Source organism: Mesorhizobium neociceri (genome assembly GCF_013520985.1).
Lineage (GTDB): Bacteria > Pseudomonadota > Alphaproteobacteria > Rhizobiales > Rhizobiaceae > Mesorhizobium > Mesorhizobium neociceri.
The window spans coordinates 111,682-224,837 of sequence record NZ_JACDTY010000010.1 but is presented as its reverse complement, the minus strand read 5'-3'; the positions used below and the strand labels follow the sequence as shown (position 1 = coordinate 224,837).

The following is a 113,156-nucleotide window of genomic DNA, read 5'->3' as shown; positions in this document are numbered from 1 at the left end:
GCGCCGGCCAACCGGTGCGGCTTCGCATCGAGCCGGAGGATGCGATCCTGTTGGCGGACGAGATATGAGCGCAGCGCCCGCAGACCTTCCAGACCGCGGCGGCCTGAACGCGGACGTGCTGAGCGCCGACGCCCGGCGCGAGGCTTTGGCTCTGCTTGGCCTGTGCTCTCCCGGCATCGTCCTGGTGGGCATCATCATCGTCCTGCCGATCGGATGGCTGTTCTGGCTCTCGCTGTTCGACGAGACCGGAATGCTGAGCGGCGCGAACTACGCCCGCGTCGTCGAGCAGGCTTCCTATGTCAGGACCTTCATCACGACATTCGAGGTGGCGTTCATCGTCACCGGTCTGTGCGTTCTCCTCGGTTATCCGCTGGCCTATATGCTGTCGCAGCTGCCACGGCGCGCCGCCTCCATCTGCCTGATCTTCGTCATCCTGCCGTTCTGGACATCGGTGCTGGTACGCACCTACGCCTGGCTGGTGATCCTGCAGCGCAAGGGCCTGTTGAATACCTGGCTCATGGATCTTGGCGTGATCAGCCAGCCGCTGCCGCTGGCGCATAACTTCACCGGCGTCCTCATCGGCATGACGCATATATTGCTGCCGTTCCTGGTGCTGCCGCTCTACGCTTCGATGAAGGCGATCGATGCCGACTATCTGCGCGCGGCGATGAACCTCGGCGCACCGCCAACGGCGACTTTCTGGCAGATATTCTTTCCGCTTTCGCTTCCGGGTCTCGCCGCCGGCGTGGTCATCGTCTTCATCCTGTGCCTCGGGTTCTTCGTTACCCCCGCCTTGATGGGCGGCGGCAAGGTCATCATGTGGGCGATGCGCATGGAGCAGACCACCAGCCTCTATTCCAACTGGGGCGCCGGCAGTGCGCTGGGTGTCGTTTTGCTCGCCGTCACGCTCGGCTTGCTCGGCGTGTTCCGGTGGCTGTTGGGCGCGCGGGCGACCAGCGCGTGGGGTGCGCGATGAACGACGATCTCGGCCTGCCGATTTCGCACGGGCGACGGCTTTGGCTCTATACAGTTGGCGCCCTTGTGCTGTTGTTCCTGATCGTGCCGTCGCTGATCATCGTGCCGATGTCATTCTCCGGCTCGACGCTGTTGCAATTCCCGCCGGAAAGCTGGTCGCTGCGATGGTACGAAGCCTATTTCCAGTCGGTCGAATGGCGCGACGCGACGATTGTCTCGCTGAAGGCGGCGGTGTTGACGACCATGGTCGCGACACCGATCGGTGTCGCCGCCGCCTATGCGCTCAATTCGGGCGCGCTGCGCCTCGCCGGTTTCATCAATGCGGTGCTGACCGCCTCGCTGATCATTCCGGTTATCCTGATCGGCATCGGCACGTTCTTTCTCTATGCGCGCATCGGCCTCAACAACACGCTGACCGGCCTGGTGCTGGCGCACACGGTGCAAGCGCTGCCGCTGGTCGTGTTGACGGTCCTTTCGGGCTTTCGGTCCTACGACATGAACCAGGAGCGTGTCGCACGCAGCCTTGGTGCCGGGCGCCTGGCGGCCTTCTGGCAAGTGACCGTGCCGCAGATCCGGTTTTCCATCGTGTCCGGCGCATTGTTTGCCTTCATAACCTCATTCGACGAGGTGGTGGTGTCGCTATTCATATCAGGCGGCGAAACGACAACCCTGACGCGTCGCATGTTCAGCGCGCTGCGCGATCAGATCGATCCGACGATCGCCGCGATTTCGACATGCCTGATCCTGCTGTCGGTGGTGCTATTTTCGGCAGCACAGCTTTTTGGCCGCAAGCGTTAGAGCATGACGCAAAAAAGTGGAATCCGGTTTTCGGAAAAGATCATGCTCAAACAGAAAGTAGAAGCCCATCCCGATTCCATCGGGGTGGCACAGGCTCGGAATTTTCCTCGGTAGATTGGACAGTGCATGCGTGATTTTCAATTCCCCGGCCGCTCGCCGGTTCGTGCCACGGAAGCTATGGCGGCGACATCGCATCCGCTGGCGACACTGGCAGCCATCGACATGCTGCGCTCCGGCGGCAACGCCATGGACGCCGCCGTCTGCGCGGCAGCGGTGCAAGGGGTGGTCGAACCGCAATCGACCGGCATCGGCGGCGACTGCTTCGTCCTCTACTGTCCCAAGGGCGAGGGCGAGGTGCTGGCCTTCAATGGCTCAGGGCGCTCGCCCGCTGCCGCGACAGCGGATTGGTATCTCGGCAAGGGATATGCGGAACTGCCCGGAACCGGACCGCATGCAGTCACCGTGCCCGGTGCCATCGATGCCTGGTGCCGATTGCTCGAGGATCATGGCAAGAAGGGCATAGACGCCGCCTTGGCTCCGGCCACTCGCTATGCCGAACAGGGCTATGTCGTTCACGATCGCGTCGCCTTCGATTGGGCGGATGATGCCGCCCTGCTCGCTGCAGACGAACATGCCGCGCGCATGTTCCTGCCGGAGGGAAAGGCGCCGCTAGCTGGCGATATGCATCGGCAACCAGAACTCGCGAAAACCTTGCGCATCATCGCGAGCCAAGGCCGCGCCGGTTTCTATGAAGGAGAAGTCGCGGATGATCTGGTGGCGCGTCTTCGCGCGCTCGGCGGGCTGCATGCACTGGACGATTTCGCCGAGACAAAAGGTGACTACGTCCAGTCCGTGAACTCGTCCTATCGCGGCTACGACATCCATCAAATGCCGCCGAACAATCAGGGCATGACGGCACTGATCATGCTGAATGTGCTGTCCGGCTTTACGCTTGCTTCGCTGGAACCGAACAGCGCCCAGCGGCTTCATCTCGAGATTGAAGCCGGCCGGCTTGCCTATCAGGACCGCGACACTTTCATCGGCGATCAGAGTTTCGTTCATGTCCCGGTGGAGCAATTGCTGTCCGGCGCCTATGCCGACAGGCTACGCGCCGCGATCGATCCGCTTCGGGCCATGACGCATCTGCCGCGGCTTGAGCTTCCGCGCAGCGACACGGTCTATATCTCGGTGGTCGACCGCGACCGCAATGCGGTCAGCTTCATCAACTCGACCTTCGGCTCGTTCGGTAGCGGCGTCGTCGGTCCCAAGACCGGGGTCATACTGCAGAATCGCGGCAGCAGTTTCCGGCTGACGGAAGGCCATCCAAATCGCATCGCGCCGCGAAAGCGGCCGATGCACACCATCATGCCCGGCATGGCGACGCAGAACGGACGGGTGGTGATGCCGTTCGGGGTGATGGGCGGCGGTTACCAGCCTTTCGGTCATGTCCATCTGCTCACCAACATGTTCGATTTCGGCATGGACCCGCAGCAGGCGCTGGATGCGCCAAGGGTGTTTTACAAAGACAATGCGGTGTTGGCGGAGCGCAGCATTCCGGTCGAGGCGATCGCCGGCTTGCGCCAACGCGGCCATCAGGTTTCCGTTGCAGAAGAGCCATATGGCGGCGGTCAGCTGGTGCTGATCGATTGGGAGAAGGGAACGCTGACCGGCGCCTCCGATCCACGCAAGGATGGCTGCGCGATCGGCTACTGATCTCGACGCGTATTCAGAACCAGATCAGCCAGACGAGTTGCAGGATGACCAGTGCGATGGCGTCCCAGAAGATGAGCTCGCCGGTCGAAAACCAGCGCCGCGACCGGTTGAAGCTGTAGAATAGCCGCCAGACTACTGCGGCGGCGGCGAGCGGCAGCAGAGCGAGCAGCGTGCTCACGGCAGCCGTGCTCCCGACACCGTGTTGAACGTGTGGAGCGCCGCCGGCGGAAAGCGCAGGTGCAACGGCTCGCCGGGATTGTAGGCGCGATCGTCATTCACTGTCCTGACGATCAGCGCGTTCGCCTCGCTCTTGGCAAAGATCAGCACGTCCGGCTCGACTGGTTCGACGACGTCGACGGCAAACCGGATCGCATCGCCGGCAGATGCGTCGACGAGCTGGATCTGCTCGGGGCGGATGCCGAGCACGATAGGACCGTCAGGCTTTCCCGGCAGCGGGCAGGTAAAGCCGCTGGCGTGGAAGACGCCGTCGCGGACATCGCCGTCAAATGTGTTCATCGCCGGACGGCCGATGAATTCGGCGATGAAGCGGTTGGCCGGCCGCCGGTAGATCTCGCGCGGATCGTCGTACTGGATCAGCGCGCCTTCGCGCAGCACCGCGACCCTGGTCGCCAGCGTCATCGCCTCTTCCTGGTCGTGAGTGACGAAGACAAAGGTCTTTTTCAACTCGCGATGCAGCCGCTTCAGCTCGGTGCGCATATGCAGGCGCAGCAAGGCGTCGAGGTTGGACAGCGGCTCGTCCATCAGGCAGAGGCTCGGTTGCCAGACCAGCGCGCGGGCGACCGCGACGCGTTGCGCCTGGCCGCCCGACAGTTGCGAGGGCCGCCGGTCGAGGTAACGGGTGATTTCGAGCAGCTCCGCCATGGCGCGCACGCAGCGGTCGAGCTCGGCGGCCGGCATCTTCCGAATGCGCAAGGGATAGGCGATGTTCTCGTAGACGCTCTTGTGGCTGTAGAGCGCATAGTTCTGGAACACCATGCCCATGCCGCGCAGGCGCGGTGGCAGGTCGGTGACATCGCGGCCTTCGACCATGATGCGGCCGGCGGTCGGACGTTCGAGGCCGGCGAGCAGCCGGCAGGCCGTCGTCTTGCCGGAGCCGGACGGGCCGAGCAGGACGAGGAATTCGCCGGGCTCGAAAGCAAGGTCGAGCGCCTGCAGCGCCACCGTCCCGTCCGGGAAGGCCTTGGTGACGCCGTCGAAAACAATTGCCATGCAAGATCCCTTCAACCCTTGACCGCGCCGAAGGTGAGGCCGCGCACGAGCTGTTTCTGGACAAGGAAGGTGAAAAGCACGATCGGCAGCGTCGCCACGATGGCGACCGCCGCGACCTGGCCCCACAGCGTGCCGTGCGGCGTTACCAACCCTGGTATGCCAACGGTCAGCGGACGCCCGTCGAAGGCGACGAGGATGAAGGCATAAAGGAACTCGTTCCACGACAGGATGAAGCAGAGCACCGCAGTGGCGCCGATACCGGGGGCAGCCAGCGGTGCGACGACAAACAAGAAAGCGCCGAGCCGCGAGCGGCCATCCATCATCGCCGCTTCGTCGATCTCCCTGGGGATTTCGGCGAAGAAGCCGCGCATCATCCACACGACGAGCGACAGGTTGAAGGAGGTGTGGGCGATCACCACTGCATAGATGGTGTCGATCAGGCCAAGCGACGTGAAGAACAGGAACAACGGCACGGCGATAGAGATCGGCGGCGCCATGCGCGTGGTCAGGAAGAAGAAGAACAGGTCTTCCTTGCCCGGAAAATCCGAGCGGGCAAAGCCGTACGCCGCCGGCGCGCCGATGACGATGCACAGCACCGTCGACGACACCGAGATCAGCACCGAATTGATCGCCAGCGGCCAGTATTCCTTGTCGATGAAGACGGCCGGATAGTTGGCGAGTGTCGGCGCGAAGCTCCATTTCGGTACCGACGACAGAAGGTCGACGCGGTTCTTGAACGAGGCCAGCACCATCCAGACGTAAGGCGTCAGCGCCACCACCACGGCAACCAGAAGTACCGCCCAGGCAAAGCTCTTCCAGGCGCGGTTCGAGGATTGGTCGATCATCGCCGCATTCTCAAAACGCCGCCGCCGGTTTGCGGCTCGACCAGTAGACGGCCTTGTAGAAGACCGAGCACAGGATCAGCACGACGAGATAGATCATGAAGGCGACGGCCGCGCCGTAGCCGAGGTCCCAATTGCGGAAATTGACGCGGTAGGCGTAGATCGAGACCAGCTCGGTGAGCGTTCCCGGACCGCCGCCGGTCATCAAAAACACCTTGTCGAATTCCTTGAAGGCGTCGATGCCGCGCAGCAGCAGCACCAGCGCGATGACGGGCCGCAGCAACGGCAGCATGACATCGCGAAAAATCTGGAACGGTTTGGCGCCGTCCATCATCGCCGCCTCGAATGGCGCGCGCGGCAGGCTCATCATCCCGGCCAGCATGATGAGGGTGACGAAAGGCGTCCACTGCCAGACGTCGATGGCGACGATGGTTGGAAAGACGAGGTCGGGTGCCGATAGCACCGCCGCGTTCTGCGCCAGCAGGCCGACCTTGCGCATGTAAAAGGTAAGCATGCCGAAATCGCCCTGCAAAAGCAGGCGCCAGATCAGCCCGACGGCGATCGGCGCAATCATCATCGGGATGAGCAGCAGCGTGGTCAAAAGCCGCTGGCTGGCGACGAAGCGGAAGATCAGGAAGGCCAGCGCAAAGCCGAGCAGGAATTCGAGCCCCACGGCGATGATGACGAATTTCAGCGTCAGCAGAAACGACGCCCAGAAGAACGGGTCGTTGCGCATCAGCTTGCGGAAATTGTCGAAGCCGACAAAGGAGCCGGAATGGCTGGCATCGGCGAAACTGAGGTCGGTCAGCGCGGTGTAGACCATGTAGTAGAACGGGCCGACCAGGAAGACGACGACGAGCAGCGTCGCCGGCAGCATCAGCAGCGGTCCCACCCCACGGTCGAGAAGCGGCATTCCGCGCGGCGATGGAGTGCGGTTCGTCACGGGCGTTTCCTGCGGACAAGAACGGCTACCCGCTTGTGCGGGTAGCCTCTGCGCGACATCTGAGACCTATCGTGCCGGATAGGTCATGGGTGCGCAAGAACCGAGCAATGTCGAGATGTCGGTGGCGGCCGTGTCGAGGGCAGCCTGCGCTTCCTTCTCGCCGGCGAGGTAGGACGACAGCTCGCGCACCAGTATGTCGGTCATCTCGGCCGATTGCGGCAGTGTCGCCTTCGGCACCGCATGCTCGTTGGCCTCCATCGAGGCCTTGGCGTAGGGCAGTTTCTGCACCTCCGGCGAGGCGTAGACGTCGGGTCGACCGGAAGCGCCGCCATTGAGATGCTGCTCGAGCTGGCGGTCATAGCCCATCATCCACTGGACGAAGAGGAAGGCGGCCTGCTGGTTCTTCGAATAGACCGGGATGAGATAGGTCCAACCCTCGACCTGGCCGATCTTACCGCCGTCGCCTTGCGGCACGAGGTCGAAGCCGACCTTACCGACGACGGTGGAAGCCGTTGTGTCGACCGACACGGCATAGGTGGCGTCATTCCACATGATCAGCTCGGCGACCTTGGCCTGCTGCATCAGTGCCATGACGTCATCCCAGAAGTAGTTGAGGCTGTCCGGCGGCGAGAACTGCAGCAGGCTCTTGTAGTATTCGAGCGAGGCGACGGCCTTGGGACTGTTGACGATGACCGGGCCGCAGGCCGAGCCGCTCTTCACGTCGAGCACGTCGCCGCCGAAGGAATAGAGGAAGTTGAGCCATTCGTACCACAGCGCCTCATGGCGCTTGCCCTCCAGGGCTGTGCCGTAAAAACCCTGGTCGGGGCGATAGAACCATTCGGCGATATCGCGATACTGCTTCCAGTCTTTGGCAGGCGCCAGGTCGTAGCCATACTTGGCCTTGAAGCCGGCCTGCTCCTTGGGATCGGCGAGCAGGTCCGAGCGATACCACATGAACATGTTGAGCACGGTGAAGGGGAAACCGTACTCCTTGCCCTCATACCAGGAGATTTCGTGCCAGGCGGTCTGGTAAAGTTGCTTCTCCGGCTCGAAGGTCGGATCGCGCAAAGCCGGATCGGCCATCATCTTGGCGATTTCGACCAGATGGTTGTTGGTGGCGAATTTGCCGAGTTCGCGGTGCGGCTGGATGATGACGTCGTAGCGGCCACGGTGCGAATTGAGATCGAGCTGCACCTTGTTGACGGCTTCCGAGTGCTCGTACATCTCGACTTCGACATGGATGCCGGTCTGCTTTTCAAACTCCGGCGCCATCTTCTTCAGCGCTTCGAGCGGCGGCAGCGCCTCGCCGACCATGCGGATGGTCTGGCCGCTATAAGGCTTCGACGCCTCTTGCAGATCCCACGCCGCAGCCTGTGTGATTTGCCACATAAGGGCGGCGAGAACGAGGAGCCCGGATGCGGCACTCCCACGTATCAGCGGCTTGAGCATTCTTCCCTCTCCCTAGAAGTCGTGCCTGGCGGGCCGGCGCCCGTTCTGTCACAAAATGTGTGGTACCGCAAATTAAAATGTGGCACCTTGCAACAAATGGTTGGGAGATGTTAACGACCGGCAGCAAGCCGGCATTCCCGACCGAGGCGAGGGACCTATCGAATGGACTTCATCTTCATGCTGACTCGAAACGATCGCACGGTCGAGGACTGTCTCGACCTCGTCGACCTGATCGAGCCGGTCGGCCTGAAGCATGTAGGCTTCAAGGATGTTGGCGTTTCGCCGGATGTGCTGCGAAGGCTCGCCGGCGCCATTCGCCGGACAGGCGCTACCACTTACATGGAAGTTGTCTCGACGACGGCTGAGGCCTGCCTCAATTCCGCGCGCATCGCGAGGGATCTCGGCATCCAACGCTTGCTCGGCGGCACCCAGATCGATGAGATCATGGCGCTGCTGGAAGGGAGCGACACCGAATACTACCCTTTTCCGGGTCGGCCGGTCGGACATCCGACCAAGCTCGGCGGCTCCCCGGGAGATGTCGAGGCCGACTGCCGCACCTTTGCCGAGAAGGGCTGTGCGGGATGCGACATCCTCGCCTATCGCGCCACCGAGGCCGACCCGGCCGAACTGGTTCGCGCCGCCCGGCGCGGGCTTGGTCCGTCGCGGCATCTGATCGTCGCTGGCGCCGTTGCCTCGGCCGATCGGATCAAGGCAATCAAGCAGGCCGGCGCCAACGCTTTTACCATTGGTACAGCGGTTTTCGACGGTTCCTATTCGCCGACGAAAGGTTCTATCCTCTCGCAACTGCGGGATGTTCTCGCGGATTGCGAGCGTGTCTAATGCCAGTCATCGGCATCGATCTCGGCACACAAAGCCTGAAGGCGATCGTCGTCGATGACGAATTGCGGCTGCGTGGCGAGGCCTGTGTGCTTTATCAGCCGGCCTTCCCGGCGCCGGGATGGGCCGAACAGAACCCGGCGCTGTGGCTGGCAGCGCTCAAGCCGGCCATTGCCGGCGCGCTCGACAAGGCTGGGCTTGCACCGTCCGACATCAAGGGCATTGCCATTGCCGGCCAACTCGACGGCTGCGTCGCGGTCGACGGCAGCGGCCAGGCACTGGCGCCTTGCATCATCTGGATGGATCGGCGGGCGTCGGGAGAGATCGCCGGCATAGATCCCGGTTTCATCCGCGAGCGCACCGGTCTCGTTCTGGACGCCACCCATATGGCGGCGAAAATCCGCTGGGCAGCGCGCAACCTGCCAGAGGCAGGCCGCGTGGCGCTCTGGCACCAGCCGGTATCATTCGTGGTCGCGGCGCTGTGCGGTCGTGCCGTCATCGACTACGCGCTGGCCTCCACCACCATGCTCTATGGGCTGAGGGAGCGCGGCTATGCCGACGACCTGCTCGTGACCTTCGACATCGATGCGGACAAATTGCCCGGCATCGACGATGCATCGGCGGTCGCCGGCGCCTTGACTGCGGCCGGCGCCGAACTGACCGGCCTGCCTGTGGCCACGCCGCTGGCAGTCGGCACCGGCGATGATTTTTCCGCCGCCATCGGCGCCGGCGTTGTCGTGCCCGGTGTCGTTGCCTGCAATCTCGGCACGGCCGAAGTGGTCGGTGCAGTGTCCGACACGCTTCGCCTCGATCCCGGCGGCCTGGTCGAGACGCATGGTTTTCTTGGTGACCGTTATTTCGTCTCCAATCCCGGATGGCTCTCGGGCGGCGCGGTGACGTGGTTCCAATCCACCTTCGGTGTGGATTCGCCGGCGGCGATGTCGGAGTTGGCGGCGACGGTGGTTGCCGGCAGCGATGACCTGCTGTTCCTGCCGGCGCTGTCGGGCGCCATGGCGCCGCGCTGGATCGCCGAGGCGCGTGGCGCTTTCTACGGCCTTACTTCCTTTCACGGCAAAGCGGCTTGCGCCCGCGCGGTGCTGGAAGGCTGTGCCTTCGCCATGCGCGACGTGGTCGACCGGCTGGACGAGCTTGGCATCGCCACGGGGCGTATCAGGCTTTCCGGCGGTGGCGCCCGCAGCCGGGTGTGGGCGCAAATCCGCGCCGATGTCAGCGGCAGGCCGGTCGAGGTAGCAAGCGCCGCCGATGCCTCGCCGATCGGTGCGGCAATTCTTGCCGCCACCGCCATCGGCCTTACCTCCTCGGTGCAGCAGGCGGCCGAAAGGTTGGGCGGCAGCATCGAGACGATCGACCCAAGTCCTTCGGCCAAGGCCGCCTACGACAGAAGTTACCGCCGGTATCGGACCCTGTTCGATGCCCTGACCCCGCTTCATACTGACTGACCGGCCTGCATCCCGATGTCCAGACAAATGCTCGATAGCCTCATTTCCGGCACCCTGCCCGACCCGGATAGCGAGGGAATGCTATCGGTGCCGCTGAAGACCATCGTCATCGGGCGCGGCCTCGGCGACGAAGCGGATGCGCTGGTCAAGCCGCTGCCGCTCGGCCGCAAGCTCGCCGCGGTGATGGATCCCGACACCCGCCTGGCGCTGGGCGAGAGGGTGTCGATTGCGCTGCGCGGCTCGAGCGATGTCGACAAGATCATCCTGCCGCGCCATCCGCATCCGGACATGGACGCCGTGCGGTCGGTGATCGCCCGCACGCAGAATGCCAGCGGCCTGGTTGCGGTCGGATCGGGCTCGATCAACGACATCACCAAATATGCCGCGCATCTGACCCAAAAACCTTATGCGGTGTTCGGCACCGCGCCGTCTATGAACGGCTACACCTCGGTGTCGGCGGCAATCACCGAGGACGGTCTGAAGAAATCGCTGACGGCGAGCCTGCCGGTGGGCGTGTTCCTCGATCTCGATGTGATGGCGCGAGCGCCGCACCGGCTGATCGCCGCCGGCTTCGGCGATTCGATGGCGCGGCCGACCGCCCAGACCGATTGGCTGATGGCGCATCTTTTGATCGGCACGCCGTACAGACAGGCGCCGTTCATGCTTCTGGTCGAGGACGAGAAGGCACTCATCGCCAAGGCCGGCGACCTCAGGACAGGCGACCTTGAGGCAATGGAAGTGCTGGTGCGCACGCTGGTCATGTCGGGCCTCGGCATGACTTTGTGCGGTGGCTCTTATCCGGCCAGCCAGGGCGAACATCTGATCGCCCACTATATCGACATGCGGGGCAAGGGATTGCCCGAGGCGCATCACGGCGAACACATAGCCGTGACGACGTTGACGATGGCGCGGCTGCAGGAGCGGGTGTTGGCATTGCCGGAACTGCAGCTTGCGCCGTCCGCCGATACACCGGACCGTTTCATCGAGATCTTTGGCGAAACCCTCGGACGCTCCTGCTGGGCAGCGTTCAAGCCCAAGCTGCTCGACCATGAGCGGGCGACTGCCATCAACACCATGCTGACCGAGCAATGGCGTTCGTATCGCGAAAGGCTTTCCCGCGTTGCCCGCCCGGCGCGTGAGATCGCAGCAGCACTGCGTGCCGCCGGCGCGCCGACGACGCCGCAGGAGGTCGCCATACCGGCTGCCTTCTACGAAGAGGCGGTCGCCAATGCCCGGCTGATACGCGACAGGTTCACGATGCTCGATGTCGCTGCCGCCTCGCTCGAAACGGTCGCGGCGGGAGCCTGAGCGGGTGCTGCGTCCGCTCGCCGACTTCACCGCCCTGGACCGGCGCAACATCGCCGTCGTGCTGACCGATATAGACGACACCTTGACCGACAAGGGACGGCTGCCGGCAAAGGCCTATGCGGCGCTAGAGCGGCTGAAGCAGGCCGGATTCATCGTCACGCCTGTCACCGGCCGGCCGGCCGGCTGGTGCGACCTGATCGCGCGGCAATGGCCGGTGGATGGCGTGATCGGCGAGAACGGCGCCTTCTATTTTCGCTACGACGACGCCAAAAAGCGGATCGTTCGCCACTACGCCAAAAGCGCTGCCGAACGGCAGGCCGATGCCGCACGCCTCAAGGAGATAGAGCAGACTGTGCTGCGCGAGGTTCCGGGCGCGGCGGTCGCCGCCGACCAGGCCTATCGTGAGGCCGATCTGGCGATTGATTTCTGCGAGGACGTGGCGCCGCTGCCCAAAACCGAGGTGCTGAAGATCGTCGGCATCTTCCAGCGCTATGGCGCGACGGCGAAAATTTCGTCGATCCATGTCAATGGCTGGTTCGGCAAATACGACAAACTGTCGACAAGCCGGCTATTCTTGCGCGACTGTTTTGGTATAGACATAGACCACGACAAGGACAGCATTGTCTTCGTCGGCGATAGTCCAAACGATGCACCAATGTTCGGCTTCTTCCCCAACAGCGTCGGCGTCGCTAATGTGCTGGACTTCGCCGGCGAACTTCCTGCGTCTCCCGCCTTCGTCACAAGCGGGCGAGGTGCGGAAGGATTTGCCGAGCTTGCCGACGCGCTGATTGCTGCAAAGGGAATGGAATAGTCATGGACCAAGGCCGACTGACGAAGAAGGAGCGGCACGCGCTTATCCTTTCGGAAGTGCGCCGGTCGGCGTCCATACGCATCTCCAAGCTCGCCCGGCGAATCGGCGTCGCCGGCGAGACCATCCGCCGCGATCTCATCGAACTCGGTGATGCCGGGCTGATCAACCGCACTTATGGCGGCGCGACGATCTCGCTGGTGACGTCCGAACCGGTGATTTCCGAGCGCGGCCTGACACTGGTCGAGGAGCGCGCCCGCATCGGCCGCGGCGCGGCGGGCCTGGTCCAGAAGGGCCAGATCGTGATGATCGATGGCGGTTCGACTACCTATGAGGTGGCGCGCAACCTTTCGCAGTTGAAGCGCGACCTGACTATCATCACCAATTCCACCGGCGTGGCCTCGGTGGCCGGCGCCAACCCGACCTTCCGTGTGCTGCTCTGCCCCGGGACCTATGACAGCCGGGAAGGCAGCGTGCTGGGCGAAGACACGGTCGAGTTCGTGCGCCGCTACAATGCCGACGTCGCCATCATCGGGGCGTCGGGACTAAGTGCCGACGGTCCCAGCGACATGATCTCGGGCGCCGCGGCAGTCAAGCGCGCGATGATATCGCGTTCACTGTCCGCGGTGCTGGTGGTGACCCACGACAAGTTCGGCCGCTCCAGCCTGGAACGCATCTGCGGACTTGACGACATTGCCGATATCGTGACCGACAGCGAACCGAAGGCCGACCTGCGCACTGCCGCCGAACAGGCGGGTACGGAGTTGCATGTGTTTGCCGGCGACTGATCAGCAACTGCCGCGGCCTATCCGGCGGCATCCCGGTTGGTCAGCGCGATGTGGCAGCAGCCGGAGCCGTGGCCCGGCGTCCAGGTGACATTGTCGAAGCGCACGCCCGTCGCCTCGAACAGGCCGCGGTCGAAAGCGCCGGCGATGCGGCAGAGCGTGGCAAGCTTTTCGTCACCGACGCCGGCCTCGACCCAAGCGTCCTTCAGTGGACAGCGCTTCACCTTGAAGGCGATGTGGTCCGGCCCGCGCTCGACATCGGTCGGATACATCAGGCCGCCATCTGGGCTGACCGCCAGGAACGCCTCGCCGATGGCTGGCGCGTCGTTGGGTCCGAAGCGGCCAAAGGCGGCTGTCGCCACTTCCTTGCCGCGCTGTTCGATGGTGCGGATCATGATCGCCTCGGCTTTTTCCGCGCCGAGTTCGCCGGTCAGTTCGTCGAGAAGCAGACGATAGAGATCGGCGCGGTTGCGGAAGGCGGAATCGAGTTCTCGCGAAAGCTTTTCAGCCCTGGCTGCTTCGGGATCGGTCATGATGTGTCCTTGCCTTTGACCATGATCCCGCAAACCGGTTTCCACTTTGCGGGATCATGGCCGGATCCTGTTCAATCTTGGTGCCGCCGCCACCAGCGCCTTGCCGATTGCCGATTGCGGCGCGTCGATGACGGCGCGGGCATCGCCGCTCTCGGCGATCCGCCCGGTGTCGAGAAGGACGAGGCGATGGGCGATCGCACGGACCACGCCGAGATCATGCGAAATGAAGAGATAGGCGATCCGTTCCCTGGCTTGCAGGTCGAGCAGCAGCTCGAGAATCTGTCCGCGCACCGAGACATCGAGCGCCGAGACCGCCTCATCGAGCACGATCAGCGACGGGTTTGTGGCGATGGCGCGGGCAATCGCCACACGCTGGCGCTGGCCGCCTGAGATTTCGTGAATGGCGCGCGGCGCGAGATCGGCAGCGAGGCCAACACGCTCCAGCAAAGCGGCGATGCGGGCCGGCCGCTCGGCGCTGGACGCGATGGCGTGGATGCGCAAGGGATCGTCAAGCGCGCGCGCTACGGTGGCGCGCGGGTTGAAGGCGGAAAGCGGATCCTGGAACACCATTTGCAAGCGCGCGCGCTTGCTGCGCAAGGCCGTACCACTCAGGGCTAGGAAGTCATCGCCTTCGAACTGGACGCTTCCGGCATCGGGCTCGATCAGTCGCAGCACCAGCCGCGCGATTGTCGACTTGCCGCTGCCGGAGGGCCCGGCCAGCGCCAGCGTCTCGCCGGGTTCTATCGCAAAGGAAACGCCGTCGACGGCGGCGATGGTCTTGCCGCCGCGACGGTAGCGCTTGGTGAGATCGCGGACGGCGAGCAGGCTCATGCCGGCGCCTGTCGCAGCAGTGGCGCAGCATCGAGGCCGAGATGGGCGTCGAGCAGCGCGCGCGTATAGGGCTGGCGCGGGGCGGTGACGATTTGCTCCGTCGCGCCGATCTCGACCAGGCCGCCATGCCGGAACACAGCGAGGCGCTCGGCAAGCTCGGCGGCAAGTGCGATGTCGTGGCTGATGAACAGCAGCGTCATGCCGTCCTCTGCCACCAATTGCCGAATGAGGCTGACGATCTCGGCTTGCACGATGGTATCCAGCGCGCTGGTCGCCTCGTCGGCGATAAGCAGTTTCGGTCCGGCGGCAATGGCCGCGGCAATCGCGACACGCTGCTTCTGGCCGCCGGAGAGCTGATGCGGGAAGGCGTGCATTGCGGCTTGTGGGTCGGGGAGGCGGACGCGTCCGAGCAGGTGCTTTGCTCTGGCGTAGGCTTGCGGCCAGTCGAGACCGAGATGGGTGCGGGCGACTTCGGCGATCTGTTTGTCGACGGTCATGACGGGGTCGAGACTGGCGGAAGGGTCCTGGAAGACGAAGCCGATATCGCGGCCGGGAATGGGGCTTGCGCCGGATAGTCTGCGCTCTACGGCGCCCCCCTCGGTCCTGCCGGACATCTCCCCCACAAGGGGGGAGATTAGGCTGTCATTTCCGGCTTCGCCAATCGCCGACCTTGCAGAAGGAGAGCCGGCGGCGACACTGCCAATCTCCCCCCTTGTGGGGGAGATGTCCGGCAGGACAGAGGGGGGTGGGAAGGATCGCGACGCTTGGAACTGCCACCCAATGCGCCCTTCAATCGTGGCGCTCCCCGGCAGCAACCCCGCAATCGCCAGCGCCAGCGTACTCTTGCCGGACCCGCTCTCGCCGATGATCGCCAGACGCTCGCCGGCAACGACATCCAGACTGATCCTTTTCAGCGCGCTCACCTCACCGCCATCGCTGATATAGCGCACCGACAGATCGCGGATCTCAGCCAGCGCGCTCACGACAGGCTTCTCCTCACGGCCGTCGTCTCGACCACGCCTTCGCCGGCGAGATAGACGCCGAGCACGGTCAGCACCAAGGCGATACCCGGAACGATCGACAGGAAAGGCGCGGTGCGCAGCACGGTGCGGCCCTCGGCGATCATACCGCCCCAGGTGACGCGGTTGGGGTCGCCGAGGCCGAGGAAAGACAGCGCCGCTTCGGTGAGGATCGCGGCGGCGACGATCACCGAAGACAGCGCCAGCACAGGCGGCAGAGCGTTGGGCAGCACTTCGCGGAAAGCGATCGCAAGCGGATGCATGCCGATGACGCGGGCGCCGGCGACGTAGTCGCGCTCGCGGATCGACAGCACTTCGGCGCGCGCCACACGCGCCGGTCCGGTCCAGGCGCCAAGCGCGATGGCCGCGACGACGATGCCGAGCGAGGGGCCGACGATGCTGACGAAGGCCAGCGCCAGCAGGAAACTCGGCACGGTCTGGAAGGCATCGGTGGTGCGCATCAGCACCTCGTCGACGAGGCCGCCGGCAAAGCCAGCCAGCGTGCCGACGACGGCGCCGATGAGGAGCGAAGCGGCTGCCGCTGCCAGACCAACCGCCAGCGAGGTGCGAGCGCCATGGAACACTTCGGCCAGCACATCGCGGCCGAGCCGGTCGGTGCCGAGCGGCAGCGACCAGTCCTGGAACGGCGGCAGCAGCGCCGGTCCGGCAATGGCCTGCGGGTCGCCGGGGAACAGCAGCGACGCAAACAGCGCCATGGCGAACAGCAGCGCCAGGATGATCGCGCCGGCGACCGCTTCCGGCCGGCGCAGGAGTCGACTAAGCGGGCTCACGCGCCAGCCTCGCCGGCGCCAACGCGCGGGTCGAGGAAGGCGTAGGCGATGTCGACGGCAAGGTTGATGGCAATGACCAGCACAGCGCTGGTGAGGATGATGCCGAGCAGCAGCGGCGTGTCACGCGAAGCCACCGCCTCCTGCGCCAATCGGCCGAGGCCCGGCACGGCAAAGACGCTTTCGATGACGACGCTGCCGCCCAGCATCTGCGCCGATTGCAGACCGAGCATGGTGATGAGCGGCAGCAGTGCGTTGCGGGCGACATGGGCAAGCACGATGCGGCGCCGTGACAGTCCCCTGGCGCGAGCGGCAAGGACAAAATCCTGGCGCCAGGCCTCAGCCATGCCGGCACGCATCATGCGCAGATAGAGTGCGAGGTAGATGAAGCCGAGGGCGGAAACCGGCAGCACGAGATGGGCGGCGATGTCGACGGCGCGGGCCAGCCCGGTCTTGTCCGAGGCGAGCGTCTCGATGCCGCCGATCGGCAGCCAGCGCAGGTCGACGGCAAAGACGACGATCAGCACCAAGCCAAGCCAGAAGCCGGGCACGGCATAGAGCGCCAGCGAGCCGATCGACAGGAAGCGGTCGCGAAAGCTGCCGGGTCTGGCGCCGGCATAAATGCCGAGCGCCGAGCCGAGACCGAAAGAGAGCGCGGTGGCGCTGACCATGAGGAGCAGCGTGGTGGGGAGGCGCTCCAGGATGACATCGCGGATCGGCCTGGAGAAGGTGACGGACTGGCCGAGGTCGAGATGCAGCAGCGCCCAGAGATAGTTGGCCAGCCGCGTCAGCTCCGACTGGTCGAGGCCCCAGCGATGGCGCAGCAATTCGATCATGCCGGCGTCGCCGCCAGTCGAGACAATGTAGGCATCGACGGCGTCGCCGGGAGCGGCTTCAAGCAAAAGGAAAGTGCCGATGACGACGATCAATAGCACGAAGATGCTGCCGACAAGGCGACGGCGGATGAGGGTGAGGGCGCGGTTCATGGGGAAAGGACGCCGCCTGCAAGCATCTGAAGTTGCGCTCTACGGCGCCCCCCTCTGTCCTGCCGGACATCTCCCCCACGAGGGGGGAGATCAGCAGCTTCGGCACCCGCGTCAGTCCTGCACCGGTGACGATTGTCCGCGGCGGCGGTGACAGCCGATCTCCCCCCTCGTGGGGGAGATGTCCGGCAGGACAGAGGGGGGCGCGAAGGAACTCTCATCCCTGATGATGAGCATTCGTCCAAACGATGCGCAAGCATCCCGTGCAGATCGTGCTAACCCGCCAGATACGTGTCCGCCCAGTTCGAAACCGCCCAGCGCGGGTTGTTGGCGATGTTGCCCACCGTATCGCGCGCGACGCTGATGAAACTCCACTCCGACACATTGATCAGCGGCAGGTCGGCCGCGACCTGTTTCTGGAATTCCTTGTAGAGGCCGGTGCGCGCCGTGGTGTCGAGCGTCTCCGATGCCTTGGCGATCAGCGCATCGAGCGCTTCGTTCTTGTAGCCGCCCTGGTTGGAGAACGGCACGCCGTCGGGAATGCCGCTCTGCACCAGGATGGTGGTCGAGATCGCCGGGTCGCCGCGGAACACTGGCGGGCCGACGGCGAGGTCGAAGGTGTGGTCGGTGTAGACCGCCTTGATGTGCGCTGCGGAGTCGTTGTTGACGATCTCGGCGTCGATGCCGATGGCTGCCAGCGCTTGGCGTAGATAGTCGCCGAATTGCTTGGTCTCGTTGAAATAGGGCGCCGGCAAGAGCCTCAGTGCAAAACGCTTGCCGTCATCGGCCCTGATGTAGCCGGCCTCGTCGAGCAGGTCGTTGGCCTTGGCGACGTCGAATGGATAGGTCGGCACGTCGGCGGTGTAGAATTGCGGATCGTTCTTCGGCACCGGGCCGGTGGCGATGGCGGCATAGCCGAGGAACACCGTCTTGACGACGAAGTCCTTGTCGATGGCATGCGCGATCGCTTGGCGCACGTTCAAATCGGCGAGTTCCTTGCGGCGATGGTTGATCTCGACGACGAGTTGATAGGTCAGCCCCTCATAGCCCTTGGAAATCACCTTCAGGCCCGGCACCTTGGAGATACGGTCGAGATCGGCCAGCGGCACGGCGGAGAAGGCGGCGAGCTGGATCTCTTCGGCCTCGAGCGCAGCTGCAGCCGAGGTGCGGTCGGGCAGCACCTGATAGATGATCTCGTCGAGATAGGGCTCGTCCTTGCCCCAGTAGTCCGCATTCCTGGTCAGCTTGTAATATTGGCCGGCCTTGTACTCGCCGAACTTGAACGGCCCGGTGCCGATGGGCGCATTGTTGGCCGGGTTGTCCTCGATCTTGCCGACCTCATAAATATGTTTCGGCACCACGCTCGACAGCGCCGGCAGCGCGTTGCGGATCAGCTGGAACGGCGTTGGCTTGGCGAATTTGAACACGGCGGTGAGATCGTCAGGCGTGTCGACGCTGGCCAGATCCTTGAACACGGTGCGGCCGAGATTCTGCAGCGGCTTCCAGATCTGCAGCGCCGAGAAGGCGACGTCGGCCGAGGTGAACGGCTTGCCGTCATGCCATTTGACGCCGTCGCGCAGTTTGAACGTCACCGAGAGGCCATCGGCGGCGCCTTCCCAGGAGAGCGCAAGGCGCGGCTCGAGCCCATCCTTGCCGTCGAAGGAGGCTTCGGCCAGCGTTTCGACGATCTTGCTGGAGATGAAGAAGACGCCGTTGGAGGCGACGATGGCCGGATTGAGGTTACGCGGCTCGGAATCGGCGGCAAGCACGAGGCGGCCGCCCTTCTTCGGCGTCTGCCCCCAGCCAATCGCCGGCATGGCGGTGGAGGCCAGCAGCAAGGCTGATCCCGAAAGCAGCGTGCGTCTGGAAATCGTGAAATCTGACATGATCGAACTCCGTCCTCTCCGCGACCCGGTTGGGCGCGCCCCTTGATGCCGGCGGCCCCGCCAGCATCCTTGCGGCGATTATGGCCCTTGCCAAGGGTTTCGCCAGAGACGGATTTGGCGCATCCTTGCTTGGCTTTGAAATTTTCGTCCACTGGACCAGTTTTAGAGGTGGTCTTCCATTCTGATATTCTGGTAGGACCAGATTGCCTTGACATTCAGCAATGACGTCTTGGTGTCCACCCGCTGAAGCAATTTGACCTGTTTCTGGCTGGACCAGAGTGGGCGAAATGGTGCAGATTTGACCGACAGCCAAGGGATCGGGCGCAGCGCGACCGGCGATCCCGGACAATTCAGGGAGAGAGAGATGAACATTGCCCCGGGCAAGAATGCCGTCAGCAATATCCCGTTCGACCAGGCGAGGGTCGACCGGCTGATGGAGGAAGCCGGCATTGATGTGCTGCTGGCGACCTCCAAGCACAACACGCAATACCTGCTCGGCGGCTACAAGTTCATCTTCTTTGCCGCCATGGATGCGATCGGCCACAGCCGCTATCTGCCTGTCGTTGTCTATGAGAAGGGCGGGCCGGACCATGCCGCCTATATCGGCAACCGCATGGAAGGTGCCGAGCACCAGAACAACCCGTTCTGGACGCCGACGCTGCACGCTGCCTGCTGGGGCACCCTCGACGCCGCCAATCTGGCGGTCGAGCACGTGCGCAAGATCGGCAAGGCAGGCGCCCGCATTGGCATCGAACCGGCCTTCCTGCCATCGGATGCCTATGCGTTGATCCGCAAGGCGCTGCCGGACGCGAAGCTGATCGACGCGACCGACATGCTGGAGCGGATGCGCGCCATCAAGACAGAGGCCGAGCTCGAAAAGCTGCGCATCGCTTCCGAGCTGATCACCGATTCCATGCTGGCAACCATCCAGTGGGCGCGCGAAGGCACGACCAAGGTCGAAATGATCGAGCAGTTGCGGCGCGAGGAAACCAATCGCGGCGCGCATTTCGAATATTGCCTGCTGACGCTGGGCGCCAGCCACAACCGCGCCGCTTCGCCGCAAGCGTGGAAGAAGGGCGAAGTGCTGTCGATCGATTCCGGCGGCAACTATCACGGCTATATCGGCGACCTCTGCCGCATGGGTATTCTGGGCGAGCCGGATGCCGAACTCCAAGATCTGCTGGCCGAGGTCGAGACGGTGCAGCAGACGGCGTTCTCCAAGGTCAAGGCAGGCACCATCGGCGGTGACATGATTTCGCATGCCGAGGGCGTGCTGAAGGCTTCCAAGGTAGCGCCCTATACTGATTTCTTCGCCCACGGCATGGGTCTGATCACCCATGAAGCGCCGTTCCTGATGACCAACCATCCAGTGACCTACGAAGGCACCTACGCCGCCAAGCCGCTGGAAACGAACATGGTGCTGTCGGTGGAGACGACCATGCTTCACCCGGCGCGGGGGTTCATCAAGCTGGAGGATACGCTGGCGGTGACCGATGCGGGGTATGTGATGTTTGGTGATCGAGCGCGGGGATGGAATAGGGGTGGGGCGGCCTAGCTGGGGGCAGCCCCCTCACCCGGATTGCCAACCGAATTGCGAAGGGCAATTCGGGACAATCCGACCTCTCCCCGAGGGGAGAGGAGGGAGCCGGCGATGGTGCCCGTCTCTTCTCCCCTCGGGGAGAAGGTGGCCGCGAAGCGGCCGGATGAGGGGGCCTTTCGCGATCACTTCCCCGCCGGGATCAGCCTGAAATCCGGCAACTCCCGCAGCATCAGTTCCGGCCCGGCCGGCGAGTAGACGACGAAGAGCTGCATTGGCCCGTCACCGGTGTTCAGCGTCGAATGGAAACGGCTCTCAGGCACATAGATGGTGCAGCCGGGACCGACCTTGGCGACAACCGGGTTGCCCTGCTCGTCCTCGACCATCTGCTCGCCATGGCCTGAGATGACGAAGATGATTTCTTCGGCGCCGGGATGGTTGTGGCGGGTGTGGCCCTTGCCCGAGGGCAGGTCGACGACGCCGCCGGAAAAGCGGGTCGCACCGTTCACTTCGGGCGCCACCGTCAGTGCCAGCTTGCCCCAGTCGAAGCCGAAGGCGCTGACGTCCTTCGGGTAGACAAACACCTTGCTCTTGTCGGTCATCTCTCATCCCTTCTTTTTCTTCTGGTTGTGCAGCGTGACGGCCTTGAAATCCGCCGTCTGCCTGGTGATCGCGGCTTCGGCCGGTAGCCGTTCCATCGAGCTCGCGCCGTAGAAACCATGCAGGCCCTTGCAGCGGTCGAGGATGTAGCGGGCGTCTTCCGGCATCGAGATCGGACCGCCATGGCAAAGCAGGATGACATCCTTGCGCACCGAGCGCGCGGCGTTGGCGATGGCGTCGATCTGGACGACACAGTCGTCGAGCGACTTGGCCGACGTCGCGCCGATCGAGCCGCCGGTCGTTACCCCCATATGAGCAACGACAATGTCGGCGCCGGCTTTTGTCATGGCGCGCGCCTCGTCCGGGTTGAAGACGTAGGGCGTGGTAAGAAGATCGAGCTTGTGCGCCTCGGCGATCATGTCGACCTCGAGCCCAAAACCCATGCCGGTCTCCTCAAAGCTCTGACGCATGCTGCCGTCGAACAGGCCGATGGTCGGAAAATTCTGCACGCCCGAAAAGCCCATCGTCTTCAGTTCGGCGAGCAGAAGCGGCATGATGACGAAAGGATCGGTGCCGTTGACGCCGGCCAGCACCGGCGTTTTCTTGACCACCGGCAGCACCTCGTAGGCCATTTCCTTGACGATCTCGTTGGCATTGCCGTAGGCGAGCAGGCCGGCGGCCGAGCCGCGCCCGGCCATGCGGTAGCGGCCGGAATTGTAGATGATGATCAGGTCGATGCCGCCGGCCTCCTCGGCCTTGGCCGACAGGCCGGTGCCGGCACCGCCGCCGACGATCGGCACGCCGTCGGCGATCATCGCCTTGAACTTCTTCAGAATGTCCTTGCGCGGTATGGCGGCCATGTCTGGGCTCTCACTGTCTGGCGATGTCGAGGAAGGCCGCGGTTGCGGCCTTGGCAAATTCCGGATCGTTGATGTGCAACGGCAGCCGCGTCACGCGGCGCGTGGCGTTCGGCTTGATGGTGCGCTCGATAGCCTCGAACAGGACGGCGTCGGCTTGCGGATCGAAAAAAACGCCGCCTTCGATGTCGAGCGCCGAGACGCCCTTTTCAGGGATCAGGAAATGCACGGGACCGTCGCAGAGGGCGAGCCTGGTGCCGATCCATTCGCCGATGCCGCGGCATTCGTCGGCTGTGGTGCGCATCAGCGTGACGTTGGGGTTGTGCTCGTAAAACAGCCGGCCGCGATATTTCTCAGGAATGGTCGGCGGTGCCCAGAAGTTGACCATGTCGAGCGCGCCGACGGAACCGACATAGGGGACGCCGGTGCGAGCAATGGCGCCGAAGCGATCCTCGGTCGCCGGCAGCACGCCGCCGAACAGCAGGTCGCAGACCTCCGTCGTGGTGATGTCGATGACGCCGGCGAGCAGCCCTGAATCGGCGAGTTTCTCCATCGAGCGGCCGCCGGTGCCGGTGGCGTGAAAGACCATGCAGTCGTAGTTCGCGCGCAGCTGGTCGGCGATGGCTGTCACGCAAGGTGTGGTGACGCCGAACATGGTGAGCCCGAGCGCCGGCTTGCCGGTTGCGGCTGGCGCCGGCTTGGCAGCCATGCCCGCGATGGCCTGCGCTGCATTGTGCAACACGACACGCGACAGCCGGTTGAGGCCGGCCATGTCGGTTACCGAGGGCATCATGATGATGTCGGAGACGTCGACATAGGGTGCGGTGTCGCCGGAGGCGAGCGTCGAGACCATGATCTTAGGCAGGCCGAGCGGCAGCGCGCGCATGCCGGATGTGATGATCGAGGTGCCACCGCCGCCGCCAATGCCGATGATGCCGGCTACGTCGTCGCGTGACTGGATGAAGCTGGTAAAGGCGACCGCCATGGCCGCGACAGATCTGCCGCGATCGTCGATGCCGAGCACGCCGCCGCCTCCGTCCGGGTGATGCGCCGCGACCTCGCTGGCCGGGATATCGACCGGCACGGTGGCGCCGCGCGTGCCGATGTCGACGCGGGCTACCGAACTGCCGGTGGCAGCAATCGCATCGGCCAGGAAGGCAAGCTCTTCGCCCTTGGTGTCGGCCGTGCCCACCACGTAGATGCGCTTCATCTGCGCCTCCCGGTGCTGGCTGGCACATGAGAATGCAGCGCTCTACGGCGCCCCCCTCTGTCCTGCCGGACATCTCCCCCACTTGGGGGGAGATTGGCTGGCGCGGACCACAACACTTGTTCTGCAAAGTTGGTGATTGGCGAAAGCGGAGACGAAGTTCGATCTCCCCCCAAGTGGGGGAGATGTCCGGCAGGACAGAGGGGGGCGCCGTAGAGTGTCAACATAACCACTCCGAAACTAGGAAGGCCATTGCAATTTTTTGAGACGCGCGTATCGTATTGACATGAATGTCTCACGTCAACAAGCCGCAGTGAACGACGACACCAAGGAGGCTGTCGAACGCGGCCCACGTGCCCGCACAAAACGGCTGATGCTGGAGACGGCGACGCGGCTGATGCAGGCGGGCGTCACCCCGTCGGTCAGCGAAGTCGCGGAAGCGGCGGAAGTGTCGCGCGCCACCGCCTATCGCTATTTCCCCAGCCAGGCGGCCCTGGTGCAGGCGGTGGTCGACGAGGGGCTCGGTCCGATCCTGACCTGGCAATCGGCTTCGAAAGATCCGCAACGCCGCGTCGCCGAACTTTTCGACACCGCCATGCCGCGCATCGAGGCTTTCGAGGCGACCTTCAAGGCGGCGCTGAAGCTGTCGCTCGACCAGTGGGCACAGCGCCAGGCGGGCACGCTGGGCGGTGAGCCGCAGTTCACGCGCGGTCATCGCGTCCAGCTGTTGAAGGATGCCATTGCGCCGCTCAAGGGTCAGCTGCCGCCGCGCGAATTCAAGCGCCTGGCGCAGGCGCTGTCGATGATGTTCGGCGTCGAATTGCTGATCGTGCTGAAAGACATATGGGGGCTCGATAGCCGCGGCATGCGGTCGGTCGCGCAATGGGCGGCGGGCGCCCTGGTGCGCACGGCGATGGCGGAATCGATGACAGAAGCGGATGCGGTTCGGCCGGCGGCAGCAGCTAAATAGCGCCAATCTGGTTCGACCAGATTTGAGCGACCACTACTGATGTTAACCGGGATGTAGGTGCCGAAACAAGGCCATCCTATATCAAGGAGTAGGAAAATTAAGGGAAAACAGTCAGATACATGAAGAATCCGGTTATACAAGCTCCGGTAGCGGTCCAAGAAAGAGCTTGACGGCTATCCAAAATTGGTAATACCAGATCAGGACAGAAAAAGCGGATCGAAAGTGAGAGCTGCGATCCATTTTCCGGCAAAGCGAGGAGGCTTGGAACCGGAAAGGCGCGATCTCGGGAGGAACTACCAGGGCCGGCTTCACCGCCGGCTCGCATGACAAGGTAGAATGCGCACAAGGGAGGAAATCATTATGCGCAAGACAATGACCAGCCTGCTTGCTGGTATCGGCTTAGTGCTTGCCTGCGGAACGTCCGTCTACGCGCAGGACAAGGAACTCACCATCTTCTGGGCGGAATGGGATCCGGCCAATTACCTGCAGGAACTCGGCAACGAGTACGAGAAGGAAACCGGCGTCAAGATCACGGTGGAAACCACGCCCTGGTCTGACTTCCAGACCAAGGCCTTCACCGAGTTCAACGCTCATGGCGACGCCTATGATATGGTCGTCGGCGACTCGCAATGGCTCGGCGCCGGCTCGACCGGCGGCCACTATGTCGACCTGACCGACTTCTTCAACAAGCACAAGGTCGGCGAAGTGATGGCACCGGCGACGGTGAAATACTACGCCGAATATCCGGGCGGCAGCAGCAAGTACTGGGCCATCCCGCTCGAAGGCGACGCCGTCGGCTGGTCCTATCGCAAGGACTGGTTCGAAGACCCCAAGGAAAAGGAAGCCTTCAAGGCCAAGTACGGCTACGATCTCGACGTGCCGAAGGATTTCAAGGCGCTGCGCGACATCGCCGAATTCTTCTACCGGCCTGATCAGAAGAAATACGGCATCGCCATCTACACCGATAATTCCTATGACGCGATGGCGATGGGCTTCGAGAACGCGCTGTTCTCCTATGGCGGCGAACTGGGTGACTATTCGACCTACAAAGTCGACGGCATCATCAACTCCGACAAGGCGATCGCGGCGCTCGACGCATACAAGGAACTCTACAAGTTCACGCCTCCGGGCTGGGCCAAGTCTTTCTTCGTCGAGGACAACCAGGCGATCACTGAAAACCTGGCCGCGATGAGCATGAACTACTTCGCGTTCTTCCCCTCGCTGATCAACGAGGCGTCGAACCCGAACGCCAAGAACACCGGCTTCTTCGCCAATCCTCCCGGCCCTGGCGGCGACCAGTTCGCCGCGCTCGGCGGCCAGGGCATCTCCATCGTTTCCTACTCCAAGAAGCAGGAAGAGGCGACGAAGTTCCTTGAATGGTTCATCAAGGACGAAACCCAGAAGAAGTGGGCAGCGCTCGGCGGCTACACCTGCAGCGCCGCCGTGCTCAAGTCGGAGGAATTCCAGAACGCCACGCCGTACAACAAGGCCTTCTACGAGACCATGTTCAAGGTGAAGGACTTCTGGGCGGTGCCGGAATATGCCGAACTGCTGCAGCAGCTCAACCAGCGCGTCTATCCCTACATGATCGGCGGCGAAGGCACCGCCAAGGAAACGCTGGACGCACTCGCAGCCGACTGGAACGCCACGTTCAAGAAATACGGCCGCGGTCAATAAGCAGCATTTCTCGCGGAGGGGGCATCCGTGCCTCCTCCGTACTTTTTTCCGAAACAGGAGCAGGGTCTTGGCGACCACGATGATCACCACGCTGGACAGGACCTCACGGGCCGCCGCGCGCGGCCTGAGCGACATGTCGATCCGCAATCTCTTCATCATTCCGACGATCCTGTTCCTGATCGTCTTCAACATTTTCCCGCTGATCTATTCGCTCGGCTATTCCTTCACCGACTTCCGCGCGTCGACCAACGCGCCGGCAAATTTCGTCGGGCTGCAGAATTATCGCGACCTGCTCAATGACCCCTATGTCTGGTCCAACTTCGCCATCACGGCGAAGTACGTCATCATCTCGGTCGCCGGCCAGCTGCTTGTCGGCTTCGGCGTGGCCATGCTGCTCAACCGGGATATTCCCCTCAAGGGTCTCATCACAACGCTGCTGTTGCTGCCGATGATGCTGTCGATGGCCGTCGTCGGTCTGTTCTGGAAACTGCTCTATGATCCGTCATGGGGGGTTATCAACTATGCGCTCGGCCTCGGCAATTTCGAGTGGCTGGCCGATCCCAAGATGGCGCTCTACGCGGTTGCGCTGACCGACATCTGGATGTGGTCGCCCTTCGTCATGCTGTTGTCGCTGGCCGGCCTTTCGGCGGTGCCGAAGCATCTCTACGAAGCAGCGGCGATTGACCGCGCCGGACCATTCTATACCTTCTTCCGCATCACACTGCCGCTGGTCGCGCCGATCCTGATGATCGCGGTCATCTTCCGCACCATGGAAGCGTTCAAGACCTTCGACCTCGCCTACATCCTGACCAGCCAGCCGACGGCCGAGCTGATCTCGATCCGGCTGTACAAGATGGCATTCCAGGAATGGCAGACCGGGCGCTCCTGCGCACTCGCCTACATCGTGCTGATCATGGTGCTGGCCATCACCAACATCTACGTCAAGTACCTCAACAAGGTGAAGGAGCGCTGAGATGGCCGCCGTCCGCACTTCTTCCGAAATCGGCTTCAATCGCGTCGCCATTGTCGCCGTTCTTTTGGTGACGATCATCTTCCTGGCGCCGATCTACTGGATCGCCTCGACGGCGTTCAAGCCGCGCAATCTTGCCACGACCATCCCGCCGACGGTGGTGTTCCAGCCGGAGATTTCGCCCTTCGTCAAACTGTTCACCAAGCGCTCGCAGATGCGCAACCCGCCGTCGCCGGAAGAGTATGCCGCAGCGCCGTGGTGGGAACGTGTCGTCTTCGATGGCGGTGAAAAAATCGTGCGCGATGGCAAGGGCCAGGTGCAATGGTCCGGCTATCCGAGCCGCTTCATGAACTCGCTGATCATCGCCATCACCTCCACGGTGCTGGCAGTCGGCATGGGCACCTTCACCGCCTACGGATTCTCGCGCTTCAAGGTGAAGGGGGAGGCGGACCTGCTCTTCTTCATCTTGTCGACGCGCATGCTGCCGCCGGTGGTGGTCGCGATCCCGATGTTCCTGATGTATCGGGCGGTAGGCCTCAACGATTCCCACCTCGGTCTGATCATCCTCTACACCGCTTTCAACCTGTCCTTCTCGGTCTGGCTGATGAAAGGCTTCATGGACGAAATCCCGAAGGAGTATGAGGAAGCAGCCCTCGTCGACGGCTATACGCGGATGGAAGCCTTCTTCAAGATCGTGCTGCCGGAGGCCGCCACCGGCATCGCCGCCACCGCGGTTTTCTGCTTCATCACCGCGTGGAACGAATATGCCTTCGCACTGATCATGACCAACCGCCGCGCCCAGACGGCGCCCCCCTTCATTCCCAGCCAGGTCGGCGCCGGCCTGCCGGATTGGACGGTGATCGCCGCTGGAACCTTCCTGTTCCTGCTGCCGGTCGCAATCTTCACCTTCCTGCTCCGCAACCATTTGCTGCGCGGCATGTCCTTCGGAGCGATCCGCAAATGAGCTTTCGTGCCATCAACCAGAAATATCTCGAACCCGGCTCGCAGATCCTGATGGTGCTCGGCATCATCGCGCTTTGCCAGCCGTGGAACATGCTGCTGCACAGCTATGGCGTGACCATCATCCTGATCGGCCTGATCGGCTTCAACATCACCTCGAAGATTGCGCCGGAGGAGAAGGCCGGCACCGGGCAAATAGGAAATCCAGGCGCCGGGAATCCGGGAGCACAGCATTGACCCAGATCGAGCTTCGCGGCGTGCAAAAATATTTCGGCGCCGTCCAGGTCATCAAGGACCTCAACCTCAAGATCGACGACAACGAGTTCATCGTGCTGCTCGGTCAGTCGGGTTGCGGCAAGACGACAACATTGCGGGCAATTGCCGGGCTGGAGACGATCGACGGCGGTGACATCCTCATTGACGGCAAGCCGGTGCAACACCTCAAGGCCGCCGACCGCGACATCGCCATGGTGTTCCAGTCGTTCTCGCTCTATCCGCATATGAGCGTCTACGAGAACATTGCCTTTCCCTTGCGTGCCACACGCAAGAGCAAGGCCGAGATAGACCAGGAAGTACGCTCGGTCGCCAAGACGCTGCAGATCACCGACCTGCTGGGCAAGAAGCCGTCGGCGCTGTCGGGTGGCGACATGCAGCGCGTCGCCATCGGCCGGGCGCTGGTGCGGCGTCCAAAGGCGATGCTGATGGACGAGCCGATCGGCGCGCTCGACGCCAAATTGCGCGAAGAGATGCGGGCCGAGATCAAGCGGCTGCACATTAAGCAGGGCTCGACCACCATCTATGTCACGCACGACCAGATCGAGGCGATGAGCCTCGCCGACCGCATCGTCATCATGCATGAGGGGGTGCTGCAGCAGGTCGGCTCACCGGACGAGGTCTATTCGCGTCCGGCCAATCTGTTCGTGGCGCAATTCGTCGGCAGCCCGGTGATGAACGTCGCCGATGCGTCGGTCGCCGAAACGGCGTCGTCGGCCTCGGTCACCGTCGGCGGTGCTGCCGCCGGCTTCGAATTCCCGCGCGCGCTCTTGTCCAAGCTCAACGGCCATGCCAGCGGCCAGCTTGCGCTCGGCATCCGGCCGGAAGGTGTACTGGTGCGCCATGAAGCGGCGGAAGGCTTCCTGCCGGTCGAGACGCAGATCGTCGAGCCGCTGGGCTCGTTCGACATTGTCGACCTCAAGGTCGGTACCAAGATGCTGCGCGCCCGCACCAAGAGCGGCTTTGTCGGCGGCCCGGGCGAAAAGGTCTTCGCCAGGATCGATCCGACGCAGGCGCATTTCTTCGACACGGCAAGCGGCAAGTCGCTCGAGGTGAGGCTCTGATGGCTCATATCCAGCTCAAGAATATTTCCAAGAGCTTCGGCAACCACACCGCGCTGACCGGGCTCAATCTCGAGATCGGCGATGGCGAGTTCTTCGTGCTGCTCGGCGAGACCGGCGCTGGCAAGACGACGACGCTGCGCATGATCGCCGGTCTGGAAAAGCCGACCGAGGGCCAGGTGTTTATCGACGGCGTCGATGTCGCCGACTGGGGCGCCGCCGAGCGCGACGTGGCACTGGTGCTGCAACAATATTCGCTCTACCCGCGCTATACGGTGCGCGAAAATCTCGAATTCCCGTTGAAGCCGAAGATTCGCCGGCTGCCCGACGCCGAGATCAAGGACCGCGTTGCGCGCGCCGCCAAGACACTGCGGATCGAACATCTGCTCGACCGCAAGACCGACCGCCTTTCAGGCGGCGAAATGCAGCGCGTCTCGATCGGCCGCGCAATCGTGCGCAAGCCGCGCGTGTTCCTGATGGACGAGCCGCTGTCGGCGCTTGACGCCAAGCTGCGCGAAGCGCTGCGTACGGAACTGAAGAACCTGCAGATCCAGCTTGGCGCCACCTTCCTGTTCGTCACCCACGACCAGATCGAGGCGATGTCGATGGGCGACAAGGTCGGCGTGTTGAACCATGGCCGCATCGTCCAGACCGGCACGCCGCATGAGATCTACAACAATCCGCGCGACACCTATGTGGCGAGCTTCGTCGGTTCGCCGCCGATGAACCTCATCGACGGCCGGCTGGTCAACAACCGCGCGGTCATGGCGCCGATGAATTTCGAGCTGCCGCTTACAATCGGGGCCAAGACTTTTGGGGGAGCCAAGACGGGCGCGGCGACGGAGGGGCGCCCGCTCGTCTTCGGTATCCGCCCCGAGGATGTCTATCTCGAGAGTGGCGCGCCGGTCGAGGCGCGCGTCCACGATGTCGAGAACCACGGCGTCGAAAAGATCCTGACTCTGCGGGTCGGCGACACCACGCTGCGCGCCACGGTACCGGCGCGAACCGATGTGGCGATCGAGCAATCGGTGCGCTTTGCCTGGAACGCGGACAAGGTGGTGCTGTTCGACAAGGGCAGCGGCGTGAGTTTGCGGCACGCCAGCTAGTTGCGGTCGAACGACGGTACCGCCTGACTATTTCTGGAAATAGGTCTCGTAGGGCGTGTCGTTGATCAGCAGGATCACGCACTCCGTCTCCGACAGGCAGGCGTCGTCGTGCATCTCATTGGCCTTCTGGGTCCAGTAAGACCCCGGCGGCAGTTCGACCTTGGTTGCTTCGCCGCCGTCCATCTGCCAATGCGCCCACAGCCCCTTGATCACCACCGCGCGATAGTCGGCGGTGTGTGCATGGATGGGTGCGCGCCAGTTGCCGGGAACTTTCAGCAAGGTGCCGGCCGGGCCCTTGGCGCGCTCACCCCATAATGGGCCGAGACGATGCGGCTGGTCGGGCACCTCGGCGACATAGGGGATCTTGTCGGCCGGCAGGTAGCTGTTCTCGAGGGCAAAGGCGCGAGCGGGAAAGACGCATAGAATGGCGAGCGCTAGAAACGCAGAGCGATTGGGCACGGCAGGGTCCTCCACCTGCCAGACTATGGCGGTTCGGGCGGCGTGCAATGACATGCCGTCCAAAAGATTTGGCAATTTCTCCAGCCCGCGGAGGGGCTGACTGGACGTCGCGAATCTCTGGAGTTCCCGAATCTCGGGGGTGCCAGGAACTCAGGAGTGGATGTCGCCGTCGCCGGTATTGCGCAGGTGGCTCGGCGCCACGCCCATCACCCGCTTGAAGGCGCGGCTGAAGGAAGCTTCCGAATCGTACCCGAGTTTCGCCGCCGCCACCGACACTCTCAAGCCGTCGCGGGTAAGCCATTGCCGCGCCTGGTGCATGCGCACGCGCAGCACGTATTTGGCCGGCGTCTCGCCGACCACGGTGGCGAAGCGCTGGGCGAAGGCCGAGCGCGAAGCTCCCATCACCCTGGCCAGCGCCTCGACCGTCCAGTCGCGGTCGGGCTGCAGATGAATGGCGGCGAGCACCTTGCCGACATCGGGATTGCGCACGGCGGCAATCCAGCCGGAGGCATCGCCGCAGCCATTCTCCACCCAGGAGCGGATGATGGTGGCGGCGAGCACGTCGGCAAGACGCGCCAGAATGCCGCCGGAGCCGACCCGGTCCATCGTCACTTCGCCTGCCATGGCATCGAGCAAATGTTGGATGCCCGGCGCGTTGGTCATCAGTCTATGCGCCTGCATGAGATTGGGCATCATGTCGAGCAGCGGGTGCGAACCGTCGAGGTTGAAATGCATGCTGCCGCAGAACAACAACGTCTTGCTGCCATCGCAGCCGTTGGAGACGTCGTAGATATTCTCGCATACCGGTTCGATTGAGTAGCGGCCGATCGGAACGGCCGGCACGCCTGGCGCGCTGGCCAGAATATGCTCGTCGCCGCGCGGGATCAGCAGCGCGTCGCCGACCGACAGTTCGATCCACTCCTTCGACGGCGAGTACAGCCAGCAGCTTTGCTGTCCAATGAAATGGAACCGCGCCGCCTTCTGCGCGGGAAAGGAAACGGCCCAGGGCTCGCCAAGCACGCAGCGGCCATAGTCGACGCCGTCAAGGCGCAAGCCGCGCAGCATGTCGGTCAGCGGGTCGCCGGACGCGGGTAAAGCGGCTTTGGACGAATTGTAGCTCATTTCGGTGTTTTTAACATGGAAACTCCAGACCGTCACTCCCTATGTTGCAGTGCAGCGCCGCAAACAGATCAGGGAACGGCCTCATAGCCAAGCCGCGACGGCAAGGCATGTAACGGGTGGAGCCACCATCCGGTCGTTCCCTATGTGGCGCTGCAAACAGATCGGAGACTGACCATGGCCGAATCCTCGACGGGCGTCATCGACGCCACAGTTCTAAACCCTGCAGAATCCGATGAGCGAACCGAGCCTGCCTGGGGCGCCGTGGTCTCGCTGGCGCTTGGTGTGTTCGGCCTGGTGACGGCGGAATTCCTGCCGGCCAGCCTTCTGACGCCGATGGCGCGCGATCTCGGCGTCAGCGAAGGCATTGCCGGACAGGCGGTGACGGCGACGGCAATCGTCGGCGCCATCGCCGCCCCCACCATGGCCATCATCACCAGGCGGATGGACCGCCGGTTGGTGATGTGGATGCTGTCGAGCTTCCTGATCGTCTCCAACCTTCTTGCGGCCTTTGCCTCGTCGCTGCCGATGCTGCTGCTCGCCCGCGTCATACTCGGTGTTGCGCTTGGCGGCTTCTGGGCGATGTCGGCGGCCATGGCGCTGCGGCTGGTGTCGATGCGGCTGATGCCGCGCGCCATGTCGATCATCCTGACTGGTGTTTCGCTGGCCACCGTCACTGCCGCGCCTGTCGGCGCCTATGTCGGCGACATCTGGGGATGGCGCACGGCGTTCATGATCGCGACCATCGTCGGCGGGCTGGCGCTGCTGGTGCAACTAGCCACCATTCCGCGGCTGCCGCCTGTCGGCGTGGCAAGCTTCCGCACCTTGCTCGAAGTGCTGGAGCGGCCGTCGATCCGGGTGGCGCTGCTGGTCGTGCTGCTGGTCGCTTCCGGCCATTTCGCCGGCTTCACCTATGTCCGCCCCTTCCTTGAGAAGGTGCCTCTCTTGCACATCGAGACGATCTCGCTGGTGCTGCTCGCCTATGGCATTGGCGGCTTCTTCGGCAACATCGTCGGCGGCATCGTGGCCGAACGCAGCCTCAAGGCGGCAGTGGCGCTGGCGCCGTTGCTGATTGCGGTCGCCGCCGCCTCGATGCTGTTCCTCGGCGCCTCGCCGACGATCGCAGCGGCTTCGGTTGCCATTTGGGGCTTTGCCTTCGGCGCGGTTCCGGTCGGGCTGCAGAGCTGGCTGGTGCGGGCCGCACCCGACCAGGCTGAAAGCGCCGGCGGACTGATGGTGGCGACGTTCCAGATCGCGATTGCGCTCGGCGCAGTCTTCGGCGGCCTGCTGGTCGACAATGCCGGCGTCGCCAGCGCCTTCGCCTATTGCGGTGCGGCGACCTTGCTGGCGGCGATCGTGGTGTTCGCGCGCGGCCCAAAGAGCGTTGAGTAGCCAATACCCATCCGCGGCTTTCGAAGCGGCCCGAGAACCATCAAGGTTTTCGGGCCGTTGTTTTTGTGGTGAGAGGCCACCGGTAGGGTCAGACCGCGCGCCCGTCGAAGTCGAAGATCGTCAGGCTGGTCGGATCGATATCTGCGACGCAGTTGAGGTTGATGTAGGCGCTGCGTTCACCGCCTTGGCGAACATCCTCGGAAAAGGGATGGATGCCGCAGGTGCGGCAGAAGCGGTGCGCCATCGCGTGATTGCCGAATGTATAGGTGCCCAGATCGTCGCCCCAGGCCAGCACCCTCAGGCCGTCATGCGGGATGGCGGCCAACAGCGCGCCCTTGCGCGAGCAGATCGAACAATTGCACCGCACGGCGCCGGTCAGCTCCGCCTTGAATTCGAACGCGACCTTGCCGCAGTGACAGCTGCCTTTATGGAGCATTGGTTTTCTTCCTTCCGTCCGGCAGGATATGAAACGACCTGCGCAAGTTTCAAGTTTCGGCAAGCCATGTGCTGGCCTCTACCCCTTAAGACGTTGCAGCCATCCGGAGTCCGACATCCAAAATGCAATCCGTGCGCGATCATCTGGAAACCTTGCTGGCGCGCCTTGTCGCCCGTGCCGGTGACGAACGCGTGTTCACCAGGCTCTATGCCGAAGCCGCGCGGGCCGCGGCCGATGCCAGCGATGCCCGCAAACGGGCCGGTGTGAGCCTCGGGCCGCTCGACGGCACCATTGTCTCGATCAAGGATCTGTTCGACGTCGCGGGCGAGCCGACCACGGCTGGTTCGCTGATGCTGAGGGACACCGCACCTCGCCGGCACGACGCGGCAATCGTCAACCGGCTGCGGCAGGCCGGCGCTGTCATCATCGGCAAGACCAACATGACCGAATTCGCCTTCACCGCGATCGGTGACAACATGCACTACGGCACACCGGGCAATGCCGCCGACGCCAGCCGCATTCCGGGCGGCTCGTCCTCGGGTGCCGGCGTCTCGGTCAGCGAGGGCACTTGCGACATCGCCATCGGCTCCGACACCGGCGGCTCGGTGCGCATCCCGGCATCGCTGAACGGTGTCGTCGGTTTCAAGCCGACGGCGCGGCGCGTGCCGTTGACCGGCGCCTATCCCTTATCCGCGACGTTGGATTCGATCGGGCCGCTGGCGCTGGGCGTTGCCGCCTGTGCGCTTGCCGACGCGGCGATGTCGGGCGACGATCTGCCACCATTGCATTTGACGCTACCGCTTGCCGGGCTTCGTGTAGGCATCCCATGCGGTCTGCTTTTCGAAGACACCGAAAGCGGGATCGGCACGGCGTTCGATCGCAGCCTTGTCAAAATCGAGCAGGCAGGCGCGCGGCTGACGGATGTTTCGATCGACGACCTCGTTGCCGACCTGCGCGCGGCCACCAAACGTGGTTCGATCGCGGCCATGGAAGGCGCGGAAATCCATGCCGACTGGCTGGCGACAGGCGCATCGGTTCCGGTCGATCCCTATGTCAGCGGGCCGTTGTCACGGGCGGCGGCAATACCGACGCCGGTCTATATCAGGGCACTGCGCCGCCGCGCGGCATTGTGCATAGCCATGGACGAGCGGTTGCTTTCGGTCGATGTGCTGGCCCTGCCGACCACGCCGGTGACGGCGCCGACCATCGTTTCGATGGCCGAGGATGCCGCCCTGCGCGAACGTACCGAAGCCCTGTTGTTGCGCAACACCCAGGTCGCCAACCAGTTCGACCTCTGCGCGATCTCGCTGCCGATGCCTGGCATGACGCGGCCGGCCGGGCTGATGCTGGTGGCGCGCAATGGCCAAGACCATCACCTGCTGCGCATCGCGGCTGAAGTCGAGCGCTTGCTCTGACAGGCAGAACCGCAGATCGGCAATCAGTGCGCCGAACAGAGCTTGCGCTCGCTCTGCTTGGTGGCGCGTTCGATGCTGGTGACGACCAGTGAGGGCGGATCGTGTTCGCTGCCGCGATGCTGGATCGATCCTCTGACGACGATCTTTCCCGCGTAAAGCTTTTCCGAGACATCGGGTGAGGCTCTGTCTTGCAGCGACAATGGGGAGGTGTCGATCGCAACGCCCTCGATAACCTTGCCGGTGGCGAGGTCGAGCGCGTTGCCCGATGGGCAGGGAGCCATCATGCACGCTATCCCGTTGCTGCAGTAGACATAACTGCCGCGTTCGGCTGCGGCGAGTGACGGCAAAGCTGCGATTGAAGACGCCGCGATGGCCAAGAAGGCGAGGCGATGACCTAACATGGTTTTCAACGTCGCGGAGAATTGGGGCGAAACCGCGATGTGGCTCACGTGTCTGCCGGGAACCGCCTGCGATAGTGCTCGACCACATCGGGGTTGCGCAAATTGACCGGCAGCCGGTTGGCCAGCACCAGCAAGGTCTCGCCGGCAGCGCCGACGCCCATGCGCATCATCGACTGCTCGGTGATACCAGCCATATGCGGGGTGACAATGACATTGTCGAAACTGAAATAGGGATGATTTGACGGCAGCGGCTGCGTCGCAAAGACATCGAGCGCGGCGCCGCCAATGCGGTCTTTGCGCAAGGCATCGATGAGCGCCTCGTCATCGATCACCGGCCCGCGCGAAATGTTGATCAGCAGCGCATCGGGCTTCATGCGCGCGATGCGTTCGCGGTTGATCAGGCCGCGCGTCTCCTCGGTCAGCGGGCAGCAGAGCACGATGATATCGCTCTGTTCGACCAGCGCGTCGATCGACAGGAAGCCGATCCTGTCGGGTGCCGGCTGCATGCTGCGCGTCGTCGCCACGACGTTGAGGCCGAAGCCATGCGCGGCGATGTGGGCAACCGCCTGGCCGATGGCGCCGAAGCCGATGATGCCGATGGTCTTGCCGGCAAGCTCGCTGGCATAGCTGGCGTGGTCGCGGCCGGCATTCCAGCCCCTGGCGCGCAGGTCGCGGTCGACGACGCGGAAGCGTCGAAGCAGAGCGAGTGCGGCGAACATCACATATTCGGCGACCGATCGCGCATTGACCGCCGGCACGTTGGCGACCAGCACGCCGGCGGCAGCAGCGGCCTCCATCGGCACCATGTCGAGGCCGGCGCCGTGGCGAACCGCCGCTCTCAGTTTCGTCGCGTTTTCGAACAACGCGGGCGGCAGTGGTGCGCGAACGATGATGACGTCGGCGTTCTTCGCCTCGTTGGTCAGCGTGGCGGCATCGAGCGCCGAGGCGACGACGAGTTCGCCGGCGCCCGCCAGCATGGCGGAGGCACGCGGATGCAGCGTGTGCGTCGACAGGATTCTGGGCATGGGGCTTCCGTTTTTTATCGCAATTCCCAAGGAAAAGCGCTACGCGCTTTTCCCGGGAAAACCGTCTCACACTTTTCCTGAAATTGCTCTAGACCTTTTCGAGCGTGGCGGCTTTCTGCTCCATGCCGCGGCCCTCGATGATGCCCTTCCAGTAGCTTTCCGCGCCTTGCAGATGGGCGCTCATCAGCGCCTGGGCGAGATTGCCGTCGCGGCGCAGCAGCGCCTCGTAGATCTGGATGTGCTCGGCGTGCGAGCGCACTGAGCGCTCCGGGTCGTTGAAGTAGATCGGCAGACGCTGCTCGCCCATCAGATAGTAGACGCTGCAGATGTTGTGGAAGACGCCGTTCTTGGTCGCCCGCACGATCTCGAGGTGGAATTCGCGATCCTCCTTGGCGAGGCCTTCGCCGGCGGCAATGCGCTCCTCCGAGGCTTTCAGGATCTCGCGCAGGCGCTCGAAATTCTCCTCGGTGGCGCGCGAACAGGCAAGTTCGGCAGCCTTGATCTCGTGGATCTTGCGCAGCTCGACGGTCTCGTAGATCTGCACCGGATCGAGCGGCAGGCCGGCGCGGGCGAAAAGGGCCAAGGCTTCTACACTAGCCTGCCTGGTGTCGACATAGATGCCGGATTTGGCGCGGCGCTCGACGATGCGCATGGCTTCGAGGATGGCCAGCGCCTCGCGGATCTGGCCGCGGCTGACGCTGAAGTGCTCCGCCAGTTCGCGCTCCGAGGGCGTGCGGCCGCTCTCCTTGTCCGAATGGGAGAACAGATAGGCGGCGAGTTCGGCGAGAAGGTTCTTTTCTTTCATCGTCAACCGCGTTGCGCGTGCGCCTCCAGGAACCGCTCCGAAATGGTGAATCCCAGACCCGGCTTTTCAGGGATCGCTATCATACCGTCCTTTGCTTCGACAGTCTCTTCGATAAGATCATGGATCATCGGGTTGGCGCCGAGCGAATATTCGACGGTGAAGCTAGCCGGCGAAGCAGCGCAGACATGCAGCCCGGCAAAGAAGCACGGCGCGCCGGCCCACAGATGCGGGGCGAAGCGCAAATTGAAGGCGCTGGCGATGGTGCCGATCTTCATAGCCTCGCTGATGCCGCCGCAAAAGGCCGGATCGGGCTGGAAGATGTCGGCCGATTTGAGCACCGCGAGATCGCGGAAGGCGTAGCGCGTCGCTTCGCTTTCGCCGGTGGCGATCGGGATCGAGCCGGAGGCGCGTACTTCGGCCATGCCAGCCTTGTCGTCGGCGATGACCGGCTCCTCGAACCAGGCGAGGTCGAGATCGGCGGCGAGGCTGATGAAGCGCTTGGCTTCGGCCACTGTATAGGTGCCGTGCGCGTCGACCATCAGTTCAACGTCGGGGCCGAGCGCTTGCCGTGCAGCACGGACGCGGGCGGCGGAAATATGGGGGGCGCCGTCCATGGCGCCGACGCGCATCTTCAGCGCCTTGAAGCCGCCCTTGGCGATGTAGGACTTCAACTGCTCGCCGATGGCGTCGGCGGCGGCCCAGCCGCCGGAGGCATAGGCCTGCATGCGGTCGAGCTTGCGGCCGCCGAGAAGCCGCCACACCGGCTGTCCCAGCGATTTGCCCAAGATATCCCACAACGCGATGTCGACGGCACTGATGGCCGCCACGCTCATGCCGCGCCGCGCCAGTTGCGGCATGGCGTGGCCGGCATGCGCAGCTGTCTCGTGGCGCACGCCATTGTAGAGCATCTCCCAGATGATGCCGATGTCGGCGGGATCTCGGCCGATCAATTGCGGACCGACCTCATGGTTCAGCATGTGGACCAGCGCGCCATAGCTGCCGGCGCTGCCGGCGGCGTTCTTGCCTTCGCCCCAGCCGACCAGCCCGTCATCGGTCTCGATGCGCAGGATGGCGGCGTCGAACGTCGTCACCTGGCCGAAGTCGCTGCGATGCTGCTTCGCGGCTTCGATCGGTATGCGGACCCAGCAGGCCTGGACGTTTCTGATGCGCATGGTCATCCCCGGCCCCGCCGCCTGCAGGCGGAAGGGCGCATTCCAAATCGGATCGGCTACTTGACCAGCGGCAGCAGCGTTTCGGCGGTGATGCGCATCTGGTCGGTGTAGAATTTCTCCGTCAGCACGCTGGAGCCATGATCCTGGATGAACTTCAGCTGTTCGGGCGAAATGTCGACCGGATGGCGCTCGACCATGTCGGGATAGGGTGCGGCCGGCGTGCGGTCGACGGGCGCGACGAATTCGTTGGTCAGCGCGCCATCATAGCCGACTTCCCTCAGCGTCTGCACGATCCGTGGCCAGTCGATCTGGCCGAGGCCGGCGGCAAAGCGGTTGTTGTCGGCGACGTGGAAATCGAACAGGCGCTTGCCGACCTGACGGATGGCATCATGGACGTTAAATTCTTCCATGTGGATGTGGTAGGCGTCGAGGCAGACGCCGCATTCGGGGCTGACCGCATCGGCCAAGGCCAGCGCCTGGGCGCCGCGGTTGAACAGATAGGTCTCGAAGCGGTTGAGCGGCTCGACAGCAATCTTGACGCCGACCTTCTTGGCGTGGGTGAAGCATTCGCGGGTGGCGTCGACCACCCACTTCCATTCCTCTTCCTCGGTACCGTCCGGCACCACCTTGCCGACTGTGGCGGGCACCAGGGTGATGATCTCGCCGTCGAGTTCGCTGATCATGGTCAGCACGTCCTTGACGTACTGCACCGAGCGCTCGCGCTGACCCTGGTCCCTGGCGGCCAGGTTGCGTTCGCCAAGCATCAGCGTCACCGCGCCCCAGCAGCGTATGCCGTGTTCTTTCAGCAGCGCGCGGGTCTCCTTGGTCTTGTATTGTTCGGGCTCGCCGGAAATCTCGATCGACTCGTAGCCGAATTTCTTGATGCGCTTCAGCGTTACCTCCAACGGCTCCGCGCGCATCCAGTTGTGCGTCGAAAGATGCATGGTCTATCCTTCCCAGAATTCGTCTGTGCCAGTTCGCCTGCGATGCGCCTCAGCGAAGCGCGTCTCATGATTCCTCCCCAAGGCGCTCCAGCATTTTTACGCAAACTGGTTCGACCAATTGGGCCTGAATGGAGGTCTACAGCAATTTTCTTCGCGCGGCAAGAACTGCCGCCGTGTGATCGCGGCATCCATGTACTGTGTTGATTATGCTTGCATATGTTCCGCATTTTAGGGTGCGCGGTCTGCTGCGCTTGGGAGTCAAATGGCTTGACCCATTTTCGGTATTTGGTAATACCAGAATGGCAATACGAGAATGGACATCACAAAGACCAAAGAGGCTGGCCCTGCTTTCATCAGGCGCTATGCTTGGTCCTTGGAAAAATGAACTGGGAGGATGCCGATGCCGTCGACAATGAAGGGTCCGGGGCTGTTTCTGGCGCAGTTCGCGGGCGATGCCGCGCCATTCAACTCGCTGGCCTCGATCACCAAATGGGCGGCCGGCCTAGGCTACAAGGGCGTGCAGATCCCGACCTGGGACGCACGCCTGTTCGACCTCAAGAAAGCGGCGTCTTCCAAGACCTATTGCGACGAGGTGAAAGGCATCTGCGCTGACGCCGGCGTCGAGATCACCGAACTGTCGACGCATCTTCAGGGGCAGTTGGTGGCGGTGCATCCGGCCTATGATGCGCAGTTCGACGGTTTTGCCCCGGCGTCGGTACACAACAACCCGAAGGCGCGGCAGAAATGGGCGGTTGAACAGATGAAGTTCGGCGCCAAGGCGTCGAAGAATCTGGGTCTCAAGGCCTCGGTGACGTTTTCCGGTGCGTTGGCCTTCCCTTACCTCTATCCCTGGCCGCAGCGGCCGGCCGGACTGATCGAAGAGGCTTTTGCCGAACTCGGCAAGCGCTGGAAGCCGATCCTCGACGTCTATGACGAAAACGGCGTCGATGTCGGCTATGAGATCCATCCGGGCGAAGACATTTTCGATGGCGCCACCTTCGAAATGTTCCTCGACGCGGTCGGCGGCCACAAGCGCTGCAACATCAATTACGACCCTTCGCATTTCCTGTTGCAGCAGCTCGACTATCTCGAATTCATCGACATTTATCACGAGCGGATCAAGGCGTTTCACGCCAAGGACGCGGAGTTCAATCCGACGGGACGGCAGGGCGTCTATTCCGGCTACCAGAGCTGGACCAACCGTGCCGGCCGCTTCCGCTCGCTGGGCGACGGGCAGGTCGATTTCGGCGGCATCTTCTCCAAGCTCACCCAGTACGGCTATGACTCTTGGGCGGTGCTGGAATGGGAATGCTGCCTGAAGCATCCGGAAGATGGCGCGGCCGAAGGTGCGCCCTTCATCCAGCATCACATTATCCGCGTGACGGAAAAGGCATTCGACGATTTCGCCGGCGGCACGACGGACAAGAAGATGCTGCGCGCGATGATGGGAATCTAGCGCGATTTCCCTCCCCCCTCGAGGGGAGGGTGGCCCGAAGGGCCGGGTGGGGTCGGTGCGTTCCGGGCTCTACCTTGTACGACCCCACCCGATCCGCTGCGCGGATCGACCTCCCCTCAAGGGGGAGGTGAACAACGAGGGAGACGAAAAATGGTTGGTGCATCGAAGTCGGAAGCGGGAGGCGGCCCGATCCGCTACGGCATGGTCGGCGGCGGCCAGGGCGCCTTCATCGGTGCGGTGCACCGGATCGCGGCGCGCATGGACAACGACTTCGTGCTGGTAGCCGGCGCGCTGTCGGCCAACCCCGAGCGTGCCAAGGCCTCCGCCGCCGAACTTGGTCTCGACCCGGCGCGCAGCTATGCTTCCTATGCCGAGATGGCCAAGGCCGAGGCCAAGCGTCCGGACGGCATCGAGGCGGTGGCGATCGTCACCCCCAACAATGTGCACGTACCCGCGGCCAAGGCCTTCCTCGAGGCCGGCATCCACGTGATCTGCGACAAGCCATTGGCCACGACACTGGCCGAGGCCAAGAAGCTTGCGGCGATAGTCGAAAAGACGGGCAAGGTATTCGTGCTGACGCACAACTACACCGCCTATCCGATGATCCGCCAAGCGCGCGAGATGGTGGCCAAGGGCCAGCTTGGCGACATCCGCATCGTGCAGTCGGAGTATCCGCAGGACTGGCTGACCGAGGATCTTGCCGCCACCGGCCAGAAGCAGGCGGCGTGGCGCTCCGATCCGAAGCAGGCGGGCGCGGGCGGCGCGCTGGGCGACATCGGCACGCATGCTTACAATCTCGCCCGCTTCGTCTCGGGTCTGGAGCTCGATTCGCTCTCGGCCGATCTCGACGCCTTCGTGCCGGGGCGCCAGCTCGACGACAATGTCAACGTCATGCTGCGCTTCAAGCCTGTCGGCAAGACGCACCCGGCCAAGGGCATGATCTGGGCAAGCCAGGTGGCGCCGGGCCACGAGAACGGGCTGAAGCTGCGCATCTACGGTTCGAAGGGCGGGCTGGAATGGGTGCAGGCCGACCCGAACTATCTCTGGTACACGCCATTCGGCCAGCCCAAGCAACTGCTCACCCGCAACGGCGCCGGGGCGCTGCCTGTCGCCGGCCGCGTCAGCCGCGTGCCGTCGGGCCATCCGGAAGGCTATCTCGAAGGCTTCGCCAACATTTATCAGGAGGCCGCGCGGGCGATCCGTGCGGCCCGCAAGAAGGGTGGCAAGCCGGGCAAGGAGGTTGTGTTCCCGACCATCCAGGACGGCGTCGAAGGCATGGCCTTTATCGAGGCCTGCGTGAAGTCGTCGAAGAAGAATGGGGCGTGGACGAAGCTTTAGTTAGCGCGCGCTCCCCCTCACCCGGATTGCCAGCCGAATTGCGAAGAGCAATTCGGGGCAATCCGACCTCTCCCCGAGGGGAGAGGAGGAGGTGGCGCCGATGCTAGGTCTCTTCTCCCCTCGGGGAGAAGGTGGCCGCGAAGCGGCCGGATGAGGGGGCATGGCGCCAAGTTGGCGAAAGAAACCAGCGCGCGCCGTCAAAATGGGGAGGGACGTCGATGAAAATCGGCATGTGCATGTTCTTGTGGACCACCAGCGTCTCGAAGAAACACGAGGCGTTGCTCAGGGACATCAAGGCGACAGGCTTCGACGGTGTAGAGATACCGATCTTTGCCGGTACGCCGGACGACTACAAGAAGCTCGGCGATTTGCTCGACCGCATCGGGCTCGAGCGCACGGCTGTCACGGCGATGGGCGATCCGGCGATGAATCTGATCTCGCCGGATGCGGCGACCCGCAAGGCCGGCATCGACTACATGAAATGGGCGATCGACTGCAGCGTGGCATTGGGCGCAGATAGGCTGAGCGGTCCGTTGCATTCCACGCTCGGCGCCTTTTCCGGCAGCGGGCCGACTGCGGCGGAAAAGAAGCGCTCGATCGCCTCGCAGCGCGCCATCGGCGACCATGCCGGCAAGCGCGGGGTCACCATCGGGCTGGAGGCGCTCAATCGTTTCGAGTGCTATCTGTTGAACACGATGGCCGATCTGTCAGAGCATATCGACGCCATCGACCGGCCGCACATCAAGGCGATGTACGATACGTTCCACGCCAATATCGAGGAGGCCGATCCGATCGGCGCCTATACGAAGCATCGCCGGAATGTCGTGCACATCCACATTTCGGAGAATGATCGCGGCGTGCCGGGGCGCGGCAACATTCCGTGGAAGGAAACGTTCTCGGCTATCCGCAAGAGCGGCTATGACGACTGGCTGACGATCGAGGCGTTTGGGCGCTCGCTGAAGGATTTGGCGGCGGCGACGAAGGTGTGGCGGGATTTTTCGGAGACGCCGGAAGCGGTTTATCGGGAGGGGTATAGGCATATCAGGGATGGATGGAGGAAGGCGGCGTAGGTGCGCCGTTCAGCGAGCGCTTGCGTTCCGTCACACCCCCCTCTGTCCTGCCGGACATCTCCCCCCTCAAGGGGGAGATTGGCAGCTTTGACGCCGGCTCCTCTCTTTTGAACGTTGAAAATTAGCGAAAGCCGTCGCGACATCCAATCTCCCCCCTTGGGGGGGAGATGCCCGGCAGGGCAGAGGGGGTGCTGTCCCGCCGACCTCTCGCAAACTCACCCCTGCTCGGCCTGGATCCTATTGTAATCATGGATCGTCCGGCTGAGCCGACGCCTCAGGAAATTCGAAATGTTGTCGAAGACAAAGACCACGAGCAGCGTCAAAAGCACCATGTAGAAGACGTTGGCCCAGTTGGAATTGGTGCGCATCGCTTCCCATAGTTTCAGGCCGATGCCGCCGGCGCCGACGGCGCCGATGATGGTGGCGCCGCGGGTGTTGGATTCCCACTGGTAGAGTGTCTGGCTGATGAAGACCGGGATCACTTCCGGCATCACGCCATAGCGCTGCACCAGCAAGCCATTGGCGCCGGTCGACTTGATGCCTTCGCGCGGCTTGTCGTCGATGTTTTCCAGGCTTTCCGAATAGGTTTTGCCGAGCGTGCCGATCTCGGTGAAGAAGATCGCGGCACTGCCGGCGAGCGGGCCGGGGCCGAAGGCGCGAGTGAAGAACAGCGCCCAGATCAGCATGTCGACAGAGCGCATGAAGTCGAAGAAGCGCTTGAGCACCTGGCTGAGCAGGCCGCTCGGCGTGATGTTGCGGGCGGCGAAGAAGGCGAGCGGAAAGGCGACGAAGGCGCCGAGCAGCGTGCCGAGAAACGCCATGACGATGGTCTGCAGCAGCTTCGTCCAGACGTCGCCGTGCTGCCACTGCGCATTGTTCCAGATGTTGTCGCCGGCCAGCGCGAGGTTCGAGGTGCCCGCTTTCAGCTCCGGTCCGGACCAGATCAGCGAGATCACTTCACCGGCCGATTTGCCGAAGAAGGGCGAGCGCGTGTCGAAGACGAAATTCGCCCAGCCGAGGAAACGCTTGCGGACCTTCACGCGGTCGACGCTGACGCGCACTTCGCCGACAAAGCCCATCTTGGCGACGACCTCGTCGTCATGCGCGGTGATCCAGTCGGGCACCGGACCTGATATCACCGGCTTGCCGCTGGTCAGGGCGACCGGCACCGTCTGGCCATTGGCGACAATCGTCGCCTTGGTCTTGTCGAAGGTGACGGACTTGGGCTGGCCGTCGATCAGCACGGTGAAGGTGCCGTCGGCGTTCCTGACCACCCAGTCGGGATTGGGGTTGTCGCCAAGGGCCGAGAAGCGCGGGTATTTCGGTGTGATCTCGGGCTGGTCGAGACGGAATTCCGGCTGCAGATCGTAGCTGATCCATTGCGACAGGAAGAGCGGCAGGCGCTCCCAATGCGATTCCCTCAGCACCTGCGGCAGGCTGAAGAACCACAAGGCATAGATGAGGTAAAGCACGGTGCCGGCGACCAGGAACAGCGGCCAGAAGCGCTGGTGGAACGGGCGATGGAACACGTGCGGGAAGCGTTCTTCGATCGCCTTGATCTCGTCTGCGGTCATGGCCGTGGTGTGTCTTCTTGTTTGACCATGATCTTTTCCGAAAACCGGGCTCCACTTTTCGGGATCATGGTCACGCTCCGCCCATCAAAAAGGCCTGCTCACCCACCAGCTTGCGGCGCAGCCAGGCGGAGAACTGGTCGATGATGAAGATGGTCGTGAACAAGAGCAGCACCAGCGCCAGCGTCTTGGCGCCGAAGCCGCGCGAGATGGAGAGCTTCAGTTCCTCGCCGATGCCGCCGCCGCCGACGGCGCCGATGATGGTCGATGCCCGCACGTTGATCTCGACGCGCAGCAGCGTGTAGGACATGAAATTGGGCAGCACCTGCGGCAGGTCGGCGAAGCGCACCCGCTCGAACCAGTTGGCGCCGACGGCCTTCAGGCCTTCCTCGGCGCGCATGTCGATGTTCTCGTTGATCTCGTAGAACAGCTTGCCCAGCGCGCCGATCGAATGCAGGCCGATGGCGATGATGGCGGCGATCGGGCCGGTCGACACGATGGCCGCGAACAGGCCGGCAATGACGATCTCGGGAAAGGCGCGCAGCAGCTCCATGAAGCGCTTGACGACGAGCCGCAGCGCCGGATGCGGCGTCAAATTGCGCGCGGCGATGAAGGAAAACGGCACGGCGAAGATGAAGCCGATGAAGGTCGAGACCAACGCCACGTTGACCGTGGTCAGCATCAGCTCGAAATATTCAGGGATGTAGAAGCCGCCCCAGATATAGACGCGGCCGAGCGGAAAGTTGAATTCCTGGGTGCCGGTGTCATGCGGCGAGGCGATGTCGAACAGCGCCCGCCAGACATCGTTCCAGTCCTTGGGGACCAGCCAGCTGAGGAAATCGAGGATGTGCGGCAGCCGGTCGAAAAAGTGGCCGGCATTGGCCTCGTCGGCGAACCACATGCTGGAAAACATGGCGGCAAGCAGCAGGCCGATGCCGAGCACGGTATAGAGCCGACGCAACGATGTCTGGCGTCGCCAGGCATCGGCCATCTGGTGGGTGACGCCGGAGGGCGCTGTCACGGAAAGGGTCATGATCGGAGATGCAAAAAGGGCGGTGTTTTAGAACACCGCCCTTTCCGATTTCGCCGTTAGCCGCCGATGGCTGCCTTACGGGCTTCGACGATGACGTTGTAGAAGTCAGGCTTGACGGGAACGTAGCCGGTGAAGTCGCCACCTTCGACGCCTTCGAAGCAGGCCTTGTCCTTCTTCGGCAGGTCGGTGAAGAACGCGGTCAGCTTGGCGGTCATATCGTCACCGAGCGCGGTGCGCACGACCAGCGGGCCGTTCGGGATCAGGCCCGAGCGCCAGACTTCGACGAAGTCGTTGGGGTCGACGGCGCCCTTGGCGACTTCCTTGTGGAAGGTGCCGGAGGTGTAGCCGTTCTTGAAGTCGCCGATGCCCGAGGAATCGTCCACCGCCACGTCAACCTTGCCGTCGCGGACAGCAAGAACGTTGTTCTCATGGCCGCCATTGAACTGGGTTGAAGCGAAGAAGGTTTCGTTCGAGGCGCCAGTGTCCTTCGGGATCTGGGTCAGCGGGATCAGGTAGCCCGAGGTCGAATCCGGATCGGCATAGCCGAGCTTCTTGCCCTTGGCCGACTTGATGTCGGTGATGCCCGAGGACTTGAGCGCCAGGCCGATCGAATAGTAGCCGGTGGCGCCGTCGGTCTGCTGGGTGGTGAGGATCGGGGTGACCGCCTTCGGGTCCTTGATGTAGACGCTGGCGTAGCCGGAAGCGCCGAGTTCGGCGAAGTCGAGCGTACCGCCGAGCAGGCCCTGGATAACGCCGTCATAGTCGGCGGCCGGGAACAGCGAGACCTTTTCGAAGCCGAATTCGGTCTTCAAATGGTCGGCCAGGCACTGGTAGTTGCGCAGACGGTCGGTTTCGTTTTCACCGCCGAGGATGCCGACGCGGAATTCCTTGAGGTCGGCCGCGTGAGCCATGCTGGTTGCCATGGCGAGCACCGATATGGCGCCGAATACCATCTTCCTGAACATTTTATCTCTCCTGTAGGTTCCGGCCCCGCGCCGGCAGCGTTCTCGATTTGAAGGCGCCCTTGACGCGGGCTGGCGATCCCAGCCGCTCAGTATCCCGGGAAAGCGGGCTCGAGCGGGCTGGCGGATGCTTCGATCTTTTGCTTGTAGGCGATGCTGGTCGAGGTGATGGCCTCGGAGATTTCTGCGCCATTGCTGTCGGCGCCGTAGACCTGGCGCACGGCTTCGCGGTTGAGCGCTTCCGGCGGGCCGTCGAAGACGATTTTGCCGGCAGCCATGCCGATGATGCGGTTGCAATAGGTGCGTGCGGTGTCCAGCGTGTGCAGGTTGGTGACGACGGTGATGCCTTCGCGCAGATTGATGTCCTGCAGCGAGTCCATCACCACCTTGGCGTTGAGCGGGTCGAGCGAGGCGATCGGCTCGTCGGCGAGCAGCACCTTGGGCTGCTGCATCAGGGCGCGGGCGATGGCGACGCGCTGCTGCTGGCCGCCGGACAGCGTGCCGGCCGGCTGCAATGCGGTGCGGGCGATGTCGAGGCGTTCGAGCGCGGCGACCGCCTCGGCGCATTCGGCGCGGGTAAACATGCCGAGCAGGTTGGAGAAGGTCGAGCGATGATTGAGCCGGCCAAGCAAAACGTTGGTCAGCACGTCGAGGCGCGGCACAAGGTTGAATTGCTGGAAGATCATGGCGCAATCGCGCTGCCAGCGCCTAAGCGGAGAGCCGCGCAGCCGCGAAACCTCGGCGCCGTCAAAAAAAATCGACCCCTGGCTGGGGTCGATGAGACGGTTGATCATGCGAAGAAGGGTGGATTTGCCGGCACCCGAACGACCGATAATGCCGACCATCTGGCCCTGCGGGATCGACAGGTCAATGGCGCTGACGGCGGTGTTCTTGCCAAATCGGCGCGAGACGCCGCGGATTTCGAGGGTGGCAGAGCTTGCTGACATGGCAGGTTCCAGTGCGGACCATATTGATCGTCAGGCTTTCGCCTAACGCAGCCACATGAACCTGCCGTGTCGCCTGCATGTCAGTTTTGTTACGCTCCACAGATGTGTGTTTACGAGCGGCCCAGGATCAGCAGCTCTTCGAAATGGTTCATGTCGTTGAAGCTGCAGAAGGCGGGCGGCTTGATTTCGATCACCGGGGCCTGCCGTTCCAACAGCGCCAGACTGTCATCGAAGAAGTCCTGCCAAGCGGTAGCCCTGTCATCGGCGAGACGCTGGATCTGGTAGGCGAAGGTGATGTGAAAGATGTAGCTATCGTGGTCGGGGTGGCGGTAACCGAACGGCACCGATAGCGTATCCCGCCAGGCGCTCATGGCGCGCCTGTCTTGCTCAGTGGCACCGGCAACGGTGAGGCCGGTCGGCACGACCTCAAGCACCTTGATGTTGAACGCACCGCGGCCCTCAAAGCCCTTGAGCCGCTCCAGATAGAGGCTGGTCATGTCGTCGACGCTGGTGTCGAGCGGCACGTCCTGCGGCCAGTAGGGCAGCCGGCGACGGTATTCGATGATGCCCTGAAACAACGTCATGTGCAGGCTGGAGATCGGCGTGAAGGCCAGCCGGTCGGCATCCGGCATTGCGCGCATGCGCTCGCGCACCTCGATCACCACCGCCTCGGAAGGCGACCCGCTCACGAGATGGCTGACGACCGTGTTGCCGGGCTCGGGCAGGAAATTGCCTGCCGTGTCGTAGCGCGTGCCGAGATGCAGCGGGGGCTTGGGGTTGGTGCCTTCGAAAAAGCCGGCGAGCGAAGGTCTGATGGATTGAGGCATTGCGATCTCCTGCGGGGGAGATGGCCTCGTGTCCGAGTCATGTGTCAAGGATATGAATCGGGCCGATCTTATGACGATGATGTGATGGGTTATCCGCCGTATTTTTCCAAGAAGGCTTCCGCCTCAAGTTCGCGAAAATCGTCGAGCGCGGCGCGCAGCCTTGCATGGTTCCAGTCCCACCAGGCGAGCGCCTGGTAGCGTTCGGCGGTGCGGCGGTCGAAGCGTTCACGGATCGGCTTTGCCGGCACGCCGCCGACGATGGTGTAGGGCGCTACATCCTTCGACACAACAGCCCCGGCGCCAACCGCTGCACCGTCACCGACAGTCACGCCGGGCAGGATGGTCGAGCCGTGGCCGAGCCAGGTGTCGTGGCCGATGGTGACGCGTTTGGCGCGGCGCTGGGCGAAGAATTCGCTCTCATGCTCGGCGTCGTCCCAATAGTCCGAGGCGCGGTAGGTGAAGTGGTGCAGCGTCGGTCGCCAGGTCGGGTGGTTGGTGGCGTTGATGCGCACGCTTGCTGCAATGTTGGAGAACTTGCCGATGGTCGCGCACCAGACGGCGCAGTCCTGCATCATGTAGGAGTAGTCGCCGAGGATGCTCTCGGACACGCGGCTGCGGTCGGCGATCTCAGTCCAGCGTCCCAATGTCGAATTCTCGACCTGCGCCGTTGCGTGGACCAGCGGCGCTTCCGACAGTTTCCTGCTCATGCGGCGATTTTTCCGGCGGCGAAAGAGGTAACGTCGATGATGCGGTCGGCGACGGCGTCTCGGACATCCAGGTCATGGAAGATGCCGAGCAAGGCGACGCCGGCTGCCTTCTTGGCGGCGATCAGCGCAACCACTACGTCACGGTTTTTGGCGTCGAGCGAAGCGGTCGGCTCGTCGAGCAGCAGGACCGGATGCTCTGTGATAAAACCGCGCGCGATGTTGACGCGCTGCTGTTCGCCCCCGGAGAAAGTCGCCGGCGGCAGGGCCCAGAGTTTTTCCGGCAAATTGAGCTGCGCCAAAAGAGAGCGCACCTTCGCCCGCGCGCTCTCGCGTTCTTCGCCGCGCTCGACCAGTGGCTCGGCCACGACATCCAGCGCCGAGACACGCGGCACCGTGCGCAGAAACTGGCTGACATAGCCGATCGTCTGGCGGCGTACGGCGAGCACCGTGCGCGGGCTGGCGGTGGCGAGATCGATCAGCCCGCCCTCATGCTGGACGATGATCTGGCCTTCATCGACGGCGTAGTTGCCGTAGAGCATTTTCAGGATCGAGCTCTTGCCGGCACCCGAGGGGCCGCCGAGCACGGCGCATTCGCCGGTCCGGATCGAGAAAGAGACACGGGCGACGACCGGCAGTCTGATACCATCGCGCAGATGCATGGTGAAGCTCTTGGCGACGTCGGAGACAACGAGGGGCGTAGCCATGGTCACACCTGGAGAATCGAGGAAACGAGAAGCTGGGTGTAGGGCGCGCGCGGATCGTCGAGGACGCGGTCGGTGAGACCGCTTTCGACGACGCGTCCATCTTTCATCACCATCATGCGCTGCGACAGAAGCCGCGCCACGGCGAGGTCGTGGGTGACGACGATGGCGGCGAGGCCGAGATCGGTGACCAGCCCGCGCAAGAGGTCGAGCAGGCGCGCCTGCACCGAGACGTCGAGGCCGCCAGTCGGCTCGTCCATGAACACCAGCCGCGGGCCGGTGACGAGGTTGCGGGCAATCTGCAGGCGCTGGCGCATGCCGCCGGAGAAGGCGCGCGGCTCGTCATCGATGCGATCCTCGTCGATCTCGACGCGCGACAGCCAGTCGACAGCTGTGGCGCGGATCTTGCCGTAGTGGCGGTCACCGACTGCCATCAGCCGCTCGCCGACATTGGCGCCGGCAGACACCGTCATGCGCAAGCCATCGGCGGGGTTCTGGTGGACGAAGCCCCAGTCGGTGCGCATCAGGAAGCGGCGCTCGGCCTCGCTCATGCGGTAGAGTTCGCGGAACTGGCCATCGCGCATGCGGTAGCTGGCGGTGCCGGATGAGGGCAACAGCCGCGTCGACAGGCAGTTGAGCAGCGTCGTCTTGCCGGAACCGGATTCGCCGACGACGGCCAGAACTTCACCCGGCCACAGGTCGAAGGTGACGTTCTCGCAGCCGACACGCGAGCCGTAGAATTTGGACAGCGCCGAGACGCGCAGCAGCGGTTCGTCGGTCATTGCGCCGGCTCCAATTTTTCCGGGGTAGAATGGGTTTCCGAGGTTTCGGGAGCAAGATGGCCACGATGGCCATCAGCGCGCCGCTTCTCGCAATGGTCGGTGTCGGAACAGACGAACATGTGGCCGCCATGGTCGTCGAGGATGACCTCGTCGAGATAGACATTCTCGGCCGCGCACAGCGCACAGGGCTGGTCGAAGGTCTGCACCTCGAACGGATGGTCCTCGAAGTCGAGGCTGACGACATCGGTGAAGGGCGGCACCGCGTAGATGCGCTTTTCGCGGCCGGCGCCGAACAGCTGCAAAGCCGGCGAACGGTGCATCTTCGGATTGTCGAATTTCGGCGTCGGCGAGGGGTCCATGACATAGCGGCCCTCGACCTTCACCGGATAGGCATAGGTGGTGGCGATCCGGCCGTGTTTGGCGATGTCTTCGTAGAGTTTCACATGCATCAGGCCGTATTCCTCCAGCGCATGCATTTTTCGCGTCTCGGTCTCGCGCGGCTCGAGGAAGCGCAGCGGCTCGGGGATCGGCACCTGATAGACCAGAATTTGACCCGCGCTCAGCGGATGTTCGGGGATGCGGTGGCGGGTCTGGATGATCGAGGCCTTCGCCGTCTCGGTGGTGACGGCGACGTTGGCGACCTTCTTGAAGAAGGCGCGGATCGAGACGGCATTGGTGGTGTCGTCGGCGCCCTGATCGATGACCTTCAACACATCGTCGGGCCCGATGATCGAGGCGGTGACCTGGACGCCGCCGGTGCCCCAGCCATAAGGCATCGGCATTTCGCGCGAAGCGAACGGCACCTGGTAGCCGGGGATGGCGATGCCCTTGAGGATCGCGCGGCGGATCATCCTTTTGGTCTGTTCGTCGAGATAGGCGAAGTTGTAGGTGGCGATGTCGGTCATGGCGATCACATCCACATTGTGCTATCGAACTGGCGTCCAGGACGCGCAAACGAGGGCGAAATCGGATGACCCAAACCGGTTGGATGCATCTTGGAATTCTGCTGCTGGCATTCGTCGGCGTGGTCGCTTTTCTTCTTCGAAGAATGGTTCTGCCTGCCCCGAGGGAGGGCGCGCATGGCGAGAACATCGGCGGCAGCGACAACTACGGCGGGGGGTATGGCGGCCATTCCCATGATGGCGGCGGCGGTCACGGTGGGTCGGGCGACTAGGCTCATTCCGCCGCTTCCTTTTTGTCTTCCAGCACGTCGGGGTTTTCGCGTGCTTCGTACTCGGCGCGCATGCGGCGCACGAGGTCGAGTTCGGCCTGGAAGTCGACATAGTGCGGCAGCTTCAAATGCTCGACAAAGCCGGTCGCCTGGACATTGTCGGAGTGCGAGATGACGAACTCCTCATCCTGCGCGGCGGCGACGACATCCTCGCCGAGTTCTGTTGCGCGCAGCGCGCGATCGCAGAGCGCCATGGCCATCGCCTTGCGCTCGCTCTGGCCGAAGACCAGGCCATAGCCGCGGGTGAATTGCGGCGGTGCCTTGGCCGAGCCCTTGAACTGGTTGACCATCTGGCACTCGGTGACGCGGACCTTGCCGAGCGGCACGGCGAATGGCAGTTCCGGTACGTCGAGCTCCAGCTCGACCTCGCCGATGCGGACCTCGCCGACAAAGGGGTGGTTGCGGGCATAGCCGCGCTGCGTCGAATAGCCGAGCGCCAGCAAAAACCCTTCATCGCCGCGAGACAAAGCCTGCAGGCGGACGTCGCGCGCCATCGGGAATTCCAGCGGTTCGCGCGTGATGTCGCCGGGAATATGATCCTGCGGCATCTCGCCGTCCGGCTCGATCAGGCCTTCGCGGGCTAGGATCGCCGAGACGCGCGGCATCGCCTGCGCTTCGGTTTCGCGCTGCAGCGGTTCGGCGACGTCGGCGCCGGCGGCAAGCTCGGGGTCGAGCAGCCGGTGCGTGTAGTCGAAGGTGGGCCCAAGCAGCTGGCCGCCGGGCAGGTCCTTGTAGGTCGCCGACACGCGCCGCTCGACCAGCATGGCGCCGGTGTCGATGGGATTGCTGTAGCCGAAGCGCGGCAGCGTGGTGCGGTAGGCGCGCACCAGGAAGATCGCCTCGATCATGTCGCCGCGCGCCTGGACGATGGCGAGCGCGGCCAATTCGCGGTCGTAGAGCGAACCTTCGCTCATCACCCGGTCGACGCCGAGCGCCAACTGCTCGACGATCTGGTCGAGACGCAGCGCCGGGACCGAACGGTCGCCGCGCCGGCGGTCGGCAAGCAGGCTATGTGCATTGGCGATAGCGGCTTCGCCGCCTTTTACCGCGACATACATTTACGCCTCCATCGTCTTGATGCGCGTGGTGCGCGGCAGGCAGGCGATGCCGTCGGGCGCCGCCAGGATGAGGTCGACGCCGCGCGGAAACCGCGTGATATTCTGCTTCCACTGCTCGACGAAATGGCGCGGCATCTGCGCCGGCGCGATGGTGGCAGGGGTTTCGATGCCGGGACCTTCGAGCAGCAGAGGCGCGCCGGAGACGAGATCACTGACCTGCAGGATCAATGTCGTCGACCGATCGGGATAGTCCTGCGTGCCTTGCGAAAAGCCGTCGAGCGACGCCATTTCCGCCGGGTTGGCGATCACAGCGAAATGCGCATCGGCCGGTGTGTTTGCAAGCGGCGCGCCGGTGTGGAAGCCGAGCCAGGATTTGACCGCCGCGGACGCTTGCAGCGCAGGGTCGAGCCAGAGCGGGGTGTCGTTGTCGCACAGCGCCAGCGCGATAGCGCCGGCGGTTGCCGACAGCGGCGCCGGCGGGCGGGCGAAGGCCGGCAAAGGCTGCACGCTGCCCGGCCGCGCCATGGCGTCCATGACGGCGCGGAAGACGGTCTGGGCGTTGAACACCGGATCGGCGAAACCGCCGTCGATCGATTGGGCTGCGATGTCCATCAGTCTTCTCCGCGCACCATGGTGAAGAAATCCACTTTCGTTGCCGCCGTCTCGGCGCGGCGTTTTTCGCGCGCCTCGCCCTGGGCGGCGCGCAGCGGCGCGACCAGTACGGTCTCGACCGTCTGGCGCTGCGCCGGGTCCTGCCACAGCGCGTCGGCGATCGCCGCCAGCTCCGCCTTCTTACGGTCACGGCCGAGCGTGTAGCTGTGGCCGACCTGTCCGGAAGGGAGCCGGACCGTTGCGCGGGTGACCGTGGCTTCGCCGACATTGAACGGCGCGCCGCCGCCGCCGATGCGGCCGCGCACGGTGACCAGGCCGGTTTCCGGTCCGCGCAAAAGCTCGGCTTCGGAGGTCAGACCGGCCTCATTCCAGAGCCGGGCGATGTCGCCGCCGCTGGCCTGCGCCAGCGTTGCCATGACGGCCTTGCGCTCGGCCTGGTCGCGGGCTTCCTGTCCTCGCATGGAGCAACTCCCTGAATGCGTAAAATTTGTCTAGTGATATAGACAACTATACAAATTATACCTATTATCTAACCCGTGTCCATGACGGGTGGATGACAGGGGCGGGACGGGAGCGAAATGGCCGGGCAACAGAGGGCTGATAGCATCGAGCGGCGCAGCGGCGTCTCGCTGTGGCGGCAGATCGCCGACCAGGTCCTGCACTCGATCGCCGCCGGCGATTTTGCCGAGAATGCCGCGCTGCCGCCGGAAGTGGCGCTGGCCGAACGCTACGGCGTCAACCGCCACACGGTGCGCAGCGCCATTGCGGCTCTCGTGCAGGAGGGGGTGCTCAGAGCCGAACAGGGGCGCGGCACTTTCGTGTTGTCGCGCAAGCGGCTGTCCTATCCGATCGGCGCCCGGACGCGGTTTTCGACGGGCTTGCAAGGGCAGACTTCGGAACGGCATATCGTGCTGCTCGCATCCGCGATCGAGCCGGCCAGCCAGCGCGTCGCCGAGGGTCTGGGCCTTGCGAAGGGCACCGAGGTGATCCGGCTGGAGACACGCGGTGAGGCCGATGGACGGCCGGTGTCGCGGGCTGCCAGCTGGTACGAGGCCAAGCGTTTCGCCGGCATCGATGCCGTGATGACGGAGACCGGTTCGATCACCGCCTCGCTCAAGCGGTTCGGTATCGACGATTATCTCAGGCAATCGACGGTGCTGTCGGCGCGCCACGCCGATGCCACCGACCTTGCCGCCCTCAACCTGCAGCCGGGGGCCATCGTGCTGGTCGCGGTCGCCGTCAACGTCACGCCGGATGGCCGACCGATCCAGTTTTCCGAAACGCGGTTTCCGGCGGAGCGGGTCGAGCTGAAACTGTCGGCGCTGTAGCTGGGTCGCGCTTATTTTTCAGCGGCTTGGCGTTTGAGGACCGCCTTCCCCCACTCCGTCTCGGCTTCGCCGAGCCACCTCTCCCCCCTCCGGAGGGAGAGGAAGGGAGCCCGCCTTGCTAAGCTCGCGCCATTCCTCTCCCCCGTCGATCGGGGGAGAGGTGTCGAGCGAAGCTCGACGGAGTGGGGGTCGACCTGCGCGGGGCGTGGTCAATTCGGGCCGGGTTCACCGCCTGAAATGTTATGACCCAACCTCGATCACAGCCTTGATCAGCCCAGATTTCTCATGCGCCCAGCGCGCCAGATCATCAGGCGTGCTGGCCAGTGTCGTGCGGTGGGTGACGAGTTTGGCCAGCGGCACCGCGCCGTTGCGGATCGAGGCGGCGACGTGGTCGAAGTCGGCCTTGAGCGCATTGCGACTGCCGATCAGGGTCATTTCGCGCTTATGGAATTCGGGATCGGAAAAGACGATGTCGTCCTTGACGACGCTGACCAGCACCAATGTGCCGCCATGGGCGACATGGGCGAAGGCCGACTGCACCGAGGCGGTGTTGCCGGTGGCGTCGAAGACGACATCAAAACCTTCCCCGCCGGTAGCATCGCGCACCAGCTCGGCGGCCGCCTTTTGCGAGCCGTCGAGCGTGGAGAAGCCGAGTTCGCGTTCGGCAAAATCCAGCCGCTCCGTGCTCATGTCGAGCAAGCTGACATCGAGCCCGGCGATTCGGGCAAAGAGCGCTGTGCCAAGCCCGATCGGCCCGGCGCCGATGACCAGTGTGCGGGCACCTGGTTCAGCGCGGGCGCGGCGCACGGCATGCGCGCCAATGGCCAGAAATTCCACCGCCGCGGCATCGGCCAGCGACAGGCCGTTTGCCGGATAAAGATTCTGCGCCGGCACCAGGATCTGCTCGGCCATGGCGCCGTCGCGATGGACGCCGAGCACTTCGATCCTGACGCAGCAATTGGGCTTGCCATGCCGGCAGGCGATGCATTTGCCGCAAGCGAGATAGGGGTTGATGATGACGGGCTCGCCAATGGCAAGGTCGACGCCTTCGCCGGTCTCGATGACGGTGCCCGACACTTCATGGCCCATGATGCGGGGGTAGGCGAGGAACGGATGCTTGCCCTCGAAGATATGATAGTCGGTGCCGCAGATGCCGACATGGCTGACCGCGACCAGTGCCCAGCCGGCAGGGGGAGCGCCGGGTGCGGCGCGGTCTTCCAGGACAAGGTCACCGGGCGAGCGGCAGACGGCGGCTTTCATTGAGTAATTCCGTTGTTAAAAAGGTGCCGGTCCGTTGGTTGAGCGGACCGGCGCAGAGGGTCAGGGAGAATTCATTTGCCGCGGCGGCGCAAGCCGTCGAAGTAGACAATAACGATGATCAGAACGCCGGTGATGATGCGCTGCCAGAAGGCGTTGACGTTCAGCAGGTTGGCGCCGTTGTTGATGGTGGCGAGGATGAAGGCGCCGAGCAGCGGGCCATGCACCGAGCCGACGGCGCCGAACAGCGAGGTGCCGCCGATGACCGAGGAGGCGATCGCCTGCAACTCCCAGCCCTCGGCCTGGGTCGGATTGCCGATGCCGATGCGCGAGGCCAAGAGCACGCCGACAAAGGCGGCGCACAGACCAGACAGCGTGTAGGCCATATAGATGGTGCGCTGGACATTGACGCCGGACAGACGTGAAGCCTCGGCGTTGGAGCCGACCGAGAAGAGATAGCGGCCCCAGCGGCTGTGATGCAGGAAGATATAGGCCGGGATGCCGACCAGGATCACCATCCAGAACAGATTGGGGACACCAATGAAGGAGTTGCGCGAAAACTCCTGGAAGGCGTCATTGTTGATCGAGATCGAGTTGCCGTTGGTCATCAGCAGGCCGATGCCGCGCAACGAGGTCAGCGTCGCCAACGTGATGATGAAGGGCGGCAGGCCCATCTTGACGATGCCGAAGCCATGGAACAGGCCGATGGCAACGCCGACGAGCAGCGTGAGCAGGATGGCGAGGAAAACCGGCACACCGGCATTGATCAGCATGGCAGCGATGACGGTGGCGAAGCCGACCACGGCGCCGACGGACAGGTCAATGCCGCCGGTGATGATGACGAAGGTCTGGCCGACCGCCAGGATGGCGATCATCGAGCCCTGGCGCAAAAGGTTCGAGATGTTGTTGCCCGAGGCAAAGCTCTGCGTCGACACCGACAGGATGACCCACAACAGGACCAGTAGCGCCAGCAGCGTCAGCCCGAACAGGGCATTGTAATTGCGTTTCGGTTTTTCGGCAGCTGCTGCTTCGGTGCTCATGTGTGTCCTCCCAGCTTTTCTTGTTTCTCGGCGAGCGCCTGCGTGAGAATTTCTTCGTGGTCGGCGTTGCGGAACCCGTGCGTGGCGACCAGCTTGCCACGCCGGAAGACGTGCAGCGTGTCGGAGAGTTCATAGACCTCCGGCAAATAGGACGAGATCAGGATGATGCCGGCGCCTTTCGACAGAAGCGCTCCGAACAGGCGGTAGATCTCGGCCTTGGTGCCGACATCGACGCCGACCGTCGGCTCGTCGAAGATGAACAGCTTGGCGCCATGCGCCAGCCATTTGCCGATGACGATCTTCTGCTGGTTGCCGCCGGACAGGCTGGACGCTAGAGCGCTCCGCGTCGGCGTCTTGATCCTGAGGCCGGCTATCTGGCGATCCGCCTCGGCCTTTTCCTTCGCGCCCGAGATCAGCATGTTTTTGGAAATGCGTTTGTAGATCGGCAGATTGAGGTTGAGGCCGACCGGCAGATTGAGGCACAGACCTTGGTCGCGGCGGCTCTCTGGCGCCAGCGCCATTCCGAGCCTGATTGCGTCGTGTTCGGAATTGACCTGGACCGGCTTGCCTTCCCACAGGATCTGGCCGGCCGACTTGCGGTGACGGCCATAGAGCGTGGTGACGAATTCGCTGCGCCCGGCGCCGATCAGGCCGTAGAGCCCGACGATCTCGCCAGCGCGCACCGAGACCGAGACGTTCTCGAAGCCTTTGCCCGACAGATTCTTCGCTTCGACGATCACCGCACCCGGGGTAAAATGCTCCTTGTGGTAGACCTGCTCGATCGAGCGGTTGATCATCATCTTGACCAACTCGGCGTCGTTGGTCTCAGCGATATTCCTGGTGCCGACAAGCGTGCCGTCGCGCAGCACCGAGACACGGTCGGCGAGTTCGAACACCTCTTCCATGCGGTGGCTGATGTAGATGATGGTGACGCCTTCGCCCTTCAGCCGGCGGATCAGCTTGAACAGCTGGTCGGCCTCCTTGCGGGTGAGATAGGCGGTCGGCTCGTCGAAGATCAGGAATTTGGTGCCCCGCACCGTGGCGCGGGCGGCGGCGATCAGTTGCTGCTGGCCGATGGTGAGATCGCCGAGAACGACATGCGCCGGCAGGTCGAAGCCGAGATCGTCGATGATCTTTTGCGCGTCCTTGACCATGGCGCGCTGCTGCAGGATGCCATAGCGCGAGTTCTCCTCGCCGAGGAACATGTTGGCCGCGACCGTCAGGTGGCGGCAGAGCACGACCTCCTGGTGCACGGCATTGATGCCGAGCGCCATCGCTTCGTGCGGGGTGGCCAGCGCTGCGGGCTTGCCCTCCCAGATGACGTCGCCGGAGGTGCGCGGCATGACACCGGTCAGAAGCTTGATGAGGGTCGATTTGCCGGCGCCGTTCTCGCCGACGATGGCGTGGATCTCGCCCGCCTTGAAGGCAAGGTGGACCGGCTTCAGCGCATGCGTGCCGGGATAGCGCTTTTCCAGCCCGTGCAGTTCGAGGATCGTCCTGCCTGGCTCCAGCGTCGGGGCCGGGTGCAGTTCCTGCGCCGTGGACGTCATGACAATCCTCCCAGATTGGTCTTACGATTGGCACGCGCGAGGCAAGGGATGCCTCTAAAATCAGCCTAGCCGAAGCCTGTATATTGCCAAGCCGTTTGTGCCGGCGGCCGATGTTTCCGGGGCGCGAGGCCCCGGAAACGATTTTGGATTGACGGGCTCAGAGCTTCGGATTGAGCAGCGCGTCGATCTTCGGCTCTTTCATGTTGGCCTTGGTGACCAGGTTGGCGCCGGTGTCGACATTGGCTTCGACCTTCTCGCCCTTCGAGGCGGCGAGCGCGGTCTTGATGCCGTCATAGCCCATCCGGTACGGGTCCTGGACGACGAGGCCGGAAATGACGCCGTCATTGAGGAACTTGATCAGCTTCTCGTCGCTGTCGAAACCGATCAGGCCGACCTTGCCGGCAAGGTTGTTCTCGGCGATCGCTTGGCCGACGCCCTGCGCCATGATCAGGTTGGACGCGAAGATGCCCTTCAGGTCGGGGTTGGCAGTGATCAGGTCGGTCGCGATGTTGAGGCCGGTCGTGGCCTGGCCGTCGGCATATTTGTCGGCGACCAGTTCAAGGCCCGGATATTTCGCCTTGAGCTGTTCCTTGAAACCCTGCGCGCGCTGCTCGAGCGAGCCGGCGCCGGGAAGCGCGGTGATCAGGGCAACCTTGCCCTCGACCTTGCCGCCGTTCGCCTCGCCGATGGCTGCTGCGAGACCGTCGGCGGCGACGCGGCCGCCCTGGACGTTGTCGGTGGTCAGGAACGAGGTGAAGGCCTTGGAGTCGGCGCCCGAGTCGATGCCGATGACCTTGACCTTGCTTGCTGCCTCGTCGATCGGCTTGCCGAGCGCCTTGGCTTCGGTCGGCGCGATGACGACGGCGGCCGGGTTGCCGGCGACGGCGTTCTCGAGGATCGAAATCTGGCCGTTGACGTCGGTCTCGGCCTGGGCGCCGAGTTCCGGCACATTGACGCCGAGATCCTTGCCGGCCTTGCGGGCGCCGGCCAGAACGATCTGCCAGTAGAAGGACGTGGTGTCCTTGACGATGATCGGAATGGTCACATCGGCCGCCGAAGCCGGCGCCGTGTGCAGCGCGCCGGCAAGCATCGAGGCGGCAGCGAGCGCCACAAGTGAGCGGCGGTTGAGAATGCTGGTCACGAATTTCATTAGGAATCCTCCCTAGATCGCCCGGTGAAGGTTACGGAAGCTCCATTCGGATAGGCGTGGCCCAAACAGAACTTTATCAATAAAAAACAGTTACCGCTTTTTGATAGTGCATCGGTTCGGCCGACGCAAGCGGTGTTTCATATCGGCCTGCGCATGGCTCGGTGGAGAAGCCTCCATGCCGATCCTCAATGCCACGTCCAGACGCTCCCGATCCTCCTTGAGGGCTATGGAATATTAATTCCATCATCGAGTCAATATGGAATATTCATTCTTTCTTGAGGATGGCGTGATCGCGACGTTTCGTCAGCCGAGCTTCTGCACGATGGTGTAGGGAGCATAGCGGGCGAATTCCGTTTGCGGCACCTTAACGTCGAACAGGTCGAGATTGCGTGTCAGGTTGGCAGGCTTGGCAGTGCCGGTCAGCACGCTGGCCACGACAGGCTCGTGCAGCGGAAACTGCAACGCGGCCGCCGCCAGCGGATAGCCGCCCTCATCAGCGATTTTCTCCATCGCGCCGACGCGTTCGAGTATGTCTGGTGTCGCCGGCACATAGTCGAAATGCGCGCCATGCACCGGCCCCGTCGCCAGGATGCCGGAATTAAAGACGCCGCCGATAATCAGCGAGGTCTGGCGCTGCCGGCAGAGCGGCAAAAGTTCAGCCTCGGCCGAGCGGTCGAGCAGCGAGTAGCGGCTGGCGAGCAGGATGCAGTCGAGTGGCGCTTCGCGCAGTACGTCGAGGCAGATTTGCACCTCGTTGACGCCGAGCCCGTAGGCGGAAATGACGCCGGACGATTTCAGCTCTTCCAGCGCCTTCAGGCCGCCATCCATCAGCTGGCGAAAGTGCAGTTTCGTCTTCTCGACGCCATGCGTGTAGGTGCCGATGTCGTGAACAAACAGGATGTCTATCCGGTTTAGCCCGAGCCGGGCGTAGGAGAACTCCACCGAGCGCATAATGCCGTCATAGGAATAGTCGTAGTCGAGCGCGAAAGGCAACGGGTCGACATAGGAATGATCGGGAACCTGGTCTTCCGGCACGGGGCGGAACAGCCGTCCGACCTTGGTCGACAGAACATAGGAGTCGCGCGGCTTGTAGCGCAGGAAATCGCCGGTCCGCCGTTCCGACAGGCCGAAGCCATAGAAGGGAGCGGTGTCGAAATAGCGCAGGCCTGCCTCCCAGGCGGTCTGCAGCGTCTCCATCGCCGCCTCGCGCGGACAGGCCCGGTAGAGCCCGCCGATCGCCGCCCCGCCGAAGCTTATCTCGGTGACCTCGAGCGCAGTCGTGCCGATGCGGCGCTTGTCCATCCAAAGCCTCCCCGAGAGCATTTCACCGTTTCAAGAATCGGCGAACTGCTCTCTCGTTTGTTTTGACGCAATTCCGGACGGAAAACCGATACACTTTTCCTGAAATTGCTCTGCGGGCCGTCTTTTGCAGCCCATGTTTTTTCGTCAGTGGTTTAGAGCGTCGCGCCGAGGTGCCACGGCACGAACTCGTTGTCGCCGTAGCCGAACGCCTCGCTCTTGGTCTTGCGGCCCGACGCGGTCTCGACGATCAGTTCGAAGAGCTCGCGGCCCATGCCGGCGATGGTCTTTTCGCCCGAAGCGATGACGCCGCAATTGACGTCCATGTCCTCTTCCATCTGGTGGTACATGGTCGAGTTGGTGGCGACCTTGATCGACGGCGTCGGCCGGCAGCCGAAGCAGGAGCCGCGGCCGGTGGTGAAGACGATGATGTTGGCGCCACCCGCCACCTGACCGGTGGCCGAGACCGGGTCGTAGCCGGGCGTGTCCATGAACACCAGGCCGCTGCCGGTGACCTTCTCGGCATAGCCGAAGACGCCGTTGAGCGGCGTCTGGCCGCCCTTGGCGACGGCGCCCAGCGACTTCTCCAGAATGGTGGTCAGGCCGCCGCGCTTGTTGCCGGGCGAAGGGTTGTTGTCGATCGAGGCGCCGTGCTTGGCGACGTGATCCTCCCACCATTTGACGAAACCGTCGAGCTTCTTGGCGATCTCCGGCGTCGCCGCGCGATAGGCGAGCAGATGCTCGGCGCCATAGATCTCCGTCGTCTCCGACAGGATGCCGATGCCGCCGACGCCGGCCAGGATATCGACCGCCGCACCAAGTGCTGGATTGGCGGTGATGCCCGACATGCCGTCGGAGCCGCCGCATTGCAGGCCGACGACGATCTCTGAGACCGGGATCGGCTCACGCTGCAACATGCCCACTTCCTCGGCGATTTCAGCCAGCACGCCCATCGCCTTTTCCACCGATTTGCGCGACCCGCCGGCATCCTGGATGTTGAAGTGGCGTTTTCCCGCAGCCGCACCCTTCTGACCGTAGAGAGTGAGCTGGTTGACCTCGCAGCCGAGGCCGACCATCAGCGCGCCGCCGAAATTCGGATGGCGGGTGTAGCCGGCGAGCGTCCGGTGCAGCACCATCATGCCGTCGCCGGTGCTGCTCATGCCGCAGCCCTGGCCATGGACGATCGGCACGAAACCGTCGATCCCCGGATATTTTGGCAGCAACGTGCGGTTGGCCTCGTCGGCGATGGCATGGCAGACGGTGGCCGAGCAATTGACGCTGGCGATGATGCCGATGAAGTTGCGGGTGCCGGCGCGGCCATCGGCGCGACGGTAGCCCATGAACGTGCGGGCGCGATCGGCTTCCGTCGCGTGTTCGGCCTCGCTCGGCGGCACCACCGGCAGGCGGCCGGATTCGAAAACCAGATTGTGCGAATGGACGTGGTCGCCGGGCGCGATGTCCTGCGTGGCGCGGCCGATGGCCTGTGCATACTTGACCACCGCCTCGCCGGCGGCGATAGGCTTGATCGCCACCTTGTGGCCGGGCTCGATCAAGGCCGTGGCGACGGCGCCGCCGGGCAGAGCGGTGCCGATCTCGATGCGGCCATTGGCGACCGCGACATTGTCGGCGGGAGACAGAAGAATGCTGTTCGAGGCGTTCACGGGCAGTTTCCTGGGTCTGTTCCTGGGGGGATGCGCGGATTGACACGCGTCTGTTTACATATAATGTCTTTTATCGGGAAAAAACATTTGTGCGTCAATTGTTTTTTCAGGAGGAGACCAAGCGTCCGATGGACGCCTGGGTTGTAGGGAGCGGCGTCCGACACGGGAAAGCGTTTTGCTTTGCCGGGTCAGGCGCTAGGACATGTGTGATATTGCGCTTCAAGCCAGCCACAGCAAGCGCCGGCGCGCAACGGGGCAGGGATGTCGAAGAGCAACAACGTCTACAAGGACGCTTACAACAGGGGTCTGCGGCTGCTCGGTGAGACGCAGAGCCTGCCGTCTGAGCCGGAGCTGGGAACTCTGCTCGGCGTCAGCCGCACCACCGTTCGCACCATCCTGGCGCGCATGGAAGAGACCGGGCTGATCGCCTGGAACAAACGCAGCAAGACAGTGCTCAGGGCGCCGAAGCCGGATGATTTCTTCCCCGAGGAGGAGACCGACACGCTGGCCCAGATCATCGAGCGCTCGTTCATGCGCCGGCTGCTCGCCGGCGGCGCCGAGGCCGGCATGCAGATCAACGAGCTCGAACTGGCGCGCGAGATCGGCGTCGGCACCACCAGCGTGCGCGAATTCCTGATCCGGTTCTCCCGCTTCGGCCTGATCGAGAAGCGGCGCAACAGCCACTGGGTGCTGAAGGGTTTTACCCGCGCCTTTGCGCTGGAACTCACCGAAATCCGCGAGATGTTTGAGATACGCTCGGCGGCGGCGTTTGCCGCCTTGCCGCAGGACAGTCCGGTCTGGGCCGATCTCGACCGCCTGGAGGACGAGCACCGGCTACTGGCCAGCGAGATCACCACCCGCTTCAACGAATTCTCGGAGCTCGACGAGCGCTTTCACCGGCTGATCCACCGGGCGTCGCACAACCGCTTCATCGTCGATTTCTACGACGTCATCGCCATGATCTTCCACTACCACTACCAGTGGAACAAGGCGCAGGAGCGCGAGCGCAACGAAGTCGCGGTGGCTGAGCATCTCGCCTATATCGCGGCGCTGAAATCACGCGATCTCGGCAAAGTCGACGCCGCCTGCCGCAAGCATCTCAAGTCGGCGCGCAACACGCTGCTGACCTCGATCCCCGAAACCGGCAACCGCATAATTTCCTGACGCGCCGCGTTGCCGCAGCGATGATTTGGCGATTTTCCGGCTGCGTGGTGCGTGCTAGACATCTGCTGTTGCTGTGTGAAGAGGCAGGTTTTGAACATCCGGCGCCAGAGATGGAGCATGACGGCCGCGTTTGTCGCGGCCTGTGTGTTGCTGCTCCAGTCGACGTTCGGCGCGTTCGCTTTCGGCGTAGCCCCGGATGCCTCGCAGCTCGACGCTTTCGGCAACGTCATCTGCACCCATGAGGGGGCGGTCCAGCTTCCCGGCGGCGATCCGCACCAGCAGCACATGCCGGCATGCTGCATGCTCGGCTGCAGCATGGCTTTCGTGGCCTATGCGCCGCCGCCCGGCGCCGGCATAGCGCCGGCCAGCATGTCTTTTGAGACCCTCGCCTTTGTGCTTCCGGTAGCCAGGCATCTGGACTTTACACGCGAGCGCTCTCCGGCCAATCCGCGCGCGCCGCCGCTTTCGGGCTGAAAAACTGCCGCTCGCTTCGCGTAACCCGCGCAGGCGATAATCATCCAATGACAGACACGTTCGCAGCCGGACAACGGCGCGACCTCGTATTCATGGAGCCTACCCATGTCCCGTTTTCTTCGTGTCGCCGCGTTGCGCCGCAGCACCCCTTTCTTGCGCACACTCGAGCAGCGTCTCGGCAGCGCCGTCTTCGCCTTGGCCCTGTTGTTCGTTGGCGCCCATTCCGTCCTTGCGCATGAATTCAAGGTCGGTGACATCGAGATCGAGCATCCCTGGTCGCGTGCCACGCCGGCAGGCGCCAAGGTTGCCGGCGGCTATTTCACCATCGTCAACAAGGGCAGCGCGCCGGACCGGCTGCTGTCGATTGCCTCCGACATTTCGGCAAAGGCCGAACTGCATGAAATGGGGGTAAAGGACGGCGTCATGACCATGCGCCCGGTCAGTGGCGGCCTGGAAATTCCGGCGGGCAGCAAGGTCACGCTGGGTCCCGGCGCCTACCACATAATGTTCATGGATCTGAAGCAGCCGCCTAAAGAGGGCCAGATGTTTGCCGCCACGCTCACCTTCGAGAAGGCCGGAACGGTGACCGTCGAGTTCGCCGTGCAAGCCATCGGCAGCGCGCCGCCCCAGGAAGACAACGACTGACCAATTATTGCCAACCGATTTTTCGAGAGACCATCATGAACAAGTACCTTTTGCCCGCGGTTGCATGTCTCGTCCTGGGGACAAGTGCCGCCTTCGCCCATATCACGCTCGAAACCCAGGAAGCGCCGGTCGGTTCGACCTACAAGGCCGTGCTGCGGGTGCCGCATGGCTGCGACGGCAAGGCGACGATTGCCGTGCGCGTGCAAATCCCGGAAGGGGTGATCGCGGTGAAGCCGATGCCGAAGCCGGGCTGGACGCTGCAGGTCAAGAAAGGCAAGTACGAGAAATCCTACCAGCTCTACGGCGAGGCGGTGACGTCGGGCGTCAAGGAAGTCGACTGGAGCGGCGGCAGCCTGCCGGATGAATTTTATGACGAGTTCGTCTTCCGCGGCACGCTGGCCGCCGATCTGCCGGCCGGGCAGAAACTCTATTTTCCAGTCGTGCAGGAATGCGATGGCGCCACGACTCGTTGGATAGAGATTCCTGCGGCGGGTCAGGATGAGGATGCGCTGGAAGATCCGGCGCCCGGCCTCAACCTGCTGCCGAAGAAGTGATGCATCGGCGGCGCGCTGCTTCGACGCGGCGCGCCGCTGTTTTGGTGGGTGGCATAAGCGTGGCCTATTTCCAGCGGATAAAACGAACAACCGGCAGGTGCCTCGGCCTGCTGGTCGCGATCGTGCTGCTTGCCGTCCTTGCCGCTCCGAACGTTGCCATCGCCCATGCGGCGCTGATCAAGGCCGAACCGGCCGACGGCGCGGTGCTGGCGCGAGCGCCGAGCCAATTTTCGCTGACCTTCAGCGAGCCGGTGTCGCCGCTGGTACTGACCTTGGTGCGGCCCGACGGCACGCCTGTCACGCTGACCTCGTTTCGCCTCGACGACCAGACGGTCGAGATCGACAATCCGCAAAAGCTCGGGCGGGGCACGCATGTCTTGAGCTGGCGGGTGATTTCCGCCGACGGCCATCCGGTCGGCGGCTCGGTGCTGTTTTCCGTCGGTGCGCCAAGTGCGGCGCCGGCGGTGGCGGACGCCGTCGACATGGATCTGCGGTCAGCGATCTGGACCGGCAAGGTTCTTCTCTACATCGGTCTTTTCCTCGGTATCGGCGGCGCCTTCGCGCTGACATGGCTGGCGCAAGGCGTGCGCTGGGGCCAGCGCTTTGTCATTGCCGCAATCCTGTGCGGCCTGGTTGCCGCACCCTTTTCGCTCGGGTTCCAGGGGCTGGATGCGCTGGGCGCGCCGCTCGCGCGGCTGGCGCAACCGGTGATATGGCAGACCGGCCTCGGCACCAGCTTCGGCTGGACTGTGCTGATCGCGCTGGCGGCGCTCGGGCTTGGTCTTTTGTCGCTGGTCGGGCCGCGCGCGTCCGCCAGGCCGCTGGCGCTCGCCGGACTGGCCGGCGTAGGCGCGGCCCTTGCCGCCAGCGGCCATGCCAGTGCAGCCGAGCCGCAATGGCTGACGCGGCCGATGGTGTTCCTGCACGGCGCCGGCATCGCCTTCTGGGCCGGGGCGCTGCTGCCGCTCGGCCTGGCGCTGAACAGCCAGTCGGTGGAGGCCGGCGCGTTCCTGCGGCGGTTTTCACGCACGATCATGCCTGTGGTGGCGGTGCTTGCCGCCGCCGGCATCGTGCTCGCCGTCATCCAGGTGCAGACACCGGCAGCGCTCGCCAACACCGCCTATGGCCGGCTGCTGCTGATCAAGCTGGCTCTATTGGTGTTTCTGTTCACGCTCGCGGCGGTCAATCGCTGGCGGCTCACCGCCTCCGCCGAGGCCGGAGCGACGGAAGTGCGGCGCCGGCTGACCCGCTCGATCTCGGTCGAAATGCTGATCGTGCTCCTGATCTTCGGCGTTGCCGCCGGCTGGCGCTTCACGCCGCCGCCGCGGGCGCTGGCAATCGCCGCGGCACAGCCGGCGTCGATCCACATCCACACGCTGAAAGCAATGGCAGACCTCGACATCACCCCCGGCCACACCGGGCCGGTCAGTGCTTCCATCGTCATCATGACCGGCGATTTCGGCCCGCTCGACGCGAAGGAAGTCACGCTGGTGCTGTCCAAGCCCGATTCCGGCATCGAGCCGATAAAGCGTCCTGCGATCAAGCCGGGCGACGGCACCTGGCGGGTCGACAATCTCGTCATTCCGGTTCCGGGCCGGTGGACGGCGCGGCTCGATATCCTCGTCTCTGATTTCGAATTGGTGAAGATAGAGGCGCCGATCGATATCCGCTCTGAGTGATATTCAGGTGATGCTCGCTTCGTACTGCGCTCAGCCGAGCTGTTGGGCGAGTCCGATGAGATGCCCTTCCGGCCCGCGGATGTAGCAGAGCCGATACACGTTTTTGTACTGGACGACTTCGCCTACGAGCTGCGCGCCGCGCTTGCGGAGCCTTTCAAGCGTCTCGTCGATGTCGTCCACAGTGAACATGACGCGGAGGTAGCCCAGGGCGTTGACCGGGGCGTTGCGGTGATCCGCGACGACAGGCGGTGCAAGGAAGCGGGAGAGCTCGAGCCGGTTGTGGCCGTCCGGCGTGCGCATCATGGCAATCTCGACGCGCTGATCGCCCAGTCCGGTGACACGTCCGGCCCATTCTCCCTCGATCGTGGCCCGCCCTTCGAGCTCGAGGCCGAGCTCAAGAAAGAACGCAACCGTCTCTTCGAGGTCATCGACGACGATGCCGACGTTGTCCATCCGTTTGAGCGCCATATGTCCAATCTATCGCCATATGTCCAATCGGCAAGGCGTCGTCTGGTCGCCGAACGGACGCTTCTCGACTCGCCCCGACCTGAATCTCACACAGCGCGAGGTCGTCACAATTCAGCGAAGCGGTTGACGCGGCCCGAAAGGCCCGTCAATCATCCCGGCAAAACGCGACCTCAACAAAATGCGAAAGCAGGGAAGAAACGATGGAAAAAGCCGAAATCGGCCTGATCGGCCTTGGCACGATGGGTTCCAACCTGGCGCTCAACATTGCCGAGCACGGGCACCGCATCGCCGTCTTCAACCGCACCAAGGCACGCACCGACGCCTTCCTCGAAAGCGCCGGTGCACTGCGCGACAGGGTGGTGCCCTGCTACAGCCTGGAGGAACTTGCCGAAGCTATCCGGCCGCCACGACCGATCATCATCATGGTGCTGGCCGGCAAGCCGGTCGACGAACAGATCGAGGCACTGCGCGGCGTGCTGTCAGACAATGACATCGTCATCGATGCCGGCAACGCCAATTTTCGCGACACGATGCGGCGCTTTTCCGAACTGTCGGACTCGGGCCTCACCTTCATCGGCATGGGCGTATCCGGCGGCGAAGAGGGGGCGCGCCACGGACCGTCGATCATGGTCGGTGGCACCGAAGAATCCTGGAAGCGCGTCGAAAGCGTGCTCACCGCGATCTCAGCCAAATTCAAGGACGAACCGTGCGCTGCATGGCTCGGCACCGACGGCGCAGGGCATTTCGTGAAGACCATTCACAACGGCATCGAATATGCCGACATGCAGATGATCGCCGAAATCTACGGCATATTGCGCGACGGTCTCGGCATGGGGCCGAAGGAGATCGGCGCCGTCTTTGAAAACTGGAACAAGGGCCGGCTCGATTCGTATCTGATCGAGATCACCGCCGAGGTTCTGGCCGCCGATGATCCAAAGACCGGCAAGCCGGTGGTTGACATCATCCTCGACCGTGCCGGCCAGAAGGGCACCGGCAAATGGTCGGTCATCGAGGCGCAGCAACTCGGCATTCCGGCGACCGCGATCGAGGCGGCGGTGGCGGCGCGCGTGCTGTCGTCGATCAAGGATGAGCGCCAGGCAGCCGAAAAGGCCTATGGCAATATCGGCGTGACCAAGATTGCCGGCGACAAGGCGGCACTTCTGAAAGATCTGGAACAGGCGCTGCTCGCCGGCAAGATCGCTGCCTATGCGCAAGGTTTCGCGGTGATGAGCGGCGCCTCGAAGGAGTTCAACTGGAACCTGCCGATGCCGACCATCGCCAAGATCTGGCGCGCCGGCTGCATCATCCGCTCGCAAATGCTCGACACGATGGCGGAAGCCTTCGGCTCCGGCGGCGCTGCCACCAACCTTTTGATGGCGCCGGCCTTCATTACCATGATGCAGGAGGCGCATCCGTCGCTCCGGCGCATCGTCGCAAGAGCGTCTGAGGCCGGCTCGCCCGTGCCGGCGCTGGCGTCGGCACTCGCCTATTTCGACAGCTACCGCCAGGGGCGCGGCACCTCGAACCTGATCCAGGCGCAGCGCGATTTCTTCGGTGCGCACGGCTTCGAGCGCATCGGCGAGCAGGGGGCTTTCCACGGACCATGGGGCAGCGGCGCGGCTGGCTAGAGTCGGTGAGGCCAGGCCTCTCAGGTCGCGCCAATCAACCGCTATACGAGACGACGTTGCCCGGCTTGACCACGCTCTGCAAAGAGCCGGGTGCGCCGCCGCCTATCCAGCCCAGCACGGCGCGGGCAAGCTCGGTGCCTGCCAGGCGGAAGTCTTCGTTGACGACCAGCAACTCCCGGCGGAACAAATGCAGCAGTTCCGACGACTGCTTGGACACCACGTCGACGTCGCGGCCGAGTTTCAGGCCGGCATCCTCGATGCCGGCGACGATGGCCAGCGTTGCCGCGGCGGCGCTGCTGACGAACCCGTCCGGCCTGACGTCGCGGCGCATCAACTGCGCGGTCCGTGTCCTGATCTGATCGATCGACTGGTCGATCGAAACGGTGTTGAACGGCACTTCGCTGGCGCCGACCTCACCCAGCGCATCGGCAAAGCCGTTCACCGTGTGGCCGTAATAGGTGAGCCCGACCGGCGGTGTCACCAGGGCCAGCCGGCGCCGGCCGATGCCGGCCAGATGGCGTACCGCCTCGGCGGCGAAGGCGTAGTTGTCGAAGTCATGATAGGGGTGGACCAGCCCCATATCGGTGCGGCCATGCGTGGCAAAGGGAATGCCGCGCTCCAGCATGTAACGGGCGCGTGGGTCATTGGGCTGCGTGCGCGAAATGATGACGCCGTCGGCCGAGCCGGACTCGACGAGGTATTTCACCGGATCCAGCGGATCCTGCGAGCGCGAATAGGGCGTGACGATCAGGTGATAGGGCGTGTCGGCAATGACCTCCGACACACCGTAGATGATGTCGGAGACAAAGCTCATGATCTCGCGCTCGGTGTTGAGCACGAGGCTGATGACATTGGTCTTGCCTGTTCTGAGGCGCACACCGGCGCGGTTCGGCCGGTAGCCGATCTGCCTGGCAACGAGCTGAACCCGCCGCCTGGTCTCGGCGCCGATCTCAGGCGCATCCTTCAACGCGCGCGAGACGGTGGTGACGCCGAGCCCGGTCATGAAGGCAAGCGTCTTCAGCGTCGGCCGCTCATGCGCCGACGCCTCGTCGTCCTTGTCCGTCTGGTCCCTGTCCATTCGTCCCGCCCCGTCAGGCGCATAGCAGTCGCCGGACCGGCCGACAATCGCTTCGATGACGATGTGGCACGATTCTTCGCCCGCCAGGCGTCAATATACTGAAACGTTACAGATTGCCAATATTGCCGCTGCAGACCGCCCAATCCATGGTTCTGGCAGGCTTTTTGGTCCCGGCCGAAGCCACGAGAGAAAACGAGGCCTGGGGCGGATTTCTTGCACTGCAGCATAATTTTGCAGCGCAGCAGCCGGTTTTAAGCAGAGTTTGCCGGCTTGCGTGCAAGGAATTTGTTCGCGCCTCGAAAAAATATCGAGGCGCGTCTACCGGAGGGGTTGCACGCACTGCACAATTGCCGTATCGAAAATCTGTAACGTTTCAGATTCTGGGAGGAACCGAAATGCGCTATAAACTTTTGACCGCTGCTTTTGCAGCGACGGCCGCGCTGCAGTTTGCCGGCCCGGCAGCCGCGACTGACCTTGAAGTCACCCATTGGTGGACCTCGGGCGGCGAGGCGGCGGCGGTTGCGGAACTCGCCAAGGCCTTCGATGCGACCGGCAATCACTGGGTCGACGGCGCCATCGCCGGGTCCGGCGGCACCGCGCGGCCGATCATGATCAGCCGCATCACCGGCGGCGATCCGATGGGCGCCACCCAGTTCAACCACGGCCGGCAGGCGGAAGAACTGGTGCAGGCCGGCCTGATGCGCGACCTCACCGACGTCGCCACCAAGGGCAAGTGGACGGAAATCGTGCGGCCGAAGAGCCTGCTCGACAGCTGCATCATCGACGGCAAGATCTATTGCGTGCCGGTCAACATCCATTCCTGGCAGTGGCTGTGGCTATCGAACGAGGCCTTCGCCAAGGCCGGCGTACCGATGCCGAAGGACTGGAATGAGTTCGTGGCGGCAGCGCCGGCGCTGGAAAAGGCCGGCATCATCCCGCTCGCTGTCGGCGGGCAGGCATGGCAGTCCTCCGGCGCCTTTGACGTGCTGCTGGCGGCCGTCGGCGGCTCCGATGCATTCCTCAAGGTCTACAAGGACAAGGACGCCAAGTTTGCCGCCGGGCCTGAGATCGCAAAGGTGTTCAAGGCCGCCGACGATGCCCGCAAGATGGCCAAGAACACCAATGTCCAGGACTGGAACCAGGCGACCAATCTGGTCATCACCGGCAAGGCCGGCGGCCAGATCATGGGCGACTGGGCACAAGGCGAATTCCAGGTTGCCGGCAAGGTCGCGGGTAAGGACTACACCTGCCTGCCGGGCCTCGGCCTGAACGAAGTGATCGCCACCGGCGGCGACGCCTTCTACTTCCCGCTGCTCAAGGATGCCGACAAGTCCAAGGCGCAGGAGGTGCTGGCCGAAACGCTGCTCGACCCCAAGACGCAGGTCGCCTTCAACCTCAAGAAGGGCTCGCTGCCGGTGCGTGGCGACGTCGACCTGAACGCAGCCAATGACTGCATGAAGAAGGGCCTCGCCATCCTCGCCAAGGGCGCTGTCATCCCGTGGACGGACCAGCTGATGTCGCAGGACACCCAGAAGCAGAAGGAAGATCTCTTCGCCGAATTCTTCGCCAAGCCGGACATGACGGTGGAAGAGGCGCAGAAGCGCTTCGCCGACCTCATCGCGGCGGCAGACTGACGTTGGAGGCAATCCACTTCGCTCCCGGCCTTGCCAAAAGCAGGGCCGGGATCGCACCGCCCTTACCCAGCCGGCTGACGAGATGAGCAAGAGCGAACGCCCCAACCCGCTGTTCCGCAACCTCAATGCGAAGGTCGCCTCGATCCCGATGATCCTCACCGCGTCGGTGGTCTTCGTTGGCGGGACGTTGTGGACGGTGCTCTATTCCTTCACCAATTCGAAGCTCTTGCCGCGGCTGAATTTCGTCGGCCTCGATCAGTATTACCGGCTGTGGGCGACGCCGCGCTGGCTGGTCTCGATCGAGAACCTGTTGATCTATGGCGCCATCTCGCTGGTGTTCTCGCTGGTCATCGGCTTCCTGCTTGCGGCACTTCTCGACCAGAAGATCCGCTTTGAGGACACGTTCCGCACCATCTTCCTCTATCCGTTCGCGCTGTCCTTCATCGTCACCGGCCTTGTCTGGCAGTGGCTGCTCAATCCGGATTTCGGCATCCAGCATGTGGTGCGGGACCTCGGCTGGACGAGCTTCAGCTTCGACCCGCTCTATAACTCCAGCATCGTCATCTACGGCATTTCGATTGCGGCGCTGTGGCAAGGCACAGGGCTGATCATGTGCCTGATGCTGGCCGGCCTGCGCGGCATCGACGAAGACATATGGAAGGCGGCGCGGGTGGACGGGATTCCGATGTGGAAGACCTATCTGTTCATCGTCATCCCGATGATGCGGCCGGTCTTCATCACCACGCTGGTCATCATCGCTTCCGGAATCGTCAAGGTCTACGACCTCGTCGTCGCCCAGACCAGCGGCGGCCCCGGCATCGCCTCCGAAGTGCCGGCAAAATATGTCTACGACTACATGTTCTTCGCCCAGAATCTCGGCCAGGGCTTTGCCGCCTCGACCATGATGCTGCTCTCGGTGGTGATCGTCATCGTGCCGTGGGCCTATCTCGAGTTCGGAGGCAAGAAGCGTGGCTGACCCGGCCGTCCCCTTGCCCGCCGGCGCGGGTGCCGCCGAGCGCGAAGCCCTGGGGCCGCGCGGACCAAAGCCGCGGCATGTCTTCTCGCGCCGCAACATCTTCCTTTATGGCACGCTGTTCGTGGTGGCTGTCTACTATCTGCTGCCGCTCTATGTGATGGTCGTCACCTCGCTCAAGGGCATGCCTGAGATACGGCTCGGCAACATCTTCTCGCCGCCGCTCGAAATCACTTTCGAACCGTGGGTCAAGGCGTGGGCGACAGCCTGCACCGGCCTCAACTGCGACGGGCTGTCGCGCGGCTTCTGGAATTCGGTGCGCATCACCGTGCCGTCGGTGCTGCTGTCGATCGCGATTGCCTCGGTCAACGGCTACGCGCTCGCCAACTGGCGCTTCAAGGGCGCCGACACGTTCTTCGTCATCCTGATCGTCGGCGCCTTTATCCCCTATCAGGTGATGATCTATCCGATCGTCATCATCCTGCGCGAGATCGGCCTCTATGGCAGCCTCAGCGGGCTGGTGATCGTGCATTCGATCTTCGGCATGCCGATCCTGACGCTTTTGTTCCGCAATTATTTCGCTTCGATGCCGGAAGAGTTGTTCCGCGCGGCGCGCGTCGACGGCGCCGGCTTCTGGGGCATCTTCCTGCGCATCATGGCGCCGATGTCGCTGCCGATCTTCGTCGTCGCCATCATCCTGCAGGTGACCGGCATCTGGAACGACTTCCTGTTCGGCGTCGTCTACACCCGCCCTGACACCTATCCGATGACGGTGCAGCTCAACAACATCGTCAACTCGGTGCAAGGCGTGAAGGAGTACAACGTCAACATGGCCGCCACCATCCTGACCGGCCTCGTGCCACTCATCGTCTACTTCATTTCCGGCAAGCTTTTCGTGCGCGGCATCGCCGCCGGCGCGGTGAAAGGGTGATGGGTATGGCGGCAGCCAACGGCACCAGCGTTTCGATCCAGGACCTATCGCTGAATTTCGGCGCTGTATCGGTGCTGCAGACGCTCAACCTCGACGTCGCCGAGGGCGAGTTCATCGTGCTGCTCGGTCCCTCAGGCTGCGGCAAGTCGACCTTGCTCAACTGCATTGCCGGGCTGCTCGACATTTCCGAAGGCCGCATCTTCATCAAGGGCAAAAACGTCACCTGGGAGGAGCCGAAGGACCGCGGCATCGGCATGGTGTTCCAGTCCTACGCGCTCTATCCGCAGATGACGGTGGAGAAGAACCTGTCCTTCGGTCTGCGCGTCGCCGGCGTGCCCAAGGACGAGATCGCCAAGCGCATCGCGCGCGCGGCCGAGATCCTGCAGATCGAGCCGCTGCTGCAGCGCAAACCGGCGGCCTTGTCGGGCGGCCAGCGCCAGCGCGTGGCTATCGGGCGGGCGCTGGTGCGCGACGTCGATGTCTTCCTGTTCGACGAGCCACTGTCCAATCTCGACGCCAAGCTGCGCTCGGAACTGCGCGTCGAAATCAAGCTTCTGCATCGCAAGCTGCAGAACACGATGATCTATGTCACCCACGACCAGATCGAGGCGATGACGCTGGCCGACCGCATCGCCGTCATGCGCGGCGGCGTCATCCAGCAGCTCGACGCGCCGCAGACCATCTACAACCGTCCGGTCAACCGGTTTGTCGCCGGCTTCCTCGGCTCGCCGGCGATGAATTTCCTTGAGGGGCAGTTGGAGGCCGGTTCGACGTTCAAGACCGACGGTGTTTCGGTACCGCTTGAGCGCTATGCCTTCGACGGCACGGAGCGTCCGACCGGCGCTTGTGTGCTCGGCATCCGGCCCGAGCACATCGCCTTCGGTGAAGCGGCAAAGTCGATGCCGTTTTCCGCCAGCGGTTCGGTCGAGATCGTCGAGCCGATGGGTTCGGACACGCTGGTGTGGACCAAGCTCGGCGGCCGCAACCTGTCGTTCCGCGTCGAGGCCGAAAGGACGCTGCGCAGCGGCGACCCGGTCCAGTTCGGTTTCGATCCGGCGCGCGCCTCGCTGTTCGACGCCGCCACCGGCAATCGCCTGTAATTTTCGAGAATCATCCAGCCACATCCCCCCAACCACATCCCCCAAGACCCACCACCCAAGAAACGGACAAAGACGATGAACTGGTCATTCCAACTTTACAGCGCCCGCAATTTCCTGCCCTGGGACGGCGTGCTCAAAATGCTGGGCAAGCTCGGTTACAAGGAAGTCGAAGGCTTCGGCGGCGTCTATGACGACCCCAAGGCGTTCCGCGCCGAACTCGACAAGAACGGGCTTGCAATGCCGACCGGGCATTTCTCGATCGATGCGCTGGAGAAGGATTTCGACGGCGTGCGCAAAACGGCCGACGCGCTCGGCATCACGCTCGTCATTTGTCCCTTTCTCATGCCCGATTCCAGGCCGTCCGACGCCGCCGGCTGGCGCGGCTTCGGCGAGCGCCTGGCCAAGGTCGGCGAGACGGCCAAAAAAGCCGGCTACGGCTTTGCCTGGCACAACCATGATTTCGAGTTCAAGAAGCTCGCCGACGGCTCGGTGCCGCAGGACCATATTCTGTCGGCCGCGCCCGATATCGGCTGGGAGATGGATGTCGCCTGGGTGATCCGCGGCGGCGTCGATCCGCTGCCGTGGATCGAAAAGCACGGCAAGCGCATCAGCGCCGTCCACGTCAAGGATATGGCCAAATCGGGCGAAGGCCTCGACGAGGACGGCTGGGCCGATGTCGGCCACGGCACCATCGACTGGGCCGGCCTGATCAAGACGCTGCGCGCCAAGAGCGCGGCCAAGTATTACGTCATGGAACAGGACAATCCCAACGACATCGAGCGCTTCGCCAGCCGCTCGCTGGCATCCGTCAAGGCTTACTAGGAACAATCATCATGGCAAAGAAACTGGGTATCGGCGTCATCGGCTGCGGCAACATCTCGAAAGCGTATTTCTCGCTGGCGCCGCTGTTTCGCGGCATCGAGATGCGCGCCTGCGCCGACATCAACATGGATGCAGCCAAGGCACGGGCGAAAGAGTTCAAGCTGCGCGCCGAGACTGTCGACGAACTGCTCAGGGACGACGAGATCGACATCATCGTCAACCTCACAATCCCAGCGGTGCACTACGAGGTGTCGAAGCAGATCCTCGACGCCGGCAAGCACGTCTATTCGGAAAAGCCGTTCGTGCTGTCGGTCAAGGAAGGGCTCGACCTCAAGAGCCGTGCCGAGAAGAAGGGTCTGCGCATCGGCTCGGCTCCGGACACTTTCCTCGGCGGCGCGCATCAGCTGGTGCGCGCGCTTATAGACACCGGTGCACTCGGCAAGATCACCAGCGGCACGTGTCACGTGATGGGCCACGGCATGGAACACTGGCATCCCAATCCGGACTTTTTCTTCCAGCCGGGCGCCGGGCCGGTGCTCGACATCGGGCCTTACTACATCACCAACCTGATTCAGTTGATCGGACCGGTGAAGCAGGTGGCGGCCTTCGCGACGACGCCCGCCAAGGAACGCACGATCTCGTCCAAACCGCGTGCGGGCGAGAAAATCCCGGTCGCCACGCCGACGACCATCCATGGCCTGCTCGAATTCGAGAATGGCGCCGTCATCACGCTCAATACAAGCTGGGACGTCTGGAGCCACGGCCATGCGCCGATGGAACTCTATGGCGAGACGGGCACGGTGTATGTGCCTGATCCGAATTTCTTCGGTGGCGACGTGCGCTTCACCGAGGCGGCCAAACCGGTGAAGAAGCTGCCGAAATGGAAGCATCCGTTCGGCGTGCCGAACGAAATGCACGGCCAGGGCATGATGGCCAACTACCGCACTGCCGGCCTTGCCGACATGGCGCTGGCGATTGCCGAGGGACGGCCGCACCGCTGCTCGATGGAGCTGGCGCTGCATGCCGTCGACGTCATGACCGGGCTGTTGCGGTCGGGCGAAACCGGCAAGTTCGTCGCCATGCAGACCACATGCGAGCGGCCGGCCGCACTCGGCGTCAAGGACGCAAAAGGGCTGTTGGCGAAGAAGAAATGAGGTAGAAGGGTGTCGGTGCGTTCGCGCCGACACCCATTCAATCCAGGATATGTACCCATGCGCTGGCAGCCGGCTGAAAACCGCTATGAGAAAATGCTCTACAACAGGTGCGGGCGATCCGGCCTGAAACTGCCGGCGATCTCGCTCGGCCTGTGGCACAATTTCGGCAACGACACGCCGCACAAGACCAAGCAGGCGATTGCGCGCAAGGCTTTCGATCTCGGTATCACCCATTTCGATCTCGCCAACAATTACGGCCCGCCGCCCGGCTCGGCCGAGATCGCCTTCGGCGACATATTGCGCACCGATTTCGCCGGCTATCGCGATGAGCTGATCATTTCGACCAAGGCCGGTTACGAGATGTGGGCCGGCCCTTACGGCGAATGGGGCAGCCGCAAATATGTGCTGGCCAGCCTCGACCAGAGCCTGAAGCGGATGGGGCTCGACTATGTCGACATCTTCTATTCGCACCGCTTCGATCCGGATACGCCGCTGGAAGAAACGATGGGCGCGCTCGACCATGCGGTGCGTTCGGGCAAGGCGCTCTATGCCGGCATCTCGTCCTACAATTCGCAGCGCACGCGCGAGGCGGCCGACATATTGAAGCAGCTCGGCACGCCCTGCATCATCCATCAACCGAGCTATTCGATGCTCAACCGATGGGTCGAAGAGGACGGGCTGCTCGACACGCTGGAAGGGCTCGGCGTCGGCTCGATCGTGTTCTCGCCGCTGGCGCAAGGCATGCTGACCGACAAATATCTCGGCGGCATTCCCGAGGGCAGCCGCGCTTCCCAGGGCAAGTCGCTGCGGCCCGCCTTCATCAACGACAAGACCATTGCCAACATCCAGGCGCTGAATAAGATCGCCGGCAAGCGTGGCCAGACGCTGGCGCAGATGGCGCTGGCCTGGGTGCTGCGCAAGGGCCGGGTGACTTCGGCGCTGATCGGCGCCAGCCGGCCCGAACAGGTCGAGGACTGCGTCGGTGCGCTCAAGGTGCTCGAATTCAGCGATGCCGAGCTCGCCGAGATCGACACTTACGCGCGCGAGTCCGACATCAATCTGTGGGCGGCTTCGGCGGAACGCAAGGGACCGCCGCGGAAGTGAGCTAAAAGCAATTCCAGGAAAGTGCGAAGCGGTTTTCCCGGGAAAAGCGCGCAGCGCTTTCCCTGAGGAATTGCGTCAACGCTCTAACCTCAGCCGGCAAATTATACGAATCAAAACGGCGGGAGCATCCCGCCGTTTTGCGTTTTCATGAAACGATGAACCGCCCTGGCTTCACGGCTTCTTGGCCGTGCCGAGACCAGCCTTGGGCGCCGCCGCGGCTGCCGGGGCCGGGGTCTTCATCTTGGCCTCGATCCAGCCGGTGTAGTTGGCCAGCCGCGTGTAGATGCCATAGGCGTTCTTGTGGCCGCAGGCCGCAGTGCCGTCTGACGGGCCTTCGCCCCAGCTGACGACGCCGACCTGGACCGGGCCGTCGGCGCCGGTCATGAACAGCGGTCCGCCGCTGTCGCCGTTGCAGGCGTCGCGTTCGCCGCTGTCGGTGCCGGCGCAGATCATATTGCCGGTCAGCGGATCCGACATGTCGGCGGCAATCGCATTGGCGGCGGCATCGATACCCTTTTCCGAATAGCGCATGCGGCGCGAGAGATCGCTGAGCGCCGCCTTGAGGTCATGCGCGTAGATCGACTTGATGCCGCTGTTGCAGGCAGCGCTCGGCTCGAGATCGAGATCGGCGACCATCAGCGCGGTCGGGAAGGTGCCGTCCTGCATCTTGCCCCAGCCGATGACCGTGGTCTTGCCACTGTCGGGCGTCGGCTCATTCGTGATCTTGATGACCGGCGCATCGGCGGGCTCCGCCAGCCGGAGCAGGCCGAGATCGTTGTCCAGCGTCTGTTCGCTGTAGCCCTCGTTGACGATGACCTCGACCACCTTGTAGCGCTTGCCTTCGGTGAGGTCAGTGGCGCCGGTCAGTACAGTCACCGTGTCGGGCGAAATCGGCTGGCCCTTGTCGTTGAGGCAGTGCGCCGCCGTCAGCACCCATTGCGGTGCGATCAGGCTGCCGCCGCAGAATTGCGCGTTCGGCTGCGACGCCGGGCTGGGGTCCAGCCGGGCGGTGGTCAGCAGCGCCACCTGGAACGGATAGGCGCCCTTGTCGGCTTCCTTGCCGCCATAGACGCGGTCGGCGCCATCGGGGTTCTCGGCCTTGGCCTTGTCCCTGGCTTCGGCGACGCGCTGCATTGGCGAGACCGCCGCTTCCGGCCGGACGGCGGCGTCTGCCGCATGCAGCGCGTTGACGGTGGGAAAGGCGGCTGCGATGCCCAACAGCGATGCTGCGGCAAGCGGCTTGAGCCGATGGAAAATGTTCACCTTGAAACCTCCTGAGAACGACAATTGGCGGGCGATGCCTGCCTAGCGCAAAATCAGCCTAAGCCAACCCGGTACGCCGCTCGCACCCTGCGCCAGATCGAACGGCGCGCGAGCGGTCATAAAACCGAAATACCACTTTTGCTAATCGTGCCCCGTCGGGCAGAGCCCACCCAAACCCTATAGCCCCCCACGGGCTATGTGGAAGTGATTTGTCATTGCCAATGTTGGATTATTTTAGGCAGTATATCGACGCGGGTGCGTTTGGCGGAGGGCTTTAACGGGGCCGCCCGGAACGATGATCTTATACGGGCGGGTAACCAAACTGATTTTTTAACGCCACCACGATCTCGACAATATTTCTATATTTTGATCCAGTCCTTGCTGACTTTTGGGAGAGTCTCACCATGACGAAACTGACAAGCACTATCATTGCGTCCGCATTGCTATCCACTGCAATGTGGGCGATGCCCGCCTTCGCCGCCGATCCCGGCTCCGCGAATGCCGGCAACGGCGAAAGCATGCGCGATCTTGGGACGGGCGACTACCAGCCTGGCCGGGCAAAACCGATCGCCCCGCCGAAACTGACCGAAGACGAAGCCAGCCGGGCGGCGCCGCTGACTGACGAGGCGACGGCGGTAAAATCCTATGGCATCGTCGGCCGTTCCGCCGATGGCAAGGACATCAAGATCGATGCCGGCGATACGCTAAAGGACCTTGTCATCAAGGAACTGAATGCGCCTGCCAACGCACCGAATGCCGACAAGACCGGGCTGACGGGCGGCGACGAAGCCGGCCGCCAGGTGTTCGGGGCCGACGATCGCGAGCAGATCAAGAACACCAAGACCTACCCGTTCACCGCGATCGGCTATCTCGAAGGCAAAGCCAAGAGCGGCTATGGCAGCTGCTCGGCCACCTTGATCGGGCCACGCACGGTGCTCACCGCCGCGCATTGCCTCTACAGCAACGAAGACAAGGCCTGGCTCGATGACGTCATTTTCGTGCCGGCGCTCAACGGCAACACCGCCGACGATGCTCCGTTCGGCGCTTTCAGCTATGAGAGCGTCTATATTCTGCAAGGCTTCATCGATAATTATCAGGGCTACTACGGCTCGGTCATTCCGTGGGACCTCGGCATTGTCACGCTGAAGCAGGATGTCGGCACCAATCTCGGCTGGCTGGGTTATGCCAACTACGAGAACCTGGGCGATTTCACCGCCAACATCATCGGTTATCCCGGCGACAAGCCGATGGGCACGATGTGGAAGGCGACCTGCGAAGTGCACGCCGAAAATATCGGCGTGGAGTATTTCCAGTACGACTGCGACACCTATCCGGGGTCGAGCGGCAGCTCGGTCTACGCCTATGACAATGGCGCCAAGCAGCGCGTCGTCACCGGCGTGAACGTGGCCGAAAGCCCCAACGCCAACACCGCGGTGCGCTTGAACGCTGCCAACATCGAGTGGATCAACGGCCTGTACAAATAAGGCCCGATCTTTCGCCGGCAAACAGCGGCGAAAACCAGCAATACCAAACCGGCGGCGGGACTTTCCCGCGGCCGGTTTTTTGTATCGAAATCGCTCCCTTGCACAGTTTTGCGGCGGCGCTTACGCTAGGCGAACCAAGGGGTTGGGAACGATGGCGCGGGCAAGAATGATCTTCGGGGTCAGGGCGATGGCGGCTGCATCCATGCTGGCCGCGCTGACATGCTTTCCTGCGGTCGCCGATCAAGGTGGTGTCTCGCCGGGCGGCGCCTGGGCCGAGCGGGTGCAAATCCTCTATCAGAGCCAGACGCGCTCGGTGCTGCGCAAGACTGTGCGGGTCTGGAATTTCCATCCGGAACTCGGCCTCGACTTCGTCTGGGAGCCGGCCGCCGGCCAGTCACCGGACCGAACGGTCGCGGCAGACGGCATCGTCAATGGCAAGGGCAGGCTGGTCTGGCGCGTGCGTGGCTCCGCGAGCTACGACCGCAAGACCATCTATTCCAGCTATTTCGGCGAGATCAGGAATGGCCGGCCCGATGGGCAGGGCCGACTGGAACTGCGCTCAGGCGAGGTGCTCGACGGCCATTGGGCCGCCGGCCAGCTCGACGGCCACGGCATCCACGTCGATGCCGACGGCAATCGCTATGAAGGGCAATTCAGCGCCGGTGTGCCAAATGGCCAGGGCCGGCTGGAGACGAAAACGGGCGAGATATTCGTCGGCTCGTTTGTCGACGGGCTGAAGAACGGCAAGGCCCGCACCCGGCTGCCGGGCGGCACCGTCTACCGGTCGCAATGGGCGATGGGCAAGGAGATCGGCGGCGCGCGCCCGGATGTGCTGGCCGATGCCAGGGTGGGTGGGCTGCTCCAGGCGCAGACCGGCGGCGGCGCGGCAGACAAGGTCGAGATCGGCATTGCCGTCGACCAGCGCATGACGCAGCAGGCCGACATGCAGTACCAGCATCTGGTGCGCGACGAAGACATCGCGATCTATCCGGTGTCGGACCAATACAACGACGCCTGGAACGGCACCGGGCAGGTTCGTACCGGCAATGTCCATGACGGCATGGATTGGGAGCAGGCGCCGGCTTTCGCCGAAGTCGATCTCAAGACCACGGATCAGTCGCGGGTCAAGCTCGACAGTCTGGAAATGAAGGTTGCCTCGAGCGAAGCCTACCGCAAGCCGATGCTGTCGATCAGCGAGCACTATGGCTGCGTCGGCTTCCGCCCCGACTTCTCGATCGTCAACAATGGCTGGGGCGACGTCAAGGACATGAAGATGTCGATCCAGTTCACCAGGACCGACGAGGAGGACAACGCGACCGGCGAGCCGAGCCGCATGTTCACGAAGGATATCGGCAACTTCGGCGACGGCGTCGATGTGTCGGTCAAGAGCGTGCTGGCCGAGGCGGGCGTCGACACCACCACGCTCGAGACCCAGCGCTTCACGTGCCCGTCACGGGACAGCCTCGATGTCTGCCGCGCCCAGGTCGCCAACAAGGTCAAGTTCGGCGACGTTGCCGATTACATCAACGGCAGCGTCGAGAAGATGAGCGTGACCGGGATCGGCAAGCTCGATTATTCCTGGGCCGACGACCAGGGCGCTGTCACCCAGCAGAGCGAGCCGTTTCGCGTCGTTGTCTCGCTGGTCAGCATCGAGGTCCCCGAATCGCTCGCCGAATGCGGCGATGGCGGCGGTGCCTCGCCCGAGGCGCTGCGTTATCAGAACATCGAATTCCCAATTGGCAAGACCGATTACAGCATCCCCATGCCGGTACGCGGCAACAAGAACCTCAGTGCCTACACAGCGCGGCTGAAGATGTGGTCATCGATGTCGTCGATCCATCGCTTCAGCATCGCCGCCCATTTCGCCGACGGCAGCACACGCGAGAGCAAGCCGGCTACCTTCTTCTATTTCCGCCCGAAGCAATCCCTGTTCGAAACCAGGACCAAGCCGGCGGTCTGCTACCTGCCGGCCGATCTGGAGGGCTGCTGAACTCTTTCTTTGACGCAATTCCTCAAGGGAAAGCGCTGCGCGCTTTTCCCGGGAAAACCGCTTCACACTTTTCCTGGAATTGCTCTATTTCGAGCCCATCTCGAAATAGTTGGGCAGCGGGATGAGCCTGGCAAAGATCGTGCCCTGGCCGAAGACCCTGAGTTCCAGCATTGAGCCGGACGATCGCTCGGCCTTCTGGTCGAACAGGAAATTGCCGAGCGAATAGACCTCCGCCACGTCGCCGCCGGCGAGCGGAAGAATCGCCTCGCTCGACACATGCGGATGGCCGCCGACAATGGCGGTGACACCGCGCAGCCGCATCTGGTCGGCCAGCATCTCCTCGCGCGGCGACGGCTCGGTCTTGTACTCGCGGCCCCAATGGACGAAGGCGATTACCGGCCGCTCGGCATTGTCGTGCAGCAGCCGGTCCAATAGGGCAGGTGTCAGCAGGTCGGTATTTCTGGAACCATTGGTGTCGATGTCGGTCAGCCCGACGAGGTCGAGATCGGCAAGCGCCTCAGTCTCGCCCTGGCCGAAATGGGCGATGCCGGCCGCATCGAGCGCGCCCAGCGTCTCGGCATAGCCGGAGGGGCCGAGGTCATAGGCATGGTTGTTGGCAAGGCTGACGGCGGCGACATGCAATTTCTTCAACATACCGATGGCGAGATCGGTGGGCATGGCCAGCGTCATGTCGTCGATCGCTTCGGGGACATTGGGCAGGATGACGCCTTCGAGATTGACGATCAACGGCCGCGACCGGGTCAAGGCAAGCACGCTCTCGACGATCTTCTCGGCGATGCCATCACGGACCAGGATCTTCTTCATGGCGCGGCCGAAATTCACGTCGCCGGCGAAATAGTAGAGCTTGTCGTCGGGACGGGCCGGGTTGTTGAAACCGGGTCCGAAGGCGCCAAACAGCGCTACGACATAGCTGGTGGTGCGTTCGACATAGTCGCTTGAATGCGTCTGCGAATTCTCATTGGCGATGACCAGCGGCTGGGCGCCGAACAGTTCGCGCTGCAGCCTAGTCTGGATGTAGAGCGCTCCGACCGAATCGGCATGCGCTGGCTGCTGCAGGGCCGCGATGCCGTCGAGCGAGCCGGCGGCGAGCATGTTCAGCGTCTGCTGGTCGAAACGCCTGGCCTCATGCTGGGGCAGATAGTGCGAGAAATCGGTGGATTCGACGATCAGCGTATCCTTGTCGACGATCGTCTTCAGGGCTTCCGCCAACCGGTCCCAGTCGCCGCGCTTCGCTTTGACCGACATCGCCACCGGCACGATTTCAGCTTCGGGAAAATAATGGTGCAGGAAGGGCAGCATCGCCTGCACGCCATGCTCCTTGGCGAACAGGCAGGAGTCTTCGACCATGTCACTGTTTGCTTGGAGAAGGCGCACGGCTGCCGTGTCGGCAAAGATCGGCCCAAGCACCGTCTCGAAACCGCGCGTCGTCGTGGCGAAGAGTTTTTGCGTCTTGTGAAAATGGTCCGGCGACAGGATGACGATGCGCTTGTAGCGGAACCCGGACGCGGCGTGGAACCCGAGCGCGACAAGGTCGGCCACCAGCAGATGATGCGGTACGGTGATGCCGGTGAGACGTTGGTTGGAGGGGTTGAGTTTGGCGACGGCCGAGATGGCGTCGGTGAAGAGTGTGGGGTCGTCGTAGAAGGATGGGAAGTTCGCGTCATCTGGTGGGCAGGTGATGGGCGATGCGAAGGCATGGAGCGGAAACAGGATAAGGAGAAGCAGCAGCATGCAGGTCTGCGCCCAGGCACCCCCCTCTGTCCTGCCGGACATCTCCCCCTCAAGGGGGGAGATTAGCAGCTTCGTCGCCGGGTCTCCGTTTGAAACGCTGATGATTGGCGAAGCCGCAGACAACAGCTGATCTCCCCCCTTGAGGGGGAGATGGCCGGCAGGCCAGAGGGGGGTGTCTTGGCGCAAACCCCTCACGGCTCTGCCAGCACGATGTTCTCGACCCCGCCGACATAATAGAACGGCTTCTGCTTCGACGCTGTCAGCCGTAGCACTTCGCGCGAAATGTAGTCGGCGAGGCCGAACAGCGTCACGCCGCCATCGGATGTCTTTGCCCGGCCGCGCAGGCCCTCGAGGATCGAATAGGTGAAGACGCCATGGCCGAGCTCGGGCAGTTCGGCGGCGGTGTTGTTGGCGGCGGTTGCCGAGAAGACGACGATGCGCGCGTCCTGCGCGTCCTTTTCCAGGCGCGGGTTGAAAGCGTTGGCGGCATGGCACGTGTCGAGCAGCATGAAGCGCATGCCCTTGGCCCGCTCGACCGATTTCTGGATATCGCCCCAGTCAACCAGCGAGGAGCGCTTCCAGCGATCGGCGTCCTGTTTGCGGCCGTCGGTCGGAATGAAATAATAGTCCTCGTCGATGTTGATGCCGTGGCCGGCGACGAAAATAATGGTGGTGTCGTTCTCGCCGGGCTTGTCGAGGAAATCGGCGAGTTGGTCGTCGATCGTGTCGGAGTCCGGCTCCAGGATGCTGTCGGCGCTGGCGACCTTGAACACATCCTTGCCGGCGTCGGGCGCCTCGTCGAGTGCTGCGCGGTTGACCAGCACCAGCGTCTCCATCGACGAGAACAAGGGCGCGGATTTCTGCGAGATCACCTCGAGGAATTCCGTCGCGTCGTCGACGGGATAGCGCAGATCGCAGGCGCGGCCGGCACAGGCATCGGTCAGGAAGGGATATTTGTCGACGCCGATGACGGCGACGTACAGCTTGCCCTTGTTGGCGGGCCTCTCGGTTTTTCTGGCCAGCGCGGTAACGCTGCGCTCGGTCAAATAGCCGAATTCATTGGTGCCGGTGATGCGGATGGTGTTCTCGCCGTTCTCGACCGGCACTTCGACAATGGTGCTCTTGCCGCCATCGGCCGAGCGTGCGGTGACCTCGCCGACATTGCGGCTGTTCGAGAGGATCGAAAATCCGGCGACATCGGCGCCGGCTTCGGCCGCGCCAGTGATCTCGACGGCAACGTAGCCCTCGCGGACATTGCTCTGGTCGTCGGCAAGTTTGATGCCGAATTCCGGCGGCTTGCGCTCAAGCAGCTTCTCCAGCTCGCGGTCGACGCCTGGACGCATTTCCTGGACCGCCTGTTCGGCGCTGCGCAGGATGATGGCGCGGCGTACCATTTCCGGACTCCAGAGATATTTCTTCAGCTGACCGGCGCTGATGAAGCGCCCTTCGTGATCGCGGCCCTGATTGACCTGCCAGCCAATCAATTTGTCGCCATCGGCGGAGGAATAATAGTAGCCCTGCGGCATCCACACGATCCATTCGGAGCCGGCAAAAAACATCGACACGATCAGCTTGTGCGTCTTCAAATTCCACAGCCGCAAGGTCTGGTCGGCGCTACCGGTGACCAGCAGCCCCTCCTTCTCAGATGCCACTATGGCGTTAACCTCGCCGGTGTGGCCGGTGAATTCGCCTGACACCTCGGCGGTCGCGGTCTTGTACTCCAGCAGTGTTCCGTCACTGCCGCCGGTGATCAGGCCAAGCCCGTTGTCGATCAGCGTATAGGCCGAATGGACGAAGCCATTGGTGGCGGCGTTCTCGATGCTGTGCACCACCTTGCCGCCGCTCGCGATTTCCAGCACCGCATTCTCCAGGCCATCCTTGCCCCCGGAGACGGCGCGAAGCGACCATTCACCGTCAGTCAACTCGGCGCGGGCATAGGCGCTCTGTTGCGCCAACGCTTCCGGCTCCTCGAAGAACCGCTCGGCCGTCGGCAGCGCCAGCGTCTTGTCCAGCGTGCCCAGCATCTCCGGACAGGAGACGCGTTCGGGGCAGGGGTTGGCATTGCCCCAAGCGACGGAATTGCTCGCCGCATCGAAGCCGACGGCCGTTACCGGTTCTCCGACCCCTTGCAACAGCGCCTTGCGGTCGCTGGTCGCGGGGTCCCAGACCTGGATCGCGTTGCGGGTGCCGCCGGCAGTCGCCATCAGCGACCCGTCGGCATTGCTGGCGCTGGCAAAGACCGTGCCATCATGGCCGCTATAATCCAGCACCTGCTCGCCGCTATCCGTATTCCAGACCACGGTGCGGTGCTTGTCGGCGCAGCGATAGCTGCAGGACGCGACAAGCCGTGAACCCGTCGCGAAGCTTAGCGCACCGATCTGAAAATCCTGCTTCGGCATGGAACGGACGAACTTGCCGTCGCTGGCCTGCCAGACCTGGACGTCGCCGTCCTTGCTGCCGGTTGCGAACAGGCTGCCATCCAGCGAGACAGCGAGCGCGGCGACGCTGACATCCCGCAGCGGTTCAGCCTCGGCGGGCAAGGCAATCTCCTCGCCCTTGGCGACGTCCCAGAGCCTTATGCCATTGTCGGTGGTCGTAGCTGCCAGCCGGGTTCCCGCAGCGGCGAAGCCGAGCTTTTCGACACGCCATGAATCGGCATTGAGTTTTGTGGCCAGCGTCCAGCCCGAAGCGGATTTGTCGTCCACCCGCCAGAGGTAGACGAAGCCATCGCCGCCGGTGGCGGCGAGCGTGTTTCCATCCGGCGCGAAGGCGATGTCATAGACCGCGAAGTCGGCGCCATTCAGCACACCCTTGATTTTGCCGGTAGCGAAATTGAACAGCCTGACATCGCCATAGGGCGGCTTGTCGCCGATGCCGGCGCCGAAATATCCGCCGGCGGCGATCGTCTTGCCATCCGGCGACACGGCGATCGCAAAGATCTTGCCGTCATTGCCGTTGCCGAGATAGCCGCGAATGGTGCGCAGCGTCACCCCACTCTGCCAGTCCCAGATGCGGATCGTCTTGTCGTCGGACGCCGAGACCAGTTCCTCACCGTCCGGCGCGAAGGCCAAGTCGGTCACCCTCGCACTGTGCCCGCCGGTGTTGAGATCGAGATGGAAATCGAGGTCTTCGGCACGGGCGACCGACGCCAGCGCCAGAAGACCGACCATGATCAGCCACCGGAAAGCACGCAAGGGATGAGAGCTGCCCGGCACCTTCGTTGCGCCGCTATTTGGAGTCAGCAGGCGGCGGCGACCCGTGGCGCACATAATTCTCGATCGCCTGGGCATAGTTCGCGGAACCGGTCTTGCGTTCCTTTTCTATGTAGCCGGCAAAGTAGCTCCAGAACGACACGGCATAATCGCGGAAATAGGCATCGGCGACATCGCGAGAGCAGAGCTTGCCGTCGACGCAGATGGAGAGCCGGTTGAGGAAATAGACGATGCGGTCGAAACTGTCGTTGAAATCGGCGATCGGCATGGTGCCGCCCCCGGCGGTCATCGCTTCGATGCCGATGCGTTGCCGAAACACCTGTTCCTCGGTCGGCGACGGAGTGGCGCTGAGCAGATTGTCGTATTTGGCGTTGAGCGCCGCCAGCCGTTCCTTCAGCGCACGCTGCGCCTGCTGAAAATCCTTGCTTTCCCAAAGCTCGACCAGCGACATCGTCTGCTCGACGCGCTTCTGCTCCTGGTTTGCGAGAAACTGGAAGACCGAGAAGCCCAGGGTGAAGATGATCGCCAGCCGCACCGCGAGGCCCGACCAGGCGTAGGCCAGCATGCGCCAGTCGCGATCGGTGAAGGGGTTGGCTTCCTTCTTGATTTCGTGGCTGCTCGGCCACGGAAAGCCTTCGGTGGTTTCGGGCAAGCTCTCCGGCTTCTTGGCCGGTGCCGGCGATGCGGTCGACGGTTTTTGTGTTGCAGTGCCCCCCGGCTTTTTCATCCGCAGCTGTCCAGTTGGATGGTGGCGGAGGGGTCAAGCACGATACCAGGCGCCTCCAGCTTCTTTTTCAGGCAATCGAGCTGCGTTCGCGAAATCATGAACTGCACGTCGGGTTCCGCAGCCGCCTTGTTGGGTGACGGCAAGGGTTCGACCACGCCGCGCGAGGCGCAACTGGAGAGATCGACGACGACGGCAGTGCTGCCGGTCTTGGCGATCTGGTCGTACTGGTCGAGAAAGCAGGTGGCGAGCTCGGAATTGGTGACGATCTGCTTGGCGCACAGGCCGCAGTTTTCGTCCGCCGAGGCGCTGGCAACCAGCAACAGGCCGGCGGCAAGGCCGGCGGTCGCTGCACGCCGGGAGGGCACGGGGATAGGCACTGATGTCCTCATTTGTTGCATCCCGCCGCGGTACATCGGGGCGCCGCGAGCCGGGAAATGTTTCACTATATCATGCCGGTAGCGCAAGAGCCGACAAAGCTATGTTCAGGCGCGCGGCACCGTCTCCATCGGGAAGATCATCACCGCGCCCTTCGGACCGCTCTTGTCGGCAAGCCGCATCACCGAGCGCGTCGCCGGCGCCATGCCGATATCGGCCAGCATGTCGGAGAAACCCGGTGTTCCCGATGCTGCCCGCGTCACGGCGCGGACGCCCTCCTGAGCGAGGAAGCTCAGATCTTCTTTTTCGCTCTGCGGCGGCGCCTCGGTCAGCACGGCGATCATGCGCTCCATGCCGAAGCTGGTGTCGGTGAAGGCGAGCAGGCCTTCCTTCAGACCCTGATCGGCCTGCTCGTTGATGGGCGCCAGTCGCTCGGCGACGATGTGGGTGATCGAATAGTCGCTGCCGATATAGAGCACGTTGATGTCGACGAATTCGTCGGACTCGTTCTTGGCAGCAATGTGCACCTGATCGCCCGGCGACACGCGCGGCACGGTCGAGGATTCGATCGGCTCCATCGCATCGCTGTCCTGGCGCCTGATCAGGAACTGGACGCTGACCTCGTCCGGCCGGTAGTCGGAAGCGGCGGCGAGCCGCGACAGGCCGGTGGCGCGGAAGATGGTGGTCAGGTTCTTGCCAGTGTTTTCGGCAAGCTTGTCGCGACCATCCTGATGGATGACGATGCGCGGCGGCTTGCTGCCGTCCTTCAAGCTGATATCGCCGGACGCCGGGAGGAACCACAGCGCCGGCTCGTCGGTTGCGTCGGCGGCAGCGTCGGCAATGGATTTTTCGCGCAGCACAGCCAGCCGCAGATCGGCGCTCTTGCCGGGTTCGACCAGCGCGATGTGGAAGCCTGAATTCGGCCTCGCCGCCAGTTCGTCGAGAACCGAATTGACCAGCTCGGTTTCCTTTTCGAGCCCCGCCGTTGACGCCGGTTTTGCCACCAGAAGCTTGTAGTCTACCGCCAGTTCGGCAACGCGTGCATAGGCGCCGGCAGGCACGGCCGTCGGCGCAAGCGCCGGCTTGCCGTCGAACTCGACCGGCTTGAGGTTGCTCTCGAGGTTCCTGGCCGATTGCACTTCGAGATAACCGACCGCGTCGGAAAGCTTTGACAGCGCCGAAGGTAGGATGGCGAGCTTGCTGCCGGGGGTGAGGCCTTGCAGCAGCCCGGCGCCGATCGCGACGTCGCCGTCCTTGACGGCAATCGGCCATTGCATGACGGCGTCGGTCTTGTCGGTACCGAACACGCGGGCGTCGAGCTCGCCTTCGAACAAGGGCGTCGGCCTTGTGCGGCCGTCCGCGGAATATTGCTGCAGCACGGCCTGGCCGAGCTGGCGATAAGTGACGTTGGGATTCTCGGCCAGCTTCGACAGGATGGTGAAGGTGAACAGGCCGAAGCGTGGTGCGTCGGGCGTGCCCTTGGGCAGCGGCATTTCCGGCGTCGTCTCGACCGTCTGCGCGGCATAGAAGGCAACCAGCCTGCCCCGGGCAATCGGCTCGGCGCCGGTCGGCGTCAGGTTGAAGGCCGGCTTGCGGCCGCCATTCTCGTCGAAACCGCGCGATGCACCCGCCGAGATGTCGTCATAGGTCTTGACGGCCGCTGCTCTCGCCGCATCGTCGCCGCCAACGAGGTCGGCGAATTCGACCTTGCGCTCCAGTTCGTCATCGACTTCCGCGGCGCGTGTCGCGGTGCCGGAATGGCAGCAGTCGAACACGACCCAGACAAAGGCGCCCTTGTCGCGGATGGCGTCAAGAGCGGCGCCGACCTCGTTGTCGACCAGCGCGTTGGGCACGCCCTCTTCGCGGTTGATCCATTTGTCGATGTCGGAGGGAAGGAAGATCTCGTCGAGGCCGTCGGTCTCGTCGCCGGCCTTGGCTTGCGGCTGCTGCGCGCCATGGCCGGACAGATGCAGGTAGACGAAATCGTCGCGTTGCACCTTGCCGGCGAGATCGGCAAGGGCGGCCTTGATCGCCGCATGCGTCGGCGGGCCGTTGGCGCCCTCGACGTCCTTGGCGAGCAAGGTCACGTTCTCGGCCGAGAATTTTACCGGATCGGGCGTGTTCTTCAGGAGATAGTCGCGGACCAGGCCGGCATCGTTCTTCGGACCGATCAGCCAGTTCTTCTGCGGCAGGTTGGGATAGTCGGTGCAGGCAACCAGCAGCGCATGATAGGTGCGCGAGGCGGCGAGGGCGCGGAACGAGACCGTACCGGCGGCCACAAGCGCCGACGTGCCGACGAGCAGCGTCCGCCGAGTCAGTTTGATCATGATTGCTTCCCCAAGCCTGATCGAATTTGCAAGTGCGGCACCTTTTGCCGAGGATTTTGTCAGTATTTTGAATGTGGTCGGTGCCGCCAACCGACGGTAGCGGTCATGGTGTCGATGGCGATAACGGAAACAGTGGCAAAAAGCCCGTTTCATCGCTATCTCAAGGAAGTTGAGAGTCAAAGAGATGGAGCATGATGCGTGGACAAACGGTTCCCGTTTGTCCAAGAAAACCGCTTCACACTTTTCGGCATCATGCTCTAAACGATCGGAAAACAGGATCATGGCGGCAAGGGATGTGCTGACGAAGAATCAGCTGAGCGTGCTCGAAAAGCTCGAGGCCGCCAGCGGACCGCTCAGCGCCTATACGCTGCTCGACCAGCTGCGCGAGCGCGGTTTCCGCGCGCCGCTGCAAGTCTATCGTGCGCTCGACAGCCTGGTGAAATCAGGTTTCGTGCATCGGCTCGAAAGCCTCAATTCCTTCGTCGCCTGCGCCGAGCCGCACGATCACAGCCATTCGATGACCGCCTTCGCCATTTGCGACACGTGCGGGCAGGTGACGGAGATGTCCGACCATGATGTCGATCACCGGCTGGATGAGTGGGTTCGCTCGACAGGGTTTGCCGCCAAGAAGGCGGTGATCGAGTTTCGTGGGACGTGTGCCAAGTGTAGAGCTGAGGCGGCTTAGGAGATTGCCCGCTAATCAGTGACGTTGGCGGGACAGCACCCCCCTCTGTCCTGCCGGACATCTCCCCCTCAAGGGGGGAGATTGGCAGCGTTGGTGACGCGCTAATTCTGCAACGTTGGTGATTGGCGAAAGCCGTTGTGACGTTCAATCTCGCCCCTTGAGGGGGAGATGCCCGGCAGGGCAGAGGGGGGTGTGCCGGATCGCGACTTAGCCGAGTGCGGCCGAGCGTCAGTGCGCCTCGTCCCAATTGTTGGCCGCCCGGGCGTCGACATGCAGCGGCACTGACATCGAGATGGCCGGCATAGGCGCATTTTCCATCACGCGGCGCACCACGGGGATGGTCGCTTCGACTTCCGCCTCCACCGTCTCAAAGATCAGCTCGTCATGCACCTGCAGCAGCATGCGGGCCGACAGACCGGCCTTCTCCAGCGCTTCGTCCATATGCACCATGGCGCGGCGGATGATGTCGGCGGCGGTGCCTTGCAGCCTGGCGTTGATCGAGGCGCGCTCGTTGAAGGCGCGGATCGACGGGTTCGACGACCGGATCTCCGGATAGTGGATGCGGCGGCCGAAGATGGTTTCGACGAAGCCATGCTCGCGGGCATAGGCCTTGGTCGCCTCGATATAGTCGCGGATGCCGGGAAAGCGCTCGAAATACTTCTTGATGTAGGCGCCGGCCTCTTCGCGCGGGATCGACAGCTGGTTGGCGAGGCCAAAGGCCGAAATGCCGTAGATGATGCCGAAATTGATCGCCTTGGCGCGGCGGCGCACTTCCGAAGGCATGCCTTCGACCGGCACGGAGAACATTTCCGAAGCGGTGATGGCGTGGATGTCGGCGCCGTCGGCAAAAGCCTGCGTCAGCTGCGGAATCTCGGCGACATGGGCCAGCACGCGGAGCTCGATCTGGCTGTAGTCAGCCGAGACCAGTTTCTGGCCCTTGTCGGCGATGAAGGCCGTCCGGATCTTGCGACCCTCGGCGGTGCGCACCGGGATGTTCTGCAGATTGGGATCGGAGGAGGAGAGGCGGCCCGTGGTCGTCGCCGCCAGCGCGTAGGACGTATGCACGCGCTTGGTGTCGGGGTGGATGAAGCCGGGCAGGGCATCGGTATAGGTCGATTTCAACTTGGTCAGCTGGCGCCAGTCGACGATCTTGCGCGGCAATTCGTGGCCCTCGGCGGCGAGATCTTCCAGAAGCTGCGCCGAGGTCGACCATTGCCCGGTCTTGGTCTTGGAGCCGCCAGGCAGACCCATGCGGCCGAACAGGATATCGCCGAGCTGCTTTGGCGAACCGATGTTGATGCGTTCGCCGACGAGGCCGTAGATTTCCTCTTCCAGCCGGGCAGCGCCTTGCGCCAGCTCGCCGGAGAGCCGCGACAGGATCTGACGGTCGACCGAGATGCCGCGCTGCTCCATCCTGGCCAGCACCGGCACAAGCGGCCGCTCCAGCCGCTCATAGACGGAGACCAGTCCCTTGGCGGCCAGTCGCGGCTTCAGCACCTGCCACAGCCTCAGCGCCACGTCGGCATGGCCGGCGGCGTAGGCGGTTGCCCGGTCGATGTCGACCTGCTCGAACCCGACCGAGCTTCTGCCGGAGCCGGCGAGGTCCTTGAGCGGGGTCGTGGCATGGCCAAGCCATTTGTCGGCAAGCGAGGACAGAGTGTGGTGGCCGGTGCCGGCGTCAAGTACGTAGGAGATCAGCATCGTGTCGTCGAATGGCGCGATATCGATGCCGTGGCGGCTCATGACGACGATGTCGTATTTGGCGTCCTGGGCGATCTTGAGGACCGATTTGTCTTCCAGCAGCGGCTTCAGCAGCGCCAGCGCCTCGCGGACCGGAATCTGGTTCTCCAGCGTGCCGCCGCCAAGCAGGTCGCCGGCGCCGCTCTTGTGCGCCAGCGGCACATAGGCGGCGCGGCTGGGGCCGATCGCCAGGGAGAAACCGATCAGGTCGGCCAGCATCGGATCCGACGAGGTGGTCTCGGTGTCGAAAGCGACGATGCCGGTCTCCTTCGCCTGGGCCAGCCAGGTCTTGAGGGTTGCCGTGTCGCGGATCGCGACATAGGCGCCGGGCTCGATCTTGGCGGCGGACGCCGCCTCGAGGCGAAGTGCTGAAAGCAAAGAAGGGGTATCGCCGGCTCTGGCGGTATCGGCCGTGGCTGCAGCTTGTGCTGCTTCGTTCGTTCCGGTGCTTACCGGTGCGCCGGAGCCGACATCGGGGCCATGCGCGGTGTCGGCGCGCTCGACGGTTACAGCGACGGCCTGGACATCGCCGGCCTCGGTGCTGGTTGCTTCTGCCACGCGGCGGGTCAGCGAGGTGAATTCCATGGTTTTGAGGAAGCCGATCAACTTCGGCCCGTCCGGCGCGTGCAGCACGAAATCGTCGAGGCCGTCGGTGACCGGCACGTCGTTCTTCAGCGTCACCAGTTGGCGCGATATGCGTGCCTTGTCGGCGTTGGCGATGATGGATTCACGCCTTTTGTCCTGCTTGATCTCGCCGGCGCGGGCCAGCAGCCCGTCGAGGTCGCCGAATTGTTCCAGAAGCTGCGCCGCCGTCTTCGGGCCGATGCCGGGCACGCCAGGGACATTGTCGACGGAGTCGCCGGTCAACGCCTGCAGGTCGATCATCTTTTCCGGCGGCACGCCCCATTTCTCGATGACTTCGGGGATGCCGATCTGGCGGTCTTTCATCGGGTCGTACATGCCGACCGTGGGGCCGACCAGCTGCATCAAATCCTTGTCGGAGGAGATGATGGTGGTGTCGGCGCCGGCCTCGCAGGCCAGCTTGCAATAGGTGGCGATGAGGTCGTCGGCCTCGAACCCTTCCATCTCGAGGCAAGGCAGGTTGAAGGCGACGGTTGCCTGGCGGATCAGTCCGAATTGCGGGATCAGGTCTTCCGGAGGCGCGTTGCGGTTGGCCTTGTATTCGGGGTAGAACTCGTTGCGGAAGGTTTTCGACGAATAATCGAAAATGACGGCGAAATGCGTCGGCACGATGCCTACATCGGTGTTGCGGGCGTCCTGCATCAGCTTCCACACCATGTTGCAGAAGCCGAGCACCGCATTGGTCGGCAGCCCGTCCGATTTGCGGTTGAGCGGCGGCAGCGCGTGGTAGGCGCGGAAAATGTAGCCGGAGCCGTCGACAAGGAAGAGATGGTCGCCTTTTTTCATGCCGGCAGGGATAGCGCGGCCAAGCTTCGCGGTCCATGGCAAAGGCGGGCTTCCAACAGGTGTTGCGACGACATCCTGACAGAGCCTGCCCGGCCGATACGCTCACGGCCATGTTACAAAAGTGTAATTTTCTTGCCCTTGAAACGCCATGTTCGAAGACACAAATAGAGCTCATCGGCAGTTTTCGCCGAGTCCGGAGCAAGGCCCGTCCCCCGCCTATCCCGGACAACTGCGGCAGCCTATCCCCCCTCTCCGGGCTGCCGCAACGTTTCGAGTAAAGGCCGCCGTGGTTCCCCCTCCACCACGGCGGCTCTTTTTTTGCCTTCTGATCTTTGATCAAGCAATTGCAGCCCGTGGTCCAACGATCGCGGGCTTTTCGTTTTGATGCGCTGCCTTTACGGTCCCGGCACCCAATCGAAAGGCTCGCCAGACATGTCCACCATTTCCCCCGTCCTCGACCGTCTCGACGCAAATCTCGACCAGAGCCTGGAGCGCCTGTTCGGCCTGCTCCGCATCAAGTCGATCTCCACCGATTCCGACTATGCCGCCGACTGCCGCAAGGCCGCCGAATGGCTGGTGGCCGAGCTCAAGCTGATCGGCTTCGACGCTTCGGTGCGCGACACACCCGGACATCCGATGGTGGTTGCGCATCATGACGGCCCCGCCGGTTCGCCGCATGTGCTGTTTTACGGCCACTACGACGTGCAGCCGGTCGACCCGATCGAGCTTTGGGAGAGCGACCCGTTCGCCCCGGCGGTGAAAGAGGTCGAGCCCGGCCACAAGGTGATCACCGGCCGCGGCTCGGCCGACGACAAGGGGCAGCTGATGACCTTCGTCGAGGCCTGCCGCGCCTGGAAGCAGGTGCATGGCAATCTGCCCTGCCGCATCACCATCCTGTTCGAGGGCGAGGAGGAGTCCGGTTCGCCGTCGCTGAAGCCGTTCCTCGAGGCCAATGCCGAAGAGCTCAAGGCCGACTTCGCCCTGGTCTGCGACACCGGCATGTGGGACCGCGAGACACCGTCGATCTGCGTCGGTCTGCGCGGTCTGGTCGGCGAGGAAATCACGGTCAAGGCGGCCGATCGCGACCTGCATTCGGGCCTTTATGGCGGTGCCGCCGCCAATCCGATCCGCATCCTGGCGAAAATCCTGGCCGACATCCATGACGAGAACGGCCACATCACCATTCCCGGCTTTTATGACGGGGTCGAGGAGACGCCGTCGCAGATCCTGAAATCCTGGGAGACGCTCGGCGAGACCGCTGAGACCTTCCTCGGGCCTATCGGCCTGTCGATCCCGTCCGGCGAAAAGGGCCGCTCGGTGCTGGAGCTCACCTGGGCGCGGCCGACGGCTGAGTTCAACGGCATTATCGGCGGCTATACCGGCAAGGGCTTCAAGACGGTGATCGCGGCGGAAGCGTCGGCGAAAATCTCCTTCCGCCTCGTCCACAAGCAGAATCCCGAAAAGATCCGCGCCGCGTTCCAGAAATTCGTCAGGGAGCGCATTCCCGCGGACTGTTCGGTCCAGTTCCACCCGCATGGCGGCTCGCTGGCGATCCAGCTTTCCTACGACTCGCCGTTCCTGGCCAAGGCCAAGAATGCGCTGTCGGATGAATGGCCGAAGCCCGCGGTGACGACGGGCAGTGGCGGCTCCATTCCGGTCGTTGGCGACTTCCAGACCTATCTCGGCATGGAATCGCTGCTGGTCGGCTTCGGCCTAGACGACGACCGCATCCACTCGCCCAACGAGAAATACGAGCTGACCTCCTTCCACAAGGGCCAGCGTTCCTGGGCGCGCATTCTCGATGCACTGACGCGCTGACAGGTGAAATCACGAATAGCGTGAGAATCAACTTTCTGTTGATTTTTCTCCGGATCGCGGCGACGAGGGGGCACGCCGCGACCCGGAGAAAACAATGGCCGACATCCGCTTCCACAAAAACGATCTTCCCGACCTTTCGCACTACAATGTCGACGCGGTGGCCATCGACACCGAGACGCTGGGGCTGAACCCGCATCGCGACCGGCTCTGCGTGGTGCAGATCTCGCCGGGCGATGGTTCCGCCGACGTAATCCAGATCGCGCCCGGCCAGAAGAAGGCGCCGAACCTGGTCAGCCTGCTCCGCAACCGCGGCATCACAAAACTGTTCCACTATGGCCGTTTCGATCTTGCGGTGCTCTACAATGCCTTTGGTGTCATGCCGGAGCCGGTGTTCTGCACCAAGATCGCCTCGCGGCTGACCCGCACCTATACCGACCGGCACGGCTTGAAGGACATCTGCTTCGAGCTGCTCGGCGTCGGCCTGTCGAAGGTGCAGCAGTCGTCGGACTGGGCGGCCGAGACCCTGTCGCCCGAACAGCTCGAATATGCCGCTTCCGATGTGCTCTATCTGCACCGGCTGCGCGACGTGCTGGCCGGACGGCTGGCGCGGGACGGGAGGACCAAGGAAGCCGACGCCTGCTTCCGCTTCCTGCCGACGCGTGCCAAGCTCGATCTGATGGGCTGGGACGAAGAGGATATTTTCGCTCACAGCTGAGCCTGCTCCTAGCCCGTTTGGAACCAGACGCGCGCCGCAGCGTTCTGTCGGCTCAATGAGGGGGATGACATGGCAGACCGCAAGCCGATAGCGACCGCGCCGACGGACGGGTCCAAGGTCACTGTTCTGTGGAGGGACGGCGCCGGCGTCGTCAGTGAATCCGTCGGGCAATACCGTGACGGCGCCTGGTGGGTCTACACCGACAGCGACACCCAGAAAAAGGTCGACCCGACCAGTTGGCGGCCTGCCTCCAGCGACGATGACGACGACCAATGAGCGCCGCTGGCGAGGTCATCCGCTTTCGCATAGCCTGAAGTTGTTGAAAACGAGGCTGATTCGGAGCCTTCCGCTCCGCAGCCGCCTCTCATCCTGGAGGGACTCGCCATGGGCATCGAAAGCCTTCTCATCTTCCTGATCATCGGCGCCATTGCCGGCTGGCTCGCCGGCCTCATCGTCTCGGGCTTCGGTTTCGGTCTGATCGGCAACATCGTCGTCGGCATCATCGGTGCCTTCATCGCCGGCTGGCTTTTCCCAAGGCTCGGCTTTGCCATCGGCGGCGGCATTCTGGCCGCCATTATCAACGCCACGATCGGCGCCGTTATCCTTCTGGTGCTGGTGAAGGTCCTGAAGCGAGCGTGACGCTCGATACCAAACGGAGCGCGCCGTGAAACAGAACACACTTTATCTCGTTATCGGCGCGCTCGCGGTCGTGGTCATCGCCCTCGGTGCTTACATTTATCACGAGCAGACCAAGCCCAAGGGCGTGGAGCTGAAGATCGACGACAAGGGCATTTCGATCCAGCAGAATTGAAATATTCCGGGGTAGCCTAGGGCTCTGCCGTCCGCAACGTACAAGCAGGCGCGGATGCGCCATGCCGGAGGCAGCGGGCGTAGCCGATTTAGAAATTCTTAAGGAATTTCAAAAGGGTGCATAACCCCTGCTTTAACGCGCCCTTAAACCGCCGCATCTACCCTCCAACCCGAGCGCCATTGGCACCGGGAAGACAGCGCAACGCATGGCGAACCGCAGAGACAGTCGCATCGAACCCAGCTTCGAGGGATCGCCAAAGGCGAAATCTCCGGCCGGTTTTTCGGTGAACGAGGAGGATCGCGTCGTGCCGGGCAATCGCAAATCCTCCACGGCGCGCAAAACCTCCAAGGCAAAATCATCATCGCGCGGTAGGCGCGGCAAAAGCCGGCGCGGCCTGTTCGGTGTGCTGGCCCGGATGTTCTACTGGTGCTTCGTGCTCTGCATCTGGGGCGGCATCGCGGTGGCCGGCATTGTCGTCTACTACGGCGCCAAGATGCCGGCGGCCACCACCTGGTCGATCCCCGACCGCGCGCCCAACATCAAGATCGTCTCGGTCGACGGGCAGTTGCTCGCCAACAGGGGCATGAGCGGCGGCGAGGCGGTCGGCCTGCACGAAATGTCGCCCTACATCCCCGAAGCCGTCATCGCCATCGAGGATCGCCGCTTCTATTCGCATTTCGGCATCGACCCGATCGGCCTGTCGCGCGCCATGGTGACCAACATTCTGGGCGGCCATTTCTCGCAAGGCGGCTCGACGCTGACCCAGCAGCTGGCCAAGAACCTGTTCCTGAAGCCCGACCGCACGCTGGAACGCAAGGTGCAGGAGGTGCTGCTGTCGCTTTGGCTGGAGCACAAGCACACCAAGGACCAGATCCTCGAAATGTATCTCAACCGGGTCTATTTCGGCTCCGGCGCCTATGGCGTCGAGGCGGCCTCGCGGCGCTATTTCGGCAAGAGCGCGCGCGATGTCACGCTTTCGGAGGCAGCCCTTCTCGCCGGCCTGTTGAAAGCTCCGTCGCGGTTGTCGCCGGCGCGCGACCCGAAGGCGGCGGAAGAACGCTCGCAGCTGGTGCTGGCCGCCATGCGCGACGAAGGCAAGATCAGTGCCAAGGAACTGGCCTCGGCCATGAGCGCGCCGGCGACGCGCGCGCCATCCTACTGGACCGGCTCGGAAAACTATGTCGCCGACACCATCATGGAAGAACTGCCCGACCTGATCGGCGACGTGCGCAGCGATATCGTCGTCAACACCACCGTCGACCTCAACCTGCAGAAGCTCGCCGAACAGTCGATCCGCCGGCTGATCGACGAGAGCGGCAAGAAGCTCAATGTCAGCCAGGGCGCGCTGGTGTCGATCGACAATTCGGGTGCCGTGCGCGCCATGGTCGGCGGCTACGACTATTCGACCAGCCAGTTCGATCGCGCTTCGGAAGCGCGCCGCCAGCCCGGCTCGGCGTTCAAGCCGTTCGTCTATATGGCGGCACTCGAAGCCGGCCGCACACCCGACAGCGTGCGCAACGACGCTCCGATCAAGATCGGCAAGTGGACGCCGGACAATTACGGCGGCAAGTATTTCGGCAAGGTGACGCTGGCGACCGCGCTGGCGAAGTCGCTCAATTCGGTCGCCGCACAGCTGACCATGGAGGTCGGGCCCGACGCGGTGGTCGAGGCGGCGCACCGCATGGGCATTCAGTCCGATCTGATCGCCAACACCTCGATTGCGCTGGGCACCTCGGAAGTGACGCCGCTGGAGCTGACATCGGCTTACGTGCCGTTCGCCAATGGCGGCTACAAGCCGGATATCCATTTCATCCGCCGCATCACCACGACCGAAGGCAAGGTGCTTTTTGACGACAATGGCGGCAGCGCGCCGCGCGTCGTCAAGCAGGACATTGTCGGCATGATGAACTCGATGATGACCGGCACGGTCGAGATCGGCACGGCCAAGAAGGCGGCCTTCGCCTGGCCGTCGGCCGGCAAGACCGGCACCAGCCAGAATTCGCGCGACGCCTGGTTCGTCGGCTACACCGCCAACCTCACCACCGGCGTCTGGTTCGGCAATGATGACGGCAGCCCGATGAAGAAGGTCACCGGCGGCGCGCTGCCGGCACAGGCCTGGCACGAATTCATGGTCGCCGCGCACGAAGGTGTACCGGTCAGGCCGCTGCCCGGCACCTGGAAGTCGACGCCGCCCGACACCATCGTCCCCGACGACATTCCCTCGGCTGACAACAACCAGCCAGCGCCGTTGCCTGCCGTGTCAGTCGGCCAGTCGGCCCCTTCTGCCGCTCCGGCGCCTGCTGCTGTCCCGGCACGAGCGCCAGTCCGCCGTCCGGCCGAAACCGTCGATGCCGACGGCTTCGACATGCCCGGCGACGGCGGCACCACCGCCTCGATCAAGCATCCGGTGCCGCCCGGCAGCGTCGGAGGCCCGACCAAGAAGCGCAAGACGTCGATCCTTGATATTCTCGGCGGCGGCTGAGCGACAAGTCGCCTCTCGCCAGCTAGGCTACCTTCGGCTACATGTCCGGCCGGAGACTCCGCCATGGCTGAAACCGACACCAGAAAAACCATCGTGCTGACCGGCGCCAGCCGCGGCATCGGCCATGCCACGGTCAAACGCTTTTCGCGCGAGGGCTGGCGGGTCATCACCTGTTCGCGCCAGGCCTTTGCCGAGGACTGCCCGTGGCCTGCCGGCCCGGAGGACCACATCAAGGTCGATCTCGCCGATCAAGAGGATGTCGGCATCGCCGTCTCGGAAATACGCCATCGGCTGGAAGCGCATGGTGGGCAGTTGCACGCGCTGGTCAACAATGCCGGCATTTCGCCCAAGCTCAAGGACGGCAACAGCCGCATGGATTCGATCGACACCCCGATGCATGTCTGGCGCGACGTGTTCCAGGTCAATTTCTTCGCGCCGATCATGCTCGCGCGCGGCCTGTTCAAGGAATTGGCGGCTGCCAAGGGCTCGATCGTCAACGTCACCTCGATCGCCGGCACCCGCGTGCATCCCTTCGCCGGCACCGCCTATGCGACGTCGAAGGCCGCACTCGGCTCGCTGACGCGTGAGATGGCGCATGATTTCGGGCCGCACGGCATTCGCGTCAATGCGATTGCGCCGGGCGAGATCGACACCGCGATCCTGTCGCCGGGCACCGACAAGATCGTCGAGACCATCCCGCTCAGAAGGCTCGGCGCCACGGCAGAGGTCGCCGACATCATCTTCTTCCTGTGCTCGCAGCAGGCGTCCTACGTGACGGGCTCGGAAATCCACATCAATGGCGGCCAGCACGTTTGAGCCGGCCGATTTCAGGCTAGGGGCCGTTCCTAGTCGGCGATTGTGAGGACAGCCTTGCCGCTGAAGCTGCGCAGCCGCAGGGCGTCCAGGGCCTGGCCGATGTCTGTCCACGGCACGGTCAGCGACACGCGGGTTTCCAGCCGACCAGCCGCGACCAGAGCGAGCAGCGAGGCGATATCGGCGCCGATGTCTGGACCTGACGTGTAGTAGGCGAAGGTCTGAAGCCGCGCCCCCTCGTGGCCGGGAACGAACTGTCTGAAGCCAACCGGCGTCAGTTCGCCGCTGCTCGAACCGAATATGACGATGGTGCCGCCCGGTGCGACGCGTTCGATGGCGTGTGCGAGGCTTTGGCCGCCGACCGACTCGGTGATCAGCGAAAACGGCCCCTTGGCCAGTTCGATCGACTCGACGACTTGCTCTGCACCGAGGCCGCGAAGATCCTCGGCATGCCTGGCGGCGGCGATCGCGGTTACGCAGGCGCCTTGCTCGCGGGCGATCTGGATCTGAAAACGGCCGACCGCACCGCTGGCACCGGTGATCAGGACCTGCTGTCCCGCGAGGTCGCCGCCGTGGCGCAGGACCCTCAGCGCGGTTGTGCCCGCGACCGGAAGCGTGGCGGCGGACCCGAAGCTGACGTCATCCGGGATGACGGCGAGACGGTCGGTCGAGACGGCGACACGTTCGGCCCAGCCGGCCTCATCGAACAGGGCAACAACCCGAGCGCCGGCGGCTGGCCCGGAGCCGTCGGCTGCTGCGCGCTCGACAATGCCAACCACGTCCTGGCCAGGTATCCAACCCTCCGGGCGTATGGTGAGCAGGCGCAGTTCGCCGCGGTTCAAAGAGGTAGCGTGGACTTGGACAAGCGCTTCGTTGGCAAGCGGCCGGGGTTCCTCGATTTCGGCGAGCCTGAGCCGGGTGGTGCTGTCGGGAGAGATGACGAGGGCGCGCATGGGTCGAACTTTCCCGGTGGTTTGTGGATGCCCCGGACTCTATCGACTTCCCCGTTCAAAGAATTGAGCTATCATGGCGAATAATCGCTAAAACTGGTCAATGATGAGACAGCCGCTCCGCTACCCCTGGGTCAATTTCGACGTCGATGAAGTGGCCGCGCCGGCAATTGCCGTGCGCGTCGACGTCACCGAAACCAAGGCAGAAGTGGCCGCCCATTGGCACCGCAAGGGCCAGCTCGTCGTCGCGCTCGGCGGTGGTGTCACATGCCGCGTCCCGAGCGGGCTGTGGATGGTACCGCCGCATTGCGGGGTGTGGATTCCGGGCAGTATGGAACACAGCAACATCGCCACCGCCAATGCACGGATTTTCTTCGTCTACATCGAGCCGGGAGCTGCCGACCTGCCGGACCGGTGCTGCACGCTGTCGATCTCGCCGCTGCTGCGAGAACTGATCATCGAGCTGGCCGATCGTGTGGAGGAAGACGAGGCGAGGGACGAGCTTCTGACCACGATCCTGCTCTCCGAACTGCCACGCATGCCGGTCCAACAGCTGCATCTGCCGATCTCGTCCGAGCCGCGCTTGCAGCGGATCGCCGAAGCCCTGGCGCAAGACCCTGCCGACCGCAGCACGCTTGCCGAGTGGGCCAGTCGCGTCGCGCTCTCGGAGAGCAGCCTCGCCCGTCTGGTGGTGAAGGAGACCGGCCTGAGCTTCGGCCGCTGGCGCCAGCAATTGCACCTGATCGTCGCCATACGGGAACTGGCCGCCGGTGCCAGCGTGCAGCAGGTTTCAGGCGATCTCGGCTATGGCTCCGTCACCGCGTTCATCACCATGTTCAAGAAGGCGCTTGGCAAGCCGCCGGCAAAATATCTCGCCAGTGTCGCGCACAATGGCGGCTCCGCTTTCGTGGCGTAATCAACGCTCTACCGACAAGCCTCAAGCCGGCGAGGGTTCAATGGCGCCGGGGCGCGGCATTGGCTTTTGCCCCAGCACCTCTTCCACAATGCCGCGGGCGATTTCGCGTTCGCCCATGATGACGGTGTCGGCGCCTAGCGCCGTGAGATGCTCGACCTCGGCGTCGGAATGGGCGCGTGCAATCACGTTGATGCCGGGGTTGGCGGCGCGGGCCCTGAGCACGACCTGCCCGGCGTCGAAGGCGTTGGGAATGGCAAGGATCAATCGTTTGGCGCCCTGCGGATTGGCAGCGGCAAATACGTCTGCATTGGCCGCATTGCCGGAGACGGTCTCGACGCCGTCGTCTCTCAGCCTGGCCAGCGTCTTGTCGGCGTCCTCGATGACCAGGAAGGGCAGCGACGCCTCTCTCAGCGCCGCACCAACCAGGCTGCCGACGCGGCCATAGCCGATCAGGATGGTGTGACCGGAAAGCGCCGTGTGCGGCGGCGGATCATCCTCTTTTGCAGCTGTGGCCACGGAGGCCACTTGTCCCGGTTGCGTCGCTGGGCCGACCGGCTTGGCCTCTTCCGGTGGCGTTGTCTTGGCAGCGCGCGCGTCCAGCCAAGGCTTCATCCAGTCGAGGGCGAGGAACATCAGCGGATTGACCAGGATCGACAAGATGGCGCCGGCAAGGATCAGGTCGCGTCCCTGTTCGGGCAACAGTTTCAGCCCGACACCGAGCTCGGCCAGAATGAAGGAAAACTCGCCGATCTGCGCGAGGCTGGCCGAGATCATCAAGGCGGTCGCCAGCGGATAGCGGAAGGCGATGACGATGACGAAAGCGGCCAACGACTTGCCGATGACGATGATGGCCAGCGTCGCCAGGATCGGCCAGCCATTGCTCATCAGGCTGAACGGGTCGAACAGCATGCCGACCGAGACAAAGAACAGCACCGAGAAAGCGTCGCGCAACGGCAGGGATTCTTCTGCCGCACGGTGGCTGAGTTCGGATTCGCTCATGATCATGCCGGCAAAGAAGGCGCCCAGCGCCAGCGAGACGCCGAACAGTTTGGCGGCGCCGAAGGCGACCCCGAGCGCGATGGCCAGCACCGCCAGCCGGAACAGTTCGCGCGAGCCGGTATGGGCGACATAGTGCAGGATCCACGGGATCACCCGGCGGCCGACAACCAGCATGACGACGACGAAGGCGACGACCTTGGCCAGCGTGAGGCCGACGACGCCCCAGATGCCGTAGCTGGCCGGCAGCGACAGCAAGCTCGCATGGTCATCGACCTGCGGCTGGCCGCCGAGCACGCCGGCAAGGGCGGGCAACAGCACCAGCGCCAGCACCATGGCCAGGTCCTCGACGATCAGCCAGCCGACGGCGATGCGGCCGCGCTCGGTCTCGATCAGCCGCCGCTCCTGCAGGGCGCGCAGCAGCACCACGGTGGACGCGACAGAGAGCGCCAGGCCGAAGACCAGGCCGGCGCCCATCGACCAACCAAGCATCCAGGCAAGGCCTGCGCCGAGCGCGGTGGCAAAGCCGATCTGGACGATAGCGCCGGGCACGGCGATGGCGCGGACCGAGAGAAGATCTTTTAGCGAGAAATGCAGGCCGACGCCGAACATGAGCAGGATGACACCGATTTCGGCCAGCTCATTGGCAAGACCGGCATCAGCGACGAAGCCCGGCGTGTTCGGTCCGACCAGCACGCCGGCGACGAGATAGCCGACCAGCGGCGGGATGCGAAAACGGTTGGCGAGCGCCCCGAAGATGAATGCCAGCCCCAGACCGGCGACGATGGTGGCGATAAGGGGCGTGTCATGCGGCATTGTCTATGGAGCGCCTTTCGAGAATCGGGATGTCGGGATGCGCCGCCCGAAGCCGCCGCCTTTGCAATATGGTGGACAGGGTGTCGGCGATGCAACCCGCAAGCCGGAAATTGCCGGTGCGACGTGCCAAAAACCGAAAGGCGCGCGCAGCAAAACCGCTGCGCGCGCCGAATAGCTGATCCAGATGGTTACACTGGCGGACTTCAGGCTGCCGCCTGCAGCATGGCTTCGATGTCGATCACGGCATGGTTGGTCAATGTCTTTGGTATCTCGGCCTGCACCTTGTCGGTGACTTCCTTGTGTAGCTTCTTGCGCATCGTGCCGAGCACCAGCGGCGGCGCGATCAGCACGATGTCGTCGAAGATGCCGTGATGGGCGAGCTTGTAGAGCCGGTCCGCGATCTCTTCGGCAAAGCGTTCCTTGCCCTGCCGGTGCCAGTCGGTGTCCTCGACGGCACTGCGATGCACGGAGGGGCCGTCATTGTAGCGGCCGGGGCTGTCGCTGCCTTGCTCGCGCGTCGACGGATTGTCCTGTTTCATCTCCTGGAAGAGCTGCAGGTTCGGATAGAGATTGTCGCCCTCGTTCTTCAAGAACAGCGCCTTTTCGCCATCGGCCACCATGACCAACAGGCCATGTCTCAGGTTGATTTTGCTCATCGCGCGCTCCTGTCTTAAGGTTTCAAATCCAGCCGACGATTGTCATCATCGGCAGGGTCAGAACGCGTGGCGGAGCGGGAACGTTCCACCCCTTCACGCGGAGTGGCGGCGGCTCCCCTCAGAGGCCGGCTTTACGGTCTCGGTGGGTCGTTCTCCGGTCGGCGTCTTTAATCTACTAAATTGGTAGAATTTAGAAAAAACAATTTTGCGACTTGGCTGGCTGGCGGATAAAAGAGCCGAAGAACAAGGCCTGCGGCAGCAGCTTGAATCCGTCTGATATGCGGATGTGGAATATTTTTCTCTTGGCCTTCAGGCTTGCGGAAAACCGATTGCCTCCCGTGAGGGGATGCGCGAGTGGGTTCCTTCAGCTTTTTCACGCCCGCGCGTAAAACTGCCGTCTTGTTCCGGAATCTGTCTCTCATGTCGCAGGCCCATCCCAAGCTCAACGCGTTCCCCGTCTTCCTGCGGGTTGAAGGCGAAGCCGTGGCCATCGTCGGCGGCGGCGATGAAGCATTGGCCAAGGCGCGGCTGCTCGGTCAGTCGAGCGCGACGCTGCGCATCATCACAGATGCTGCCGAAGCCGAATTGCTGAGCTTCATCGCGGCGACCGGCGCTACCCACATTGATGCCCCTTACGACGCCGCGCATCTCGAAGGCGCGGTGATGGTGTTTGCCGCCAGCGGCGACGAGGCGCTTGACCGCCGCGTCGCCGAGGATGCGCGTCGGCTGGGCATTCCGGTCAATGCCGTCGACAGGCCGGAGCTCTGCGATTTCTTCACCCCGGCGCTGGTCAACCGCGCGCCGGTTGCCATTGCTATCGGCACGGAAGGTGCCGGCCCCGTGCTTGCCCAGATGCTGCGCAGCCGCATCGACCGCATGTTGTCGCCTTCACTCGGGCCGCTGGCTACGCTCGCCGCCTCTTTCCGCGGTGCAGCCGAAAAGCTGCTGCCGAAAGGCAATGCGCGCCGTCAGTTCTGGGGCAGTTTTTTCCAGGGCGCGCCGGCGCGCGCCGTCGAAGCCGGCGAGCTCTCGCGGGCGCATGACGCCGCCGTCGATCTGTTGCTGTCGAAGGCTCCGGCTGCGGGCCATATCGCCCTGGTCGGTGCCGGCCCCGGCGCCGAGGATCTTCTGACGCTGCGCGCGCATCGGCTGTTGATGGAGGCTGACGTCATCGTCTATGACGCGCTGGTGCCGGAGGCGATCGTCGCGATGGGCCGCCGCGACGCCGAGCGGCTGCCGGTGGGAAAGCGCAAAGGCTGCCACACCAAGAGCCAGGCCGAGATCAATGCGCTGCTGGTCGAGCTCGGCCACGCCGGCAAGCGCGTCGTGCGGCTGAAGTCGGGCGACCCGCTGGTGTTCGGCCGCGCCGGCGAGGAGATGGCGGCACTTCGCGATGCCGGCATCGCCTATGATGTCATCCCTGGCGTCACCGCCGCTTTCGCCGCAGCCGCCGATTTCGAACTGCCGCTGACGCTGCGCGGTGTGTCCTCGTCGATGGTGTTCACCACCGGCCATGATCTGAAAGGCAATTCGCTGCCCGACTGGGCCAAGCTCGCCATCTCCGGCGCCACCGTCGCGGTCTATATGGGCCGCTCGGTCGCGGCCGAGGTTGCCGGACGGCTGATCGAGGCCGGCCTGTCACCGGACACGGCGGTCGCCGTGGTCGAGAATGCCAGCCTGCAAAACCGTCGCCGTTTCCACGGCACGCTGGCCGATTTGCCGTCGCTGGAGGCACGCGCCGATCTGACCGGCCCGGTGATGACCATCATCGGCGATGCGGTTGCCGGCGCCAACTTTGAACGTTCCGAGCCGCTCGCGGCACATAAGCATGAGGGCGTTGCCGATACGGCCGCCGCAGAGGTCGAACAATGAAGATACTGACCGCAAACCGCCTCACCGACGGCATCGCCGTCTGGTACGCCGATGGCGGCTGGGCCGAGACGGTGGACCACGCCGATCTCGCCCACGACAAGGCGGCCGAGGACCGGCTGGAGGCGATCGGCGCCAAGGCCTATGCCGACAATGAAGTGGTCGATGTCAATCTGATCGACGCTGATGTCGTCGATGGCGTGGTCGAGCCGGTGCGGCTGCGCGAAAAGATCCGCGCCGCCGGTCCGACCATCCGGGAAGATCTGGGTAAGCAGGCTGCGCGGGCAGCGTAACAAAATACGGGCGGACGCGCCCCGAAAGACGAAACATGTACCGTTACGATGAGTTCGACCACGATTTTGTCCAGGCCCGCGTCGCCGAGTTCAGCGACCAGGTCGAGCGTCGGCTGTCCGGGGAGATCACCGAGGAGCAGTTCCGACCGCTCAGGCTGATGAACGGCGTCTACCTGCAGCTGCACGCCTATATGCTGCGCATCGCGGTGCCCTACGGCACGCTGAACGGCGCCCAGTTGCGCATGCTCGGCCACATCGCGCGCAAATACGACAAGGGCTACGGCCACTTCACCACGCGGCAGAACATCCAGTTCAACTGGCCGGCGCTGTCGGACATTCCGGCGATCCTGGCCGATCTCGCCAGTGTCGAGATGCACGCCATCCAGACCAGTGGCAATTGCATCCGCAACGTCACCGCCGACCATTTCGCCGGTGCCGCCGCCGACGAGGTCGCCGATCCGCGACCCTATGCGGAAATCCTGCGGCAGTGGTCGTCGGTGCATCCGGAGTTCTCGTTCCTGCCGCGCAAGTTCAAGATCGCGGTAACGGGTGCGGAGCGCGACCGCGCCGCCATCCAGACGCACGATATCGGCTTGCATGTGAAGAAGAACGCGGCCGGCGAACTCGGCTTTGCCGTCTATATCGGTGGCGGCCAGGGCCGCACGCCGATGGTGGCGAAGAAGATCCGCGACTTCCTGCCGGAGGCCGACCTTCTGTCCTACTGCACGGCGATCCTGCGCGTTTACAACCTCTATGGCCGCCGCGACAACAAGTACAAGGCGCGCATCAAGATCCTCGTACACGAGACCGGCGTCGAGGAAATCACCCGCCAGGTCGAGGCCGAATGGCAGGAGTTGAAGGACGCCGAGCTGAAGCTGCCGGATGCCGACATCCGCGCCATCGACGCCTATTTCGCGCCGCCGCCACTTGCTGACCGGCCGGAAGGCGACGCGGCGATCAAGCTGGCGCGGCTCGATTCCAAGAGCTTCTCGGACTGGCTCGACCAGAATGTCGTAACGCATCGCCATCCCGACTACGCCGCAGTGACGATTTCGCTGAAGGGCATCGGCGAGGTGCCGGGCGACGCTACCGATAGCCAGATGGAAGCGGTCGCCGACATCGCCGAGAATTACGCTTTCGACGAATTGCGCGTCAGCCACGAGCAGAACCTCATCCTGCCGCATGTGGCGCGCGCCGATCTCAAGGCGGTCTATGACGCGTTGGTCGATATTGGTCTGGCGACAGCCAATTCCAATTTGATCAGCGACATCATTTCCTGCCCCGGCCTCGACTATTGCGCGCTGGCCACGGCGCGTTCGATCCCGATCGCGCAGGAGATATCGCTTCGCTTCGCCTCGCTCGAGCGGCAGCGCGAGATCGGCGAACTGAAGCTGAAGATCTCCGGCTGCATCAACGCCTGCGGCCACCACCATGTCGGCCATATCGGCATTCTCGGCGTTGAGAAGAAGGGCTCCGAGCTTTACCAGGTGACGCTTGGCGGCTCGGCCGACGAGAACACCTCGGTCGGCGAGATCATCGGCCGCGGCTTCTCCTCGGAAGAGATCACCGATGCCATCGAGCAGATCGTCGATACCTATCTCGGCCTTCGGCTTAATCCAAGTGAACGTTTTATCGACGCCTACCGCCGTGTCGGTCCCGCGCCGTTCAAGGAGGCGCTCTATGCTGGCGAAACCAAGGCCGCTTGACCGTATCGTCGACGTCGACGACAGCATCGCCGCGAAAGCGGCGGGCTTCGATGCGCTGTATGGGCATCTGAGCGCGCTCAAGATCATCGAACGCGCCGCGAGCGAACTGTTTCATGACGAGATCGCCGCTGTGTCGTCCTTCGGCGCGGATTCGGCGGTGCTGCTGCACATGATCGCCAAGGTCGACCGCACGCTGCCGGTGATCTTCCTCGACACCGGCAAGCATTTCGAAGAGACGCTCGGCTATCGCGATGCGCTCGTCGCCGATTTCGGACTGACCAACATAAGGGTGATCAAGCCCGAAGAGGCGGCGCTCGAACGGATCGATCCGACGGGCAATCTGCACCAAAGCAACACCGACGCCTGCTGCGACGTGCGCAAGGTCGAGCCGCTGGCGCGTGGCGTCGCGCCGTTCCGCGCCTGGTTCACCGGCCGCAAGCGCTTCCAGGCCGCGACGCGGTCGGCGCTGCCGGTGTTCGAGGCGGTCGGGCCGCGCGTGCGCATCAACCCGCTGGCGCATTGGACGACATCCGACCAGGCCGACTACATGCGCGCGCATGCGCTGCGCGAAAATCCGCTGGTCGCGTACGGCTACCTGTCGATCGGCTGCTTCCCGTGCACGCAGCCGGTGCAGCCGGGCGAGGATGCGCGCAGCGGCCGCTGGGCCGGTCATGCCAAGACCGAGTGCGGCATCCATCTGTCCGGCTTGGAGAAGTCGCTGACCGACGCTTCCCTTTAGGCTATGTAGATATTCAGGTGAGGCTGGCCTGCAGACGGCGGCTTCCACTCGGAGGCCGCCGGTTTCGCTTGGACTGGCCTTCAGCGGACTTTCGATTTTTTGGGCTTTAGGAATTTTCGATGACTGAACCGACGACACCGGAGACCCGGCTCTGGACCCCGGAGGGTTTTCGCGAAGACGAATGGGCGCATGCCGAAAGCGCGGACGCGCTGGCCGGCAATGGCCGCTTCATCCTGCCGCTGCAGGCGTTCCTCGGCCTCGATGCCGAGGTGCGGCGCTCTGCGAAGGAGCGGCTTGGCGTGGCGCTGCAGCCCGGCGACCAGCTGGAAAAGATCGCCGATCTGCTCGACCAGCTGTCGCTGGTGGCGCTGGCCTTTCCGGCCTTCAACGACGGCCGCTCGTTTTCCAAGGGCGAGCTGCTGCGCAGCCGCTATCAGTTCGAGGGCGCCGTCCGCGCTACCGGACAGGTTCTTGTCGACCAGCTGCCGCATATGCTGCGCCTCGGCTTCGATGAGTTCGAGATATCGAACCCGGTGCTGCTGAAACGGCTCGATGAAGGCCGCATCGGCGGGCTGGGGCTGTATTATCAGCCGACCGAAGCGTCCGAGCCGAAGGGACCGAAATACTCCTGGCGGCGCGTTCGCGACAGCTGACGCAGCGGTAATTCCGCCCGCCTTTACATCGGCTGAAATCAGGCCTTCTCTTGGCTGTCCGGACGGAAATATCCGCCGGCCAGGGAGGGAGACATGGATTTCGACTATGTCATCGCCGGCGGCGGTTCCGCCGGCTGCTCGCTTGCCGCACGGCTCTCCGAGGATCCTTCGAAAACCGTCTGCCTGATCGAAGCCGGCGGTGAGGGTAGGAACCTGCTCATCCGCGCGCCGGCAGGCATCATCGCGCTGCTGCCGGGCCGGCCGAAGATCAACAATTGGGGATTGCAGACGGTGCCGCAGCAAGGGCTCGGCGGACGCAAGGGCTACCAGCCGCGCGGCAAGGCGCTTGGCGGCTCCAGCGCCATCAATGCCATGCTCTACACGCGCGGCCACCGCGGCGACTATAACGAATGGGCCGGTCTCGGCTGCCGGGGCTGGTCGTGGGACGAGGTGTTGCCCTATTTCCAGCGCGCCGAAGGCAACCAGCGCGGCGCCGACGCGCTGCATGGCGGCGACGGGCCGCTCAGGGTCGGCGAACAGCAGGAGCCGCGCCCGATCGCGCGAGCCTTTGTCGAGGCCTGCGGCGAAAACCAGATCCGCCGCAACGACGACTTCAACGGGCCGGAGCAGGAAGGGGCGGGGCTCTACCAGGTCACGCAATTCTGGGGCGGGGCCAAGAATGGCGAGCGCTGCTCGGCGGCGGCCGCCTATCTGCATCCGGCGATGAACCGGCCGAACCTGACTGTCATCACCGGCGCGCATGCCACCGGCATTGTGCTCGACGGTAAGCGCGCCACCGGGGTGCGTTATCGCAAAGGCAACGGCGAGGCGGTGGCGAACGCCAGGCGCGAGGTCATCGTCTGCGGCGGCGCCTTCGGCTCGCCGCAACTCCTGTTGTTGTCCGGCATCGGTCCGGCGGATGAGCTTGCCGCGCAGGGCATAGCCGTCGCCCATGAACTGCCCGGTGTCGGCAAGAACCTGCAAGACCATCTCGATTTCATCCTGGCCTGGAGGTCGAAGAATGCCGACATGATGGGTATCGGCCTGCGTGGCCTGCCTGGCTTGCTCAGGCATATGCTGCGCTGGCGCAGAAACGGCACCGGCATGATCGCCACGCCCTATGCCGAAGGCGGCGCCTTCCTCAAATCCGATCCGGCGATCGAGAGGCCCGACCTGCAGCTGCATTTCTGCATCGCCATCGTCGACGATCACGGCCGCAAGCTGCATCTGGGCTACGGTTTTTCCTGCCATGTCTGCGTGCTCAGGCCGCATTCGCGCGGCGAGGTCGGGCTGTCGAGCCCGGACCCGCTGGCGCCGCCGCGCATCGATCCGCGCTTTTTGTCCGACGGGAGGGACAGGGACCTGCTGCTCAAGGGTG

107 protein-coding genes (2 of these 107 only partly in view) are annotated in these 113,156 nt (G+C 63.6%); 55 read left to right on the top strand and 52 right to left on the bottom strand.

The annotated features are described in order from the left end of the window. The 4 genes from H0241_RS21025 to ggt form a co-directional block, all read left to right on the top strand. Nucleotides 1-68: the 3' portion of an ABC transporter ATP-binding protein gene (locus tag H0241_RS21025; RefSeq protein WP_181059756.1), read on the top strand. Its footprint begins 1,018 nt before the window's first position; only the last 68 of its 1,086 coding nucleotides appear in the window; its start codon lies beyond the left edge, outside the window; its stop codon occupies nt 66-68. Continuing rightward, entirely contained in the window at nt 65-976 is a 912-nt protein-coding gene (locus H0241_RS21020; RefSeq protein WP_181059754.1) for an ABC transporter permease, read from the top strand. The genes H0241_RS21025 and H0241_RS21020 overlap by 4 nt, the downstream gene beginning before the upstream one ends. Continuing rightward, nucleotides 973-1,773 (top strand): ABC transporter permease, encoded by an 801-nt coding sequence (locus H0241_RS21015; RefSeq protein ID WP_181059752.1) that lies wholly within the window; start codon nt 973-975, stop codon nt 1,771-1,773. Before H0241_RS21020 ends, H0241_RS21015 begins: the two co-directional genes overlap by 4 nt. Nucleotides 1,774-1,899: 126 nt before the next feature. Beyond that, on the top strand, nt 1,900-3,486 hold the full coding sequence (ggt, locus tag H0241_RS21010) for a gamma-glutamyltransferase (RefSeq protein ID WP_181059750.1): 1,587 nt from the start codon (nt 1,900-1,902) through the stop codon (nt 3,484-3,486). Between the two features lie 13 nt (nt 3,487-3,499). On the opposite strand, the gene H0241_RS21005 is transcribed toward ggt, so the two are convergent. From H0241_RS21005 to H0241_RS20985, 5 genes are all read right to left on the bottom strand, one after another. After that, the gene (locus tag H0241_RS21005; protein WP_181059747.1) at nt 3,500-3,664 is read right to left on the bottom strand and encodes a hypothetical protein; all 165 of its coding nucleotides are present in this window, start codon (nt 3,662-3,664) and stop codon (nt 3,500-3,502) included. Next, nucleotides 3,661-4,716 carry an ABC transporter ATP-binding protein gene (locus tag H0241_RS21000; protein ID WP_181059745.1) on the bottom strand — a complete coding sequence of 352 codons (1,056 nt, stop codon included), beginning with the start codon at nt 4,714-4,716 and terminating at the stop codon, nt 3,661-3,663. Before H0241_RS21000 ends, H0241_RS21005 begins: the two co-directional genes overlap by 4 nt. Nucleotides 4,717-4,727: 11 nt before the next feature. Next, nucleotides 4,728-5,561, bottom strand: coding sequence for a carbohydrate ABC transporter permease (locus tag H0241_RS20995; RefSeq protein WP_181059742.1), 834 nt, complete (start codon nt 5,559-5,561; stop codon nt 4,728-4,730). Nucleotides 5,562-5,571: 10 nt separating this feature from the next. Next, entirely contained in the window at nt 5,572-6,501 is a 930-nt protein-coding gene (locus H0241_RS20990; RefSeq protein WP_181059739.1) for a carbohydrate ABC transporter permease, read from the bottom strand. A 66-nt stretch (nt 6,502-6,567) separates the two neighbouring features. Continuing rightward, nucleotides 6,568-7,950 (bottom strand): ABC transporter substrate-binding protein, encoded by a 1,383-nt coding sequence (locus H0241_RS20985; RefSeq protein WP_181059736.1) that lies wholly within the window; start codon nt 7,948-7,950, stop codon nt 6,568-6,570. Nucleotides 7,951-8,112: 162 nt separating this feature from the next. On the opposite strand from H0241_RS20985, the gene H0241_RS20980 reads away from it, so the two are divergent. The 5 genes from H0241_RS20980 to H0241_RS20960 are packed head-to-tail and all read left to right on the top strand — an operon-like array spanning nt 8,113 to nt 13,151. Further along, complete coding sequence (locus H0241_RS20980) at nt 8,113-8,790, top strand: beta/alpha barrel domain-containing protein (protein ID WP_181059733.1); 678 nt, start codon at nt 8,113-8,115, stop codon at nt 8,788-8,790. After that, entirely contained in the window at nt 8,790-10,247 is a 1,458-nt protein-coding gene (locus H0241_RS20975) for a xylulokinase (RefSeq protein WP_181059730.1), read from the top strand. Before H0241_RS20980 ends, H0241_RS20975 begins: the two co-directional genes overlap by 1 nt. Before the next feature lie 27 nt (nt 10,248-10,274). Further along, nucleotides 10,275-11,555, top strand: coding sequence for an iron-containing alcohol dehydrogenase (locus tag H0241_RS20970; RefSeq protein ID WP_181059728.1), 1,281 nt, complete (start codon nt 10,275-10,277; stop codon nt 11,553-11,555). A gap of 7 nt (nt 11,556-11,562) precedes the next feature. Beyond that, nucleotides 11,563-12,366: an HAD-IIB family hydrolase gene (locus tag H0241_RS20965; RefSeq protein WP_235984395.1), complete on the top strand. Its 804-nt coding sequence runs from the start codon at nt 11,563-11,565 to the stop codon at nt 12,364-12,366. Nucleotides 12,367-12,368: 2 nt separating this feature from the next. Continuing rightward, nucleotides 12,369-13,151: a DeoR/GlpR family DNA-binding transcription regulator gene (locus H0241_RS20960; RefSeq protein ID WP_181059722.1), complete on the top strand. Its 783-nt coding sequence runs from the start codon at nt 12,369-12,371 to the stop codon at nt 13,149-13,151. A gap of 17 nt (nt 13,152-13,168) precedes the next feature. Here H0241_RS20960 and H0241_RS20955 read toward each other — a convergent pair whose 3' ends face one another. The 6 genes from H0241_RS20955 to H0241_RS20930 form a co-directional block, all read right to left on the bottom strand. Then, complete coding sequence (locus H0241_RS20955) at nt 13,169-13,681, bottom strand: L-2-amino-thiazoline-4-carboxylic acid hydrolase (protein WP_181059719.1); 513 nt, start codon at nt 13,679-13,681, stop codon at nt 13,169-13,171. 54 nt (nt 13,682-13,735) lie between these two features. Continuing rightward, entirely contained in the window at nt 13,736-14,512 is a 777-nt protein-coding gene (locus H0241_RS20950; protein ID WP_181059716.1) for an ATP-binding cassette domain-containing protein, read from the bottom strand. Continuing rightward, nucleotides 14,509-15,495: an ABC transporter ATP-binding protein gene (locus tag H0241_RS20945; RefSeq protein WP_181059712.1), complete on the bottom strand. Its 987-nt coding sequence runs from the start codon at nt 15,493-15,495 to the stop codon at nt 14,509-14,511. Before H0241_RS20945 ends, H0241_RS20950 begins: the two co-directional genes overlap by 4 nt. Then, a complete protein-coding gene (locus H0241_RS20940; protein ID WP_181059710.1) occupies nt 15,492-16,322 on the bottom strand; it encodes an ABC transporter permease in 831 nt (276 codons plus the stop codon). Before H0241_RS20940 ends, H0241_RS20945 begins: the two co-directional genes overlap by 4 nt. After that, on the bottom strand, nt 16,319-17,305 hold the full coding sequence (locus tag H0241_RS20935) for an ABC transporter permease (protein ID WP_181059708.1): 987 nt from the start codon (nt 17,303-17,305) through the stop codon (nt 16,319-16,321). Before H0241_RS20935 ends, H0241_RS20940 begins: the two co-directional genes overlap by 4 nt. 272 nt (nt 17,306-17,577) lie before the next feature. Then, nucleotides 17,578-19,188: an ABC transporter substrate-binding protein gene (locus H0241_RS20930; protein WP_181059706.1), complete on the bottom strand. Its 1,611-nt coding sequence runs from the start codon at nt 19,186-19,188 to the stop codon at nt 17,578-17,580. 364 nt (nt 19,189-19,552) lie between these two features. Between H0241_RS20930 and H0241_RS20925 the strand changes: the two genes are divergently transcribed. After that, nucleotides 19,553-20,743, top strand: a complete 1,191-nt coding sequence (locus H0241_RS20925) for a M24 family metallopeptidase (RefSeq protein ID WP_181059704.1) — start codon at nt 19,553-19,555, stop codon at nt 20,741-20,743. 167 nt (nt 20,744-20,910) lie between these two features. On the opposite strand, the gene H0241_RS20920 is transcribed toward H0241_RS20925, so the two are convergent. Genes H0241_RS20920 through H0241_RS20910 form a run of 3 tightly spaced genes read right to left on the bottom strand, consistent with a single transcriptional unit; the run spans nt 20,911 to nt 23,392 of the window. Next, complete coding sequence (locus H0241_RS20920) at nt 20,911-21,327, bottom strand: cupin domain-containing protein (protein ID WP_181059701.1); 417 nt, start codon at nt 21,325-21,327, stop codon at nt 20,911-20,913. Between the two features lie 3 nt (nt 21,328-21,330). After that, nucleotides 21,331-22,185, bottom strand: a complete 855-nt coding sequence (locus H0241_RS20915; protein ID WP_181059698.1) for a phosphoenolpyruvate hydrolase family protein — start codon at nt 22,183-22,185, stop codon at nt 21,331-21,333. 10 nt (nt 22,186-22,195) lie between these two features. Continuing rightward, complete coding sequence (locus H0241_RS20910) at nt 22,196-23,392, bottom strand: Tm-1-like ATP-binding domain-containing protein (protein ID WP_181059695.1); 1,197 nt, start codon at nt 23,390-23,392, stop codon at nt 22,196-22,198. A 283-nt stretch (nt 23,393-23,675) separates the two neighbouring features. Between H0241_RS20910 and H0241_RS20905 the strand changes: the two genes are divergently transcribed. The 7 genes from H0241_RS20905 to H0241_RS20875 all read left to right on the top strand — a co-directional run bounded on the left by H0241_RS20905 (nt 23,676) and on the right by H0241_RS20875 (nt 30,406). Then, nucleotides 23,676-24,359: a TetR/AcrR family transcriptional regulator gene (locus tag H0241_RS20905; protein ID WP_181059692.1), complete on the top strand. Its 684-nt coding sequence runs from the start codon at nt 23,676-23,678 to the stop codon at nt 24,357-24,359. A 360-nt stretch (nt 24,360-24,719) separates the two neighbouring features. After that, nucleotides 24,720-26,036 (top strand): ABC transporter substrate-binding protein, encoded by a 1,317-nt coding sequence (locus H0241_RS20900; protein ID WP_181059689.1) that lies wholly within the window; start codon nt 24,720-24,722, stop codon nt 26,034-26,036. Between the two features lie 67 nt (nt 26,037-26,103). Beyond that, nucleotides 26,104-27,009, top strand: coding sequence for a carbohydrate ABC transporter permease (locus H0241_RS20895; protein ID WP_181059686.1), 906 nt, complete (start codon nt 26,104-26,106; stop codon nt 27,007-27,009). A 1-nt stretch (nt 27,010) separates the two neighbouring features. Beyond that, nucleotides 27,011-27,970, top strand: a complete 960-nt coding sequence (locus H0241_RS20890; RefSeq protein ID WP_181059683.1) for a carbohydrate ABC transporter permease — start codon at nt 27,011-27,013, stop codon at nt 27,968-27,970. Continuing rightward, a complete protein-coding gene (locus H0241_RS20885) occupies nt 27,967-28,203 on the top strand; it encodes a hypothetical protein (protein WP_181059681.1) in 237 nt (78 codons plus the stop codon). The genes H0241_RS20890 and H0241_RS20885 overlap by 4 nt, the downstream gene beginning before the upstream one ends. Next, on the top strand, nt 28,200-29,303 hold the full coding sequence (locus H0241_RS20880) for an ABC transporter ATP-binding protein (protein ID WP_181059678.1): 1,104 nt from the start codon (nt 28,200-28,202) through the stop codon (nt 29,301-29,303). Before H0241_RS20885 ends, H0241_RS20880 begins: the two co-directional genes overlap by 4 nt. Further along, on the top strand, nt 29,303-30,406 hold the full coding sequence (locus H0241_RS20875; protein ID WP_181059676.1) for an ABC transporter ATP-binding protein: 1,104 nt from the start codon (nt 29,303-29,305) through the stop codon (nt 30,404-30,406). Before H0241_RS20880 ends, H0241_RS20875 begins: the two co-directional genes overlap by 1 nt. A 27-nt stretch (nt 30,407-30,433) precedes the next feature. Here H0241_RS20875 and H0241_RS20870 read toward each other — a convergent pair whose 3' ends face one another. After that, a complete protein-coding gene (locus tag H0241_RS20870) occupies nt 30,434-30,865 on the bottom strand; it encodes a DUF4437 domain-containing protein (RefSeq protein WP_181059674.1) in 432 nt (143 codons plus the stop codon). A 150-nt stretch (nt 30,866-31,015) separates the two neighbouring features. Beyond that, entirely contained in the window at nt 31,016-31,987 is a 972-nt protein-coding gene (locus tag H0241_RS20865) for an AraC family transcriptional regulator (RefSeq protein WP_181059672.1), read from the bottom strand. A 174-nt stretch (nt 31,988-32,161) separates the two neighbouring features. Here H0241_RS20865 and H0241_RS20860 point away from each other — a divergent pair, with 174 nt between their 5' ends. Beyond that, nucleotides 32,162-33,376, top strand: coding sequence for an MFS transporter (locus H0241_RS20860; RefSeq protein ID WP_181059670.1), 1,215 nt, complete (start codon nt 32,162-32,164; stop codon nt 33,374-33,376). A gap of 88 nt (nt 33,377-33,464) precedes the next feature. On the opposite strand, the gene H0241_RS20855 is transcribed toward H0241_RS20860, so the two are convergent. After that, nucleotides 33,465-33,812, bottom strand: coding sequence for a GFA family protein (locus H0241_RS20855; protein ID WP_181059668.1), 348 nt, complete (start codon nt 33,810-33,812; stop codon nt 33,465-33,467). A 122-nt stretch (nt 33,813-33,934) separates the two neighbouring features. On the opposite strand from H0241_RS20855, the gene H0241_RS20850 reads away from it, so the two are divergent. Then, a complete protein-coding gene (locus H0241_RS20850) occupies nt 33,935-35,227 on the top strand; it encodes an amidase (protein ID WP_181059666.1) in 1,293 nt (430 codons plus the stop codon). Nucleotides 35,228-35,250: 23 nt separating this feature from the next. Here the strand turns inward: H0241_RS20850 and H0241_RS20845 are convergent, their stop codons facing one another. The 5 genes from H0241_RS20845 to H0241_RS20825 form a co-directional block, all read right to left on the bottom strand. Next, complete coding sequence (locus H0241_RS20845) at nt 35,251-35,511, bottom strand: hypothetical protein (protein WP_235984384.1); 261 nt, start codon at nt 35,509-35,511, stop codon at nt 35,251-35,253. Between the two features lie 161 nt (nt 35,512-35,672). Next, nucleotides 35,673-36,653: an NAD(P)-dependent oxidoreductase gene (locus H0241_RS20840; RefSeq protein WP_181059663.1), complete on the bottom strand. Its 981-nt coding sequence runs from the start codon at nt 36,651-36,653 to the stop codon at nt 35,673-35,675. Nucleotides 36,654-36,741: 88 nt separating this feature from the next. After that, nucleotides 36,742-37,458 carry a FadR/GntR family transcriptional regulator gene (locus H0241_RS20835; protein WP_181059661.1) on the bottom strand — a complete coding sequence of 239 codons (717 nt, stop codon included), beginning with the start codon at nt 37,456-37,458 and terminating at the stop codon, nt 36,742-36,744. A 2-nt stretch (nt 37,459-37,460) separates the two neighbouring features. Then, nucleotides 37,461-38,630 carry a mandelate racemase/muconate lactonizing enzyme family protein gene (locus H0241_RS20830; RefSeq protein WP_181059659.1) on the bottom strand — a complete coding sequence of 390 codons (1,170 nt, stop codon included), beginning with the start codon at nt 38,628-38,630 and terminating at the stop codon, nt 37,461-37,463. 56 nt (nt 38,631-38,686) lie between these two features. Further along, nucleotides 38,687-39,574 (bottom strand): sugar phosphate isomerase/epimerase family protein, encoded by an 888-nt coding sequence (locus H0241_RS20825; RefSeq protein WP_181059657.1) that lies wholly within the window; start codon nt 39,572-39,574, stop codon nt 38,687-38,689. Nucleotides 39,575-39,974: 400 nt separating this feature from the next. Here H0241_RS20825 and H0241_RS20820 point away from each other — a divergent pair, with 400 nt between their 5' ends. The 3 genes from H0241_RS20820 (at nt 39,975) to H0241_RS20810 (ending at nt 43,438) form a co-directional block, all read left to right on the top strand. Continuing rightward, complete coding sequence (locus tag H0241_RS20820) at nt 39,975-41,030, top strand: sugar phosphate isomerase/epimerase family protein (protein ID WP_181059655.1); 1,056 nt, start codon at nt 39,975-39,977, stop codon at nt 41,028-41,030. Nucleotides 41,031-41,180: 150 nt separating this feature from the next. Beyond that, nucleotides 41,181-42,368: a Gfo/Idh/MocA family protein gene (locus H0241_RS20815; RefSeq protein WP_181059653.1), complete on the top strand. Its 1,188-nt coding sequence runs from the start codon at nt 41,181-41,183 to the stop codon at nt 42,366-42,368. A 218-nt stretch (nt 42,369-42,586) separates the two neighbouring features. Then, complete coding sequence (locus H0241_RS20810) at nt 42,587-43,438, top strand: sugar phosphate isomerase/epimerase family protein (protein WP_181059651.1); 852 nt, start codon at nt 42,587-42,589, stop codon at nt 43,436-43,438. Nucleotides 43,439-43,653: 215 nt separating this feature from the next. On the opposite strand, the gene phnE (H0241_RS20805) is transcribed toward H0241_RS20810, so the two are convergent. The 9 genes from phnE (H0241_RS20805) to H0241_RS20765 all read right to left on the bottom strand — a co-directional run bounded on the left by phnE (H0241_RS20805) (nt 43,654) and on the right by H0241_RS20765 (nt 51,873). Then, nucleotides 43,654-45,012, bottom strand: a complete 1,359-nt coding sequence (phnE, locus tag H0241_RS20805; protein ID WP_181059650.1) for a phosphonate ABC transporter, permease protein PhnE — start codon at nt 45,010-45,012, stop codon at nt 43,654-43,656. Between the two features lie 70 nt (nt 45,013-45,082). Continuing rightward, a complete protein-coding gene (gene phnE, locus H0241_RS20800) occupies nt 45,083-46,042 on the bottom strand; it encodes a phosphonate ABC transporter, permease protein PhnE (protein ID WP_181059649.1) in 960 nt (319 codons plus the stop codon). A 56-nt stretch (nt 46,043-46,098) separates the two neighbouring features. After that, on the bottom strand, nt 46,099-47,007 hold the full coding sequence (phnD, locus tag H0241_RS20795) for a phosphonate ABC transporter substrate-binding protein (protein ID WP_181059648.1): 909 nt from the start codon (nt 47,005-47,007) through the stop codon (nt 46,099-46,101). 86 nt (nt 47,008-47,093) lie between these two features. Further along, nucleotides 47,094-47,951: a phosphonate ABC transporter ATP-binding protein gene (phnC, locus tag H0241_RS20790; protein WP_181059647.1), complete on the bottom strand. Its 858-nt coding sequence runs from the start codon at nt 47,949-47,951 to the stop codon at nt 47,094-47,096. Nucleotides 47,952-48,061: 110 nt separating this feature from the next. After that, on the bottom strand, nt 48,062-48,778 hold the full coding sequence (locus H0241_RS20785; protein WP_181059646.1) for a DUF1868 domain-containing protein: 717 nt from the start codon (nt 48,776-48,778) through the stop codon (nt 48,062-48,064). An 89-nt stretch (nt 48,779-48,867) separates the two neighbouring features. Beyond that, entirely contained in the window at nt 48,868-49,485 is a 618-nt protein-coding gene (locus tag H0241_RS20780) for a DapH/DapD/GlmU-related protein (protein WP_181059645.1), read from the bottom strand. Next, nucleotides 49,482-50,189, bottom strand: a complete 708-nt coding sequence (gene phnL, locus H0241_RS20775; protein ID WP_181059644.1) for a phosphonate C-P lyase system protein PhnL — start codon at nt 50,187-50,189, stop codon at nt 49,482-49,484. Before phnL ends, H0241_RS20780 begins: the two co-directional genes overlap by 4 nt. A gap of 2 nt (nt 50,190-50,191) precedes the next feature. Beyond that, the gene (gene phnK, locus H0241_RS20770; protein WP_065009749.1) at nt 50,192-50,968 is read right to left on the bottom strand and encodes a phosphonate C-P lyase system protein PhnK; all 777 of its coding nucleotides are present in this window, start codon (nt 50,966-50,968) and stop codon (nt 50,192-50,194) included. Further along, on the bottom strand, nt 50,965-51,873 hold the full coding sequence (locus H0241_RS20765) for an alpha-D-ribose 1-methylphosphonate 5-phosphate C-P-lyase PhnJ (RefSeq protein ID WP_181059643.1): 909 nt from the start codon (nt 51,871-51,873) through the stop codon (nt 50,965-50,967). The genes phnK and H0241_RS20765 overlap by 4 nt, the downstream gene beginning before the upstream one ends. 65 nt (nt 51,874-51,938) lie before the next feature. Between H0241_RS20765 and H0241_RS20760 the strand changes: the two genes are divergently transcribed. Beyond that, nucleotides 51,939-52,142, top strand: coding sequence for a hypothetical protein (locus H0241_RS20760; RefSeq protein ID WP_181059642.1), 204 nt, complete (start codon nt 51,939-51,941; stop codon nt 52,140-52,142). Between the two features lie 2 nt (nt 52,143-52,144). Here the strand turns inward: H0241_RS20760 and H0241_RS20755 are convergent, their stop codons facing one another. From H0241_RS20755 to phnG, 3 genes are read right to left on the bottom strand one after another with little or no spacing between them, the layout of a single operon-like run. Beyond that, complete coding sequence (locus tag H0241_RS20755; protein WP_181059641.1) at nt 52,145-53,257, bottom strand: carbon-phosphorus lyase complex subunit PhnI; 1,113 nt, start codon at nt 53,255-53,257, stop codon at nt 52,145-52,147. Beyond that, on the bottom strand, nt 53,258-53,869 hold the full coding sequence (gene phnH, locus H0241_RS20750) for a phosphonate C-P lyase system protein PhnH (protein WP_181059640.1): 612 nt from the start codon (nt 53,867-53,869) through the stop codon (nt 53,258-53,260). It abuts the gene before it with no gap. Beyond that, nucleotides 53,869-54,330: a phosphonate C-P lyase system protein PhnG gene (phnG, locus tag H0241_RS20745; RefSeq protein ID WP_181059639.1), complete on the bottom strand. Its 462-nt coding sequence runs from the start codon at nt 54,328-54,330 to the stop codon at nt 53,869-53,871. Before phnG ends, phnH begins: the two co-directional genes overlap by 1 nt. Before the next feature lie 117 nt (nt 54,331-54,447). On the opposite strand from phnG, the gene phnF reads away from it, so the two are divergent. After that, on the top strand, nt 54,448-55,197 hold the full coding sequence (gene phnF / locus H0241_RS20740) for a phosphonate metabolism transcriptional regulator PhnF (RefSeq protein WP_181059638.1): 750 nt from the start codon (nt 54,448-54,450) through the stop codon (nt 55,195-55,197). Between the two features lie 240 nt (nt 55,198-55,437). Here phnF and H0241_RS20735 read toward each other — a convergent pair whose 3' ends face one another. The 6 genes from H0241_RS20735 to H0241_RS20710 form a co-directional block, all read right to left on the bottom strand. After that, nucleotides 55,438-56,457 (bottom strand): zinc-binding alcohol dehydrogenase family protein, encoded by a 1,020-nt coding sequence (locus H0241_RS20735; RefSeq protein WP_181059637.1) that lies wholly within the window; start codon nt 56,455-56,457, stop codon nt 55,438-55,440. A gap of 71 nt (nt 56,458-56,528) precedes the next feature. Further along, the gene (locus H0241_RS20730; protein WP_181059636.1) at nt 56,529-57,494 is read right to left on the bottom strand and encodes an ABC transporter permease; all 966 of its coding nucleotides are present in this window, start codon (nt 57,492-57,494) and stop codon (nt 56,529-56,531) included. After that, nucleotides 57,491-59,044 carry a sugar ABC transporter ATP-binding protein gene (locus H0241_RS20725; RefSeq protein ID WP_181059634.1) on the bottom strand — a complete coding sequence of 518 codons (1,554 nt, stop codon included), beginning with the start codon at nt 59,042-59,044 and terminating at the stop codon, nt 57,491-57,493. The genes H0241_RS20730 and H0241_RS20725 overlap by 4 nt, the downstream gene beginning before the upstream one ends. Nucleotides 59,045-59,201: 157 nt before the next feature. Beyond that, nucleotides 59,202-60,194 carry an ABC transporter substrate-binding protein gene (locus tag H0241_RS20720; protein ID WP_181059632.1) on the bottom strand — a complete coding sequence of 331 codons (993 nt, stop codon included), beginning with the start codon at nt 60,192-60,194 and terminating at the stop codon, nt 59,202-59,204. Between the two features lie 303 nt (nt 60,195-60,497). Continuing rightward, the gene (locus H0241_RS20715; RefSeq protein WP_181059630.1) at nt 60,498-61,496 is read right to left on the bottom strand and encodes an aldo/keto reductase; all 999 of its coding nucleotides are present in this window, start codon (nt 61,494-61,496) and stop codon (nt 60,498-60,500) included. 152 nt (nt 61,497-61,648) lie between these two features. Further along, nucleotides 61,649-63,154 (bottom strand): UxaA family hydrolase, encoded by a 1,506-nt coding sequence (locus tag H0241_RS20710; protein WP_181059628.1) that lies wholly within the window; start codon nt 63,152-63,154, stop codon nt 61,649-61,651. A 261-nt stretch (nt 63,155-63,415) separates the two neighbouring features. Between H0241_RS20710 and H0241_RS20705 the strand changes: the two genes are divergently transcribed. The 5 genes from H0241_RS20705 (at nt 63,416) to H0241_RS20685 (ending at nt 67,670) form a co-directional block, all read left to right on the top strand. Continuing rightward, complete coding sequence (locus H0241_RS20705) at nt 63,416-64,318, top strand: GntR family transcriptional regulator (RefSeq protein WP_181059626.1); 903 nt, start codon at nt 63,416-63,418, stop codon at nt 64,316-64,318. Nucleotides 64,319-64,435: 117 nt separating this feature from the next. After that, complete coding sequence (locus H0241_RS20700; protein WP_181059624.1) at nt 64,436-64,792, top strand: DUF2946 family protein; 357 nt, start codon at nt 64,436-64,438, stop codon at nt 64,790-64,792. 105 nt (nt 64,793-64,897) lie between these two features. Beyond that, complete coding sequence (locus tag H0241_RS20695) at nt 64,898-65,437, top strand: copper chaperone PCu(A)C (protein ID WP_181059622.1); 540 nt, start codon at nt 64,898-64,900, stop codon at nt 65,435-65,437. Nucleotides 65,438-65,472: 35 nt separating this feature from the next. Next, on the top strand, nt 65,473-65,991 hold the full coding sequence (locus H0241_RS20690) for a YcnI family copper-binding membrane protein (RefSeq protein WP_181059621.1): 519 nt from the start codon (nt 65,473-65,475) through the stop codon (nt 65,989-65,991). Then, a complete protein-coding gene (locus H0241_RS20685; RefSeq protein WP_181059619.1) occupies nt 65,991-67,670 on the top strand; it encodes a copper resistance CopC/CopD family protein in 1,680 nt (559 codons plus the stop codon). Before H0241_RS20690 ends, H0241_RS20685 begins: the two co-directional genes overlap by 1 nt. A gap of 30 nt (nt 67,671-67,700) precedes the next feature. Here the strand turns inward: H0241_RS20685 and H0241_RS20680 are convergent, their stop codons facing one another. Then, nucleotides 67,701-68,138 (bottom strand): VOC family protein, encoded by a 438-nt coding sequence (locus H0241_RS20680; RefSeq protein ID WP_181059617.1) that lies wholly within the window; start codon nt 68,136-68,138, stop codon nt 67,701-67,703. Between the two features lie 200 nt (nt 68,139-68,338). Between H0241_RS20680 and gndA the strand changes: the two genes are divergently transcribed. Beyond that, the gene (gene gndA / locus H0241_RS20675) at nt 68,339-69,766 is read left to right on the top strand and encodes an NADP-dependent phosphogluconate dehydrogenase (protein ID WP_181059615.1); all 1,428 of its coding nucleotides are present in this window, start codon (nt 68,339-68,341) and stop codon (nt 69,764-69,766) included. Nucleotides 69,767-69,800: 34 nt separating this feature from the next. Here the strand turns inward: gndA and H0241_RS20670 are convergent, their stop codons facing one another. Further along, nucleotides 69,801-70,844 carry a LacI family transcriptional regulator gene (locus tag H0241_RS20670; RefSeq protein ID WP_181059613.1) on the bottom strand — a complete coding sequence of 348 codons (1,044 nt, stop codon included), beginning with the start codon at nt 70,842-70,844 and terminating at the stop codon, nt 69,801-69,803. A 395-nt stretch (nt 70,845-71,239) separates the two neighbouring features. Here H0241_RS20670 and H0241_RS20665 point away from each other — a divergent pair, with 395 nt between their 5' ends. The 7 genes from H0241_RS20665 (at nt 71,240) to mgrA (ending at nt 78,562) form a co-directional block, all read left to right on the top strand. Continuing rightward, nucleotides 71,240-72,478, top strand: a complete 1,239-nt coding sequence (locus H0241_RS20665) for an ABC transporter substrate-binding protein (protein WP_181059611.1) — start codon at nt 71,240-71,242, stop codon at nt 72,476-72,478. Nucleotides 72,479-72,560: 82 nt separating this feature from the next. After that, nucleotides 72,561-73,454: a carbohydrate ABC transporter permease gene (locus H0241_RS20660; RefSeq protein ID WP_181059609.1), complete on the top strand. Its 894-nt coding sequence runs from the start codon at nt 72,561-72,563 to the stop codon at nt 73,452-73,454. Next, the gene (locus H0241_RS20655; protein ID WP_181059607.1) at nt 73,447-74,382 is read left to right on the top strand and encodes a carbohydrate ABC transporter permease; all 936 of its coding nucleotides are present in this window, start codon (nt 73,447-73,449) and stop codon (nt 74,380-74,382) included. The genes H0241_RS20660 and H0241_RS20655 overlap by 8 nt, the downstream gene beginning before the upstream one ends. Before the next feature lie 5 nt (nt 74,383-74,387). Next, nucleotides 74,388-75,482 (top strand): ABC transporter ATP-binding protein, encoded by a 1,095-nt coding sequence (locus tag H0241_RS20650; RefSeq protein WP_235984383.1) that lies wholly within the window; start codon nt 74,388-74,390, stop codon nt 75,480-75,482. Between the two features lie 75 nt (nt 75,483-75,557). Then, nucleotides 75,558-76,304: a sugar phosphate isomerase/epimerase family protein gene (locus H0241_RS20645; RefSeq protein WP_181059603.1), complete on the top strand. Its 747-nt coding sequence runs from the start codon at nt 75,558-75,560 to the stop codon at nt 76,302-76,304. Between the two features lie 11 nt (nt 76,305-76,315). Beyond that, on the top strand, nt 76,316-77,458 hold the full coding sequence (locus H0241_RS20640; protein WP_181059601.1) for a Gfo/Idh/MocA family protein: 1,143 nt from the start codon (nt 76,316-76,318) through the stop codon (nt 77,456-77,458). Nucleotides 77,459-77,515: 57 nt separating this feature from the next. Further along, the gene (mgrA, locus tag H0241_RS20635) at nt 77,516-78,562 is read left to right on the top strand and encodes an L-glyceraldehyde 3-phosphate reductase (protein WP_181059599.1); all 1,047 of its coding nucleotides are present in this window, start codon (nt 77,516-77,518) and stop codon (nt 78,560-78,562) included. A 171-nt stretch (nt 78,563-78,733) separates the two neighbouring features. Here mgrA and H0241_RS20630 read toward each other — a convergent pair whose 3' ends face one another. Beyond that, nucleotides 78,734-79,825, bottom strand: coding sequence for a S1 family serine peptidase (locus H0241_RS20630; RefSeq protein ID WP_181059597.1), 1,092 nt, complete (start codon nt 79,823-79,825; stop codon nt 78,734-78,736). 404 nt (nt 79,826-80,229) lie between these two features. Between H0241_RS20630 and H0241_RS20625 the strand changes: the two genes are divergently transcribed. Both H0241_RS20625 and H0241_RS20620 read left to right on the top strand, forming a co-directional pair. Next, on the top strand, nt 80,230-81,309 hold the full coding sequence (locus H0241_RS20625; RefSeq protein ID WP_181059595.1) for a trypsin-like serine peptidase: 1,080 nt from the start codon (nt 80,230-80,232) through the stop codon (nt 81,307-81,309). A 151-nt stretch (nt 81,310-81,460) separates the two neighbouring features. Continuing rightward, complete coding sequence (locus H0241_RS20620) at nt 81,461-83,299, top strand: MORN repeat-containing protein (RefSeq protein WP_181059593.1); 1,839 nt, start codon at nt 81,461-81,463, stop codon at nt 83,297-83,299. Between the two features lie 84 nt (nt 83,300-83,383). Here H0241_RS20620 and amrB read toward each other — a convergent pair whose 3' ends face one another. From amrB to H0241_RS20595, 5 genes are all read right to left on the bottom strand, one after another. Next, nucleotides 83,384-85,051, bottom strand: a complete 1,668-nt coding sequence (amrB, locus tag H0241_RS20615; RefSeq protein ID WP_181059591.1) for an AmmeMemoRadiSam system protein B — start codon at nt 85,049-85,051, stop codon at nt 83,384-83,386. Nucleotides 85,052-85,242: 191 nt separating this feature from the next. Beyond that, nucleotides 85,243-88,221, bottom strand: coding sequence for a caspase family protein (locus tag H0241_RS20610; protein WP_181059589.1), 2,979 nt, complete (start codon nt 88,219-88,221; stop codon nt 85,243-85,245). A gap of 58 nt (nt 88,222-88,279) precedes the next feature. Further along, nucleotides 88,280-88,990, bottom strand: a complete 711-nt coding sequence (locus H0241_RS20605; RefSeq protein ID WP_181059588.1) for a DUF4760 domain-containing protein — start codon at nt 88,988-88,990, stop codon at nt 88,280-88,282. Next, nucleotides 88,987-89,379 (bottom strand): hypothetical protein, encoded by a 393-nt coding sequence (locus H0241_RS20600; RefSeq protein ID WP_181059586.1) that lies wholly within the window; start codon nt 89,377-89,379, stop codon nt 88,987-88,989. The genes H0241_RS20605 and H0241_RS20600 overlap by 4 nt, the downstream gene beginning before the upstream one ends. A gap of 93 nt (nt 89,380-89,472) precedes the next feature. Next, nucleotides 89,473-91,692: a caspase family protein gene (locus H0241_RS20595; RefSeq protein WP_181059584.1), complete on the bottom strand. Its 2,220-nt coding sequence runs from the start codon at nt 91,690-91,692 to the stop codon at nt 89,473-89,475. Nucleotides 91,693-91,972: 280 nt separating this feature from the next. Here H0241_RS20595 and H0241_RS20590 point away from each other — a divergent pair, with 280 nt between their 5' ends. Continuing rightward, nucleotides 91,973-92,377, top strand: coding sequence for a Fur family transcriptional regulator (locus H0241_RS20590; protein ID WP_112562754.1), 405 nt, complete (start codon nt 91,973-91,975; stop codon nt 92,375-92,377). Between the two features lie 228 nt (nt 92,378-92,605). Here the strand turns inward: H0241_RS20590 and polA are convergent, their stop codons facing one another. Beyond that, a complete protein-coding gene (polA, locus tag H0241_RS20585) occupies nt 92,606-95,545 on the bottom strand; it encodes a DNA polymerase I (RefSeq protein WP_181059780.1) in 2,940 nt (979 codons plus the stop codon). 432 nt (nt 95,546-95,977) lie between these two features. On the opposite strand from polA, the gene H0241_RS20580 reads away from it, so the two are divergent. The 7 genes from H0241_RS20580 to H0241_RS20550 all read left to right on the top strand — a co-directional run bounded on the left by H0241_RS20580 (nt 95,978) and on the right by H0241_RS20550 (nt 102,187). After that, the gene (locus tag H0241_RS20580) at nt 95,978-97,363 is read left to right on the top strand and encodes a M20/M25/M40 family metallo-hydrolase (RefSeq protein WP_181059582.1); all 1,386 of its coding nucleotides are present in this window, start codon (nt 95,978-95,980) and stop codon (nt 97,361-97,363) included. 94 nt (nt 97,364-97,457) lie between these two features. Continuing rightward, entirely contained in the window at nt 97,458-98,078 is a 621-nt protein-coding gene (locus H0241_RS20575; protein ID WP_181059580.1) for a ribonuclease D, read from the top strand. Nucleotides 98,079-98,147: 69 nt separating this feature from the next. Beyond that, nucleotides 98,148-98,354: a hypothetical protein gene (locus tag H0241_RS20570; RefSeq protein ID WP_181059578.1), complete on the top strand. Its 207-nt coding sequence runs from the start codon at nt 98,148-98,150 to the stop codon at nt 98,352-98,354. A 108-nt stretch (nt 98,355-98,462) separates the two neighbouring features. Next, the gene (locus H0241_RS20565; protein ID WP_181059576.1) at nt 98,463-98,717 is read left to right on the top strand and encodes a GlsB/YeaQ/YmgE family stress response membrane protein; all 255 of its coding nucleotides are present in this window, start codon (nt 98,463-98,465) and stop codon (nt 98,715-98,717) included. Between the two features lie 25 nt (nt 98,718-98,742). Further along, entirely contained in the window at nt 98,743-98,889 is a 147-nt protein-coding gene (locus H0241_RS20560) for a hypothetical protein (protein ID WP_181059574.1), read from the top strand. Between the two features lie 205 nt (nt 98,890-99,094). Next, nucleotides 99,095-101,371, top strand: coding sequence for a transglycosylase domain-containing protein (locus H0241_RS20555; protein WP_181059572.1), 2,277 nt, complete (start codon nt 99,095-99,097; stop codon nt 101,369-101,371). Between the two features lie 63 nt (nt 101,372-101,434). Then, nucleotides 101,435-102,187, top strand: a complete 753-nt coding sequence (locus H0241_RS20550; protein WP_023733595.1) for an SDR family NAD(P)-dependent oxidoreductase — start codon at nt 101,435-101,437, stop codon at nt 102,185-102,187. Nucleotides 102,188-102,216: 29 nt separating this feature from the next. On the opposite strand, the gene H0241_RS20545 is transcribed toward H0241_RS20550, so the two are convergent. Next, on the bottom strand, nt 102,217-103,137 hold the full coding sequence (locus tag H0241_RS20545; RefSeq protein WP_181059570.1) for a zinc-binding dehydrogenase: 921 nt from the start codon (nt 103,135-103,137) through the stop codon (nt 102,217-102,219). A 103-nt stretch (nt 103,138-103,240) separates the two neighbouring features. On the opposite strand from H0241_RS20545, the gene H0241_RS20540 reads away from it, so the two are divergent. After that, nucleotides 103,241-104,050: an AraC family transcriptional regulator gene (locus H0241_RS20540; protein WP_181059568.1), complete on the top strand. Its 810-nt coding sequence runs from the start codon at nt 103,241-103,243 to the stop codon at nt 104,048-104,050. A 21-nt stretch (nt 104,051-104,071) separates the two neighbouring features. On the opposite strand, the gene ybaL is transcribed toward H0241_RS20540, so the two are convergent. Further along, nucleotides 104,072-105,862 carry a YbaL family putative K(+) efflux transporter gene (gene ybaL / locus H0241_RS20535; protein ID WP_181059566.1) on the bottom strand — a complete coding sequence of 597 codons (1,791 nt, stop codon included), beginning with the start codon at nt 105,860-105,862 and terminating at the stop codon, nt 104,072-104,074. A 37-nt stretch (nt 105,863-105,899) separates the two neighbouring features. On the opposite strand from ybaL, the gene H0241_RS20530 reads away from it, so the two are divergent. Then, nucleotides 105,900-106,037 (top strand): hypothetical protein, encoded by a 138-nt coding sequence (locus H0241_RS20530; RefSeq protein ID WP_181059565.1) that lies wholly within the window; start codon nt 105,900-105,902, stop codon nt 106,035-106,037. 28 nt (nt 106,038-106,065) lie between these two features. Here the strand turns inward: H0241_RS20530 and H0241_RS20525 are convergent, their stop codons facing one another. Further along, the gene (locus tag H0241_RS20525) at nt 106,066-106,518 is read right to left on the bottom strand and encodes a baeRF12 domain-containing protein (protein ID WP_181059562.1); all 453 of its coding nucleotides are present in this window, start codon (nt 106,516-106,518) and stop codon (nt 106,066-106,068) included. Between the two features lie 420 nt (nt 106,519-106,938). Here H0241_RS20525 and cysG point away from each other — a divergent pair, with 420 nt between their 5' ends. The 6 genes from cysG to H0241_RS20495 all read left to right on the top strand — a co-directional run. Then, complete coding sequence (gene cysG, locus H0241_RS20520) at nt 106,939-108,390, top strand: siroheme synthase CysG (protein WP_181059560.1); 1,452 nt, start codon at nt 106,939-106,941, stop codon at nt 108,388-108,390. Next, nucleotides 108,387-108,680, top strand: a complete 294-nt coding sequence (locus tag H0241_RS20515) for a DUF2849 domain-containing protein (protein ID WP_181059558.1) — start codon at nt 108,387-108,389, stop codon at nt 108,678-108,680. The genes cysG and H0241_RS20515 overlap by 4 nt, the downstream gene beginning before the upstream one ends. Nucleotides 108,681-108,715: 35 nt before the next feature. Beyond that, nucleotides 108,716-110,386 (top strand): nitrite/sulfite reductase, encoded by a 1,671-nt coding sequence (locus H0241_RS20510; protein ID WP_181059556.1) that lies wholly within the window; start codon nt 108,716-108,718, stop codon nt 110,384-110,386. Next, the gene (locus H0241_RS20505) at nt 110,361-111,125 is read left to right on the top strand and encodes a phosphoadenylyl-sulfate reductase (RefSeq protein WP_181059554.1); all 765 of its coding nucleotides are present in this window, start codon (nt 110,361-110,363) and stop codon (nt 111,123-111,125) included. The genes H0241_RS20510 and H0241_RS20505 overlap by 26 nt, the downstream gene beginning before the upstream one ends. 119 nt (nt 111,126-111,244) lie before the next feature. After that, complete coding sequence (locus tag H0241_RS20500) at nt 111,245-111,778, top strand: DUF934 domain-containing protein (protein WP_181059552.1); 534 nt, start codon at nt 111,245-111,247, stop codon at nt 111,776-111,778. A gap of 93 nt (nt 111,779-111,871) precedes the next feature. Continuing rightward, nucleotides 111,872-113,156, top strand: the 5' portion of a protein-coding gene (locus H0241_RS20495) for a GMC family oxidoreductase (RefSeq protein WP_181059550.1). 323 nt of this gene lie beyond the right edge of the window; 1,285 of the gene's 1,608 nt are visible here — the first part of the coding sequence; it begins with the start codon at nt 111,872-111,874; its stop codon lies off the right edge, out of view.

Excerpts from the sequence above, each read along its gene's own strand:
- H0241_RS21020 (WP_181059754.1), top strand. The coding sequence starts at position 65 with ATGAGCGCAGCGCCCGCAGACCTTCCAGACCGCGGCGGCCTGAACGCG.
- H0241_RS21015 (WP_181059752.1), top strand. The coding sequence starts at position 973 with ATGAACGACGATCTCGGCCTGCCGATTTCGCACGGGCGACGGCTTTGG.
- ggt (WP_181059750.1), top strand. The coding sequence starts at position 1,900 with ATGCGTGATTTTCAATTCCCCGGCCGCTCGCCGGTTCGTGCCACGGAA.
- H0241_RS21000 (WP_181059745.1), bottom strand. The coding sequence starts at position 4,716 with ATGGCAATTGTTTTCGACGGCGTCACCAAGGCCTTCCCGGACGGGACG.
- H0241_RS20995 (WP_181059742.1), bottom strand. The coding sequence starts at position 5,561 with ATGATCGACCAATCCTCGAACCGCGCCTGGAAGAGCTTTGCCTGGGCG.
- H0241_RS20985 (WP_181059736.1), bottom strand. The coding sequence starts at position 7,950 with ATGCTCAAGCCGCTGATACGTGGGAGTGCCGCATCCGGGCTCCTCGTT.
- H0241_RS20980 (WP_181059733.1), top strand. The coding sequence starts at position 8,113 with ATGGACTTCATCTTCATGCTGACTCGAAACGATCGCACGGTCGAGGAC.
- H0241_RS20975 (WP_181059730.1), top strand. The coding sequence starts at position 8,790 with ATGCCAGTCATCGGCATCGATCTCGGCACACAAAGCCTGAAGGCGATC.
- H0241_RS20970 (WP_181059728.1), top strand. The coding sequence starts at position 10,275 with ATGCTCGATAGCCTCATTTCCGGCACCCTGCCCGACCCGGATAGCGAG.
- H0241_RS20960 (WP_181059722.1), top strand. The coding sequence starts at position 12,369 with ATGGACCAAGGCCGACTGACGAAGAAGGAGCGGCACGCGCTTATCCTT.
- H0241_RS20955 (WP_181059719.1), bottom strand. The coding sequence starts at position 13,681 with ATGACCGATCCCGAAGCAGCCAGGGCTGAAAAGCTTTCGCGAGAACTC.
- H0241_RS20950 (WP_181059716.1), bottom strand. The coding sequence starts at position 14,512 with ATGAGCCTGCTCGCCGTCCGCGATCTCACCAAGCGCTACCGTCGCGGC.
- H0241_RS20935 (WP_181059708.1), bottom strand. The coding sequence starts at position 17,305 with ATGAACCGCGCCCTCACCCTCATCCGCCGTCGCCTTGTCGGCAGCATC.
- H0241_RS20930 (WP_181059706.1), bottom strand. The coding sequence starts at position 19,188 with ATGTCAGATTTCACGATTTCCAGACGCACGCTGCTTTCGGGATCAGCC.
- H0241_RS20925 (WP_181059704.1), top strand. The coding sequence starts at position 19,553 with ATGAACATTGCCCCGGGCAAGAATGCCGTCAGCAATATCCCGTTCGAC.
- H0241_RS20920 (WP_181059701.1), bottom strand. The coding sequence starts at position 21,327 with ATGACCGACAAGAGCAAGGTGTTTGTCTACCCGAAGGACGTCAGCGCC.
- H0241_RS20915 (WP_181059698.1), bottom strand. The coding sequence starts at position 22,185 with ATGGCCGCCATACCGCGCAAGGACATTCTGAAGAAGTTCAAGGCGATG.
- H0241_RS20910 (WP_181059695.1), bottom strand. The coding sequence starts at position 23,392 with ATGAAGCGCATCTACGTGGTGGGCACGGCCGACACCAAGGGCGAAGAG.
- H0241_RS20905 (WP_181059692.1), top strand. The coding sequence starts at position 23,676 with ATGAATGTCTCACGTCAACAAGCCGCAGTGAACGACGACACCAAGGAG.
- H0241_RS20900 (WP_181059689.1), top strand. The coding sequence starts at position 24,720 with ATGCGCAAGACAATGACCAGCCTGCTTGCTGGTATCGGCTTAGTGCTT.
- H0241_RS20890 (WP_181059683.1), top strand. The coding sequence starts at position 27,011 with ATGGCCGCCGTCCGCACTTCTTCCGAAATCGGCTTCAATCGCGTCGCC.
- H0241_RS20885 (WP_181059681.1), top strand. The coding sequence starts at position 27,967 with ATGAGCTTTCGTGCCATCAACCAGAAATATCTCGAACCCGGCTCGCAG.
- H0241_RS20875 (WP_181059676.1), top strand. The coding sequence starts at position 29,303 with ATGGCTCATATCCAGCTCAAGAATATTTCCAAGAGCTTCGGCAACCAC.
- H0241_RS20865 (WP_181059672.1), bottom strand. The coding sequence starts at position 31,987 with ATGAGCTACAATTCGTCCAAAGCCGCTTTACCCGCGTCCGGCGACCCG.
- H0241_RS20860 (WP_181059670.1), top strand. The coding sequence starts at position 32,162 with ATGGCCGAATCCTCGACGGGCGTCATCGACGCCACAGTTCTAAACCCT.
- H0241_RS20855 (WP_181059668.1), bottom strand. The coding sequence starts at position 33,812 with ATGCTCCATAAAGGCAGCTGTCACTGCGGCAAGGTCGCGTTCGAATTC.
- H0241_RS20850 (WP_181059666.1), top strand. The coding sequence starts at position 33,935 with ATGCAATCCGTGCGCGATCATCTGGAAACCTTGCTGGCGCGCCTTGTC.
- H0241_RS20845 (WP_235984384.1), bottom strand. The coding sequence starts at position 35,511 with ATGATGGCTCCCTGCCCATCGGGCAACGCGCTCGACCTCGCCACCGGC.
- H0241_RS20840 (WP_181059663.1), bottom strand. The coding sequence starts at position 36,653 with ATGCCCAGAATCCTGTCGACGCACACGCTGCATCCGCGTGCCTCCGCC.
- H0241_RS20835 (WP_181059661.1), bottom strand. The coding sequence starts at position 37,458 with ATGAAAGAAAAGAACCTTCTCGCCGAACTCGCCGCCTATCTGTTCTCC.
- H0241_RS20830 (WP_181059659.1), bottom strand. The coding sequence starts at position 38,630 with ATGCGCATCAGAAACGTCCAGGCCTGCTGGGTCCGCATACCGATCGAA.
- H0241_RS20825 (WP_181059657.1), bottom strand. The coding sequence starts at position 39,574 with ATGCATCTTTCGACGCACAACTGGATGCGCGCGGAGCCGTTGGAGGTA.
- H0241_RS20820 (WP_181059655.1), top strand. The coding sequence starts at position 39,975 with ATGCCGTCGACAATGAAGGGTCCGGGGCTGTTTCTGGCGCAGTTCGCG.
- H0241_RS20815 (WP_181059653.1), top strand. The coding sequence starts at position 41,181 with ATGGTTGGTGCATCGAAGTCGGAAGCGGGAGGCGGCCCGATCCGCTAC.
- H0241_RS20810 (WP_181059651.1), top strand. The coding sequence starts at position 42,587 with ATGAAAATCGGCATGTGCATGTTCTTGTGGACCACCAGCGTCTCGAAG.
- phnE (WP_181059650.1), bottom strand. The coding sequence starts at position 45,012 with ATGACCGCAGACGAGATCAAGGCGATCGAAGAACGCTTCCCGCACGTG.
- phnE (WP_181059649.1), bottom strand. The coding sequence starts at position 46,042 with ATGACCCTTTCCGTGACAGCGCCCTCCGGCGTCACCCACCAGATGGCC.
- phnD (WP_181059648.1), bottom strand. The coding sequence starts at position 47,007 with ATGTTCAGGAAGATGGTATTCGGCGCCATATCGGTGCTCGCCATGGCA.
- phnC (WP_181059647.1), bottom strand. The coding sequence starts at position 47,951 with ATGTCAGCAAGCTCTGCCACCCTCGAAATCCGCGGCGTCTCGCGCCGA.
- H0241_RS20785 (WP_181059646.1), bottom strand. The coding sequence starts at position 48,778 with ATGCCTCAATCCATCAGACCTTCGCTCGCCGGCTTTTTCGAAGGCACC.
- H0241_RS20780 (WP_181059645.1), bottom strand. The coding sequence starts at position 49,485 with ATGAGCAGGAAACTGTCGGAAGCGCCGCTGGTCCACGCAACGGCGCAG.
- phnL (WP_181059644.1), bottom strand. The coding sequence starts at position 50,189 with ATGGCTACGCCCCTCGTTGTCTCCGACGTCGCCAAGAGCTTCACCATG.
- phnK (WP_065009749.1), bottom strand. The coding sequence starts at position 50,968 with ATGACCGACGAACCGCTGCTGCGCGTCTCGGCGCTGTCCAAATTCTAC.
- H0241_RS20765 (WP_181059643.1), bottom strand. The coding sequence starts at position 51,873 with ATGACCGACATCGCCACCTACAACTTCGCCTATCTCGACGAACAGACC.
- H0241_RS20760 (WP_181059642.1), top strand. The coding sequence starts at position 51,939 with ATGACCCAAACCGGTTGGATGCATCTTGGAATTCTGCTGCTGGCATTC.
- H0241_RS20755 (WP_181059641.1), bottom strand. The coding sequence starts at position 53,257 with ATGTATGTCGCGGTAAAAGGCGGCGAAGCCGCTATCGCCAATGCACAT.
- phnH (WP_181059640.1), bottom strand. The coding sequence starts at position 53,869 with ATGGACATCGCAGCCCAATCGATCGACGGCGGTTTCGCCGATCCGGTG.
- phnG (WP_181059639.1), bottom strand. The coding sequence starts at position 54,330 with ATGCGAGGACAGGAAGCCCGCGACCAGGCCGAGCGCAAGGCCGTCATG.
- phnF (WP_181059638.1), top strand. The coding sequence starts at position 54,448 with ATGGCCGGGCAACAGAGGGCTGATAGCATCGAGCGGCGCAGCGGCGTC.
- H0241_RS20735 (WP_181059637.1), bottom strand. The coding sequence starts at position 56,457 with ATGAAAGCCGCCGTCTGCCGCTCGCCCGGTGACCTTGTCCTGGAAGAC.
- H0241_RS20730 (WP_181059636.1), bottom strand. The coding sequence starts at position 57,494 with ATGAGCACCGAAGCAGCAGCTGCCGAAAAACCGAAACGCAATTACAAT.
- H0241_RS20725 (WP_181059634.1), bottom strand. The coding sequence starts at position 59,044 with ATGACGTCCACGGCGCAGGAACTGCACCCGGCCCCGACGCTGGAGCCA.
- H0241_RS20720 (WP_181059632.1), bottom strand. The coding sequence starts at position 60,194 with ATGAAATTCGTGACCAGCATTCTCAACCGCCGCTCACTTGTGGCGCTC.
- H0241_RS20715 (WP_181059630.1), bottom strand. The coding sequence starts at position 61,496 with ATGGACAAGCGCCGCATCGGCACGACTGCGCTCGAGGTCACCGAGATA.
- H0241_RS20705 (WP_181059626.1), top strand. The coding sequence starts at position 63,416 with ATGTCGAAGAGCAACAACGTCTACAAGGACGCTTACAACAGGGGTCTG.
- H0241_RS20700 (WP_181059624.1), top strand. The coding sequence starts at position 64,436 with ATGACGGCCGCGTTTGTCGCGGCCTGTGTGTTGCTGCTCCAGTCGACG.
- H0241_RS20695 (WP_181059622.1), top strand. The coding sequence starts at position 64,898 with ATGTCCCGTTTTCTTCGTGTCGCCGCGTTGCGCCGCAGCACCCCTTTC.
- H0241_RS20690 (WP_181059621.1), top strand. The coding sequence starts at position 65,473 with ATGAACAAGTACCTTTTGCCCGCGGTTGCATGTCTCGTCCTGGGGACA.
- H0241_RS20685 (WP_181059619.1), top strand. The coding sequence starts at position 65,991 with ATGCATCGGCGGCGCGCTGCTTCGACGCGGCGCGCCGCTGTTTTGGTG.
- H0241_RS20680 (WP_181059617.1), bottom strand. The coding sequence starts at position 68,138 with ATGGCGCTCAAACGGATGGACAACGTCGGCATCGTCGTCGATGACCTC.
- gndA (WP_181059615.1), top strand. The coding sequence starts at position 68,339 with ATGGAAAAAGCCGAAATCGGCCTGATCGGCCTTGGCACGATGGGTTCC.
- H0241_RS20670 (WP_181059613.1), bottom strand. The coding sequence starts at position 70,844 with ATGGACAGGGACCAGACGGACAAGGACGACGAGGCGTCGGCGCATGAG.
- H0241_RS20665 (WP_181059611.1), top strand. The coding sequence starts at position 71,240 with ATGCGCTATAAACTTTTGACCGCTGCTTTTGCAGCGACGGCCGCGCTG.
- H0241_RS20660 (WP_181059609.1), top strand. The coding sequence starts at position 72,561 with ATGAGCAAGAGCGAACGCCCCAACCCGCTGTTCCGCAACCTCAATGCG.
- H0241_RS20650 (WP_235984383.1), top strand. The coding sequence starts at position 74,388 with ATGGCGGCAGCCAACGGCACCAGCGTTTCGATCCAGGACCTATCGCTG.
- H0241_RS20645 (WP_181059603.1), top strand. The coding sequence starts at position 75,558 with ATGAACTGGTCATTCCAACTTTACAGCGCCCGCAATTTCCTGCCCTGG.
- H0241_RS20640 (WP_181059601.1), top strand. The coding sequence starts at position 76,316 with ATGGCAAAGAAACTGGGTATCGGCGTCATCGGCTGCGGCAACATCTCG.
- mgrA (WP_181059599.1), top strand. The coding sequence starts at position 77,516 with ATGCGCTGGCAGCCGGCTGAAAACCGCTATGAGAAAATGCTCTACAAC.
- H0241_RS20625 (WP_181059595.1), top strand. The coding sequence starts at position 80,230 with ATGACGAAACTGACAAGCACTATCATTGCGTCCGCATTGCTATCCACT.
- H0241_RS20620 (WP_181059593.1), top strand. The coding sequence starts at position 81,461 with ATGGCGCGGGCAAGAATGATCTTCGGGGTCAGGGCGATGGCGGCTGCA.
- amrB (WP_181059591.1), bottom strand. The coding sequence starts at position 85,051 with ATGCTGCTGCTTCTCCTTATCCTGTTTCCGCTCCATGCCTTCGCATCG.
- H0241_RS20610 (WP_181059589.1), bottom strand. The coding sequence starts at position 88,221 with ATGGTCGGTCTTCTGGCGCTGGCGTCGGTCGCCCGTGCCGAAGACCTC.
- H0241_RS20605 (WP_181059588.1), bottom strand. The coding sequence starts at position 88,990 with ATGAAAAAGCCGGGGGGCACTGCAACACAAAAACCGTCGACCGCATCG.
- H0241_RS20600 (WP_181059586.1), bottom strand. The coding sequence starts at position 89,379 with ATGAGGACATCAGTGCCTATCCCCGTGCCCTCCCGGCGTGCAGCGACC.
- H0241_RS20595 (WP_181059584.1), bottom strand. The coding sequence starts at position 91,692 with ATGATCAAACTGACTCGGCGGACGCTGCTCGTCGGCACGTCGGCGCTT.
- H0241_RS20590 (WP_112562754.1), top strand. The coding sequence starts at position 91,973 with ATGGCGGCAAGGGATGTGCTGACGAAGAATCAGCTGAGCGTGCTCGAA.
- polA (WP_181059780.1), bottom strand. The coding sequence starts at position 95,545 with ATGAAAAAAGGCGACCATCTCTTCCTTGTCGACGGCTCCGGCTACATT.
- H0241_RS20580 (WP_181059582.1), top strand. The coding sequence starts at position 95,978 with ATGTCCACCATTTCCCCCGTCCTCGACCGTCTCGACGCAAATCTCGAC.
- H0241_RS20575 (WP_181059580.1), top strand. The coding sequence starts at position 97,458 with ATGGCCGACATCCGCTTCCACAAAAACGATCTTCCCGACCTTTCGCAC.
- H0241_RS20570 (WP_181059578.1), top strand. The coding sequence starts at position 98,148 with ATGGCAGACCGCAAGCCGATAGCGACCGCGCCGACGGACGGGTCCAAG.
- H0241_RS20565 (WP_181059576.1), top strand. The coding sequence starts at position 98,463 with ATGGGCATCGAAAGCCTTCTCATCTTCCTGATCATCGGCGCCATTGCC.
- H0241_RS20555 (WP_181059572.1), top strand. The coding sequence starts at position 99,095 with ATGGCGAACCGCAGAGACAGTCGCATCGAACCCAGCTTCGAGGGATCG.
- H0241_RS20550 (WP_023733595.1), top strand. The coding sequence starts at position 101,435 with ATGGCTGAAACCGACACCAGAAAAACCATCGTGCTGACCGGCGCCAGC.
- H0241_RS20545 (WP_181059570.1), bottom strand. The coding sequence starts at position 103,137 with ATGCGCGCCCTCGTCATCTCTCCCGACAGCACCACCCGGCTCAGGCTC.
- H0241_RS20540 (WP_181059568.1), top strand. The coding sequence starts at position 103,241 with ATGAGACAGCCGCTCCGCTACCCCTGGGTCAATTTCGACGTCGATGAA.
- ybaL (WP_181059566.1), bottom strand. The coding sequence starts at position 105,862 with ATGCCGCATGACACGCCCCTTATCGCCACCATCGTCGCCGGTCTGGGG.
- H0241_RS20530 (WP_181059565.1), top strand. The coding sequence starts at position 105,900 with ATGCGCCGCCCGAAGCCGCCGCCTTTGCAATATGGTGGACAGGGTGTC.
- H0241_RS20525 (WP_181059562.1), bottom strand. The coding sequence starts at position 106,518 with ATGAGCAAAATCAACCTGAGACATGGCCTGTTGGTCATGGTGGCCGAT.
- cysG (WP_181059560.1), top strand. The coding sequence starts at position 106,939 with ATGTCGCAGGCCCATCCCAAGCTCAACGCGTTCCCCGTCTTCCTGCGG.
- H0241_RS20515 (WP_181059558.1), top strand. The coding sequence starts at position 108,387 with ATGAAGATACTGACCGCAAACCGCCTCACCGACGGCATCGCCGTCTGG.
- H0241_RS20510 (WP_181059556.1), top strand. The coding sequence starts at position 108,716 with ATGTACCGTTACGATGAGTTCGACCACGATTTTGTCCAGGCCCGCGTC.
- H0241_RS20505 (WP_181059554.1), top strand. The coding sequence starts at position 110,361 with ATGCTGGCGAAACCAAGGCCGCTTGACCGTATCGTCGACGTCGACGAC.
- H0241_RS20500 (WP_181059552.1), top strand. The coding sequence starts at position 111,245 with ATGACTGAACCGACGACACCGGAGACCCGGCTCTGGACCCCGGAGGGT.